We start from the raw sequence: 114,414 nt of genomic DNA, 5'->3' as shown, positions 1-114,414 counted from the left end.
TACCTCGACAGCACGGTTGCCATGAACATCAACCTGAAAACCGGCGTCGTCTCGGGGATCGGCGCGGGCGATACCTACAACGGTATCGAGGTGATCGCTGGCTCCAAGTACAACGACACCTTCGTGGTCGATAGCCGAATCAGTGGCGTCGACGGCGGTGAAGGTTTTGACACCGTCGATTACTCGACGTCGGCTGCAGGCGTTAACGTCGATATCCGTCCGGGCGCTGGTCTGGCAGGTGTCGGTGGCGATTCGCAGGGCATTACCCTGACCGGCGTCGAAAAGGTCATTGGCTCGGCGTTCAATGACAGTTTCACCACCGACGCCTACCTCTTCGCCACTTACGAGGGCGGCGCCGGGGATGACATCTATTACGTCAATGGCGGCGGCGTGACGGCCATCGAGCAAGTGGGCGGCGGCAACGATGAAGTGCGCGTGACCTACAAAGACCACACACTGGCAGCCAACATCGAACGCCTGACTTACACCGGCACTGGCTCGTTCACTGGCTGGGGCAATGCCCTCGACAACGTCATCACTGGCGGCAGCGGCAACGACGTGTTCTACGGCGGTGGCGGTGCCGACCAGTTCATCGGCGGCGCCGGTCGCGACACCGTGTCGTACCTCGACAGCACGGTTGCCATGAACATCAACCTGAAAACCGGCGTCGTCTCGGGGATCGGCGCGGGCGATACCTACAACGGTATCGAGGTGATCGCTGGCTCCAAGTACAACGACACCTTCGTGGTCGATAGCCGAATCAGCGGTGTCGACGGTGGTGAAGGTTTTGACACCGTCGATTACTCGACGTCGGCTGCAGGCGTTAACGTCGATATCCGTCCGGGCGCTGGTCTGGCAGGTGTCGGTGGCGATTCGCAGGGCATTACCCTGACCGGCGTCGAAAAGGTCATTGGCTCGGCGTTCAACGACAGCTTCACCACTGACGCTTACCTTTTTGCCACCTACGAGGGGGGGGCGGGTGACGACACTTACTACGTCAACGGCGGTGGCGTAACCGTTATCGAACAGGCTGGCGGCGGTAACGATGAAGTACGGGTCAGCTACAAGGACCATACGCTCGCGGCCAACGTCGAGCGTCTGACCTACACCGGTACCGGTGCGTTTACGGGCATCGGTAATGCCCTCGACAACATCATCACTGGCGGCAACGGAAACGACGTGCTGTATGGCGGCGGTGGTGCCGACCAGTTCATCGGCGGTGGTGGCCTGGACACCGTGTCTTACGCCGACAGTACCGTAGGCGTCAGTATCAACTGGAAAACCGGGATCAATACCGGGATCGCGCTGGGTGACACCTACAACAGCATCGAAGCGATGCGTGGTTCGAATTTCAACGACGTATTTGTTGGCGGCACGGCTTCCCTGGTGCTCGATGGCGGTACAGGCTTCGATATGGTCAGCTACGAGTCGTCCGACAGTGCGGTCACCATCGACCTGAAAACCAACGTCAACGCCGGTGATGCTGCGGGGGATACCTTTGTCGGGATCGAGCTCTTCCAGGGCAGCAATTTTGCCGACACGTTGTCCGGTACCACGCTCAACGACAACTTCGTCGGTGGCGGTGGCGCCGACGTGATCGACGGCCGTGAAGGGATCGACACAGTCTGGTACGCCAACAGCGCTGCGGCGGTGAACATCAATCTGCAGTCCGGCGTGAATACGGGCGGTGATGCGCAGGGCGATGTGCTGATCAATGTCGAGAGCATTATCGCGACCAACTTCAATGACACGCTGACAGGCAACGCGCTTGCCAACAGTTTTGAAGGTGGTCTGGGTAATGACGTGATTTATGGCGGCGACGGCAACGATGTCATTTACGGTAGCTACAACACCCAGCTCGGACCTTTCGCGGTCGATGTTGCTGCCAGCGGGCCGCAGGCTGACATGCTGTACGGCGGCAATGGTAATGACCGCATCATCAGCACGGGAGATGACCGTGGCACCTTCGCCTATGGTGAGGATGGTTTTGACACGATTTTTGTCGCCAGTGGCACTGCAGTTGGCGGCGCCGGCAATGACGATCTGCTTGGTACGGGTAAGGGCTTTGCCTTGCTCGGTGGTGCCGGCAATGATGATTTGACCTTTGGCGCCTTGTTCACTCCAGTCGGGCAGATGAAAGCCAGTGGCTTTGGCAACGGCGGAGAGGGTGATGACACCTATTACGTCAACACCAACCTGCTGGTGACTATCCGGGATGACGGGCTTAGCACCAATGACACCTTGATCCTGAATAACGTCCGGTCGGCCAGCACGTTGCAGCTGGCGCGGGTGGGTGATGACTTGTACCTCAGCGATGGATATTCCCCGCCGACCGATCCAACCGCCCAAGGTGTAAAACTGCAGGACTGGTTCGCTGGTGGCAACACCATCGAGCACTTCAAAGCGGCCAACGGTGATGTTCTGCCGATCAATGGAGATGGGTTCAGCATGTTTGGCTGATTCATCCGCCTTGTGGCTTTGAAGGTATTTTGAGCTGTAACGAAGGGAGCCCGACCGTGGCAGGTCGGGCTCCCTTTTTTTATCCGGGCGCTCGTCGCTGTCCCCTGTGATGGTATTCGGCGGGTCTGCGAGCTGGCGCGTTTCCTGCAAGTCCCCCTCAAATCGCCATAAAACGAGCGCTCGCGGGCTTCCCACCTGCGCCCGAACCGGCAAAAAGGTTAGCCAGTAGGCCGCAAAGCTCAAGAAAGCTGTGTGCAGCCCGGTGACGAACAAGAGGGGAGACGATGAAGGCAGTTATTTTGGCGGGTGGCCTCGGCACGCGCATCAGTGAAGAGTCGCACCTCAAGCCCAAACCGATGATCGAGATCGGTGGCAAGCCAATTCTCTGGCACATCATGAAGCAGTATTCCGCTCACGGAATTCACGACTTCGTGATCTGCCTCGGCTACAAGGGCTACGCGATCAAGGACTTCTTCGCCAACTACTTCCTGCACACCTCCGACGTCACCTTCAACATGCGCGAAAACCGCATGGACGTGCATCAGAATTACAGCGAGCCATGGAGCGTCACGCTCATCGACACCGGCGAAGAAACCATGACCGGTGGCCGTCTCCTGCGCGCCGGTCGTTACCTGCAGGATGAAGAAGCGTTCTGCTTCACCTACGGCGACGGCGTTTCCGATCTGAACATTCGCGAGCTGGTCGATTACCACAAGGCTCACGGTCGCTTGGCGACTGTCACTGCGGTGCAGCCACCGGGTCGATACGGTGCCCTCGAACGCCAAGGCGATCAGGTCCTCGGTTTCACCGAAAAACCTCGTGGCGACGGTGGCTGGATCAATGGCGGTTTCTTTGTACTGTCGCCAAAAGTGTTGCCGTACATCGCGGGTGATCAAACCACTTGGGAGGCCGAGCCGTTGGCCCGCCTGGCCCAGGACGAACAGCTCAAAGCCTTCGAACACGATGGTTTCTGGCAACCCATGGACACCCTGCGCGACAAGAACCATCTCGAAGCGCTGTGGCAGAGCGGGGAGGCCCCATGGAAGCAATGGGCCTGAGTGCGGATTTCTGGCGCGGCAAGCGTGTGCTGGTCACCGGGCACACCGGTTTCAAGGGCAGTTGGCTGACCCTGTGGCTGCAAAGCCTCGGCGCGCAAGTCAGCGGCTTTTCACTGGATCCGTCGACCGAGCCGAGCCTGTTCGAACTGGCGCGGGTGCACGAAGGCATCGATGATCAGCGCGGTGATCTGCGTGATCTCGGTGCCTTGCTCGAAATCATTGCCGATACCGAGCCGGAGATCGTCCTGCACCTGGCCGCCCAGCCGCTGGTGCGCGAAGGCTATCGCGATCCGCTCGGCACTTATTCCAGCAACGTCATGGGTACGCTGAACCTGCTCGAAGCGATTCGTCAGGTCGGCTGCGTACGTGCCTGTGTGCTGGTGACCACCGACAAGGTTTACGCCAACAAGGAATGGCTGTGGCCGTACCGCGAAGACGAAGCCCTCGGTGGCCACGATCCTTACAGCAGCAGCAAGGCCTGTTGCGAACTGTTGGCGCAGTCTTACGCGGCCTCGTTCTTCCCGGCAGACAAGTACGCCGAGCACGGTCTGGCCCTGGCCACGGCGCGTGCCGGCAACGTTTTGGGCGGTGGTGATTTTGCTCCCGAGCGACTGATTCCCGATGTACTCAAAGCCTGGACGGCAGACGAGCCGGTGACCCTGCGTTACCCGCAAGCCGTGCGCCCGTGGCAACACGCGCTGGAACCATTGGCCGGGTATCTGCAACTGGCTGCCGGCCTCTACGAGCAAGGCCCGGAGTACGCCGGTGCGTGGAACTTCGGCCCCGGCGAGGCGGACATGTGCAGCGTCGGCGAAGTGGTCGAATTGCTCGCCAGCCGCTGGCCGCAAGCGCGCGGTCTGCGCATCGAGCCGAGTGAACTGCACGAGGCCGGTCTGCTGCGTCTGGACAGCAGCCGCGCACGCCAACTGCTCGGTTGGCAGCCGCGCTGGACCTTGCAGCAATGCCTGACGCAAACCCTCGACTGGCATTTGGCGTGGCAGAACGGCGACGACATGCGCGCCGTCACCCTCGGCCAACTGAACCTGTACCGAGGCGCGCTGTGAGCGAGTTTTCCTTGCAGGCATTGCCGCTGGCCGGATTGTTCAGCGTGCAGCACAAACGCTTCGAAGATCAGCGCGGGCACTTCGCCCGGTTGTTCTGCGAGGGCAGTCTGAGTGCGTTTGGCAGTGAGTTTCATATCCGTCAGATCAACCATTCATGCACTCGCGAGAAGGGCAGCGTGCGCGGTCTGCATTATCAGAACGCGAATGCGCCGGAAGCCAAACTGATCACCTGCCTGCGCGGCGAAGTGTGGGATGTGGCGGTCGATTTGCGGCCGGACTCGGAAACCTTTTTGCGCTGGCACGCCGAGCACTTGAAGGCCGGTGACGGTCGCAGCCTGTTGATCCCTGCCGGGTTCGCCCACGGTTTCCAGACGCTGAGCGAAGACGCCGAATTGCTCTACCTGCACAGCGCTGATTACGCGCCGGAGCACGAAGGCGGTCTGTCGGTGAACGATCCACGGCTGGCGATTGCCTGGCCGTTGCCCGTCAATAATTTGTCAGCGCGGGATTCCAGCCATCCCGCGCTCGATCAACACTTTGCTGGAGTGCGTCTATGAATTGCCGTGGGTGCGCCGCACCGCTGAGCCTGCCGCTGATCGACCTCGGCACCTCGCCACCGTCCAACGCCTACGTGCATGCCGATCGGCTGGAACAGGCCGAGCAATGGGTGCCGCTGAAGGTCGCCGTGTGCCAGCAATGCTGGCTCGTGCAGACCGAGGATTACACCTCCGCCGACAGCCTGTTCGACGCCGAGTACGCCTACTTCAGTTCGTTCTCCAGCACCTGGCTAACCCATGCAGAGCGCTATGTGGCCGAGATGGTCGAGCGCTTCGGCCTGACCGCCGACAGCCGCGTGGTCGAAGTCGCTGCCAACGACGGTTACCTGTTGCAGTACGTCGCCGGTTGCGGCATCCCGTGTCTGGGTGTCGAGCCGACCCGCAGTACTGCGCAAGCGGCGCGGGAAAAGGGGCTGGAAATTCGTGAGCTGTTCTTTGGTCGCGACACCGCCGCGCAGCTGAAAAGCGAAGGCTGGGCTGCTGACCTGATGGCCGCCAACAACGTGCTCGCGCATGTGCCGGACATCAACGATTTCCTCGGCGGTTTCGCCACCTTGCTCAAGCCAACCGGCGTGGCCACGTTCGAATTCCCGCAACTGCTGACGCTGATGGCCGGCGCGCAGTTCGACACGCTGTATCACGAGCATTATTCGTATCTGTCGCTGACGGCCGTGCAAACCCTGTGCGAGCGCAACGGCCTGGAAGTACTCGACGTTAGCCAGTTGAGCACTCACGGCGGATCGCTGCGGGTGTTCGTGCAGCGCAAGGACGGTGAGCGTCGCCCGGTGCAACCAGCGGTGCAACAACAGTTGCAGGCTGAACTTGATGCAGGGGTGAAAACGCCCGAGTACTACGCGAGCCTCGCGCCTGCCGCCGAACGGATCAAGCATGAATTGCTGCGCTTTCTGTTGCAGGCCAAGGCTGACGGTAAACGTGTGGTCGGTTACGGCGCGGCGGCGAAGGGCAACACCTTGCTCAACTACGCCGGGGTCAAACCGGACCTGCTCGCCTGGGTGGCCGATGCCAACCCGCACAAACAGGGCAAGTTTCTGCCGGGCAGTCGCATCCCGATTGTTGCGCCGGCGCAGATCGATATCGAAAAACCCGACTACGTGCTGGTGCTGCCATGGAACCTGCTGCACGAAGTCAGTCAGCAATTGGCGCAAGTGCGTCGGTGGGACGGCCGCTTCGTGATCGCCGTGCCTGAGTTGAAAGTGCTGTGAAGGTTCTCGTAACCGGAGCCACGGGCTTCGTCGGTCGGCATCTGGTCGCGGCATTGCTGGTGCGCGGCTGCGCTGTTCGTGCAGTGGCACGCAACGCAGAAACCGCGCAGGGCATGCCGTGGATCAACAATGTCGAGTTCGTCGCAGCGGATATTCACGCTGCCGATCTCGATGTTGCCGCGTTGACCGAAGGCGTCGACGTGCTCGCGCATCTGGCCTGGCCCGGGTTGCCGAACTATCGGGCGTTGTTCCATTTCGAGCACAACCTGATGGCCGATTACCGCTTTATCAAACGTGCGGTCGAGGCGGGGGTGAAGCAGGTGCTGGTCACCGGCACCTGCTTCGAGTACGGCATGCAAAGCGGCCCGCTCAGCGAAAACACCGAGCCACGGCCGAGCAATCCGTACGGTCTGGCCAAGCACACCTTGCACCTGTTTTTGCAGAGTTTGCAGCAAGAGCATCCTTTCACCCTGCAATGGGCGCGGCTGTTTTACCTGCATGGCGAAGGGCAGAACCCCAACAGTCTGTTGGCGGCGCTGGACCGCGTAGTCGACGCCGGTGAGGCGTCGTTCAACATGTCTGCGGGCGAGCAGTTGCGCGACTTTCTGCCGATTGCCACCGCGGCCAGTTACCTCTCCGCGATCCTGCATCAACGCGACTTCGACGGCGTGATCAATTGCGCCAGTGGCCAGCCGATTTCAGTAAGAACCCTCGTCGAGCAACGCCTGCGCGAACGCGGCGCTTCGATCGATTTGAACCTGGGGCATTACCCCTACCCGACACACGAACCCATGGCGTTCTGGGCGGTGGTCGACCGTTTGCAAGATCTGCTTGAGGTGCAGCAGAGCAACTGATGTGCCTCGAAGCGAATGCCTTTGGCAGCGTGACTATCAAATGACTTTTCAGTGAGACCGGACAATGAGCGATAACGTAATCAAAGCCTTCGAGGCGGAGTGCCAGGCCGAAGTGATTGCCCAGGGCCAGGACAAGGACCTGAAGGCGTTGGCCCAGGAGTTCTACAACCAGTCGGCCAAACACAAATACACCTACCACTTTTCGTGGATGGGCCGTCCGATCATTCAATTGCCGCAAGACATGATGGCGATGCAGGAGCTGATCTGGCGGATCAAGCCAGACCTGGTGATCGAGTGCGGTATCGCCCACGGCGGTTCGATCATTTACTACGCCTCGCTGCTCGAATTGCAGGGCCACGGCGAAGTGCTGGGCATCGATCGCGACATCCGTGCGCACAACCGTGAGGCCATCGAAAGCCATCAGATGATCAAGCGCATCAGCATGATCGAAGGCTCAAGCCTCGATCCGGCAGTGGTCGAGCAGGTTCGTCAGGCGGCGGCCGGCAAGAAAGTGATCGTGGTGCTCGATTCCAATCACACCCACGACCATGTCCTCGAAGAACTGCGTCTTTACGCACCACTGGTTTCGGCTGACAGCTACTGCGTGGTCATGGACACCGTGGTTGAAGACATGCCGGCCGATGCCTTCCCGGATCGCCCGTGGGGTCCGGGTGACAACCCGAAAACCGCAGTTTGGGCCTACCTGAAAGAGAACCAGGATTTCGAGATTGACCAGCAGATGCAAGACAAGCTGCTGATCACGGTCGCCTCGGACGGTTACCTGCGTCGGGTTCGTTGATCCGTTCCATCATTAAAGTGTTTTTCGGGCGGTTTCGCCGGTAGTGGGGAGAAGTTATGCAAGGCAAGTACGGTTCTGAAAACAAGCTGCCATTGAGCGAGTTGCTGACGGTGGTACTGATCACCCACAACCGCCCGGCTTTTTTGCGTCGAGCGCTGCAGTACTACAGCGGCCTGCCTTGCAAGGTTTTGGTGTTGGACTCTTCTTCCGAGCGCCCGGAAGGTGATTTCTCCGCGGTCGATTATCAGCACCTGCCGCAATTCGCCTACTGGGGGATGCAGGCCAAACTGACCTACGGTGTCGAGCAACTGACGACGCCGTATATGGTGTTCGCGGCTGACGACGATTTCATCCTGCATGAATCGCTGGCCGAGTCTGTCAACTTCCTGGAAGCCAACCGCGACTACGGGCTGTGCCACGGCTACTGCCTGATGTACCTGGCGCTGGCCGGCAGCGTCAGCTACTACCGCCGCGACAAGAAAATCTGCGAGGACTACGCGTCGGAGCGTGCCGAGGATCGTGTTCTCGACTTCATGCACCAGTACGTGCCGCCGTTCTATGGCGTGTGCCGTACCTCGATCATCAAGGACTGGTACGCGGCATTGCCGCCGGGCACCAGTTTCGAATGGCAGGAAATCGGCCACACCTACTACCTGCTGGCGAACGCCAAGGCGCGCATCCTGCCGATTCCTTATGTCGTGCGCGAGATCAACATCGGTTTCTCCGACCACAACACCGAGGTCTACCACGCGCTGTCGTACACCGACACCAAATCTGTGACCGAGCGCGAAGCCTTCGCCGAATTCCTCGCCTCCTTGCCGACCGGTATCACCGATCTCGACCAGGCGCAGCGCAAGGCGTTGGCCCTGGAAAGCTTCGCGGCCATGACGGACAGCCTGGAATCCGGGCGTGCGTTGACGACCGAGCTGATTTTCGAGTCCGCCTGGAGCAACCTTACCAAGGCACCAGAGCGCAAATTCGGGCCACGCCAATATGTAGAGATGCCTTTCTACAACGAGCGCTTCTTTGACTTGCTGACCCAGTTCGAATTTTTGCTGCACGCAATGCCGGCCGGTCGCATTCAGCTGGAAAAACTCGAGGGTGTATGGACCCGGCAGGAATACCTGCTGCAGGCACGCAATAACGATACGGCGGAAAGTGTCGTCGACCGGTTATGGCAGGCCCATGACAGCAACGCGTTCAACCGCGCTGTGCTCAAGCGTCTGTCGGCGCAACTGCAAACCCTCGGCGAAGACGAGCAAGCGCAGAAGATAGCTGAGTGGGATGCTCGTCTGGGGGCAGTGGCGGACACCGATCATTACCCGGTCTTCAGCAAGATGCGCTCGGGCCGTTTGCTCGACTGGCTGGCGGCTCGCAAGCCGGACGCCGAACAGACTGCGTTGATTGCCAGGCATCTGGCGGCGAACAATGGCGGTCCACAATTCGGCATCTTCCTGCTGGATCTGGACAACAACGTCGAGAAGCTGCAAGTGACACTCGACAGCCTCGTCGAAGGTCACAGCAAAGCTTTCAAAATTGTCGTCTTCACCACGGGCGAGCCGCAGAGTGCGACCACCTCACAGAACACCTTGCACTTTGTCCGGGTCACGCCGGGCAGCCTAGTCGACAAACTGAACCTGAGCGCCGCGCAATCTCCATGCGACTGGTTGCTGCTGGCGAACGTGGGTGATGAATTCACACCGAGCGGCCTGTTGCGCGCCGGCCTGGAACTGATGTCGGCCACGGGGCTTCGCGCGGTGGCCACTGATGTAATCCAGCGCACTGAAGAAGGTGCGCTGGTGGACGTGTTCCGCCCTGGCTTCAATCTTGATTTGCTGCAGAGCATCCCGTCGCTGATGGCACGCCATTGGCTTGTGCGCCGCGACGTGCTGCTGGAGGTCGGCGGTTATCAGGCCGACTTCAGCAAAGCGATGGAGTTCGACCTGCTGCTGCGCATCATTGAGCAGGGTGGCCTCGACGGTCTGGCGCATCTCGACGAGCCGTTGTTGATCACACAAGCCGCAGCGCTGGAAGAAAACGCCCACGAGCGTCAGGCGTTGTTGCGCCATCTAGGCAATCGCGGCTACCAGGCCAAAGTGACTTCGGCGGCGCCGGGCACCTGGCAGATTGATTACCGCCACACCGAGCAGCCGATGGTGTCGATCATTCTGCCGGTCATTGATGACTTGCCAGTGATGCGTCGCTGCCTGGAAGGCCTGCTGCTCAGAACCCGCTATAACCGCTATGAAGTACTGGTGGCGGCAAACGCTAATCAGTCGGCAGCGGTCAATGACTGGCTGGGTGCATTGCGCCATCCGAAAGTGAACGTCTTGCGCGCCGATCAAACACTCGGCGAAGTGGCGCTGTATAACGCTGCCAGCGAGCAGGCGCAGGGTGATTATCTGGTGCTGCTGGCCGCTGACGTAGAAGTCGTCAACCCGAACTGGCTCGATTCGCTGCTCAACCATGCCCAGCGTCCGGAAGTCGGGATCGTCGGTGCCAAACTGGTCAGCCGTGACGGGAAAATCGCCCAGGCGGGTTTGATTCTCGGTCTGAACGGTGGCGTCGGTTCGGCGTTCATCGGCGAGAAACACAGTGCTGCGGGTTACATGCAGCGCCTGTCGGTGGAGCAGAACTATTCGGCCGTGTCGAAGGTGTGCCTGATGGTGCGCAAAGAGTTGTTCAATGCGCTCGGTGGTCTGGATGAAGTGACCTTCGCTGATGGCTTCAGTGATGTCGATCTGTGCCTCAAGGCCGGGCAGGCTGGTTACCTCACCGTGTGGACGCCGCTGGTCCAGGTGTTGCACACCGGTGAATTGCCGCAAGCCCCTGAGGCGCTGGCCGCATTGCGTGAGAAATGGAGCAGCGCTTTTGCCCAGGATCCGGCTTATAACGCCAACCTGGCCCTGACCGGCAAAGGCTTTACCTTGGCTGAAAACACTTCGATCGATTGGTCGCAGTTGCTCGCTTGAGTCCGTCGGACAGGGAACAGGAATTACACATGTTCAACGGTAAATCGATCTTCATCTCCGGCGGCACGGGCTCGTTCGGGCGCAACTTCATCCGCCGCTTGCTGGAGCAGTACCAGCCCAAGCGCGTGGTGGTGTTCTCTCGTGATGAGCTCAAGCAATACGAAATGCAGCAGACGTTCAACGCGCCGTGCATGCGTTACTTCATCGGTGACGTGCGTGACGCTGACCGTCTGCGTCAGGCCATGCGCGGCATCGATTACGTGGTGCATGCCGCCGCGTTGAAGCAGGTGCCGGCGGCTGAATACAACCCGACCGAATGCATCCGCACCAACGTCAACGGCGCGGAAAACATCATCGCCGCGGCCATCGATAACGGTGTGAAAAAAGTCGTGGCGCTGTCCACCGACAAGGCGGCCAGCCCGATCAACCTGTACGGCGCGACCAAGTTGCTGTCGGACAAATTGTTCGTCGCCGCCAACAATATTGCCGGCGAGCAGGAAACCCGGTTTGCCGTGGTGCGCTACGGCAACGTGGCCGGTTCGCGTGGCTCGGTGGTGCCGTTCTTCAGCAAGCTGATCGCCGATGGCGCGCAAGAGCTGCCGATCACCGACGAGCGCATGACACGCTTCTGGATCACCCTCGACCACGGTGTGCAGTTCGTGCTCGACAGCTTCGCGCGGATGCACGGTGGCGAAGTGTTCGTGCCGAAGATCCCGTCGATCCGCATCGTCGATCTGGCGCGCGGCATGGCCGAACAGCTGCCGCACAAAAACGTCGGCATTCGTCCCGGCGAAAAACTCCATGAGTTGATGGTGCCGCTGGACGATGCGCGGATGACTATTGAATTCGAGGATCACTACACCATCCAGCCGTCGATTCGCTTCACCAGCGTCGATGTCGATTTTGCCGTCGACAAACTTGGCGAGCAGGGTCGCGCGGTGAGCGAAGATTTTGAATATCGCTCCGACACCAATCCGCACTTCCTCTCGGTCGGACAGATCGCGGCGCTGCACGCGAAGCTCTCGATATGATCCCTTACGGTCGGCAGAGTCTCGATCAGTCGGACATCGATGCCGTCGTCGAGGTGTTGCAATCGGACTGGTTGACGCAAGGGCCGACCATTGAGCGCTTCGAACAGGCTGTGGCCGAGCGTTGCCAGGCGGATTTCGCCGTGGCGGTGTGCAACGCCACGGCGGCGCTGCACATTGCGTGTCTGGCGGCGGGGCTTGGCCCGGGCGACCGCCTGTGGACCACGCCGAACACCTTTCTCGCCTCGGCCAACTGCGGGCGTTACTGCGGCGCTGATGTGGACTTTGTCGACATCGACCCGCTGACCTGGAACCTCGATGCTTACGCGTTGGCGGCGAAACTGGATCAGGCTGAACAGGACGGCAAACTGCCAAAAGTCTTGGTGGCGGTGGCGTTCTCCGGGCAGAGCTGCGACATGCGCAAGATTGCCGAACTCGCCGAGCGCTACAACTTCACCGTGATCGAAGATGCCTCCCACGCGGTCGGCGCTTCTTACGCCGGGCGTCCGGTGGGTTGCGGTGAATTTGCGGCAATGACCGTGTTCAGTTTTCATCCGGTGAAGATCATCACCAGTGCCGAGGGCGGCATGGTCCTGACCAATCGCCCGGCATTGGCCGAGCGCCTGCAACGCCTGCGCAGCCATGGCATGACCCGCGATCCGCAGCAGATGACCGAGCCCAGCCACGGCCCTTGGTACTACCAGCAGATCGAGCTGGGCTTCAATTACCGGATCACCGATCTGCAAGCCGCGTTGGGCTTGTCGCAACTGGGCAAGCTGGACGACTTCATCGCTCGGCGTCGTGAGTTGGCAGCGCGGTACGAGCAGTTGCTGACGTACTTGCCGCTGACGTTACCCAGCGCTCAACCGGACGCGGAATCAGCCTGGCATTTGTATGTGGTGCGCTTGCAGACCGAGCGCGTCAGCCTCAGCCATCGTCAGGTGTTCGAAGGCTTGCGCGCGGCCGGCATCGGCGTGAATCTGCACTACATTCCGGTGCATCTGCAGCCTTACTATCAGGCACTGGGTTTTGCCGAGGGCGACTTCCCCCAAGCCGAGCGCTATTACGCCGAAGCGATCAGTCTGCCGATGTTTCCGCTGCTGACCGAGGAGCAGCAGGATTACGTGGTCGAGCAATTACGCCGGCTGCTGATTGAGGAGTAGGACAACGTGAGCAACATCGCAATCATCCCGGCGCGCGGGGGCAGCAAACGCATACCGCGCAAGAACCTGGCGCTGTTCGCTGGCGTGCCGATGATTGTCCGCTCGATTCGCACGGCGCTGGATTCGGGCTTGTTCGATCAGGTTGTCGTCAGCACCGATGACGAAGAAATCGCCGAGGTCGCGCGGGCGCACGGGGCTGATGTGCCGTTTTTGCGCCCGGCCGATCTGGCGGATGATTTTACCGGCACCGCCGCAGTGATCGTGCATGCCTTGCAGCAACTGCCAGCCTTTGATTACGCCTGTTGCGTGTACGCCACGGCGCCGTTGTTGCAGGCGCGTTATCTGCGTCAGGGCTTTGAGTTGCTGGCGCAACAGCCGGATAAATCCTTCGCCTTCTCCGTGTGCAACTTCGGTTTCCCGGTGCAACGTGCGCTGACGCTGGACGGGCAGGGCGCGCTTTCGGCGTTGTACCCGGAATTTCGTGAGACCCGTTCGCAGGATCTGCCCGAAGCGTTTCAGGATGCCGGGCAGTTTTATTGGGGGCGCACGGATGCGTGGCTGCGCGGCGAGGTGGTCTATTCGCCGGCCAGTCTGCCGGTGATTTTGCCCCGGCATCTGGTGCAGGACATCGATACGCCCGAAGACTGGAAGCGAGCCGAATACCTGTACGCCGCGCTCAAGGCCGGCGGAGAGTTGCAATGAAAGTCCTGATTCGCGCCGACGCTTCGCCGACCATCGGCAGCGGCCATATCGCCCGCTGTCTGACGCTGGCGCGGGTGCTGCGCAAGCAGGGCAGTCATGTCGCGTTTGCCTGTCGGCAGTTGCCGGGGCATCGACTCGATGCTCTGAGCGCCGAAGGTTTCGAGACTTTTGCGTTGCCCGGTCGTTATCCCGATGAAGACCCGCAGCAAGCCATCGAATCGATGCTGCCGTGGCAGGCCGACATCGATGCGTTGGATTTGCTGCTGGAAGATCACGCCGGATTCGACTGGATCATCGTCGATCATTACGGCCTCGATCATCACTGGCAGACCGCCGCACGGCGTTGGGCACCGCGTATTGCGGCCGTCGACGATCTCGCCACTCGGCGCTACAGCGTTGATTTGCTGCTCAATCAGAATTTGTCCGGCCTCAGCGAAAACTACACGCCGTTGTTGCCTGAGGGTTGCCGCACATTGCTCGGCCCGCGCTATGCCATGTTGCGTGAAGAGTTCGACTGTCCGGCGATCGAGATCAAGCCCAAGGCCCGTCGCGTACTGGTGAATTTCGGCGGTTTCGATGCGGCCATGCAGACCCATCACGCCATGCTCGCGCTGGCGGACTTCACGGAGCTGGACGTTGATTTCGTCGCCGGTGCCGACAACCCGGCATGGGCGCAGATGCAGGCACTGGCGCAAACGCGGCCGAACTGGCGTCTGCACAGTTTTGTCAGCGACTTCCATCAACGCATGACCGAGGCCGATCTGTTTATCGGCGCCGGTGGAGGCACCAGTTGGGAACGTGCGGCGTTGGGTTTGCCGACGATCTGTATAGCGGTGTCGAATAACCAGCAGGTCAACGGTGAAGTCATGGCGGCAGCCGGTGCGCATGTGTTCATGGGCGCGCGCGAACAGGTCAGCGTCGCGCAGTTGCGTGACGCGATTGGTTTTGTCGGCGCTAATTTTTATCTGCGCCAGAGCCTGGCCGAACGTTCCCGGCAAATGGTCGATGGGCGCGGTGCATTGCGAGTCGCCGCTGCATTGGCCGATGCTGAGCCCAAGTTAAGTCACGCCACGCTGGACGATGCGCAGTTGCTGCCCGACGGGCTGAACTCCAGTTTGAATAAAAGGGAACACCGTTCATGAGTAGTTTCAAGATTGGCGACCGTCTGATCGGTGCCGACGCGCCGCCGTTTATCATTGCCGAGATGAGCGGCAATCATAACCAGTCGCTGGACGTGGCCCTGCAAATCGTCGAAGCCGCCGCCAAGGCCGGCGCGCACGCGTTGAAACTGCAAACCTATACGGCCGAGACCATGACGCTGGATCTGGCCGAGGGCGAGTTTTTCATCAAAGACCCGGGCAGCCTGTGGGCCGGCACTTCTTTGTACGACTTGTACGAGCAGGCCCACACACCGTGGGAATGGCATGCGCCGATCTTCGCTCGCGCCAAGGAACTGGGGATGCTCGCGTTCTCGACACCGTTCGACGACACGGCCGTGGACTTTCTCGAAAGCCTCGACGTGCCGGCGTACAAGATCGCCAGTTTTGAAAACACCGATCTGCCGTTGATCCGCCGTGTCGCCGCCACGGGTAAGCCGCTGATCATCTCCACCGGCATGGCCAGCATTGCCGAGCTCGATGAAACCGTGCGCGCCGCCCGTGAAGCCGGGTGCAAGGATCTGGTGTTGCTCAAATGCACCAGCACTTATCCGGCGACTCCGGCAAACAGCAATGTGCGGACGATCCCGCATCTGCGTGAATTGTTCGGTTGCGAGGTGGGGCTGTCCGATCACTCGATGGGCGTTGGCGTCTCGGTGGCGGCCGTGGCGCTCGGCGCGACGGTGGTGGAAAAGCATTTCACCCTCGACCGTTCGGCGGGCGGGGTGGATGCCAGTTTCTCGCTGGAGCCGGCCGAGATGGCCAGCCTGGTGGTGGAAACCGAGCGCGCATGGCAAGCGCTCGGCAAGGTGCAATACGGCGCAACCGAAGCCGAACTCAAGTCGGTGGTGTATCGCCGCTCGCTGTACGTGACCGCCGACATGGCCGCCGGTGACCCCTTTACGCGGGACAATCTGCGCGCCATTCGTCCCGGCCTCGGTCTGCCGCCCAAGCACACCGATGCCGTCCTCGGGCGCTGCGCTCGCACGCCGATCAAGCGCGGTACGCCGCTGGATTGGTCATTGGTCGAATAACCCAATCTGTAATGGATTCGGCAAAATAGCGTGACCTGCGAGTCATAACGCGCATCTTCACTGTATTGTATTGATCGGGGAGATGGCGCCTGGCCCGTTTCTGGTTCCAGTGATAGCCCTTTGCGCTCCCCTTGGTTGCCCGTCGTGGCAACCATTTTCTGTTTGTCGGCGCCCCTCAAATCCTTGCGAGCGGTGGTCTTGGGCTGTTTTTTATTGGGAAGCCGTAATGATTGGCATAAAAAGCATTGCGAGCTACGTTCCTGTAGCCGGCGTGGACAATTACGCACAAGGTGCAAAATTCGAGAAGGATGAAGAGTTCATCCTTGGCAAGATTGGCTCGGCATTCCTGCCGCGCAAAGACGCTGATCAAGAAACCTCCGATCTGTGCGTGGAAGCAGCCAATGCGCTGTTTGCCAGCAACCCTGAACTGAAGCGTGAATCGATCGATGCCTTGATCGTCGTCACCCAGAACGGTGATGAAGAAGGCTTGCCACACACTGCTGCGATCGTGCAGGACAAACTAGGTCTGCCGACCAATGTCGCCGCGTTCGATATTTCGTTGGGCTGCTCCGGTTATGTCTATGGCATCTACGCGATCAAGGGTTTCATGGAAGCCGCAGGCCTGAAGAACGGCCTGCTGATCACCGCCGATCCGTATTCAAAAATCGTTGACCCGGAAGACCGCAACACCACCATGCTGTTCGGTGATGCGGCCACTGCGACCTGGATGGGTGAAGATCCGACCTGGGCACTGGGCAAGGCCAAGTTCGGCACCGACGGTTCCGGCGCGCCACACCTGAAAGTCACCGATGGCGTGTTCTTCATGAACGGTCGTCAGGTGTTCAACTTCGCGCTGCTCAAAGTCCCGGCGCACTTGCACGAGTTGCTCGATGATTCCGGTCTCAAAGCCGATGACATCGATGCCTTCTGCATTCACCAAGGCAGTGCGGCGATTGTCGATGCCGTGGCGCGGCGCTTTGAAGGCGAGCCTGAGAAGTTCATCAAGGACATGGTCGAGACCGGCAACACCGTGTCGTCGAGTATTCCGCTGCTGCTGGAAAAACACGTAATCGATTCCGCCTGGCAGCGCGTCGCGCTCAGTGGTTTCGGTGTCGGTCTGTCGTGGGGCTCGGCGATCATCTTCCGCCCCTGAGCCTGATTAAAAACGGCGGATACAAAAATAGCGTTCAAGGTTAACCTTGAACGCTATTTTTTTGCCTGAAACGGAGCGCGAGGCGCCATGAGCGAGTTTTTCCAGGCCAACGCCGAAGTCCTTCAGCGCCGCTGGCCGGCCCTGTTCGAGCGCTTGATGGCCGAAGACAGTGCGGCGGTTCAGGCTGAACTGGTGCAGGGGCTGGGCTCGACCCTGAGCGTCAATGGCGTTCAGCTCACCAGTCGCCATGACCGTACTCACGAAGCCCGTATTCAGGCAGCCAGCCTGGCGGATAAAGCGCAATTGCATGTCTATGGCACCGGCCTGGGCGATTTGCCTGCGGTGTTGCTGGAGCGCGCGGGGCTTGAACGGTTGTACGTGCATATCCTCAATGGCGCTTTGTTTGCGCTGGTCGTGCAGTTGCTCGATCAGCGCCAGTGGCTGGAGGATCCGCGCGTGCAGCTGTTTTACGCCGGTGATCTGTCTGATATCTGCACGCCGTTTTTTGCCCTGCCGGCCGAGATGCTGCTGGCTGATGACTTCAACGCAAAAATCCGTGATCGGCTGGTCAGTGAAGTGCACCTGAGTTTCAACAATCGTGAATTCGATCCGCAGTCGCCGGTCATTCGGCAGCGCTTGCAGGATTGCTTGCCGGTGTTGCTCGGCGATGACGATGTGGCGACATTGTTTGGCACTTGCGTCGACCGGGAAGTCTACGTGATCGCCACCGGGCCGACCCTGGAGGGGCATTTCGAACGGCTGGCGAAAGTGCGGGCTCAGGCGCAGCGTCCGCTGTTCATCTGTGTCGACACTGCTTATCGACCGCTGCGTGAGCACGGTGTGGTGCCGGATCTGGTGGTGAGCATTGATCAGCTCATCAGCTTTCGCCATCTGCCGTTTGAAGAGTCCGAAGGTATTCCTCTGGTCTATTTGCCGATGAGCGACCCCGAGGTTTTGCGCGCCTGGAAGGGCAAACGCTACGGCGGCTATTCCGCCAGCCCGGTTTATGCCGCATTGCGCGAGGAATATCCGCGCGGCGAACTGCATGTTGGCGGCAGTGTGATTCACCCGGCGGTGGACCTGGCGGTGAAAATGGGCGCAACGCGTATCACTCTGTTCGGCGCCGACTTCGCCTTCCCGATGAACAAGACCCATGCTGGCTGGAATGACGGTGAGCTTGGGCCGAGTGTGAGCCAGGCGCGGCATTGGGTGCGTGACGGGAATGGCCAGCGCGTCAGCACCCAACTCAACTTCCGTGGCTACTTATGCGTTCTCGAACGCTTCATCGCCGCCCATCCCCAGGTTGAGTTTTTCAATAGCAGCAGAGGGGGCGCGCTGATCGCCGGGGCGCGGTTCAATCAGGAGTTTGTGCAATGACGGCAATGGCGCAATGCATCAACGAGTGCCGTGATTGCGCGGGTCTGTTTCGACTGGGACGTGACGTCGAGGCGGCGCTAAGCATGGTCGACGTCTTCGAGGGGGCGCAGCAGTTGCTGCAGTTCGCGCCTGCGGATGCCCGGCAGAGGTGGGCGCAGATGCTGACGCAAATGCTCGATTGTCAGGAGCGTCAGGACTGGTTGGGACTGGCTGACTATATGGAGTATGAACTGATCGAGCTGCTGCAAAGTGTGCCGGCCTGAAAGCAAGCAAGCGCGCTGGCCCGCCGGTTTGCGCGCTGGTCGGTTTTATGACGTCATTTTTTCGTGGGTGAAGGGCGGCTAAGCCTTTGTTTTCTCGGGGGTGGCAGGGTGATGGCAAATATTTTTTAAAAAGCCCTCAAGCAACCTGCATTCCCGACGATAACTATTACGAAGGTTCTCTAGGCCATACCCGGCGGTTGCCAGGGCCGGAAGCCGCAGTACCCAACCAACGAGGAATTCGTCATGGCTTTAACAGTAAACACCAACACCACATCGTTGAACGTTCAGAAAAACCTGAACAAAGCTTCCGACGCTCTGTCGACTTCGATGCAGCGCCTGTCTTCCGGCCTGAAAATCAACAGCGCTAAAGACGACGCCGCTGGCCTGCAGATCTCCACCCGTATGCAATCGCAAATCCGCGGTGGCAACCAGGCTATCCAGAACGCCAACGACGGTATCTCCGTTGCTCAGACCGCTGAAGGCGCTCTGCAAGCTACTACCGACATCCTGCAGCGTATGCGTGAACTGGCTGTTAAAGCACGTACCGGCACCAACGGCACTGCTGACCAGAAAGCAACCAACCTTGAATTCGCCGACATGTCCGACGAAATCAGCCGTATCGCTGCTTCCACCAACCTGAACGGCAAAAACCTGCTGGACGGTTCGGCTGGTACTGTGACTCTGCAAGTTGGCGCAAACACCGGTACTGCTAACCACATCGACCTGGTACTGAGCTCCAAGTTCGACGCCGTGAGCCTGTCCGTGGACAAGGCTACTCTGGCTCTGACCGGTACTGACGCTGCTAACGCCGGTGTCAACATCGACGCCGCTATCACTGCAATCGACGCTGCTATCGCTGCGATCGGTGATACCCGTGCCAGCCTGGGTGCTTCGCAAAACCGTCTGACCAGCACCATCTCCAACCTGCAGAACATCGTTGAGAACACCACTGCTGCACAGGGTCGTGTACAAGACACCGACTTCGCCGCAGAAACTGCTAACCTGACCAAGCAGCAAACTCTGCAGCAGGCTTCGACCTCCGTTCTGGCTCAAGCCAACCAACTGCCTTCCGCTGTACTGAAACTGCTTCAGTAATTTCGGAACAAGTTTGGGCGGGGGAGTGCGCTAGTCGTGCTCTCTCGCCTTTTTACGTCAGGAGGTGATGAGCATGGACATGAGCGTGAAGCTTAACCTGTCTTATCCGGCTCCCAAGCCAGTAACGCCGGTTGCTGACAAACCGTCAGAGACGCCTAAAGTTACCAAGGCTGAAGCTCCGGTCGCTGCCAAGAGTCAGGATACGGACGATGCCAAGTTGAAACTGGCAGTGCAGGAGATCGAGAAGTTTGTTCAATCGATCAAGCGCAATCTGGAGTTCTCCATCGATGAGCATTCCGGGAAGGTCATCGTCAAGGTGATCGCAAGCGAGACGGGTGAAATCGTTCGACAGATTCCCTCCGCAGAAGCCCTCAAGCTGGCAGACAGCCTCGCCAACGCAAGTCATGTGTTGTTCGACGCCAAGGCCTGATAGCTGGCATGAATAATGTTTGTACGTTCTCAAGATGCGTGTAGCGGTCAAAAGAATGGCAACAATCTGAAGGGAGATGCACATGGCAAGTCCAATTCTACCGGGTTCCGGACTGGGTTCCGGCCTGGACATCGGTGCTATCGTTACTGCACTGGTCAACGCCGACAAGGCACCAAAGCAGACGCAAATCGATACCGCGACCAAAACCAACACGCTGAAGATTTCCGGTGTCGGTTCGTTGAAGAGCGCGCTGACTGCGTTCCAGACGGCAATGACCAATCTGGGCAGCAAGACCAATCCTGCATTTGCCGGCTTCACCGCGACTTCGGCCAATACCGCCGTTCTGAACGCCACCGCCGATAGCACCGCGGTTTCGGGTAATTACAGTGTTGTCGTGAACCAACTGGCCACCGGCTCGAAAATCGCCAGTGCCTCTTTCGCCGGCGGCGCCGCCAGTGCCATTCCGACTGGTACCTTGAAAATCAGTCAGAATGGCACTGATTACAACGTCGACATCCCGGCCAACGCCACTTTGCAGACTACCCGTGACGCCATCAACAAGGCTCAGGGCGCCAACGGCATCTCCGCCAACATTGTGACCGACAGCACCGGTGCTTCGCGCCTGGTGATCAGTTCGAACAAGACTGGCGAAGGTTCCGACCTCAGCGTCAGCGGTATTGCCGGTCTGGAAATTGATGGTACCCAGCCGCTGGGGACTAGTCCTGCGGCAGGCGCTGCGGGCGCCGTCAACGGCGTTGCGCAAAATGCCAAGTTGACCATCGACGGCCTTCAGGTAACCAGCAAGAGCAACACGGTGACCGGTGCAATCAGTGGTCTGACCCTGAATCTGACAACGGTCAGCGCTGGCGCGCCAACGGCGGGTACCCCGACTGTTATTGGCGTAGATGCCAACACCAAAGGGCTGCAGGCATCGATTCAGTCATTTGTCGACGCTTACAACACGTTGAAAACTACCATCGACACCTTGTCCAAGGCGACGCCGGACGAAGATGGCAAGCTGACCGTACAGGCGGCGTTCACTGGCGATGCGATGCCGCGTTCGCTGATTGCCAGTGTTCGTGCCGAGTTGACGGCAACGGGTGCTGGCGGTCCGTTGGCCGTGCTGTCCCAACTGGGTGTGATGACCGACCGCAACACCGGTAACCTGAAGTTTGATACCGCCGCCTTCACCAAAACCATGGATCAGCCAGGCATGACGGGTCAGGTCCAGCAATTGTTCACGGGTACCGACGACACCAATGGTCTGTTGGCACGTATGAGCAAGGCGGTGGATCCGTACCTCAAACCGCCAGCGAATGACAAACTCGGCACCAGTTTGCTTGATCAGCGCATGGCCATCCTCACCAAGAACACACGCACCCTGACCGACCAGCAAGTGGCGTTGGATGTGCGTGTCGCCAACCTGACCAAGGTGTTGACTGCCAAGTACAACGCCATGGACTTGCTGGTAGGGCAGATGAAGGCCACAGCCAGCAACATCACGTCGTTCTTCAGCACGCTGAACGCTCAGCAATCCGCGAAGTAACAGGCGAGCATGACAAAAACCCGGCTACGCTTTATCGGCGTGCGCCGGGTTTTTGTCTTTTTGATCTAAAGTTCTGTGATTCGTTGGCGATACACTGGTTATACGAGTCATTGTGGCAATGAGGTAGAACATGAATCCAATGTTAGCCCTTCGGCAATATCAGAAAGTCGGCGCGCATGCGCAGACGTCCGAAGCGAGCCCGCACCGTCTGGTGCAGATGTTGATGGAGGGTGGCCTGGAGCGCATCGCTCAGGCCAAAGGCGCCATTGAACGCAAGGATATTTCTGCCAAATGCACGGCCATCAGCAAGGCCGTTGGCATCATTGGCGGCTTGTGTGAAGGCCTGGATCTGGAAAATAGTGCCGATTCGGTGGGTGAGCTCAACCAGCTTTACATCTACATGATGAAGCGGCTTGCCGAAGCCAACCTCAAGACTGATCCGCGTATTCTCGACGAAGTTGCCGGTTTGCTGCGCACCGTAAAGGAAGGCTGGGACGGCATCGCTCCATCAGGCCCCCAGTTCTAAGGAGATCACCATGAGTCTTGTATTGCAGCGAATTGCCGATACCCGTGAAGCATTGGTCAGTGCCTTGGCCGAGCGCAACTGGGAAGCCATTGGCGAGCTGGATCTGGCTTGCCGTTCCTGCATGGAAGACGTCTTGAGTGAGGCTTCGATGGATGAGGTCGCGTTGCGCGATAACCTTGAGGAGTTGCTCCATGTCTACAAGGAGCTTCTTGAGGTGGCTATGGGGGAGCGGCAGGCGATAGCCAACGAGATGTCGCAGATCACCCAAGCGCAGAAGGCGGCAAAGGTTTACCATCTGTTTGGCTAATTAACCTCCAGTTAATCCAGACATGTGCGCCATAAATTTGACTGTGCACGGTTTTTTGACTTAACTAGTGGCTGTTTTCAGATTTCAGGCGTCTACAGGCACATGGTGTCCTGCAAGCGTGTCGCTTGCCCCATTTTTCGGGCATTGAGTTGACTAGGGAAGTTGCTATTGCATGTGGCGTGAAACCAAAATTCTGCTGATCGATGACGATAGCGTTCGCCGCCGCGACCTGGCGGTGATTCTAAATTTTCTCGGCGAAGAAAATTTACCCTGCGGCAGCCATGACTGGCAGCAGGCAGTCGGCTCTTTGTCGTCTAGTCGTGAGGTCATTTGCGTACTGATCGGGACTGTAAATGCTCCTGGCGCGCTTTTGGGCTTGCTAAAGACACTCTCAACCTGGGATGAGTTCCTTCCGGTTTTGTTAATGGGCGATAATTCTTCCATTGACTTGCCTGAAGACCAGCGTCGCCGAGTGCTTTCGACCCTCGAAATGCCGCCCAGCTACAGCAAATTGCTCGACTCCCTGCACCGTGCCCAGGTCTATCGCGAGATGTACGACCAGGCCCGCGAGCGTGGCCGTCATCGCGAACCCAATCTGTTCCGCAGCCTCGTCGGCACCAGCCGGGCGATTCAGCACGTGCGCCAGATGATGCAGCAAGTGGCTGACACCGACGCCAGCGTGCTGATCCTCGGCGAGTCCGGCACCGGCAAGGAAGTAGTTGCGCGCAACCTGCATTACCACTCCAAGCGTCGCGACGGGCCATTCGTGCCCGTCAACTGCGGGGCTATTCCGGCCGAGCTGCTGGAAAGCGAACTGTTCGGCCATGAAAAGGGGGCCTTCACTGGCGCCATCACCAGCCGAGCAGGGCGCTTCGAACTGGCCAACGGCGGTACGCTGTTCCTCGACGAAATTGGCGACATGCCGCTGCCGATGCAGGTCAAGCTGCTGCGCGTGCTGCAAGAGCGCACCTTCGAGCGCGTGGGTAGCAACAAGACCCAGAGCGTCGACGTGCGCATCATCGCGGCGACCCACAAGAATCTCGAAAGCATGATCGAGATCGGCACGTTCCGCGAAGATCTCTACTACCGCTTGAACGTGTTCCCGATCGAGATGGCACCGCTGCGCGAGCGTGTCGAAGACATCCCGCTGCTGATGAACGAACTGATCTCGCGCATGGAACACGAAAAGCGCGGTTCGATCCGTTTCAACTCGGCGGCAATCATGTCGCTGTGCCGCCACGGCTGGCCGGGCAACGTCCGCGAACTGGCCAACCTGGTGGAGCGCATGGCGATCATGCATCCGTACGGGGTGATCGGCGTGGTCGAGTTGCCGAAGAAATTCCGCTACGTCGACGACGAAGACGAGCAATTGGTCGACAGCCTGCGCAGCGATCTCGAAGAGCGCGTGGCAATCAACGGTCATACGCCGGACTTCTCCGCCAATGCCATGTTGCCGCCGGAAGGCCTGGACCTGAAGGACTACCTCGGTGGCCTGGAGCAAGGCCTGATTCAGCAGGCGCTGGACGATGCCAATGGCATTGTGGCACGCGCGGCAGAGCGCTTGCGCATTCGCCGTACCACGCTGGTGGAGAAGATGCGCAAGTACGGCATGAGCCGGCGCGACGGTGACGAACAGGCGGAGGATTGACGCCTGTTTTTCAACTGCTTCATTTATAAGCAGTTTTTTTTAGGCACGGGTATTGCTACATCCCTCGCAACGTTCCGTTTAACTGACGGTCAGCCAAGCGAGAGAGCACAATGCCCCAAGCCGCCCAGATCTCTGCCTCCAATCCCGAGGGGCAACCTTCGTCCGTAGAGCAGGCAAGTCGCCAGGGCCTTGAGCAGGCATTCGAACTGTTTAATCAGATGTCGAGCCAACTGACTGACTCCTACAGCATGCTTGAAGCGCGGGTCACCGAGCTCAAGGGTGAACTGGCTGTGGTCAGTGCCCAGCGCATGCAGGAGCTGGCGGAAAAAGAACGTCTGGCCAACCGTCTGCAAAACCTCCTTGATCTGTTGCCTGGTGGCGTCATCGTGATTGACGGTCATGGCATCGTGCGCGAAGCCAATCCCGCCGCCATCGACTTGCTCGGTCTGCCGCTGGAGGGCGAGTTGTGGCGCCATGTCATCGCTCGCTGCTTCGCCCCGCGTGAAGACGACGGTCACGAAATCTCCTTGAAGAACGGTCGACGCCTGTCGATTGCCACGCGTTCGCTGGATGCCGAGCCTGGGCAATTGGTGTTGCTCAACGACCTGACAGAAACCCGTCATCTGCAAGATCAACTGGCGCGCCACGAACGCCTGTCCTCGCTGGGACGAATGGTGGCCTCGCTGGCTCATCAGATCCGCACGCCATTGTCCGCCGCTTTGCTTTATGCCAGTCATTTGACTGAGCAGGAGCTGCCGGTCGCCACTCAGCAACGTTTTGCCGGGCGCCTTAAAGAGCGCCTGCACGAGCTGGAGCATCAGGTGCGCGACATGTTGGTGTTCGCTCGCGGCGAATTGCCGCTGACGGATCGCCTCACACCCAATGCCTTGATGCAGGCGCTGCAAGCTGCGGCCCTGACCCACGTACAGGACCTGCCGATTCGCTGGCAGTGCGACAGCCATGCCGGCGAGTTGCTGTGCAATCGTGACACGCTGGTCGGCGCGCTTTTGAATCTGATCGAAAACGCGATTCAGGCCAGCGCCGGCGAGGTGCGGCTGAAAGTGCATTGCTACACCCGCGACAACACCCTGCGGCTATGCGTCAGCGATTCCGGCAGCGGAATCGAACCTGCGGTTCTGGCGCGACTCGGCGAGCCATTTTTTACCACGAAGGTCACCGGCACTGGCCTGGGCCTGACCGTGGTCAAAGCGGTGGCGCGAGCCCATCAGGGAGAATTGCAGCTGCGCTCGCGAGTCGGGCGCGGCACGTGCGCGCAGGTGATCCTGCCGCTGTTTTGCGCTGTACAAGGAGCTGAGTAAAAGACATGGGCATCAAGGTGTTGCTGGTTGAGGATGACCGTTCGTTGCGCGAGGCGCTGGCCGATACGCTGCTGTTGGCCGGCCATGATTTTCACGCGGTCGGCAGCGCTGAAGAAGCGTTGACGGCGGTGGCGCGCGAAGCGTTCAGTCTGGTGATCAGCGACGTCAACATGCCCGGTATGGATGGTCATCAATTGCTCTCGCTGCTGCGTGCGCGTCAGCCACAATTGCCAGTGTTGCTGATGACTGCCCACGGCGCCGTCGAGCGTGCCGTCGATGCAATGCGTCAGGGGGCGGCGGATTATCTGGTCAAGCCGTTCGAGCCCAAAGCCTTGCTCGATCTGGTGTCGCGACATGCGCTGGGCAGCATCGGTGCAACTGACGTCGAAGGCCCGATTGCAGTCGAGCCGGCCAGTGCCCAGCTTCTGGAGTTGTCGGCGCGAGTAGCGCGCAGTGATTCCACGGTGCTGATCTCCGGTGAGTCCGGTACCGGCAAGGAAGTGCTGGCGCGCTACATTCACCAGCAATCCCATCGTGCCACTCAACCGTTTATCGCAATCAATTGCGCCGCGATCCCCGACAACATGCTCGAAGCCACGTTGTTCGGTCACGAGAAAGGTTCGTTCACCGGCGCCATTGCTGCGCAGCCGGGCAAGTTTGAGCAGGCGGACGGTGGCACCATTCTGCTCGACGAAATTTCCGAAATGCCTCTCGGCCTGCAAGCCAAGCTGCTGCGAGTGTTGCAAGAGCGTGAAGTCGAACGGGTCGGCGGGCGCAAGCCCATTACCCTGGATATCCGTGTGGTCGCCACGACCAACCGTGATCTGGCTGCAGAAGTGGCGGCGGGGCGTTTCCGTGAAGATCTTTTTTACCGTCTGTCGGTTTTTCCCCTGGCGTGGCGTCCACTTCGCGAGCGCACTGCCGATATCTTGCCGCTGGCTGAGCGGTTGCTGGCCAAACACGTCAATAAAATGAAGCATGCAGCGGCGAAACTTTCGCCTGAGGCGCAAGCGTGTCTGACCGCGTACCCGTGGCCGGGCAACGTGCGTGAGCTGGATAACGCGATTCAGCGTGCATTGATCCTGCAGCAGGGCGGCGTGATCCAGCCGCAGGATTTCTGCCTGGCAGGGCCGGTGATGTTTGCTGCATTGCCTGTGTCAGTGCCGACGCCTGCGGTGATTCGTGAAGTCGAGATCGATGCGGATTCGGCCGGTGCCTTGGGTGATGACCTGCGCCGCCGGGAGTTTCAGATGATCATCGACACCCTGCGCAGCGAGCGCGGCCGCCGCAAGGAAGCGGCGGAAAAACTCGGCATCAGCCCGCGCACCCTGCGCTACAAGCTGGCGCAAATGCGCGATGCCGGGATGGACGTCGAAGGTTATCTGTTCGCCACTTGATCGCTGGCGCAATGTTTGAAAACGCTTTTCTGAAAGGGCCGGCCTTGAGCTGGCACCCTTGTTGCTAATACCTGTGTACCCGCCGAGTGAGTGTCAAAAAATTGCGGGCCGCCCAAGAGAGTAGACCATGAGCCAAGGTATTGAATTCAATCGGTTGATGATGGATATGAAGGCTATGAAAATAGACGCCATGTCTGCGCCGAAATCGACGACCGCTGTCCCTGAACTGTCGGGCAGCAGCTTTTCCGACATGCTCGGTCAGGCGATCAACAAAGTCAGCAATACCCAGCAGGCGTCGACTCAGTTGGCCAATGCTTTTGAAGTGGGCAAAAGCGGCGTCGATCTGACGGACGTGATGATCGCTTCGCAAAAAGCCAGCGTGTCGTTCCAGGCTCTGACCCAGGTGCGCAACAAACTGGTTCAGGCCTATCAAGACATCATGCAGATGCCGGTATAAGGACGAGATTGAGTCATGGCAGAAGCAGTCGCCGATAACGTTCCGGCCAAGGCCACCCCGATAGACGGCAAACCGCCGTTGTTTGGCCTGTCCTTCCTGGAAAACCTCTCCGAGATGACCATGCTGCGTCAGGTGGGCCTGTTGGTCGGCCTGGCTGCGAGCGTGGCGATTGGCTTTGCCGTGGTGCTGTGGTCGCAGCAGCCCGATTACCGTCCGTTGTATGGCAGCCTTGCCGGCCTGGACGCCAAGCAGGTCATGGAAACCCTGGCCGCAGCCGACATCCCTTACAACGTCGAACCGAGCTCCGGTGCCTTGCTGGTCAAGGCCGATGACTTGTCCCGTGCGCGGCTCAAGCTCGCAGCCGCTGGTGTCACTCCCAGCGACGGCAACATCGGTTATGAAATCCTCGACAAGGAACAGGGTCTGGGCACCAGCCAGTTCATGGAAGCGACACGTTACCGTCGCGGCCTCGAAGGTGAACTGGCGCGAACCATTTCCAGCCTGAACAACGTCAAGGGTGCCCGCGTGCACCTGGCGATTCCGAAGAGTTCGGTATTCGTGCGCGATGAGCGCAAGCCAAGTGCTTCGGTTCTGGTCGAGCTGTATTCCGGTCGTTCGCTGGAGCCGGGTCAGGTAGTGGCGATCATCAATCTGGTGGCGACTTCCGTTCCCGAGTTGAGCAAATCGCAGATCACCGTCGTCGACCAGAAGGGCAACCTGCTCTCTGATCAGGCGGAAAACTCCGAAATGACCATGGCCGGCAAGCAGTTCGATTACAGCCGCCGCATGGAAAGCATGCTGACCCAGCGCGTCCACAACATTCTGCAACCGGTGCTGGGCAACGATCGCTACAAGGCTGAGGTCTCGGCCGATATCGATTTCAACGCTGTCGAGTCGACTGCCGAACAGTTCAACCCGGATCAACCGGCGTTGCGCAGCGAGCAGTCGGTCAACGAACAACGCACCGCCAGCAATGGCCCGCAAGGTGTGCCGGGAGCCTTGAGCAACCAGCCGCCGTCGCCGGCTTCGGCGCCGCAAACCACCGCAGGTGCAGCCGCTCCGGCCGCCATGGTGCAGCCAGGTCAGCCATTGGTTGACGCCAACGGCCAGCAGATCATGGATCCGGCCACCGGCCAGCCGATGCTCGCGCCGTACCCGGCAGACAAGCGTCAACAATCCACCAAGAACTTCGAACTTGATCGTTCCATCAGCCACACCAAACAGCAGCAGGGTCGCCTGAATCGCCTGTCGGTGTCGGTGGTGGTCGATGATCAGGTCAAGGTCAACGCGGCCAACGGTGAAACCACCCGCGCGCCGTGGACCGCCGACGAACTGGGCCGCTTCACGCGTCTGGTGCAGGACGCGGTCGGCTTCGATGCCAGCCGTGGCGACAGCGTCAGCGTGATCAACATGCCGTTCTCCGCCGAGCGCGGTGAAGTGTTTGCCGAAATTCCGTTCTACTCCCAGCCATGGTTCTGGGACATCGTCAAACAAGTGCTGGGTGTGTTGTTCATCCTGGTGCTGGTGTTTGGTGTGCTGCGTCCGGTGCTCAATAACATCACCGGCGGCGGCAAAGGCAAGGAGCTGGCCGGTTTGGGCAGCGACGTGGAGCTCGGAGGCATGGGCGGCCTGGACGGCGAACTGTCCAACGACCGCGTGAGCCTCGGTGGTCCGCAGAGCATTCTGTTGCCGAGCCCGAGCGAGGGTTATGACGCGCAACTGAATGCAATCAAGAGCCTGGTGGCTGAAGATCCGGGCCGTGTGGCTCAGGTCGTGAAAGAGTGGATTAACGCAGATGAGTGATAACCGAGCCGCAACCCTCAAGCTGACCAAGGTCGACAAAGCGGCGATTCTGCTGCTGTCCCTGGGTTCGACCGATGCTGCGCAAGTGCTGCGCCACATGGGCCCCAAAGAGGTTCAGCGTGTGGGTGTGGCCATGGCCCAGATGGGCAACGTCCATCGTGAGCAGGTCGAACAGGTCATGAGCGAGTTCGTCGACATCGTCGGCGATCAGACCAGCCTGGGCGTAGGCTCCGACGACTACGTGCGCAAAATGCTCACCCAGGCATTGGGCGAAGACAAGGCCAACGGCCTCATCGACCGCATCCTGCTCGGTGGCAACACCAGTGGCCTCGACAGCCTGAAATGGATGGAGCCGCGCGCCGTTGCCGACGTGATCCGTTACGAACACCCGCAGATTCAAGCGATCGTGGTCGCGTACCTCGACCCGGATCAGGCCGGTGAAGTGCTCGGCAATTTCGACCACAAGGTGCGTCTGGACATCATCCTGCGCGTCTCGTCGTTGAACACTGTGCAACCGGCGGCATTGAAAGAACTCAACCAGATTCTCGAGAAGCAGTTCTCCGGCAACTCGAATGCCTCGCGCACCACCCTGGGTGGCATCAAGCGTGCGGCCGACATCATGAACTTCCTCGACAGCTCGATCGAAGGCCAGCTCATGGACTCGATCCGCGAAGTCGACGAAGACCTGTCCGGTCAGATCGAAGACCTCATGTTCGTGTTCAACAACCTCGCCGATGTCGACGACCGTGGCATTCAGGCGCTGCTGCGCGAAGTGTCCTCCGACGTGCTGGTACTGGCCCTCAAGGGTTCGGACGAAGGCGTCAAAGAGAAGATCTTCAAGAACATGTCCAAACGTGCCGCGGAACTGTTGCGCGACGACCTCGAGGCCAAAGGCCCGGTGCGCGTCAGCGACGTCGAAACCGCGCAGAAGGAAATCCTCACCATCGCCCGCCGTATGGCCGAAGCCGGAGAAATCGTGCTCGGTGGCAAGGGCGGCGAGGAAATGATCTAAGCCCATGGACAAGCACGACGACGATGTGACGGATCTGATCCGTGCCCGCGATGTCCGCGGTTTCGAGTCCTGGGCGATGCCCAGCTTCGATCCGCCAAAACCGGAACCCGAGCCTGAGCCCGAGCCCGAACCGCCGGAAATGGAAGAAGTGCCGCTGGAAGAAGTCCAGCCACTGACCCTGGAAGAACTCGAAAGCATCCGTCAGGAGGCCTATAACGAAGGCTTCGCGACCGGCGAAAAAGAAGGTTTTCACAGCACCACGCTGAAGGTGCGCCAAGAGGCCGAAGTCGCCTTGGCGGCGAAACTTGCCAGCCTTGAGCAATTGATGGCGAACTTGTTCGAGCCCATCGCCGAGCAAGACACGCAGATCGAAAAATCGTTGGTTGATCTCGTTCAGCACATCACCAGACAGGTGATCAAGCGCGAACTGGCCATCGATTCGAGCCAGATCGAACACGTCATGCGCGACGCCCTCAAGCTGTTGCCGCTGGGTGTCGACAATGTCCGTCTGTTCGTCAATCCGCAGGACTTCGAACAGGCCAAAGCCCTGCGCGAACGTCACGAAGAAAGCTGGCGCATTGTCGAAGACGAAGCGTTGATGCCGGGCGGATGCCGGGTTGAGACGGCGCACAGCCGCATCGATGCGAGCATTGAATCGCGTGTGACGCAGGTCATGGACAAACTGTTCGATCAGTTGCACGAACAGGCCCTGCACCCGGCTGAACCGGACTTGGCTCTGGACATTGCCGAAGACGTCAAACCGGCTACCGTGACTGACGAGCCGCTCGCGGACGCCGACGATGCGCCTTGAACGCACCAGTTTCGCCAAGCGCCTGAGCACTTACGCCGAAGCCACCGAAATTGCCGGCGCGCCGATTCTTGAAGGTCGCCTGCTGCGCATGGTCGGCCTCACGCTGGAAGCCGAAGGCCTGCGCGCTGCCATGGGCACGCGCTGCCTGGTGATCAACGATGACAGCTATCACCCCTCGCAGGTGGAAGCGGAAGTCATGGGTTTCTCCGGCAGCAAAGTCTTTCTGATGCCGGTTGGCAGCGTCGCCGGTATTGCGCCGGGCGCCCGCGTGGTGCCGTTGGCCGATACCGGTCGCCTGCCGATGGGCATGAGCATGCTCGGTCGTGTGCTCGATGGCGCTGGTCGTGCGCTGGACGGCAAGGGCGGCATGAAGGCCGAAGACTGGGTGCCGATGGACGGCCCGACGATCAACCCGCTCAACCGTGACCCGATCAGCGAACCGCTGGACGTCGGCATCCGTTGCATCAACGGTTTGCTGACGGTCGGTCGTGGCCAGCGTCTGGGGCTGTTCGCCGGTACCGGTGTCGGTAAATCGGTATTGCTGGGCATGATGACGCGCTTCACCGAGGCCGACATTATCGTCGTCGGCCTGATCGGTGAGCGGGGGCGGGAAGTGAAGGAATTCATCGAGCACAGCCTCGGTGAAGAAGGCCTTCAGCGCTCGGTGGTGGTTGCCTCGCCTGCGGACGATGCGCCGCTGATGCGTTTGCGCGCGGCGATGTACTGCACACGTATCGCCGAGTATTTTCGCGACAAGGGCAAGAATGTCCTGTTGCTGATGGATTCGCTGACCCGTTTCGCTCAGGCCCAGCGGGAAATCGCCTTGGCCATCGGCGAGCCGCCTGCGACCAAGGGTTATCCGCCGTCGGTGTTCGCCAAGTTGCCGAAACTGGTGGAGCGCGCCGGTAATGCGGAGAAGGGCGGGGGTTCGATCACTGCGTTCTACACCGTATTGTCCGAAGGCGATGACCAGCAGGACCCGATTGCCGACTCGGCGCGGGGCGTGCTCGACGGTCACATCGTGCTGTCGCGGCGTCTGGCCGAGGAAGGGCACTACCCGGCCATCGATATCGAAGCGTCGATCAGCCGGGTAATGCCGGCGGTGGTCTCGGCGGAGCACATGCAGCGCGCGCAATATTTCAAGCAGCTGTGGTCGCGTTATCAGCAGAGTCGCGACCTGATCAGCGTCGGTGCCTACGTCGCCGGTGGCGACCGCGAGACCGACCTGGCGATTTCCCTGCAAGCGCAGTTGGTCAGGTATCAGCGTCAGGGCCTGAACGACAAAATCAACATGGGCGAAAGCCAGGCGTATCTCGAAACCCTGTTCGCTCCTGCGGCGGGCGGGTAACCGCTCATGGCCGTCAGCCGAGCCGCGCGCCTGGCGCCGGTGGTGGACATGGCCGAGAAGGCCGAGAAAACCGCCGTGCAGCGCATGGGTTACTTTCAAGGCCAGGTCAAGGTCGCTGAAAGCAAACTCGCCGACCTGAACGCCTTTCGTCTGGATTACTCCGAGCAGTGGATCGTACGCGGCAGCACGGGCGTGAGCGGGCAATGGCTGCTCGGCTTTCAGGGGTTTCTTGCGCAACTCGATACGGCGGTTGATCAGCAGCGCCAGAGCCTGGTCTGGCACCAGAACAATCTCGACAAGGCGCGTGACGAATGGCAGAAGGCGTTCGCCAAGGTCGAAGGCCTGCGCAAACTGGTGCAGCGGTATCGCGAAGAAGCGCAACGCCTGGAAGACAAGCGCGAGCAGAAGTTGCTGGATGAGTTGTCTCAGCGTTTGCCACGGCATGATCCGTTTTAAACAAGATAAAAAGATCGCAGCCTTCGGTAGCGCCTACACTGATTCCTGTAGGAGCTGCGGCACGCTGCGATCTTTTGACTTCGCTCTGCGCCTTGCCCCAACCCTGTCCAAGTGCTAAACCTTGTAGACGTTTGTTAATGACAAGGAAGCCAGTCAATGTCAGTCGTTACAGAAGTCTCTCCCGATGGTCACAAGGCAACGATTTCAGTCAAAGGGCGATTCGATTTCGGTCGTCATCAGGAATTTCGCGAGTCCTACGAGCGACTCAATCAAAAGCCTGAGTCCTTCGTCGTCGACCTGAAAGAAGCCACCTACCTCGATAGTTCTGCGCTGGGCATGCTGCTTCTGCTGCGCGATCACGCCGGTGGCGATGAATCCGATATTCGCGTGGTCAACAGCAACTCCGACGTGCGCAAAATCCTCGCCATCTCCAACTTCGACAAACTGTTCGACATCAGTTGACGGCCATGCAGGCCCAAGAGCCGCTGATAATCCTGATCGCCGAAGACAGCGCTGCCGATCGGCTGCTGCTGTCGACCATCGTCCGTCGTCAGGGCCATGAAGTATTGACGGCGGCCAACGGTAGCGAAGCCGTCGAAATCTTCCGTCGCCAGCAACCGAGTCTGGTGCTGATGGACGCGATGATGCCGGTGATGGATGGCTTCGAAGCCGCGCGGCAGATCAAGGCACTGGCCGGGGAAACGTTGGTACCGATCATCTTTCTGACCTCGCTCACCGAAAGTGAAGCGCTGGCTCGCTGTCTGGAGGCTGGCGGCGACGACTTTCTGGCGAAGCCCTACAACCAGGTGATCCTTGCCGCCAAAATCAAGGCGATGGATCGCTTGCGCCGCTTGCAGGCCACGGTGCTGCAACAGCGCGACCTGATCGCCAAACATCACGACTACCTGCTTAATGAGCAACGTGTTGCCAAAGCGGTATTCGATAAGGTCGCGCATTCCGGTTGCTTGAGTGCGCCGAACATCCGCTATCTGCAATCTCCCTACGCGCTGTTCAACGGTGATTTGTTGCTGGCGGCGTACACGCCAGCGGGTGACATGCATGTGCTGCTCGGCGATTTTACCGGGCACGGCTTGCCGGCTGCGGTGGGGGCCATGCCGCTGGCGGAAGTGTTTTATGGCATGACAGCCAAGGGTTACGGCTTGTCCGAAACCCTGCGAGAGATGAATGCCAAGCTCAAACGCATTTTGCCGGTCGACATGTTTTGCTGCGCGACGCTGCTGTCCCTGAGCTTTCAACGGCGCTCGGTCGAGGTGTGGAACGGCGGCATGCCGGACGGCTATCTGCACCGGATTGCCAGTGGCGAACGCATACCGTTGGCCGCACGGCATCTGCCGCTGGGTGTGCTCAGCCCGCAAGCATTTGATGGCGGTACGCAAGTGCATCCGATGGCCGTCGGTGATCGGGTCTTCCTGTTGTCCGACGGGGTGATCGATACCAGCGATGCCAGCGACCAGTTGTTCGGCGTCGAGCGCCTACAGCAAGTATTCGCCGCCAATCGTGAGCCGGATCGGCTGTTCGAGGACATTGAGCGGGCACTGCGGGATTTTCGCGGCGAGGCTCGTGACGATGTCAGCATGGTCGAGGTCAGTCTGCTGGAGCCTGCGCAGGTTAATCCGCCGGCGCCGGTGTATTCGGACAGTGGCCAATTGAGCCCGCTGGACTGGTCGGTGAGCTTCGAATTCCGCGGCGCTACGCTCAGGCGTTACAACCCGTTGCCCTACCTGCTGCAGTTGCTTCTGGAAGTGCACGGCCTGCGCACGCAAAGCGGCGCGTTGTACAGCGTGCTCGCGGAGTTGTATTCCAATGCGTTGGAGCACGGGGTATTGGGGCTCGATTCCAGCCTCAAGCGCGATGCCGCAGGCTTCGCCCGCTATTATGAACAGCGCAACGCGCGTCTGGAGGTCTTGCAGGACGGCTATGTGCGTGTGCATTTGCAAGTCAGACCGCAAGGCACAGGTGGCTGTCTGGTCATTCGTGTCGACGACAGCGGTAAGGGATTTGATGTGGCGCGGGTGATGGAGCGACCGCTGGACGGTGTCCGTTTGTCGGGGCGTGGTGTCAGCGTAGTCCGTCAATTGGGGCGCAACGCCAGTTGGTCGGACGAAGGTCGTAGTGCCCACGTGGAGTTTTTCTGGGAGGTTGAGGCATAATCGGCGCAATTCTTGATCAAGGAGTGAGCAAGTGGCAGATAAACAAGTTGATCGCGAGGTACTGGATACCTTGCGCGAAGTGATGGAAGACAGTTATCCGGACCTGCTGGATACCTTCCTGAGCGATTCCGAAATCCGTTTGCATGAGCTGCAAAAGACCGCTGATGCCCGGGTTCTTTCGGAGGTTGCTCACAGCTTCAAGGGCAGCGCCAGCAATATGGGGGCTGTTCGACTGGCAGCGCTGTGCCAGGAGCTTGAATCCGACGCAAAAAACAAGAGCGCGGCAGAAAACGTCAAACTGGTGGCTGAAATCAGCGGCGAATTTGACAATGTGCGCCCTGTTTACGAAAACGAGCGACAGCACATTCACCTTCACTGACGCCTCCTTTCGGCGCTTTTCTCAAGTGTCGGGCCAATATGGCCCGGCGCTTGCTAATAACTCCATAACTGTACCTTCGATCCCAGTGCAGCGGAGACCGTTTCATGCCTGCGACCCCCAACATTGTTCTTCAGAGCGCCGCCCAGGCCAAGGCTCAGGCCGCGTCTGTCAAAACGTCGGCAATGGCTGCAGACGCCGGGGCCAAGGCTTCAAGCTTCGCTAAAGTGTTTGCCGATCAGGGCTCAGGCAAGCCTGCCGTCTCTGCTGACAATTCGGTGAAATCGACGCGCGACAAGGTTGCAGACACCAGCAGCAAAAAGGACGTCGGCACCGATCAGTCTGCCGCTCCCGAGCCGACGGTTGCCGATAGCGGCAAGGCGTTGCCTGCTGATCAGGCGGCATCGAGCGACGACAAGGCTGCCAGCGACGATGGCGCACAGACGCCGGTGGCCGACGCCACTGTCGTTGACGCCCCAGTGGTCGACCCGGCGCTGGATCCGGCGTTGGCTGCCATCGTGCAACCGGCCATGACGGCGCCCGTGGTAGCGGCTCCAGTGGTTGCAGCGGCCGCACCGGTCCAGGACGAAGCCCCGGAAGTTGCCGTGCTGCCGGGTATGGTCAAAGACCCGGCGGCCAGCGCCGACAGCGATTTCGACCCTTCGGCCGATCCGCTCGACTCGTTGCCTGCCGTGCGTATGGCGATGGAGCAGGGTGGTCATATTTCCGCCGCCAGTCAGGCCCAGCCCAAAGCTGCGCCATCGCAGGTCGACGGTGAATTGACCTCGGCGCAGACTTTTGCCGCAGGCATGGCCAGCATGCTCGACGTGCAGACCGACAAGGACAGCACCAGTCAGGGCGGTGAAAAGGCCTTCAGCGGTCTGCTCGATGATGGCCTCAAAGACCTCAAGTCCGCCACCAGCGATACCCGCGTCGATGACTTCGCTAACCGTCTGGCGGCGCTGACCCAGGCCGCTACACCGAAGACCGCGAACGCTGTGCCGGTCAATCAGCCGATTGCCATGCATCAAAGCGGCTGGACCGAAGAAGTGGTCAACCGCGTCATGTATCTGTCGAGCGTCAATCTGAAGGCGGCGGACATTCAGTTGCAGCCGGCCGAATTGGGTCGTCTGGATATCCGCGTGAACATGGTCCCGGATCAGCAGACCCAAGTGACGTTCATGAGTGCGCACCCGAGTGTGCGTGAGGCGCTCGACGGCCAGATGCATCGCCTGCGTGAGATGTTCAACCAGCAGGGCATGGGCCAGGTCGACGTCAACGTGTCCGACCAGAACCGTGGCTGGCAGGGTCAGCAAGGTCAGGAACAGGCGCAACAAGGCCAGAGCGGGCGTACCAATGCTGGCGGCGGTCGACTGGATTCGGCGGATGAAGAACTGGCAGCTGCCGCTGTTGCTGAAGCAGCCGTTCAAACCACCAGCGTGATCGGCACCAGCGCTGTCGATTATTACGCCTGATAAATCATAAATCCCCTGTAGGAGTGAGCCTGCTCGCGATAGCGTTCTGACAGTCAATATGTCCTTTGACTGACACACCGCTATCGCGAGCAGGCTCACTCCTACATTTGTTTTATGGCGCCCTCCCGTCAGCCTCCAACACTTCTGGCATAACACTTGCTCTTGCCTTGCCGTGCGACTGTGAAAACCCGAATAGTGACGGATTATTGGCATGGCGAAGAGCGAAACAGCAGCAGTAAAAGACCCCGCAACCAAAGGCAAACTCAAGCTGATCATCGTGATCGTGCTGGCGTTGTTGTTGGCCATTGGTGCGTCCGTGGGGGCGACCTGGTTCTTCATGCACAGCGCTCAGAGCAAGCCTGCCGATGCCGCCGAAGCTGCGCCGGTCGGCAAGCAGCCGGCGATTTTCGAGCCGATGGCGCCAGCCTTCGTTGCCAACTACAACCAGAACGGCCGTCAGCGCTACATGCAGGTGAGCATCACCATGCTGGCGCGTAACCAGGCCGATCTGGAAGCGCTGAAAGTGCACATGCCGGTGATCCGCAACAACCTGGTGATGCTCTTCTCCGGTCAGGATTTCGCCACATTGGCGACCCCGGTCGGCCAGGAAATGTTGCGCCAGAAGGCTACCGCCAGCGTGCAGGAAGTGGCGCAGAAAGAGCTGGGCAAAGTGGTGATCGAACAGTTGCTTTTCACTAATTTCGTACTGCAGTAGGAACACGACATGGCCGTGCAGGATCTGCTGTCCCAGGATGAAATCGATGCGCTGTTGCATGGCGTCGACGATGGTCTGGTACAGACCGATAACGCTGCCGAACCCGGCAGTGTCAAAAGCTACGACCTGACCAGCCAGGATCGCATCGTCCGTGGACGCATGCCGACTCTGGAAATGATCAACGAGCGTTTTGCCCGCTACACCCGCATCAGCATGTTCAACATGCTGCGCCGCTCGGCGGACGTTGCCGTCGGTGGCGTACAGGTGATGAAGTTCGGCGAATACGTGCACTCGTTGTATGTGCCGACCAGTCTCAACCTGGTCAAGATCAAACCCCTGCGCGGCACCGCGCTGTTCATCCTCGACGCCAAACTGGTGTTCAAACTGGTGGACAACTTCTTCGGCGGCGACGGCCGTCACGCCAAGATCGAAGGGCGTGAATTCACCCCGACCGAACTGCGCGTGGTGCGCATGGTGCTGGAGCAGGCCTTCGTCGATTTGAAAGAAGCCTGGCAGGCGATCATGGAAGTCAATTTCGAGTACATCAACTCGGAAGTGAATCCGGCCATGGCCAACATCGTCGGCCCGAGCGAAGCGATTGTGGTCTCCACCTTCCACATCGAACTCGATGGCGGTGGCGGCGACCTGCACGTGACCATGCCGTACTCGATGATTGAGCCGGTGCGTGAAATGCTCGACGCCGGTTTCCAGTCGGACCTCGACGATCAGGACGAGCGCTGGGTCAACGCCCTGCGCCAGGACGTGCTCGATGTCGACGTACCAATCGGCGCTACCGTTGCTCGTCGCCAGTTGAAACTGCGCGACATCCTGCACATGCAGCCGGGGGATGTGATCCCGGTCGAGATGCCGGACGAAATGATCATGCGCGCCAACGGCGTGCCGGCCTTCAAGGTCAAGATGGGCTCGCACAAAGGCAACCTCGCGTTGCAGGTGATCGAGCCGATCGAGCGTCGCTGAAGCGGCGCTTTCACCCCCACATTTAGCTGAATTTTTGCCCGCCGAGGACAAATGATGAACGACGATATGAACGCCCAGGACGATCAGGCACTGGCAGACGAATGGGCTGCTGCCCTGGAAGAAACCGGTGACGGTCAATCCGAAATTGACGCACTGCTGGCGGCCGACGCATCCAGCGGCTCGCGTCTGCCGATGGAAGAGTTCGGCAGCGTGCCGAAGAACAACGACCCGGTGACGCTGGACGGCCCGAACCTGGACGTGATCCTCGACATCCCGGTGTCCATCTCGATGGAAGTCGGCAGCACCGACATCAACATCCGCAACCTGCTGCAACTCAACCAGGGTTCGGTGATCGAGCTTGATCGCCTGGCCGGTGAGCCGCTGGACGTGCTGGTCAACGGCACGCTGATCGCCCACGGCGAAGTAGTGGTGGTCAACGAGAAGTTCGGCATCCGCCTGACCGACGTGATCAGCCCAAGCGAACGCATCAAGAAGCTGCGCTGAGTGAAAAGGTTTCTCTGGGCTCTGCTGGCTTTGCCCCTGTGCGTGTTGGCCGCCGAACCGGTTACCGGCAACGCTGCGCCTGCCGCTGCTACCGCGCCGATGGTCAACAGTGGCGTGGCCGGGCAATTGACGCAGTTGGTGTTCGGCCTGCTGCTGGTGTTGGGGTTGATCTTCTTCCTCGCCTGGCTGTTGCGTCGGGTGCAGCAGGCGGGGCCGGCGGGCAAAGGGCAGGTGATCGAGCTGATCGGCTCGCGCGCGCTCGGCCCGCGTGACCGTCTGATGCTGGTGCAGGTCGGCAACGAGCAGATTCTGCTTGGCTTGAGCCCCGGCACCATCACCGCGCTGCACGTGCTCAAAGAGCCGGTCGAGGTGCCAGGCACCAGCGAGAAAGCGACGCCGGAATTCGCCCAGCATCTGCTGAGAATTCTCGGCAAGGATCAGAAGGATAAGAAGTAATGGGTGCGCTACGCATCGTCTTGACGCTGGCCCTGATGCTGGCCGCGCCGCTGGCGTTCGCCGCCGATCCGTTGTCGATCCCGGCGATCACGCTGGGCACCAACGCCGACGGCGCGCAGGAATATTCGGTCAGTCTGCAGATCCTGCTGATCATGACCGCGCTGAGTTTTATTCCGGCGGCGGTCATCCTGATGACCAGTTTCACGCGGATCATCATCGTCTTCTCGATCCTGCGTCAGGCCCTCGGCTTGCAGCAGACGCCGTCGAACCAGATCCTCACCGGCATGGCGCTGTTCCTGACGATGTTCATCATGGCGCCGGTGTTCGACCGGGTGAACAAGGATGCGCTGCAGCCGTATCTGGCGGAAACTCTCACCGCGCAACAAGCGGTGGAAAAGGCTCAGGTGCCGATTAAGGACTTCATGCTCGCGCAGACGCGCACCAGCGATCTTGAGTTGTTCATGCGTCTGTCCAAACGCACCGACATCGCGACCCCGGATCAAGCGCCGCTGACAATTCTGGTGCCGGCGTTCGTCACGTCCGAGCTGAAAACGGCTTTCCAGATCGGCTTCATGATCTTCATTCCCTTCCTGATCATCGACCTCGTCGTGGCCAGTGTGCTGATGGCGATGGGTATGATGATGCTCTCGCCGCTGATCATCTCGCTGCCGTTCAAGATCATGCTGTTCGTGCTGGTGGATGGCTGGGCGCTGATTATCGGCACCCTGGCCAGCAGTTTCGGAGGTGTCTCGCCATGACGCCGGAAGTCGCGGTCGATATCTTTCGTGAGGCGCTGTGGCTGACCACACTGATGGTCGCGATTCTGGTGGTGCCGAGCCTGTTGGTGGGCTTGCTGGTGGCGATGTTTCAGGCAGCCACGCAGATCAACGAACAGACTTTGAGCTTCCTGCCGCGTCTGCTGGTGATGCTGGTGACCCTGATTGTCGGCGGTCCGTGGATCGTGCAGACGTTCATGGAATACATCATCGAGTTGTACAAAAACATCCCGATGGTCATCGGCTAAGCCATGCAATCGCTGCTTCAGCTGACCGACACCCAGATCAGTTCCTGGGTGGCGACGTTCATGTTGCCGCTGTTTCGCGTGGCCTCGATGCTGATGGTCATGCCGGTATTCGGCACGACCCTCATCCCGCGGCGCGTGCGCCTGTATTTCGCCGTGGCAATCACCGTGGTGATAGTCCCTGGCCTGCCGCCGATGCCGGCGGTGAGTCCGCTCGATCTCAGTGGCTTGCTGCTGATTGCCGAGCAGATTCTGGTCGGCGCGGTGCTCGGGTTTTCCCTGCAACTGTTTTTCCAGGCGTTTGCCGTGGCCGGGCAGATTGTCGCGATCCAGATGGGCATGGGCTTCGCCTCGATGGTCGACCCGGCCAACGGCGTTTCGGTGGCAGTGATCGGGCAGTTTTTCACCATGCTCGTGACGTTGTTGTTCCTGTCGATGAACGGCCATCTGGTGGTATTTGAAGTCCTCACCGAGAGCTTCACCACGCTGCCGGTCGGCAGTGGGCTGATGACCGCGCATTATTGGGAGCTCGCCGGCAAACTCGGCTGGGTCCTGGGGGCGGCGTTGCTGCTGGTGCTGCCGGCAGTGACCGCGTTGCTGGTGGTTAACATCGCCTTTGGCGTAATGACCCGCGCCGCGCCGCAACTGAACATTTTTTCCATCGGTTTTCCGCTGACGCTGGTGCTCGGGCTGTTCATCGTCTGGGTCGGGCTGGCAGACATTCTCAATCAGTATCAGCCGCTGGCCACCGAGGCCTTGCAGTTGCTACGCGAACTGGCACGGGCGCGCTGAGTCATGGCAGAGAGCGAAAGCGGTCAGGACAAAACAGAAGACCCCACGGAGAAACGTAAAAAGGATTCCCGTGAGAAGGGCGAGATTGCCCGCTCGAAAGAGCTCAACACCCTCGCTGTAATGATGGCCGGTTCCGGCGCGCTGTTGGTGTTCGGCGGCATGCTTGCCGAAGACCTGATGGACCTGATGCGTCTGAACTTCACGCTGTCACGCGAAGTGATCATGGACCAGGGCTCCATGGGGGCGTTTCTCTTGCAGTCAGGGAAAATCGCCTTGGTGGCGATTCAGCCGATCATGATCACTCTGCTGTTGGCCGCACTGATCGGACCGATTTCCCTCGGAGGCTGGCTATTCGCGGCTGGCTCCATGGCGCCCAAGTTCAGCCGGATGAACCCGGCGGCGGGCCTGAAGCGGATGTTCTCGATGAAAGCCATCATCGAACTGCTCAAGGCGCTGGCCAAGTTTTCGATCACCCTGTCCGTGGCCCTGATGGTGTTGGCTGCGGACGTAGATGACTTGCTGCGTATTGCCCATGAGCCGCTCGAGCTGGCGATCATTCACAGTGTGGTACTGGTCGGCTGGAGCACGCTGTGGCTCGCCTGCGGTCTGATCATCATCGCTGCGGTCGATGTCCCGGTGCAGATCTGGGAGAGCATGAAAAAGCTCAAGATGACCAAGCAGGAAGTGCGCGACGAACACAAGGATCAGGAAGGTCGGCCTGAAGTCAAACAGCGCATCCGCCAGACTCAGCGCGAGATGTCCCAGCGGCGCATGATGGCGGCAATTCCCGACGCCGACGTAGTCATCACCAACCCGACCCACTACGCCGTGGCGCTGAAATACGATTCGGAGAAGGGCGGGGCGCCGATGCTGATCGCCAAGGGCAGCGACTTCCTGGCGCTGAAGATCCGCGAAATCGCCGTGGCCAACAACGTCATGCTGCTTGAATCGCCGGGGCTGGCGCGGTCGATCTACTACTCCACCGAACTCGATCAGGAAATCCCTGGCGGGCTGTATCTGGCCGTTGCCCAGGTATTGGCCTACGTCTACCAGATCCGCCAATACCGCGCGGGCAAGGGCAAGCGCCCGGATCCGCTCAAGGATGATTTGCCGATTCCTCCGGATCTGCGGCGCGATTCCTGACATTACCGTGATGAAACAAAAAAACCGCCGTCCCGATTGAACGGGACGGCGGTTTTTTTATGTCAGGCCAAATGCCAATCCAACATTCACAGAGGTCATTGTGGCGAGGGGATTTATCCCCGTTGGGCTGCGCAGCAGCCCCAAAAAACTGAGCGTGCGGTATTCCTGATGTACCGAAGTTTGAGGTTTTACGACTGCTGCGCAGCCGAACGGGGATAAATCCCCTCGCCACATGGGATCTGCGTGGGGATTAGTTTGGCAACTCCAGATTATCCAGCACGCGATTCACCGCCAGCTCGCCGAGCATGATCAATTGCGCGATCCCCAACAGCGTCCTGCGCTGCGACGCTGGCAAGAGGCGGGCGAAGTCAGTGGCGATGGTTTTGGCTGAGGCGAGTGTTTCGCAGGCGTCGACCAGCAGTTCCTCGTTTTTGAAGTCTGCGGTAACGGCGTACATCCTGCGGGTTTGGCGTGGCGGTGGGGTGGAGCCGGGTGGGCAGAGATAGTGATCGAGGGCGCGGTCGGCGGCTTCGTTGAGTTTTTTGGAATCGAGGGATTCGTAGGGGGAGGTGGGGTCGGTTTCGGGCGGGTTGGGTGTTGGTTTGATCATGGTGAAGCTCCTTTGAGGTGGAGCCGCCAAATCCTGTCGCTAAACAGGAGGGTGGCGGCTGTACGCAGGTTAGCGAACCGGTCAAAGGCACCCGGCAGACCCGAAGGTCTCCCGCATACAGCCACCATGACGAAATCGCGAAAATACAGATCCGCAACGAAGTCTGGAACGCTGATGCACCTTTGACTTGAGTTCGAGTCGCTAAACCCGATCGCTGATTCGTCAGCGACCGATCCACGATAGAGATCCGGCCCAAGGCGCACAAGCCGGCGGATTCTGGCGTAGCTGTAGGCAAAGGCGCAAGACTTCGTAGCCTGGAACCCGTGTCTGCAAGTGTCTTTTAAACGTCCTCGTTTAGAAGCAACAGACTGCCACCAGCTGCATGCGATGAATGGCGGGAACGTCTCAGACGAAGACGATCTCGTAGGGCAAGCCCCTTCGCTCCAGAATCACCGGCGGCAGCATCGGAGCATGCGGATGGCCGGCTCGTCTGGAGTCGGCTGGCGTCAACTTCGCCAGCCACTGGCGGAATGATTGCGAGCGGGCACGATACAGCGACGATCATCAGCTGCACGTCGAATGATAATTCGTTGAAGGTGGATACGGTTTGATGGCGTGCTGAAACGACAAAACCCGCCGTCCCGATCAAAGGGGCGGCGGGGTTTTTTATTTGAAGACAAATATTCTCCTGTAGGGGCTGCCGAAAGCTGCGATTTTTTCATCTTGCCCGTCAAATACAGCCTCAGAAGATGCAGGCTCGTTTCACTCGTCAGCTCTAACGTCAGCCCGAGCACATCCATTAATGCTCGTAAATTTGCTAGCTCAACTCAAAAAATATTACCCCTTGAACACTTGAATATGGGCTTCGGCCAGTGAAGGTTTTACTAATATTGTTGTACACTAGCGTCAATCCACCAATTACTTCTCGCTGGCACCAAACTGTGTAATCACTCCCTTTCGCAAATTCGAAAAACGGCTTTTTCCAGCAGAGTTCAAGTGCGGCTAAAATTTCCGGATCGTATGGCGCGCGATGTACTTTCAGTATTTCTAAGTAGTCGGAGTGATTTGCTGGCCCCCCCCCCACTTACCCAAGGATGATAGACATTCGAAACGGCAACTAAATACGTTGCTGTCGCGTTGTTTTGATCGGTCACGATAATATTTGCGTTGCCATTTCTAAGGCCGGTTACTTTGCCGGTCTGGCTGTTCACTTCAGCGATAAGCGGGAATGTCGAGCTGTAACGGTATCCTGGTGTTCCTCCCTGAGCTTGGCGTGTTCCTGTGTTTCCTGGAAAGTCCACGCCATTAAGTTCGCCTCTATGTAAGGAGCCAGGAGTTTGAGTATTTAACCTTACTCCGTCCAGTCGCATAATAGTAGTATCAATCGTCAAGGGGATTTTCAACTTTACGTTATAAGCTCTGAGAGGGAAGTTTATCGCCGTCTTTTCATCATTGTTCTTATCCAGTGCAGCCTTGAAAACCAATTTGAGTTCACTGCCATCTTTCAACTCTTTCAGATAACTATAGGGCGCAGTGACCGTGTGGTAACCAGCAGTTAACCAGCTTTCATGAACCTGGTTGCTCGCGCCGGTCAGTAGTGTGTGGTTATGAGCTGCTCCCTGTGTATTGGTGCCTTGCAAATAAAGCCATACTGGCTGCCCCAGCGCTATGTGAGGCCATGCATCGACGCGGACGCTGGCACCGCCGGTCACATTCTCTATCACCAACTCAGGTCCTTCACCGCCGTTCGCTGCCTGCAACAGCCGTGGTTGTTTCAGGTGACCGACCGCCAGGGCTCCTACGTTGAGCAGAAAGGATGCCGAAGGTTTCGATGTGCTGCCATTGCGAATTACGTTGTAGTGCACCGTGACTGCCTTGCCCAGGTTGTAAGCCACCACCTTGTTGTCCAGTTCAATGGATTTCGCTCCCACCGTACCGACCTGCACAGGAGGAGTGGTGTGTGAACCGCCCGCGGGCGTGCCGGCGGCCCCCGTCCACGTCACGCTGATCATGTCGGTGGCCAACATGCCGGGGTACTGGGGGATGATCGCCGTCAGCGTGTCCTTGGCCGCGATGGGGTTCAGGCTGTCTCCAATAGCTTCCTTGATGTCGGGCGCTTCCAGCTCCAGCGCCACGCCGACATGAAACTCCAGCGCATTGGAATAACTCGTCCCTCCCGCCGCCCGTTTGATGGAGTAAGACGCCGACACCATCCCGTCTTCATTGCCCTTGATCCATTTCGCGTCGATGTTGAACGAAATCGGCCGGCCGGCGGTGAATGAGCTCAGCGTGACCGAGTCGCTGTGCCCCCCGGTTTTTGTGCCGAACCATTGGTAGGTCGCTACGTCGCCTATGGCCGTGTCCGTGTATTCCACGGTGAGGGTGGTGCCGTTGGTGTCGGGGGGCAGGACGCCGTCGACGACGCCGTCCACTTTTGGTTCTGGCAACTCCAGGCGCGGCTCGCCGATTTGCAGGATCTCGGCGTGGATCGATTCGCGGATGGCGTGGGTCTGGTTGACCCGGTTCATCGTGCCGAGCACCGAGTCGTCGATGAGCACCCGGTAGTACAACTCCAGCTTGCCGCCGGTGATCGGGGGCAGGTGCTCCGAGCCACGGATGTTCATAAACAACGGCTGTTTGGCCGTGACGTCGCCTTGGGTGATTGAGCGCAGCAACAGATCGGGCAGGTAGGGGGTCAAGTCCGGACGGGTGCCGAGCCAGTACAGCTGGATCGCCTGACCTTCGGCGAAGGAGTCGTCGAACGGAATTTTGATGCGCACCGTTGCCAACTCCGGATCGAGCGCACCCGACACCGCATCCAGCGCAACTGGCGCCGCGAGCCGCTGCAACTCGCCGATGACGCTGATGAACCGGGTCTTGGATCGCAGGTCGGGGGCGCCATCGGCCTTTTTCACCCGGTAGGACATCGCGAGCAGGGACTGGGCCATTAGCCGCAGTAAAGCGTTTGGCACCGTCATTACGTGAACGCTTGGCAAGTTGAACAACGGCTCGCCCGTTATCTCGATATCGATCGGGGCGCCCTCCACCGGAGTGCACCTGAGTCGCAATATGATGATGTCGCCCTCTTTGAATTTGTTGAGGTCAAAGGCCACGATCTGCGCGGTGCCGTTTCTGTTTTCCAGCTTGTCGACGTCCAGCACGTTGTTCACGGTTTCCTCGAGCAACGGCGCCACCAATCGGGTGGCGTCGGTGGTGACCACCACGCGTTGCGCAAAGCTCCAGTCCGAGGAGCGGTTGTCCACGAGGTCGTAGACCTCGAAGGCCACCGCCAGACCCGTCTGATCGGAGTCTTCGGCATCAAGAATGGTTTTCTCGCTGATGTGAACGATGATCTTGTCTTTGCCCTCGGCCTGCTCATGGGTCAGCCGTTCGCTGAGCACAAAGACGCCACCCCAGGACACTTGGATCTGATCACCGGTTGCCGCGTTCGGATAAGGTGGCAAGCCGTCATCGTTGCCGATGGTGATCGGCACGCCGGCGGCGACGTTGTCCTTGTCAATGCCGCCTTGGATGATGTCCTTCGGGATGCTCATGATCAGCTCCGAATGGCCCGGCCCTTCGGTTTCGTCATGGCCGCCGGGGCGGGTGAGTTTGACCAGAACGTCCATCACCTCCGAAGGCTCGGCGCCTTGGTTGAGGCGGGTGACGGTGTAGGAAATGGTGTGCGTCCCTTCGGTGAGGCGTGCCGAAGGCACGAACATCTGCAGTTCTTTATCGACCTCGTCCTTGTCGATGGTGACTTGCCGGACCTGATCGCCGCCCATAATGATCGTCAGTTTGTCGCCAACCCCCATCAAACTCCACGGCCCGGCCCTACACAACATGCCCTGGCGGGGAAAGTTATCAAGCGCAGCGGCCCGGTTAATTCCCCATACCATCGGCCTCAGGGACACCGGGCCGGTGCGGCCGGGGATGTCGAGTTCCTTGTGAACCAGGGTGCTGTTGTCGGGCATTTGAGGGGTGGACATGGGCGGGAACTCCGGTCGTGAAGATGACGGAGTGATTGAACGCGGGTTGGGGGATTTTCACACCTGTCAGATCTGACAGGTTTTTGCAATTTTCCGACCAGTGGTCGTCCGTCGCGCAGCCAAAAAACAAAAGTTTAAAGCCTGCGTAGAAGTTGGAAAGCTTCTTGCAGTACCCGCCGTGAGCCCGCTCTGGGCGTCAAAAGTTTGCTTTAAAGGAACGGGGAAAACCGGTGGATCGCTCTCAGTTACTCAACAGTGCTCGCTCAAACGTTGCCGACCTCAGTCGAGGCAATCTGGGCGTGCCGTTGTTGCTGCTGGTCATGTTGGCAATGATGATGTTGCCGATTCCGCCGTTCCTGCTGGACGTGTTTTTCACCTTCAACATTGCCTTGTCCATCGTCGTGCTGCTGGTGTGCGTTTACGCCCTGCGCCCACTGGATTTCGCGGTGTTCCCGACCATTCTGCTGGTAGCAACGCTGATGCGCCTGGCGCTGAACGTGGCGTCGACGCGGGTGGTGATGCTCCACGGTCAGGACGGCCACGCCGCCGCCGGTAAGGTGATCCAGGCCTTCGGTGAGGTGGTGATCGGCGGTAACTACGTGGTCGGTATCGTGGTTTTCGCGATTTTGATGATCATCAACTTTGTCGTGGTGACCAAGGGTGCCGGGCGGATTTCCGAGGTGAGCGCGCGTTTCACCCTCGATGCGATGCCCGGCAAACAAATGGCGATCGACGCCGACCTCAACGCCGGTCTGATCGACCAGAATCAGGCCAAGTCGCGTCGTCAGGAAGTCGCCCAAGAGGCCGAGTTCTACGGTTCGATGGACGGTGCGAGCAAGTTCGTCCGTGGTGACGCCATTGCCGGCCTGCTGATTCTGTTCATCAACCTCATCGGCGGCATGGCCGTCGGTATCTTCCAGCACGGCATGACCTTTGGCGATGCCGGTCGGGTTTACGCCTTGCTGACCATCGGTGACGGTTTGGTGGCGCAATTGCCATCACTGTTGTTATCGACAGCGGCGGCGATCATGGTAACCCGTGCTTCCGGTTCGGAAGACATGGGCAAGCAGATCAACCGCCAGATGTTCGCCTCGCCGAAAGCGCTGGCAGTGGCTGCGGGTTTGATGGCAGTCATGGGCCTGGTGCCGGGCATGCCACACTTCTCGTTCCTGAGCATGGCCGCACTGGCTGGCTTCGGTGCGTACCTGTTCTGGAAAAAACAGAACGTGGCCAAAGTCGTCGCGCTGGAAGAGGTCAAGCGTCAGCAGGAACTGCTGCCATCGCCGGCCCGCGCCATGGAAACCAAAGAGCTTGGCTGGGATGACGTGACCCCGATCGACATGATCGGCCTGGAAGTCGGCTATCGCCTGATCCCGCTGGTGGATCGCAATCAGGGCGGGCAATTGCTGGCGCGGATCAAGGGTGTGCGCAAGAAGCTCTCGCAGGATCTGGGCTTCCTGATGCCCACTGTGCACATTCGTGACAACCTCGATCTGGCGCCGAGCGCGTATCGCCTGACCTTGATGGGGGTGATCCTGGCTGAGGCCGAGATCTACCCGGATCGCGAACTGGCGATCAACCCCGGCCAGGTCTACGGCGCGCTCAACGGTATCAACGCCAAAGATCCGGCTTTCGGTCTGGAAGCGGTGTGGATCGAAATCAGCCAGCGCGCGCAGGCGCAATCGCTGGGCTATACCGTTGTGGATGCGAGCACCGTGGTCGCGACGCACTTGAATCAGATTCTGTACAAGCACTCCAGCGAGCTGATCGGCCACGAGGAAGTGCAGCAACTCATGCAATTGCTGGCCAAAAGCTCGCCAAAACTGGCGGAAGAGCTGGTGCCGGGCGTGGTGTCGTTGTCGCAGTTGCTCAAGGTGCTGCAAGCGTTGCTGGCCGAACATGTGCCGGTACGCGATATCCGCAGCATTGCCGAAGCCATCGCCAACAACGCCGCGAAGAGTCAAGATACCGCCGCGTTGGTGGCTGCTGTGCGGGTCGGCGTATCTCGCGCAATCGTCCAAAGCATTGTAGGCACTGAGTCTGAGCTGCCAGTTATCACTCTGGAGCCAAGGTTGGAACAGATATTGCTCAATAGTCTGCAGAAGGCAGGACAAGGCTCGGAAGAGGGCGTTCTGCTGGAGCCAAGCATGGCCGAGAAGCTGCAACGTTCGCTGATCGAAGCGGCGCAGCGGCAGGAAATGCAAGGTCAGCCGGTAATCCTCTTGGTAGCCGGCCCGATCCGCGCGATGCTCTCGCGCTTTGGCCGCCTGGCAGTCCCTGGATTGCACGTGCTGGCCTACCAGGAAATACCGGACAACAAGCAAGTGACGATCGTTGCGACAGTAGGGCCCAACGGCTGAGGTAGTGGTTTATGCAAGTTAAGCGTTTTTTCGCCGCCGATATGCGTCAGGCCATGAAGCTGGTTCGTGATGAGCTGGGCGCTGATGCCGCCATCATTGGCAACCGCCGCATTGCCGGCGGCGTCGAGCTGACGGCGGCGCTGGATTACAAGTTGTCGGCGCTGGCGCCACGGGTTCCGAACATGGAACTCGAAGACGAGCTGCGCAAGACCCAGTCGCGCATCGTCACCGCCCAGGCCGAGTTGAGCCTGCGTGGCGAAGCCGACGGCGACACCAATCGCCAGCTGTTCGCCGGTTTGCCAATGACGGCCGGCCTGCCGCTGACCGCTGCCGAACCGTTGAGCGAGCCGACTTATGCGGCCCCGGCGCGTCCGGCCCCGGCACCTGCGCAATCGTCCGGCGGGATTGATCCGCGCGCACTGGACTCGATGCGTTTTGAATTGAATAGCCTGCGCGAGCTGATGGAAGTTCAGCTCGGCACCCTCGCCTGGAATCAGCTGCAAGGCAGCCGCCCAGCGCAAGCCAACCTGTATCGCCGTCTGCAACGGATTGGCCTGTCCGGCCCGTTGTCGCGCGACCTGCTGGCGATGATCACGGATATCGAAGAACCGCGTCAGGCCTGGCGCATGCTGCTGGCGCACCTGGCGCGGATGATTGCCGTACCGGAAGTCGAGCCGCTGGAAGAGGGCGGTGTGATTGCCATGGTCGGCCCTGCCGGCATGGGCAAGACCACCACGCTGGCCAAGCTTGCTGCCCGTTACGTGCTCAAGTACGGCGCGCAGAATGTCGCGCTGGTGAGCATGGACAGCTTCCGCATCGGCGCGCAGGAACAACTGAAGACCCTGGGCCGGATTCTCAACGTGCCGGTAACGCACGTCGATCCAGGTCAGTCGCTGGTGCAGGCCCTGGACCCGCTGCTGCGCAAACGCGTGGTGCTGATCGATACCGCCGGCCTGCAGGCCAGCGATCCGGCACTGCGCATGCAGCTCGAAAGTCTGGCCGGGCGTGGCATCCGTTCAAAAAATTATCTCGTGCTGGCAACCACCAGCCAGAAACAGGTTCTAACCGCCGCTTATCACAGTTACAAGCGTTGCGGGCTCGCCGGGTGCATCCTGACTAAACTGGATGAAACGGCCAGCCTTGGCGAAGTGTTGAGCCTGGCGATCAGTCATGAATTGCCGGTCGCGTATCTGACCGATGGCCCACGGATTCCGGATGATTTGCATCTGCCGCGCCGTCATCAACTGGTCAGCCGCGCCGTCAGCGTGCAAATGCAGGAAGAACCCAGCGAAGAAGCCATGGCTGACATGTTCGCTGATATCTATCACAGCCCGACCAAGCAGGTAGGCTGAGGTAATCATGAACCGTTTTTGTACCTACATCGATGGTCTGCCATGCATTTGTTCCGTTTGTGAACGCGCAGCCAGTAATGTGGCCTCCGTCTATGCAAGACAAGGTAAAGAAATAACATGGGCAGCATGCATCCCGTACAGGTGATCGCGGTGACCGGCGGCAAAGGTGGCGTCGGCAAGACTAACGTGTCAGTGAACTTGTCTCTGGCGCTGGCAGAGCTTGGCCGTCGGGTCATGCTGCTGGACGCCGATCTGGGGCTGGCGAACGTCGACGTTCTGTTGGGCCTGACGCCCAAACGCACCTTGGCCGACGTGATCGAAGGCCGCTGCGAGTTGCGCGACGTGCTGTTGCAAGGCCCGGGCGGAATTCGCATCGTGCCTGCCGCATCAGGCACTCAGAGCATGGTGCATCTGAGCCCGGCTCAGCATGCCGGTCTGATTCAGGCGTTCAGCGACATCGGCGACAATCTCGACGTACTGGTGATCGACACCGCTGCGGGTATTGGTGACTCGGTAGTCAGTTTCGTGCGCGCCGCGCAAGAAGTGTTGCTGGTGGTCTGCGACGAGCCGACTTCGATCACTGACGCTTACGCGCTGATCAAGTTGCTCAACCGCGATTACGGCATGAACCGCTTCCGCGTCCTCGCCAACATGGCGCAGAGCCCGCAGGAAGGGCGCAACCTGTTCGCCAAGTTGACCAAGGTCACGGATCGCTTCCTTGACGTGGCCCTCCAATACGTCGGCGCCGTGCCTTACGACGAAAGCGTGCGCAAGGCCGTGCAGAAACAACGTGCGGTCTATGAAGCCTTCCCGCGTTCCAAGTGCGCCCTGGCGTTCAAGGCAATTGCACAGAAGGTCGATACCTGGCCGCTGCCTGCCAACCCGCGCGGCCACCTTGAATTCTTCGTCGAGCGCCTCGTGCAGCAAACGGCAGGGCCTGTCATATGACCGCAAGCGGTATGAACTATTACAAGAAGTCGGCACGTGATGCGCAGTACGAGTTGATCGAGCGTTATGCGCCACTGGTCAAACGCATTGCCTACCACTTGCTGGCACGGTTGCCGGCGAGTGTGCAGGTCGAAGACCTGATCCAGGCCGGGATGATCGGCCTGCTCGAAGTCTCGACCAAATATGACGCCAGCAAAGGCGCCAGTTTCGAAACGTACGCGGGCATTCGAATCCGCGGCGCGATGCTCGACGAAGTGCGCAAAGGGGACTGGGCGCCACGCTCGGTTCACCGCAATACCCGTATGGTCAGCGACGCAATTCGCTCAATTGAAGCTAAAACCGGCCGTGATGCTAAAGATCACGAAGTTGCGGCCGAACTCCAATTGAGTCTCGATGATTATTACGGGATTTTGAATGACACCTTGGGCAGCCGCCTGTTCAGTTTCGACGACCTGTTGCAGGACGGCGAACACGAAGGGCTGCACGAGGATGGCGCGAGTGCTCATCTTGAGCCGTCACGCGATCTGGAAGATGAACGCTTCCAGGCAGCGCTGGCGGACGCGATTGCCAATTTGCCGGAGCGTGAGCGACTGGTGTTGGCGCTGTACTACGACGAAGAGCTGAACCTCAAGGAGATCGGTGAAGTCCTTGGCGTCAGTGAGTCGCGGGTCAGCCAGTTACACAGCCAGTGCGCGGCCCGTTTGCGGGGGCGTTTGGGGGAGTGGCGAGCGCGCTGAAGGCAGTGTGGGGACACTGCGAACGAGGCTGGTGCGGTGATGAACGGCACCGGTCTTGCTCTGTTGTGCTCCAGACAGTCTTTGAGTGTTACGCCGGATTGAATGAAATGGCGCGTCCAGGTGCTGGGCGCGTTTAAGACTGCTTGGAGGTCGAATTGGACAAGAACATGAAAATCCTCATCGTTGATGACTTCTCAACGATGCGGCGGATCATCAAGAACCTGCTGCGCGATCTGGGGTTCACCAACACCGTCGAGGCTGACGATGGCATTACCGCCATTCCGGTTCTCAACAGCGGCAGCATCGACTTTCTGGTAACGGACTGGAACATGCCGGGCATGACCGGTATCGACCTGCTGCGTCACGTGCGTGCCGATGAAAAACTCAAGCACCTGCCAGTGCTGATGGTGACCGCTGAAGCCAAGCGCGAACAGATCATTGAAGCAGCCCAGGCCGGTGTAAACGGCTATGTGGTGAAACCCTTCACGGCCCAGGCGTTGAAAGACAAAATCGAGAAGATTTTCGAACGCATCGGTTGAGAAACTGCGCCACGGGGGAGCTATGGACCACAACGAATCTTCACAGGGCGATTTTGAATCGACCCTGAAAAAACATGCGGTCGAACTGGTCGAAAGCCTTGAAAAGGGCAGGTTCGGCGACGCTGTGCAATTGATCCATGAGCTCAATCAGACCCGTGACCGTGGCCTGTACCAGGAAGTTGGCAAGCTCACACGTGAACTGCACAGTGCGATCGTCAATTTCCAGATTGATCCGAACATGCCGCAGGCCGAGGAAGTGTCGCAAATTACCGACGCCACCGAACGCCTGGGCTATGTGGTCAAGCTGACGGAAGCCGCGGCCAACCGCACCATGGATCTGGTGGAAAACGCCACGCCGGTGGTCAATGGTCTGGCTGAGGAAGCCCAGGCCTTGAGTACCGATTGGGGTCGTTTCATGCGTCGTGAAGTCGGGGCTGAAGAGTTCCGTGAACTGGCGCGCCGGGTCGACGGTTTTCTGTCACGCAGCACCACGGGTAACCGTGCGGTGTCGAGCAATCTGAACGACATCCTGCTGGCTCAGGATTATCAGGACCTCACCGGTCAGGTGATCAAGCGTGTGACCCAACTGGTCACCGAAGTCGAAAGCAATTTGCTCAAACTCGTGCTCATGGCCAGTCAGGTGGACCGCTTTGCGGGCATCGAACATGACCGTGCGGCGATGCTCGCTGAAAAAGATCCACAAAAACATCTCTCGCAGGGTGAAGGTCCGCAGATTCATGCCGATAAACGAGAAGACGTTGTGTCCGGTCAGGACGATGTGGACGATTTGCTATCCAGCCTTGGATTTTGAAGTTTAGGTTTTTAGACCTGTTAGGAGCACCCCCTTAATGAGCTTCGGCGCCGATGAAGAGATCCTTCAGGATTTCCTGGTTGAGGCCGGCGAGATTCTTGAGCAGCTGTCAGAACAATTGGTCGAGCTGGAAAGCCGCCCGGATGATGCTGATCTGCTCAACGCAATTTTTCGCGGTTTCCACACTGTAAAAGGGGGCGCCGGCTTCCTTCAGCTCAATGAGCTGGTTGAGTGCTGTCACATCGCCGAAAACGTGTTCGACATCCTGCGAAAGGGTGAGCGTCGCGTTGATTCAGAACTGATGGACGTTGTCCTCGAAGCACTGGATGCGGTGAACGGCATGTTCACCGAAGTGCGCGAGCGCAGCCCGATTACGGCGGCTACGCCTGAACTGCTGGCCGCCCTGGCGCGCTTGGCCGAGCCGCAAGCGGCTGATGCCGTCGCGGTTGAAGAAGTCGTTGAGGCACCGGTTGCCGAAAGCGATTCGGGCGACATCACCGATAACGAATTTGAACAGTTGCTGGACTCGCTGAACGCCGTCAAGGCGCAGGCCGAAGCCCCGGCGGCTGCCGCTGCGCCTGCTGCAACCGAAGCGGCCAGCGATGAAATCACCGATGCCGAGTTCGAGTCGTTGCTCGATCAACTGCACGGCAAAGGCCAGTTCGCGGTTGATGCTGTGGCCCCAGCGGCGGCGGCCCCTGCGGCCCCGGCCAAGGGCGACAGCTCGGACATCACCGACGACGAATTCGAAGCGCTGCTCGATCAGTTGCACGGCAAGGGCAACTTTGCCGTTGATGCGCTGGAATCGGCGATTGCCGCGGTGCCTGCGCCTGCTGCCCCGGCGGCGGCTGCGGCCGGTAGCGACCTGATCAGCGATCACGAATTCGAATCGCTGCTCGACGAATTGCACGGCAAAGGCAAGTTCACTGAAGTGGGTACCGCGTCTGCCGGCAGCACTGCCGCCGTCGCAATGCCTGCCGCCAAGGCCCCCGCCGCAGCGCCCAAGCCTGCGCCGAAAGCCGAATCGCCAAAACCTGCGGCCGCTGCTGCACCGGCTCCGGCCCGTGCGCCAGCCGCGCCACCGCCGGAAAAACCGGCCAGCGAAGCCGAAACCACCGTGCGCGTCGACACTGCGCGTCTCGACGAAATCATGAACATGGTCGGCGAGCTGGTGCTGGTGCGTAACCGTCTGGTGCGCCTGGGTCTTAACAGCGGCGACGAAGCCATGCAAAAGGCTGTGTCGAACCTCGACGTGGTCACGGCTGACTTGCAGACCGCGGTGATGAAAACGCGGATGCAACCGATCAAGAAAGTCTTCGGGCGCTTCCCGCGTCTGGTTCGCGACCTGGCTCGTCAGCTCAAGAAAGAAATCAACCTGGAACTGGTCGGCGAAGAAACCGACCTCGACAAAAACCTTGTCGAGGCCCTGGCCGATCCGCTGGTCCACTTGGTGCGCAACGCGGTCGACCACGGCATCGAGTCGCCGGAAGAACGCGAAGCTTCGGGCAAGGCCCGTGGCGGCAAAGTGGTGCTGGCCGCCGAACAGGAAGGCGATCACATCCTGCTGTCGATTTCCGATGACGGCAAAGGCATGGACCCGAACGTCCTGCGCGCCATCGCGGTAAAACGCGGTGTGATGGACAAGGATGCAGCCGATCGCCTGAGCGATACCGAGTGCTACAACCTGATCTTCGCCCCTGGGTTCTCGACCAAGACCGAGATCTCCGACGTGTCCGGCCGCGGTGTCGGCATGGACGTGGTGAAGACCAAGATTTCCCAGCTCAACGGTTCGATCAACATCTACTCGACCAAGGGCCAGGGCTCGAAGATCGTCATCAAGGTGCCGTTGACCTTGGCGATCATGCCGACGCTGATGGTCATGCTGGGCAATCAGGCGTTTGCGTTCCCGCTGGTCAACGTCAACGAAATCTTCCACCTCGACCTGTCGACCACCAACGTCGTCGACGGTCAGGAAGTGGTGATCGTGCGGGACAAGGCCTTGCCATTGTTCTACCTCAAGCGCTGGCTGGTCAGCTCCGCCGCTCACGAAGAGCAGCGCGAAGGCCATGTGGTGATCCTTTCGGTGGGCACCCAGCGGATCGGCTTCGTCGTCGATCAACTGGTCGGCCAGGAAGAAGTTGTCATCAAGCCATTGGGCAAAATGCTTCAGGGCACTCCGGGCATGTCCGGCGCCACCATCACTGGTGACGGCCGTATCGCGCTGATCCTTGATGTTCCGAGCATGCTCAAGCGTTACGCCGCACGGCGTATTTGAATCCGGGGCGGCGGGGCGATAGCGTCCCGCTGCACCTAATGGAGTGTTTATGGCAGTCAAAGTCCTGGTGGTGGACGATTCGGGTTTTTTCCGCCGCCGCGTCTCGGAAATTCTTTCAGCGGATCCGAGCATCCAGGTTGTCGGTACGGCAACCAACGGTAAAGAGGCGATCGATCAGGCCATGGCGCTCAAGCCTGACGTGATCACCATGGACTACGAGATGCCGATGATGGACGGCATCACGGCAGTGCGGCACATCATGCAGCGCTGCCCGACCCCGGTGTTGATGTTCTCCTCGCTGACCCACGAAGGCGCCCGGGTAACCCTGGATGCGCTGGACGCCGGCGCGGTGGATTTCCTGCCGAAGAATTTCGAAGACATCTCGCGTAACCCCGAGAAGGTCAAGCAACTGCTGTGCGAAAAGGTGCATAGCATCTCGCGCAGTAATCGTCGTTTCAGTGCTTACAGCACACCTGCACCTGTTGCAGCTCCAGCACCTGCACCGACACCGGCCCCGGCCGCATCGAGTTACAGCAGCCACAGCAGCCACACCAGCAGCGCACCGGTACGCCCGGCACCTGTTCCGGCACCGACGCGCGCGCCGGCTGCCAGTGCTTCGTCGCCGGCACCGAAACGCAAGGCTTACAAACTGGTCGCCATCGGTACTTCGACTGGCGGCCCGGTTGCCCTGCAACGCGTGCTGACGCAGTTGCCGGCGAATTTTCCGGCGCCGATCGTGCTGATCCAGCACATGCCGGCGGCGTTCACCAAAGCCTTTGCCGAACGTCTGGACAAGCTCTGCCGCATCTCCGTCAAGGAAGCCGAGGATGGCGACATCCTGCGTCCTGGCCTGGCGCTGTTGGCACCCGGCGGCAAGCAAATGATGATCGACGGCCGTGGCGCGGTGAAAATCCTGCCGGGCGACGAGCGTCTGAACTACAAGCCGTGCGTGGACATCACCTTCGGTTCTGCAGCCAAGTCGTACGGCGACAAAGTTCTGGCGGTCGTGCTGACCGGCATGGGCGCCGACGGCCGTGAAGGCGCGCGCCTGCTCAAGCAGGGCGGCAGTTCGGTATGGGCGCAGGACGAAGCAAGCTGCGTGATCTACGGCATGCCGATGGCCATCGTCAAAGCCGACCTCGCTGATGCGGTGTACGGTCTGGACGACATCGGCAAGCACATCGTCGAGGCGTGTATCTGATGGATGTTCTAAGCCTTATCGGGATCATCATGGCGTTCGTCGCCATCATCGGCGGCAACTACCTGGAAGGTGGTCACCTCGGTGCGCTGGCCAACGGCCCGGCGGCACTGATCGTAATAGGCGGCACCATCGGTGCCGCGCTGTTGCAATCGCCGATGAGCGCGTTCAAACGCGCGATGCAGATCCTCGCGTGGATCTTCTTTCCGCCACGTGTGGACCTGGCCGGCGGTATCGACCGCGTGGTCAACTGGAGTCTCACCGCGCGCAAGGAAGGCTTGCTCGGGCTGGAAGGGGTGGCTGACGCCGAACCTGACAACTACTCGCGCAAAGGCCTGCAACTGCTGGTCGATGGCGCCGAGCCGGAAGCGATCCGCAGCATCCTCGAAGTGGATTTCTACACCCAGGAAGCGCGCGATATCGAAGCTTCCAAAGTCTTTGAAAGCATGGGCGGCTACGCGCCAACCATCGGCATCATCGGCGCGGTAATGGGCTTGATCCACGTGATGGGCAACCTCGCCGATCCGACGCAACTGGGCAGCGGCATTGCCGTGGCGTTCGTTGCGACGATCTATGGTGTGGCCAGTGCCAACCTGATCCTGTTGCCGGTGGCGGCCAAACTGAAGTCCATCGCGTTGCGGCAGTCGCGTTATCGCGAAATGTTGTTGGAAGGGATCCTGTCGATCGCCGAAGGTGAAAACCCGCGTTCTATCGAGCTGAAGCTTCAGGGCTTCATGGATTGATGGGGGTAATGGACTATGGCTCGTCGCAGGCATCAGGAAGAACACGTTAATCACGAGCGCTGGCTCGTGTCCTACGCCGACTTCATTACGCTGCTGTTCGCTTTCTTCGTGGTGATGTACTCGATCTCGTCGATCAACGAAGGCAAGTACAAGGAAATTTCCGAAGCGCTGGTCGGGGTCTTCACCGACTCCGACCGCGCGCTCAAGCCGATTCCGATTGGCGACGAGCGACCGAAGACCGTGACCCCGGCCAAGCCGCTGGTCAAGGACGCCGAACAGATTGACGCCGGTATCGCCGGCGGCAGTGATCCGCTGAAAAGCATTGCCGACGACATCAGTGCCGCGTTCGGTGACCTGATCAGCTCCAATCAGATGACTGTGCGCGGCAATGAGTTGTGGGTCGAGATCGAACTCAACTCCAGCCTGTTGTTCGGCAGCGGTGACGCCATGCCGAGCGACATCGCCTTCAACATCATCGACAAGGTTGCCGCGATCCTCAAACCGTTCGACAACCCGATCCACGTCGAAGGTTTTACCGACGACCAGCCGATCCGCACCGCGCAGTACCCGACCAACTGGGAGCTGTCCTCGGCGCGCTCGGCGAGCATCGTGCGCATGCTGGCGATGCAGGGCGTCAACCCTGGCCGACTGGCCTCGGTGGGCTACGGCGAATTCCAGCCAGTGGCGAATAACGCTACCGCCGAAGGCCGGGGGAAAAACCGTCGCGTGGTGCTGGTGGTGTCGCGCAATCTGGATGTGCGCCGCAGCCTGACGGGTACCGGAACCGCTCATGCGCAACCGGATGCCGCACTGAAGCGCGCTGGCACACAAACTGCACCGACCCCGGTCAAGACGCCGGGACGCGAGAGTGCCGTCAATTCTCCGTCACCCGCATTAATACGCTGAGCCATGTCTCGGCCGAGCATCTCGGTCGGGAGGAACGAACTGAATGAGAGTCTGGGCAGTCGCCAATCAAAAGGGTGGGGTCGGTAAAACCACCTCTTCCATCGCTTTAGCCGGATTGCTGGCCGAGGCGGGCAAGCGCGTGGTCGTGGTCGATCTCGACCCGCACGGCTCGATGACCAGCTATTTCGGCTATGACCCCGACAGCCTGGAACACAGCAACTACGACCTGTTCCTGCACAAGGGCAGCGTGCCGCAAGGCTTGCCCGGGCAGTTGCTGCTGTCGACCAGTGACGAACGCATTTCCCTGCTGCCCTCGAGCACCGCACTGGCGACGCTTGAGCGCCAGTCGCCGGGGCAAAGTGGCTTGGGGCTGGTGATCGCCAAGAGTCTGGCGCAGTTGTGGCAGGACTTTGATTATGCCGTCATCGACAGCCCGCCGTTGCTCGGTGTGCTGATGGTCAACGCCCTCGCGGCGAGCCAGCAACTAGTGATCCCGGTGCAAACCGAACACCTGGCCGTCAAAGGCCTGGAGCGCATGGTCAACACGCTGGCGATGATCAACCGCTCGCGCAAGCAGGCGCTGCCGTTCAGCATCGTGCCGACGTTGTTCGACCGTCGCACGCAGGCCTCGATGCATACCTTGCGCGTGCTGCGCGACAAATTTCCCGACGATATCTGGCAGGGTTACATCCCGGTCGATACGCGTCTGCGCGACGCCAGCCGCGCGGGTGTCACACCTTCGCAATTCGACGGCAAGAGTCGTGGCGTGCTGGCTTACCGCGCGCTGCTCAAGCATCTGTTGGCGCAACAACTTGTTGCGCAGGTGGCTTGAGATGATTTTGCCCTCTGTAGGAGCTGCCGCAGGCTGCGATCTTTTGATCTGGCTTTGCAGCGCTTCTGAAAAGATCAAAAGATCGCAGCGTTCCGCAGCTCCTACAGGGGGTTGTGTATGAATCGGCCGGTGAAGTTGACTTCCAAGCCGCAGATGGCGTTGCAGTCCTATCTGGACAGCTTGTTGGAGGAGATCCCCGACGAGTTGCCGGTGCAGGTCGCTTCCCAGCCTGAAGTGATTGAAAGCGCTGAAGCGCTGGATGAGTTCCAGGCGGCGGTGCTTGAAGAGCAGGCGCGCGATGCAGAGAAGGCGGCCAGACCTGTTGCGCCGGTAGCTGCGCCCGCTCCGGTGGTCAGGGCGCCCGTGGTGTTGCTCGAAACGGCTGAACCTGTGCGCGTGGTATCGACCCTTGCGCCGCTGCTGCAAACGCAGTTGCTGCAAGCTGTGCCTGAACCCGTCGAGCCAGAGCCAGAAGCACCAGCGGCCGAACCGGTTGTTCAAGCGCTCGTCACGCCGCTGGTGGAAGTGCATCTGCCGCCAAGCAACACACCGCCGCCGGTCGACACCGACGGCCGTCCGGCCTGGGCCTCAGAAGCTTTCGAATGCCTGCTGTTCGATGTCGCCGGATTGACCCTGGCCGTGCCACTGGTCTGCCTGGGTTCGATCTACTCGCTGGCCGGTCACGAGCTGACGCCGCTGTTCGGTCAGCCGGAATGGTTCCTCGGGATTCTGCCGAGCCAGGCCGGCAACCTGAAAGTTTTGGACACCGCGCGCTGGGTCATGCCGGATCGCTATCGCGATGACTTCCGTCAGGGCTTGCAGTACGTGATTTCGGTACAAGGTTACGAGTGGGGCCTGGCGGTGCATCAGGTCAGTCGTTCGTTGCGTCTTGATCCGAATGAAATCAAATGGAGAAGTCACCGGGGTCAGCGGCCATGGCTTGCCGGCACCGTGATTGAACACATGTGCGCCTTGCTCGATGTCGCAGCTCTTGCCGAGTTGATCGCCAGCGGCGGGGCAAAGCACATGCCCGGCAGTAAGCCGAACCACAAACCGACATAACAGACAGTACCGGCTTCGATATGCCGGAAAACGAAACATAAACCGCCACACGCGGTACTTCGAGGGGCTAGGGTATGAACGACAAGGCGACGGCGGCAAAGGGTTCTGAAGATCCGATCCTGCAATGGGTAACCTTCAAGCTGGACAACGAAACCTACGGCATCAACGTGATGCGCGTTCAGGAAGTGCTGCGCTACACCGAGATCGCTCCGGTGCCAGGTGCGCCGAGCTACGTGTTGGGCATCATCAACCTGCGCGGTAACGTGGTCACTGTGATCGACACCCGTCAGCGCTTCGGCCTGAACAGCGGCGAGATCAGCGACAACACCCGTATCGTCATCATCGAAGCCGACAAGCAAGTCGTCGGCATCATGGTCGACAGCGTGGCCGAAGTGGTTTATCTGCGTCAGTCGGAAATCGAAACGGCGCCAAACGTCGGCAACGAAGAGTCGGCCAAGTTCATCCAGGGCGTGTGCAACAAGAACAACGAGTTGCTGATCCTGGTCGAGCTGGACAAGATGATGAGCGAAGAAGAATGGTCGGACCTGGAGAATATCTGATTGATTCTCGAAGTTGCGGTCATTGTCCTGTTCCTCTTCTGGGCAGGCACGCTGGCAATGTTTGTGTCGTACATCAAGGCGCAAAAAGTGATTGCTGCACAACAGGCTCAGGGCGATGCGTTGCGTGATCAGCGCATCAAGGATCTGGCCAAGCGTGTTGACGATTATCAGAACGGCAATGTGCACATGGGCGAAGCCCTGCACGAACTGCGTGCGGTAGTCAGTCCGTTGCCGGACAAAATCGTTCAGCTGGAACAGCGCGACCCGTCCAGCCTGTCGTTCGCCCAAGCGGCGAAACTGGTGGGGATGGGCGCGAGCGTTGATGAACTGACTCAGTCCTGTGGCTTGACCCAGGCTGAAGCGGAGTTGATGCGTAAGCTGCACAAGAACTGAAGCAAGCAAGATCAAAAGATCGCAGCCTTCGGCAGCTCCTACAGGGTCATCTACTCACCTGTAGGAGCTGCCGAAGGCTGCGATCTTTTGCTTTTAAGGCTTAATAATCATCCCCGCGCTCGGTGACATCCTTCTCGACCATCGGCGCATCCGGGTCGTGTCCCTCGGGGAATTTTCCCTTCAGATTCCATGCAAACGCGATGATCTCGGCGATGGTGCGGTACAGCTCTTCGGGAATGCTGTCGCCCAATTCCATTCGTGCCAACAGTCGCACCAGCTCGGCGTTCTCATAGATCGGCACTTCACAGTCGCGGGCGATCCGCAGGATTTCTTCGGCCAGTTCGTCATCACCTTTGGCGGTGAGCGTCGGGGCGTGGTTGCCGTCGTATTTGAGGGCGATGGCCTGGCGTGGAGCGGTGGCGTCATTCATGCGGTTTCATCAACCCAGCGGTGGTCGAGACGGGTTTGATTGCCTTGTGGCGGGGTGCCGTGGTGGCAGTCGATATCGCCAACGTTGAGCCCGCGATCGAGCAGGCGCTGGCGCAGCGCGAACAGGTTGTTTTCGATCAGATCAGCGGTGTACGGCCGTTCCGCCCACAACTGGCCCGACAGACTGCCGGCGATCAACTGCGCCTGAATCTGCATCGGCCCGAGCGGTTCCATGTCGAACGCCAGGTCGACGCGCCACAGTTGCTGCTTGGGCTCGCGTTCGTCGCGGCGCTCGTTCGGTTGCGGTTCTTTCTCCGGCGCTTCTTCGCGTTGAAACTTGACCTGCAACGGCACGATGTCTTGCAGGTTGCGCATGGGGATTTCCAGCTGCCAGGTGCTGAGCAGCCGCCCATCGTCGGTGACACCAGTCTGTTCCAGGCTCGACAACTGATGGCTTTGCAAGCGCGATACGGCAGCAGCGGCGAGGCGCAGCAAATGCTCCAGATCACCTTCGCCGTCCTGGCTTTGCAGCAAGCGGTCGGGCAGCGGGAAGCTGCTGGGCAGCGGTTTGGCGCTCACCTGGCCGAGCATGCCGAGGGCATTGCGTACGAAACTCGGCATCGCCTGGGCGAGGGTGTTGGCGGCGATGATGGCGTTGAAACTGGTGCTGCTCGGCAGCCCCGGTGTCAGTTGCGCGACCAGTTTGAGCAGATCGGCTTTCATGTCCGGGGCCAGCGTCGGGATTTGTCCGGTCAGCAGTTTGGCTTCCAGAAACATGCCGCTGTTGGCCAAGGCCTGGGCGACACCTTTGGCTGTGCTCAGTTGTTGCACGTTCGGCAGGCTGGCGAGCAGGCGATCTACCGCAGCGCGCAAATCCGTCGACGTTTGATCGGTGTTGGCTGGCAGGTTCTGCAACGCATTCAGCAAACCGGTCAATGAAGCCTGACGACTTTGCTGGCCGAGCAGTTGCTGGCTCACCGCCAATTGCTCCTGACGGTTGCTCAGCGGCAGGAATTTCAACGTTTGCGAATCTTCGACCAACGCCGAGAGCAGGGTGCCGATGCGCAGTGGCTGCGGGCTTTCGATGGTCAATGTGCTGCCGCTCAAGGCGGTATTGAGCAGGCTGACCATCGAACGAAACACCGTCGCTTGCCCCGGCGTTTGCGGGAGCACCTGCGAGGTCAGCACTTTGCCTTGCAGCAAGGTGCCCACGGGCAGTTGCGCGGTATCGATGCGGGTGAGGGTGGCGACGCTGCTGGCAATGGCCTGTTGCACGGTAATCGCCAGATTCCCCGCCGACGGTTGGGTGATCGCCAGACTGGTGCCTTGCGCCAGCGGTAGATTGCTGGTCGCTTGCACGGTGGTCTGGCGGCCGCTGTCCAGCGTTACCTTGAGCAGCAGTTCAAACGTCTGATCCGCCTGCTTGAGCGACAACACCTCAGCCTTGGCGCTCTGGCCGGTCCCGATCAAGCCTTCGACCGGTGTCAGCAGCTTGAGCAACTCACCGACCTGCGGGCGAACGGTCGCCGGGGTGGTCGTCGGGAGCGGGAGGATGTTCATTTCGCCTGTCATACGCGGACACAACCTGAGGAAATTGCACTCTTGAGAGTAAGGCACGACATGTATAATGCCGCCCGTCTTGCGCTTCGTTCAAAAAACATAGCAATTGTTTGACGCAGCTCTCTAGATCGAGCCGTCATTGCATTTATGCTGCATCTCTTTAACGGCCGTACCAGAGCCGACTTGAACCGTATAAGGCCCGTGATCCCTTGACCAGTCCTGTCCTGCAAACCGTTGCCCTCGCGTGTGAACGTGATCTGAGGCTGCTCTTCGAAAATCTCGAATTGCGACTCGTCAGCGGCGATATGGTGCAGATCAGCGGCCCTAACGGCAGCGGTAAAACCAGTTTGCTGCGTTTGCTGGCCGGTCTGATGCAGCCGACCGAAGGTCAGGTCCTGCTCAATGGTCTGCCATTGACCGGACAGCGCAGTGAACTGGCGCGCAATCTGTTGTGGATCGGCCATGCCGCCGGGATCAAGGACTTGCTGAGCCCGGAAGAGAACCTGTCGTGGCTCTGCGCCCTGCATCATCCCGCCGAACGCGACGCCATCTGGCAAGCCTTGGCAGCAGTAGGATTGCGCGGATTCGAAGATGTTCCCTGCCACAGTCTTTCTGCCGGTCAACAACGCCGCGTGGCGCTGGCGCGACTGTATCTCGATAGCCCGCCGCTGTGGATTCTCGATGAGCCGTTTACCGCCCTCGACAAACAGGGTGTGGCGCAACTCGAAAAACATCTGGCCGCACACTGTGAGCGCGGCGGTCTGGTGGTGTTGACCACGCACCACACCCTGACCCGGATGCCTTCGGGTTATCGCGACATCGATTTGGGGAGCTGGGCAGTATGAGCGTGTTCGGCCTGCTGGTTGCCCGTGAATCCCGACTGCTGTTTCGCCGCCCGGCGGAGCTGGCCAATCCACTGATTTTCTTTGCCATCGTCATCGCTTTGTTCCCGCTGGCCGTCGGCCCGGAAACTCAAGTGTTGCAAAACCTGTCCCCGGGGTTAGTCTGGGTGGCGGCGCTTTTGTCGGTGCTGCTCTCGCTGGACGGGCTTTTCCGCAGTGATTTCGAAGATGGCTCCCTTGAACAGTGGGTCCTTTCGTCGCACCCGCTGCCACTTCTGGTCTTGGCCAAGGTGCTGGCACACTGGCTCTTTTCCGGGCTGGCGCTGGTTTTGCTCTCACCCTTGCTGGCGCTGATGCTCGGTTTACCTGCTGCCTGTCTGCCGGTATTGCTGCTGTCGTTGCTGCTGGGTACGCCGGTGCTGAGCTTGCTCGGCGCGGTGGGCGCGGCGTTGACGGTGGGTTTGAAGCGTGGCGGCCTGTTGCTGGCGCTGCTGATTCTGCCGTTGTACATCCCGGTGTTGATCCTCGGCAGTGGCGCCTTGCAGGCAGCCTTGCAAGGCATGCCGGCGACCGGTTATCTGCTATGGCTTGGTAGCCTGACCGCCCTGGCGATAACCCTGACACCCTTTGCAATAGCGGCTGGCCTGAAGATCAGCGTCGGCGAATAATAATGAGGTCTGGTTAAAAATTAACCGCTTTTTTTCAAGAAAGGCATGACCCAAATGCCAGCTCACACCGATGAGCGGCACCCGTGATGGATACAGTATGAACTGGACCTGGTTTCACAAGCTCGGCTCGCCCAAGTGGTTTTACGGCATCAGCAGCAAGTTTTTGCCGTGGTTGAGCATTGCAGCGTTGCTGCTGATTGGTGTCGGCGTTGTCTGGGGCCTGGCCTTCGCGCCGCCGGATTATCAGCAAGGCAACAGCTTTCGCATCATCTACATTCACGTGCCCGCCGCGATGCTCGCTCAGTCGATCTACGTGATGCTGGCGGTGTGCGGTGTGGTCGGGCTGGTGTGGAAGATGAAATTGGCCGACGTCGCGCTGCAATGCGCCGCACCGATTGGCGCGTGGATGACTGCCGTGGCGCTGGTCACCGGGGCGATCTGGGGCAAACCGACGTGGGGGTCGTGGTGGGTCTGGGATGCGCGCCTGACTTCGATGCTGATTCTGCTGTTCCTGTATTTCGGCCTGATCGCGCTGGGCAATGCGATCAGCAACCGCGACAGCGCCGCCAAGGCCTGCGCGGTGCTGGCCATCGTCGGTGTGATCAACATCCCGATCATCAAATACTCGGTGGAGTGGTGGAACACCCTGCACCAGGGCGCGACCTTCACCCTCACCGAAAAACCGGCGATGCCCGTCGAAATGTGGCTGCCGCTGCTGCTGACGGTGTTGGGTTTCTACTGCTTCTTCGGCACCGTGCTGTTGCTGCGCATGCGCCTTGAAGTGCTCAAGCGCGAAGCCCGCGCCAGTTGGGTGAAAGAAGAAGTGCAGAACAGTCTGGAGGTCGCGCGATGAGTTTTGCTTCATTCGGCGACTTCCTCGCCATGGGCCATCATGGCCTGTATGTCTGGTCGGCCTACGGCATCTGTCTGGCGGTACTGGTCCTCAACGTCGCGGCGCCCATTGCCGCCCGCAAGCGCTATCTGCAACAAGAGGCGCGTCGTCTGCGCCGGGAGAACGGCAAGTGAATCCGCTGCGTAAAAAGCGTCTGATCATCATTCTGGCAATTCTGGTCGGGGTCGGCGCGGCTGTCGGCCTGGCCTTGAGCGCGCTGCAGGAAAACATCAACCTGTTTTACACGCCAACCCAGATCGCCAACGGCGAAGCACCACAGGGCACGCGTATTCGCGCCGGCGGCATGGTCGAGGCCGGCTCCCTGCAGCGCTCCCCGGACTCGCTGGACGTCAGGTTCGTCGTCACCGATTTCAAGAAATCCGTGACCATCACCTATCGCGGCATCCTTCCAGACCTGTTTCGCGAAGGGCAGGGCATTGTCGCCCTGGGCAAGATCAACGCCGACGGTGTAGTCGTCGCCGATGAAGTGCTGGCCAAGCATGACGAGAAGTACATGCCGCCGGAAGTGACCAAAGCGTTGAAAGACAGCGGTCAATCCGCTCCGACCCCAGTGAAGGAGGGTTGATTGATGACTTCCGGTATTTTTATTCCCGAGCTCGGCCATCTGGCGATGATTCTGGCGCTGTGTTTTGCGCTGGTGCAGGCCGTGGTGCCATTGGTCGGTGCCTGGCGCGGTGACCGCTTCTGGATGAGTCTGGCCCAGCCGGCCGCGTGGGGGCAGTTTGCGTTTCTGCTGTTCGCCTTCGGCTGCCTGACCTACGCGTTCATGGCCGATGACTTCTCCGTCGCCTATGTGGCCAACAACTCCAACAGCGCGTTGCCGTGGTATTACAAATTCAGCGCGGTATGGGGCGCCCACGAAGGCTCGTTGCTGCTGTGGGCATTGATCCTCGGCGGCTGGACGTTCGCTGTGTCGGTGTTCTCGCGCCAGTTGCCGCAAGTGATGCTCGCCCGTGTGCTGGCGGTGATGGGCATGATCAGCACCGGTTTCCTGCTGTTCCTGATCCTCACGTCCAACCCGTTCAAACGCATCCTGCCGCAAATGCCCAGCGATGGCGCCGACCTGAACCCGTTGTTGCAAGACATCGGCCTGATCGTGCATCCGCCGATGCTGTACATGGGTTATGTCGGGTTTTCGGTGGCGTTCGCGTTCGCCATCGCGGCATTGATGGGCGGTCGTCTTGATGCGGCGTGGGCGCGCTGGTCGCGTCCGTGGACGATTGTGGCCTGGGCCTTCCTCGGTATCGGTATCACCCTCGGGTCGTGGTGGGCTTACTACGAACTCGGCTGGGGCGGCTGGTGGTTCTGGGACCCGGTGGAAAACGCCTCGTTCATGCCATGGCTGGTCGGCACCGCACTGATTCACTCGCTGGCGGTTACCGAGAAGCGTGGCGTGTTTAAAAGCTGGACGGTGTTGCTGGCGATTGCCGCTTTCTCGCTGAGCCTGCTCGGTACGTTCCTTGTGCGTTCCGGTGTGCTGACTTCGGTGCACGCGTTTGCGTCCGACCCGGAGCGCGGCGTGTTCATCCTGATCTTCCTGCTGTTTGTCGTCGGTGGTTCGCTGACTCTGTTTGCATTGCGCGCGCCGGTCGTAAAAAGCCAGGTCGGCTTCAACCTGTGGTCGCGGGAAACCCTGCTGCTGGGCAACAACCTGGTATTGGTCGTGGCGGCGTCGATGATCCTGCTCGGCACCTTGTACCCGCTGATTCTCGATGCCTTGAGCGGCGCCAAACTGTCGGTCGGGCCGCCGTACTTCAACGCGCTGTTCATTCCGTTGATGGCGCTGTTGATGATAGTGATGGCGGTGGGCATGCTCGTGCGCTGGAAAGACACTCCGGTGAAATGGCTGTTGAACATGCTGGCCCCCGTGCTGCTCGGCAGCGTTGCTTTGGCCGTCATCGCCGGTATTGCTTACGGCGATTTCAACTGGGCGGTGATCGCCACCTTCCTGCTCGCCGCGTGGGTATTGCTGGCCGGTGTGCGCGACATCTTCGACAAGACTCGCCACAAAGGCCTGATCAAGGGCCTGCCAACCCTGACTCGCAGCTATTGGGGCATGCAGATCGCTCACCTCGGTATCGCCGTTTGCGCGTTGGGCGTGGTGTTGTCGAGTCAGAACAGTGCCGAGCGCGACCTGCGTCTGGCACCGGGCGAGTCGATGGATCTGGGCGGTTACCAGTTTGTGTTCGAAGGCGCCAAGCACTTCGAAGGGCCGAACTTCACGTCCGACAAGGGCACCATTCGGGTGATCCGTGACGGCAAGGAAATCAGCGTGCTGCACCCTGAGAAGCGTCTATACACCGTGCAGAACTCGGTGATGACCGAAGCCGGGATTGACGCCGGTTTCACCCGTGACCTCTACGTCGCATTGGGTGAACCGCTGGAAAACGGCGCGTGGGCGGTGCGCGTACACGTCAAACCGTTCGTGCGCTGGATCTGGTTCGGCGGCTTGCTGACCGGTTTCGGCGGGTTGCTGGCGGCGATGGATCGACGCTACCGAGTCAAGGTTAAAGCCCGTGTGCGCGAAGCGCTGGGCATGGAAGGAGCGGCTGCATGAGACGTTGGTTGATGCTGGTGCCCCTGGCGATTTTTCTGCTGGTGGCGGTATTCCTTTATCGCGGTCTGTACCTTGATCCGGCGGAACTGCCGTCGGCGATGATCAACAAGCCATTCCCGGAGTTTTCCCTGCCAAATGTGCAGGGCGACAAGACTTTGACCAAAGCTGACATTCTCGGCAAACCGGCACTGGTCAACGTCTGGGGCACCTGGTGCATTTCCTGCCGGGTCGAGCACCCGGTGCTGAACAAACTGGCCGAGCGCGGTGTGGTGATTTACGGCATCAACTACAAGGACATCAACGCCGATGCCTTGAAGTGGCTGGCCGAGTTCCACAATCCTTATCAGCTCGACATCCGTGACGACGAAGGCTCGCTGGGCTTGAACCTCGGTGTTTATGGTGCGCCGGAAACCTTTTTCATCGACGCCAAGGGCATTATTCGCGACAAGTACGTCGGTGTGATCGACGAGCAGGTCTGGCGCGAAAAACTCGCGGCGAAGTACCAGGCGCTGGTCGATGAGGCCAAGCCATGAAGCGCTTTTTAGCTGCCTTGGTGCTGGGTTTGAGTCTGGTCGGCGTGGCTCACGCGGCCATCGACACTTACGAGTTCGCCAAAGAAGGCGACCGCGAGCGTTTCCGCGAACTGACCAAGGAACTGCGCTGCCCCAAGTGCCAGAACCAGGACATCGCCGACTCCAATGCCCCGATTGCCGCCGACCTGCGCAAAGAGATTTTCCGCATGCTGGGCGAGGGCAAGGACAATCAGCAGATCATCGACTTCATGGTTGATCGCTACGGTGATTTCGTCCGCTACAAACCCGCGCTCAACGCCAAGACCGCGCTGCTGTGGTTTGGCCCGGCCGGTCTGCTGCTCGGTGGTTTTGTGGTGATCGCGGTGATCGTCCGCCGCCGTCGCGGACAACGCGCCGAGACACCGCAATCGCTGTCTGCCGAAGAACGTCAGCGCCTCGACCAACTGTTGGATAAAAACCAAGAATGATTGATTTCTGGCTTGCCGCAGGGCTGTTGCTTCTGGTCGCCCTGAGTTTTCTGCTGATCCCGGTGTTGCGTGAACGTCGCGCCCAGCGTGAAGAGGATCGTACTGCCCTGAACGTCGCGCTCTATCAGGAACGCGTTGCCGAGTTGCAAACGCAACAGGCCGAGGGCGTACTCGATGCCGCGCAAATGGACAGCGGCCGCGCTGAAGCCGCGCGTGAGCTGCTCGCCGATACCGAAGGCGTTACCGCGCCGCGGGTGTCCCGACTGGGCAAGCCGTTGCCGCTGCTGGCTGCCGTGTTGGTGCCGGTATTGGGCCTGGCGCTGTACTTGCACTTCGGCGCCGCCGACAAGGTTGAACTGACCCGCGAATTCGCCCAGGCGCCGCAGTCGATGGAAGAGATGACCCAGCGTCTGGAGCGCGCCGTTGCGGCGCAACCGGATTCCGCTGAAGGCCTCTACTTCCTCGGCCGTACCTACATGGCTCAGGAGCGTCCGGCGGACGCGGCGAAGATGTTCGAGCGCGCCGCCAACCTCGCCGGTCGCCAACCTGAGTTGCTTGGTCAGTGGGCGCAGGCACAGTATTTTGCCGACGGTAAAAAGTGGTCTGACAAGATTCAGGCCCTGACCGACGAAGCGCTGAAGGCTGACCCGAAAGAAGTCACCAGCCTCGGCCTGCTCGGCATCGCCGCGTTCGAAGGCGAGCGTTATCAGCAAGCCATCGATTACTGGAACCGCTTGCTGGCGCAACTGCCGCCGGACGACAAATCCCGGGCCGCACTGCAAGGCGGGATCGAACGAGCTGCCGAGCGTCTTAAGGCCAGTGGCGGCACAGTCGCTGAGGCCACAGCGCCGAAAGCCGCGTTGCTGAAGGTCAGCGTCGATCTGGCCAGCGAACTCAAAGGCAAGGTGCAACCGGGCGACAGCGTGTTCATTTTCGCCCGCGCTACGTCTGGTCCGCCGGCGCCATTGGCGGCCAAGCGTCTGACCGTCGCTGATCTGCCGGTGACTGTCGAACTGGGCGATGCCGATGCAATGATGCCGCAGTTGAAACTGTCGAACTTCCCTGAAGTCCAACTGGTTGCGCGCGTCTCCCGTGCAGGCCAGCCGACGGCTGGCGAATGGGTCGGTCGCAGCGGGCCTCTGCCCAGCAGCACCACCGCGCCGCAAAAACTGACCATCGACCGCCCGGATAAATAACCGGAACCACAGGAAAGCACCGACATGCACACCATCGCCCGAATCACAGTCCTCACACTGGCCCTGGGCTTGAGTGCATGTGCGGTGCAACGACCGGAACCGACCACCAACCTGCCGCCGATCCCGCCGTCGCAGCCAAGTCCGACCCCGTCGACGTCGCCAACCCCTGGCAAAAGCATCCCGGCCAAACCGGCAAAACCCGTCCCGCGCACCTCGGCCAGCTTCGCCCCACCACCGGGCGGCAACAGCCACTGGGATCAGAAGCTCGGCGTCTACGTCCTGGACGATCAGACCAACACCTTCTATCGCCAGCGCACCTACTACCGCTGGAACAACGGCTGGAGCCGCGCGGTCAGCCCCAACGGCCCATGGGAAGACACCAACATCCACGGCGTGCCGCCGGGGTTGGGCAAGAAATTCGGGCAGTAAATGAAAACGGCGATCCTCGGATCGCCGTTTTGCTGTGTGCCTGTTGGGTTCACACAGAAATTGCTCAAGGAAGTGCTGCGCAAAGCTCAGGGTTTTGCGGTTCCAATCACACCCTGTAAAACAACCAGACGTCGCACTGCCACTTTCTGTGCTTGAGTAAAGATAACTCTAGAGTTATTTTTAACGGACCTTGGCAAGGAGGCGATTGGTGCAAAGCAGGTTATTGATCAAGGAGCTGGAGGAAGCAGGCTGGACGCTGGATCGTGTCACCGGCAGTCATCACATCTTCAGGCACCGTTACAACCCGAACACGATTCCCGTCCCGCATTCGAAAAAGGATTTGCCATTGGGAACGGTCAGAAGCATCAGGAGGCGTGCCGGGTTGTACAACCCGCCAGCCAGCTATGAAGGAGATCCATAATGCAATATCCAATCTGCATCGAGTGGGGCGATGAGAGCACCGCCATTGGTATTCAGATCCCCGATATTCCTGGCGCCGTCACGGCCGGGGATACCTTTGAAGATGCCTACAACGCGGCAGTTGAGATCGCGCACATCATGCTGCAAGAGATTGTGGCGGATGGGCATTCGGTTCCGCTGCCAACCTCGGCGGCGGCACATCGCAATAATCCGGAATTTGCCGAGATGGGCTGGGGCATGCTTGAGCTGGATATCTCGCCGTATCTGGGCAAGACCGAAAAGGTCAATGTGACGCTGCCCGGTTACGTGATCCAGCGAATCGACCGTTATGTGCGCGAGCACAACGTCAAAAGCCGCTCCTCGTTTCTGGCGGATGCGGCGATGGAAAAATTGGTTCGATATTGACGACAACGCCCCCACAGGGTCAGTGCTTAACCTGTGGGGGCGAGTCTGCTGGCGATATTTTTAGCGTGTCAGGCAGCCGCCAGTGAGCGCTTTTCAGAAACACTCAAGAATCGCAACAACGCCAGCAGCGGAAATACGCTGCCGACAATCACGATCCACAACCAGCCACCATGCTCATACACCGCGCTGGCCACCGACGAGCCGAAAGCGCCGCCGATGAAGATGCTGGTCATGTACAGCGCGTTCAGACGACCACGGCTTTTGGCGTCCAGCGAGTACACCGCGCGTTGGCCGAGCACCATGTTCATCTGCACGCAGAAGTCGAGGACGACGCCGGTCACGGCCAGGCCGATGACGCTGTAGGCCGGGTGGATGAAGGCGGGCAGGAAGCTCAGACTGGCGAACAGCATGGCCAGCAAGGACGCGATGCGTGTGTGGCCGGCATCGGCCAGGCGGCCGCTGATTGGCGCGGCGATGGCACCGATGGCGCCGACCAGGGCGAAGATCGCGATCTCGGTTTGCGACAGACCATGATTGCGCGCCAGTTCCAGCGGCACTGCGGTCCAGAACAGACTGAACGCGGCGAACATGCAGCCCTGATAAAACGCACGCTGACGCAGCACCGGTTGCTGGCGCAACAGTGTCCACAGCGAGCCGAGCAATTGGCCGTAGGACGCGCTGTGATCGGGTTGGCGCTTGGGAACTGTCAGTGCCAGCACCACGCTGATCGCCGCCATCAACGCCGCCGCGATCATGAACATTGCCCGCCAGCCCAAGTGGTCAGCGACCACGCTCGACACCGGCCGCGCTAACAGGATGCCCAGCAGCAAGCCGCCCATGATTCCGCCGACAACTCGGCCGCGAGATTCCTCAGGCGCCAGATGTGCGGCCAATGGAATCAGGATCTGCACCGACACCGAACTGAAGCCAACCAGCAACGAGATCAGCAGAAACAGGTTGGGCTGGTCGGTGAACGCCGCAGCCAGCAGGCTCGCAATCGCCACGACGGTGGTGATGATCATCAACCGACGGTTTTCCAGCAGGTCCGCCAACGGCACCAGAAAGAACAGGCCCAGCGCGTAGCCGATCTGCGTCAGCGAGACGATGAAACTGGCCATAGTGTCGGTCAGACCGATGTCTGGCGCGATCAGGCCGATGATCGGCTGCGCGTAGTAGATGTTGGCAACGATGGCGCCGCAGCAGAATGCGAACAGCAGCACCATGCCTCGGGTCATTGCGTGAGTCGTGGCGGTCATAGGGTTTCTCGATCCAGCGAAAGGAATGCGGTGAGGCTATGGGACAAACGGGGCGGGCAGAAGACGCCTTGGGTTGATATCAGTTATCAAGGTGCGCGATGTTGGGGTGTTTCAGCGTGTCATCCTGGGTGGACCTTGCGTCCGACCGATGAGCGTCGATGATACATTCACTTACATCTGTTCGATAGCGTGCTTATGATCACAAGCTCCCCCCTCACCCTAGCCCTCTCCCGAGGGAGAGGGAACTGATTGGGGGATGCTTGAGAAATACGCCGACCTGAACGAGCGTGACCGAATCCATAATCGCCACAATCTTTCAGGTCGACGCATGACGCAAAACAACGCGGTCGGCCCCCTCTCCCTCCGGGCGGTCCGACGTTTCGGGAGGGTTGGGGTGAGGGTGAATTCTGGCCACAAAAAAGGCGACCTGCCGAGGTCGCCTTTTTCATCACCGCTTAAACCTTACTGCCCCGTGTAAATCTGATCAAAAACCCCACCATCATTAAAGTGCGTCTTTTGCACGGTGCGCCAGTCGCCAAAAGTCTTCTCCACCGAGAGGAAATCAACTTTCGGGAAACGATCGGTGTACTTCGCCAGCACCGCCGGATCACGCGGACGCAGGTAGTTGGCCGCAGCAATTTCCTGGCCTTGTGGCGACCACAGGTACTTCAGATATTCATCAGCGGCCGCACGCGAGCCTTTCTTGTCGACGACTTTGTCGACCACCGAAACCGGTGGCTCGGCCTCGGCGGAGACACTTGGGTAGACGACTTCAAACTGATCCCGACCAAATTCGCGAGCGATCATTTCGGCTTCATTCTCGAAGGTCACCAGCACGTCGCCGATCTGGTTGGTCATGAACGTGGTGGTGGCGGCGCGGCCACCGGTATCGAGCACTGGCGCTTGCTTGAACAGTTTGCCGACGAACTCCTTGGCCTTGTTCTCGTCACCGCCGTTCTTCAGCACATAGCCCCATGCCGACAGGTAGGTATAGCGACCGTTGCCCGACGTTTTCGGGTTCGGCACGATCACTTGTACGCCATCCTTGAGCAGATCCGGCCAGTCTTTCAGGGCTTTCGGGTTGCCTTTGCGGACGATGAACACGGTGGCGGAAGTGAACGGCGCGCTGTTGTTTGGCAGGCGTGTGACCCAGTTCTCCGGCACCAGTTTGCCGTTGTCGGCGAGGGCGTTGATGTCGGTCGCCATGTTCATGGTGATGACGTCAGCCGGCAAGCCGTCGATGACCGACCGCGCCTGCTTGCTCGAACCGCCGAAGGACATCTGCACGGTGATGTTTTCGTTGTGCTCGGCTTGCCAGTGTTTCTGGAACGCAGTGTTGTAGTCCTTGTAGAAATCGCGCATCACGTCGTATGAAACGTTGAGCAGGGTCGGTGCGGCTTGAGCCACGCTGCCGAACGCGAGACCAGCGGCGAGAAGTGAGGCGCCAAAGAGTTTTTTCACTGCGCATTCCTTGTTGTTTATGTATGTAGGAGCTGCAGAAGGCCTGCGATCTTTTGATCTTATAGACAAACATCAAAAGATCGCAGCCTTCGGCAGCTCCTACAGGGAGTGATGTTTAATTGCCACTGACTATAACGGGCAGCGCATAGTCCTTTAAAGATTAAAAAGCTCTTTGCTTATTCCATTTTTTTGAACAATGCGTTGCCACACCGCGAGCAGAATGCCGCGCCATGTTCGTGGCTGTTCTTCTTGCACACCGGGCAATCATGTTGCAGCTGTTCGCCGCGCATGGCGTTGGCCAGTTCGGCGGTGAAAATCCCGGTGGGCACGGCGATGATCGAGTAACCGGTGATCATCACCAGCGACGAAATTACCTGCCCTAACGGCGTCTTAGGCACGATGTCGCCAAAACCCACGGTGGTCAGCGTCACGATAGCCCAATAGATGCCTTTGGGAATGCTGGTGAAGCCGTGCTCCGGGCCTTCGATCACGTACATCAACGTACCGAACACCGTCACCAGCGTGCAGACACTGACCAGAAACACCACGATTTTCTGTTTGCTGCCGCGCAGCGCCGACATCAAGTAGTTGGCTTGCTTGAGGTACGGGCTGAGCTTGAGCACGCGGAAAATCCGCAGCATGCGGATGATGCGAATAATCAGCAGATACTGCGCATCGCTGTAATACAGCGCGAGAATGCCCGGCACGATCGCCAGCAAATCCACCAACCCGTAAAAACTGAAGGCATAGCGCAGCGGCTTGGGCGAACAGTAAAGACGCAGGATGTACTCACCGAGAAAGATGATCGTGAAACCCCACTCGATGTAGGCCAGCACGTTGGCGTAGTTCTGGTGAATGCTGTCGATGCTGTCGAGCATCACGATCACCAGGCTGGCGAGGATGATCAACAGCAAAATGCCGTCGAAGCGCCGCCCTGCGAGGGTATCGCTCTGGAAAATCATGACGTAAAGCCGTTCACGCCAGTTGTTGCTGCTGTCCATGAATAACGCCTGAATCAAAGATCAGCGCAGCCTAGGTTGATTCTCCCCTTGAGCGCAAGGCGTGCTGTCGACGTTGGCTTTGCCAAGCATCTGGATACCGGCGCGGATCAGCCAGCAGGCCAGGATGAACGGCGCGGTCAATGTGGCCAGACCCATGGCGGCGAACAGCGGTGTGATCAGCAATGCCAGGACGATGCCGAGCAAGGGCAACCACGGTTGTTCGCGTTGAGCACTGAAGGCGAGGGCGGCGAGTACGGCGTTGTAGCTGCCCAGGCCCAGCAGCGCGGAACCGGTTTCGTGGTGCAGCAGACTCGACGCGAGCCCGATTGCAGAAGCCAGCAGTGCCCAGGCAAAAGCGCGGCGATCAGCGATCAGCAAACCGATGGCAATCAACACCCCGGCCAATGGATGCCCGAGGAACATCACCTGACCGAGCCCTTTGAACTCGGCAGCGAGCAGATTGAGCAGGTTCATCTCGACGTGAGCCATCGGCGCCGACGGTTCGGCGAACAGCAGTAACACCCAACTCATGGCCACGAACGGCGAGGTGTAGGCCGGTATGGATCGGTTGCGGTACACATGTTTGAGCCATTGTTGCGTGAGCATCGCGCTTAAGCCGCCGGCGGCAAGAATCAGCGGCGGCAGCAGCGGTGACCAAGGGAAATAGAGGCTCAGCAACAAGCCGAGCAGAACACCGTTGTAACTGAACAACCCGGCCTGGCGATCAGCCTTGGCGTAGTTTCGCCGTTGCGCAGTCAGCAATCCGGCGACGGCGCCCAGCAGCGCACCGGCGAACAGCACAGGCGCGGTCAGCAGGATCGCCAGCAGACACAGCAGGCCGCACAGCGGATGGCGCTGGAGAAATATCTGACTGAAACCGTTGAGCAAAGCCTCGGCCCAGTCGGGGCAGTGGGTGTTGAAATGTTTGGCAGGCATGTCGAAAAAATCTGGGCAGTTGGAAAAGCAAAAGGTCTTGCGAGTAACTGTGGCGAGGGGATTTATCCCCGATGGGCTGCGAAGCAGCCCCCAGTCGGTGAATGCGGTTTTTCTGTGAAAACCGTCGGCCCCCAAAAGCGATGACTGCTGCGCAGCCAGTCGGGGATAAATCCCCTCACCACAGGTTTTTGTACTTACATCGAAACTGTTGTTAAGAGCAGAAGTGTTGCTTAGATCAATGTTTCGATCCGCAGCGAGTTCGTCGACCCCGGCTGCCCAAACGGCACGCCCGCGGTAATCAGCAGCGTGTCGCCACGCTCCGCCATTCCCTGCGCCTGGGCGATTTCCAGCGCTGTCGAACAAACCTCATCGACCTGACGCAGGCGATCGTTGACCACCGAGTGAATGCCCCACGCCACGCTCAAACGGCGCGCGGTCTGCAGGTTCGGCGTCAGGTTGAGGATCGGTGCTTTCGGCCGTTCCCGCGATGCACGCAGGCTCGATGCGCCCGACTCGCTGTAGTTGACCAAAACGGCAACCGGCAACACGTTGCTGATGCGCCGGATCGCGCAGCTGATTGCATCGGAAACGGTGGCCTCAGCCTTCGGCCGACTGACGTCCAGTTGCGTCTGATAATCCGGACCGTTTTCCACCTGGCGGATGATCTTGCTCATCATCTGCACGGCTTCCAGCGGGTACTCGCCGGACGCGGTTTCCGCCGACAGCATGACCGCATCGGCACCTTCGGCCACGGCGTTGGCAACGTCGGTGACTTCGGCGCGAGTCGGGGCAGGGGAGAAGCGCATCGACTCGAGCATTTGCGTCGCGACGACGACAGGTTTGCCGAGTTCGCGGCAGGTGGTGATGATGTTTTTCTGGATCTGCGGCACGCTCTCGGCCGGCACTTCCACGCCCAGATCACCGCGAGCAACCATGATCGCGTCGCTCAGTTCGGCGATTTCACGCAGTTGCTCAACCGCCGACGGCTTCTCGATTTTCGCCATCAAAAACGCCTTGTCGCCGATCAGTGCGCGGGCCTCGAGAATGTCTTGCGGACGCTGCACAAACGACAGCGCGACCCAATCCACACCCAGTTCCAGGCCGAAGCTCAGATCGCGGCGATCCTTGGCGGTCAACGGGCTGAGTTCGAGCACCGCTTGTGGCACGTTCACACCTTTGCGATCCGACAGTTCGCCGCCATTGAGCACGGTGGTGTCGATCGCGTCGGCGTATTTGGTCACCACGCGCAGGCGCAGTTTGCCGTCGTCGAGCAGCAGATCCATGCCCGCTTCCAGCGCTTCGATAATCTCCGGATGGGGCAGATTCACCCGGCGCTCATCGCCCGGTGTCGCGTCCAGATCGAGACGGAATGCCTGACCGCGATGCAACTGCACCTTGCCGTCAGCGAATTTGCCGACGCGCAGTTTCGGCCCTTGCAGGTCCATCAGAATGCCCAGCGGATAGTTGAGCTGGCGCTCGACTTCGCGGATCCACTGATAGCGCTTGGCGTGGTCGGCGTGATCACCGTGGCTGAAGTTGAGGCGGAAGATATTGACCCCGGCCTCGACCAGTTCGCGGATAGCGTCAATGCCATCGACCGCAGGCCCGAGGGTGGCGAGGATTTTGACCTTTTTATCAGGCGTCATGATTTAGAGTTCTCAAGGATCAGAATGGCGCGGAAGTCGTTGACGTTGGTGCGGGTCGGCTCGGTGACGATCAGCGCATCGAGTGCCTGGAAGTAGCCGTAGCCGTTGTTGTTATCCAGCTCGTCGCTGGCGCTCAGGCCAAGGGCGGCGGCGCGGGCGTAGCTGTCCGGGGTCATGATGGCGCCGGCGTTGTCTTCCGAGCCGTCGATGCCGTCAGTGTCACCGGCCAAGGCGTAGACGCCGGGCTGGCCCTTGAGGCTGTCGGTCAGGCTCAGGAGGAATTCGGCGTTGCGGCCGCCACGGCCATTGCCGCGCACGGTCACGGTGGTTTCGCCGCCGGAGAGGATCACGCAGGGCGCTGCCAGTGGCTGGCCGTGGTTGATGATCTGGCGGGCGATGCCGGCGTGGACTTTCGCCACTTCGCGCGACTCACCTTCCAGGTCGCCGAGGATCAGCGTGCTGAAACCGGCCTGACGGCATTTCACCGCCGCCGCATCAAGCGATTGCTGCGGACGGGCGATCAACTGGAAATGACTGCGCGCCAGGCTCGGGTCGCCGGGTTTTACGGTTTCCGACTCGGGGCTTTGCAGCCAGTTGCGTACCGACGCCGGGATCTCGATGCCGTAGCGTTTGATGATCGCCAAGGCTTCGGCTGAAGTACTCGGATCGGCCACGGTCGGGCCGGAAGCGATGACCGTGGCGAGGTCGCCCGGTACATCGGAAATCGCATAGGTGTAAACAGTTGCCGGCCAGCAGGCCTTGCCGAGACGGCCGCCCTTGATCGCCGAGAGGTGCTTGCGTACGCAGTTCATCTCGCCGATGGTCGCGCCGGATTTGAGCAGGGCTTTGTTGATCGACTGCTTGTCGGCAAGCGTGATGCTTTCGGCTGGCAGGGCGAGCAGGGCAGAGCCGCCACCGGACAGCAGGAAGATCACGCGGTCGTCTTCGCTCAGGTTGCTGACCAGTTCCAGCACGCGTTTGGCCACAGCCAGGCCCGCAGCGTCGGGCACCGGATGCGCGGCCTCGACCACCTCGATTTTTTCGCACGGGGCGCCGTGACCGTAACGGGTCACAACCAGGCCTGTGACTTCACCTTCCCAGCAGCGCTCGACCACTTGCGCCATGGCAGCGGCGGCTTTGCCGGCGCCGATGACGATCACCCGACCGGTGCGGTCGGCTGGCAGATGGGCTTCGAGGACTTGCTGCGGATGAGCCGCGTCGATGGCTGTGGCAAACAGCTCGCGCAGCAGTTGTTGCGGATCGACCGACATGGCGGGCTCCCGGAATTCTTGTTATGGGGATAAAGCGACAACGGTGTAGCGACGCGGTCCTTGTGGGAGCTGGCTTGCCAGCGATTCAGGCGCCGCGGTCATTCAGGCAGACCGAGTTGATGCCATCGCGGGCAAGCCCGCTCCCACAGGGAGCGAGCCATAGGCGCAGATTACTTCTTGTCGCGAATCGAGAAGTTGGCCATGTGTTCCAGACCCTTGATCAGCGCCGAGTGGTCCCAGTTGCTGCCACCGATCGCCGCGCAGGTGCTGAACACTTGCTGAGTGTTGGCGGTGTTCGGCAGGTTGATGTTCAGCTCCTTGGCGCCTTGCAGGGCCAGGTTCAGGTCCTTCTGGTGCAGGCTGATGCGGAAGCCTGGATCGAAGGTGCCTTTGATCATGCGCTCGCCGTGCACTTCGAGAATCTTGGACGAGGCGAAACCACCCATCAGCGCTTCACGCACCTTGGCTGGATCCGCACCGTTTTTCGAAGCGAACAGCAGTGCTTCGGCGACAGCCTGAATGTTCAGGGCAACGATGATCTGGTTGGCAACCTTGGCGGTCTGACCGTCGCCATTGCCACCGACCAGGGTGATGTTCTTGCCCATGGCCTGGAACAGCGGCAATGCGCGTTCAAAGGCATCGGCGTCGCCACCGATCATGATGCTCAGGGTCGCGGCTTTGGCGCCGACTTCACCGCCGGACACTGGTGCGTCGAGGTATTGCGCGCCTTTCTCGTTGATCTTCGCCGCGAAAGCCTTGGTGGCGGTCGGCGAGATCGAGCTCATGTCGATGACGATTTTGCCTTTGCTGATGCCGGCCGCAACACCGTCGGCGCGGAACAGCACGTCATCGACCTGCGGGGTATCCGGGACCATGACGATGATGAATTCAGCTTCCTGCGCGACTTCGCGCGGGTTGGCCAGAGCGACGGCGCCAGCGGCAACCAGGTCGGCAGGTGCGGCGTCGTGGTGCGCCGACAGGAACAGGCTGTGACCGGCTTTCTGCAGGTTCGCCGCCATTGGGTGGCCCATGATGCCGGTGCCGATAAATCCGATTTTAGCCATGAGAAAATCCTCTTGTTTTTGTCTTGCCCCCTGTAGGAGCTGCCGCAGGCTGCGATCTTTTGATGTTGCTTTTGAAGATCAAGATCAACAGATCGCAGCCTGCGGCAGCTCCTACAGGGGTGATGTGTTTGATTAAATTGCGTTGTGGGTTTTCAACCAGCCCAGACCCGCTTCAGTAGTGGTCAGCGGCTTGTACTCGCAACCCACCCAACCCTGATAACCGATGCGGTCGAGGTGTTCGAACAGGAAGCGATAGTTGATCTCGCCAGTGCCCGGCTCGTTACGCCCCGGGTTGTCCGCGAGCTGCACATGGTTGATCTCGCCCAGGTGCGATTGCAGGGTGCGGGCCAGATCGCCTTCCATGATTTGCATGTGATAGATGTCGTATTGCAGGAACAGATTGGCGCTGCCGACCTGCTCGCGAATCGACAGGGCTTGCGCCGTGTTGTTCAGGTAGAAGCCCGGAATGTCACGGGTGTTGATGGCTTCCATCACCAGTTTGATGCCCGCCGCTTGCAGCTTGTCGGCGGCGTACTTGAGGTTGGCGACAAAGGTCTTTTCAACGGTGGCATCGTCAACGCCCTGCGGACGGATACCGGCCAGGCAGTTGATCTGGGTGTTGCCCAGCACTTGTGCGTAAGCAATCGCCAGATCGACCCCGGCGCGGAACTCTTCAACCCGGTCCGGCAGGCACGCGATACCGCGCTCGCCCTTGGCCCAGTCACCGGCCGGCAGGTTGAACAGCACTTGGGTCAGACCGTTGGCGTCGAGCCTGGCCTTGATTTCGGCAGAGCTGAAGTCGTACGGGAACAGGTATTCAACACCACTGAAACCAGCCTTGGCGGCGGCGTCGAAACGGGCAAGGAAATCCTGTTCGGTGAACAGCATGGACAGGTTGGCTGCGAAACGCGGCATGGTGGTCTCCCGTTGCAAATTAATGTTGATGGCCCGTGTAGGAGCTGCCGCAGGCTGCGATCTTTTGATCTCGATCTTCAAAACCCAAGATCAAAAGATCGCAACCTGCGGCAGCTCCTACAGAGGCATCAAACCTGCGGATCAATCAAGCATCGAAATCGCCGTTGGCGCATCGTTGCCGACCAGCGCCAGGTCTTCGAATTCGTTGACGGCGTTGATCTCGGTACCCATGGAGATGTTGGTCACACGCTCCAGAATGATCTCGACGATCACCGGCACCTTGAACTCTTCGATCATCTGTTCGGCCTTGCGCAGGGCAGGGGCGATTTCCGATGGTTCGAACACACGCAGTGCCTTGCAACCGAGGCCTTCGGCGACTGCGACGTGGTCAACACCGTAACCGTTGAGTTCCGGCGCGTTCAAGTTGTCGAAGGACAGTTGCACGCAGTAGTCCATTTCAAACCCGCGCTGTGCCTGACGAATCAGGCCCAGGTACGAGTTGTTCACCACGACGTGGATGTAAGGCAGTTTGAACTGAGCGCCGACCGCCAGTTCTTCGATCATGAACTGGAAATCATAGTCCCCCGACAGGGCCACGACTTTACGGCTCGGATCGGCCTTGACCACGCCCAGTGCTGCCGGAATGGTCCAGCCCAACGGGCCTGCCTGGCCGCAGTTGATCCAGTGACGCGGCTTGTAGACGTGCAGGAACTGCGCGCCGGCAATCTGCGACAGACCAATGGTGCTGACGTAGCAGGTGTCTTTGCCGAACACCTGGTTCATCTCTTCATACACGCGCTGCGGTTTGACCGGCACGTTGTCGAAGTGGGTCTTGCGGTGCAGGCTGGCTTTGCGCTGCTGGCAATCCTGCAGCCAGGCACTGCGGTTTTTCAGCTTGCCCGCGGCTTGCCACTCACGGGCGACTTCGATGAACACGGTCAGCGCGGCAGCGGCGTCGGACACGATGCCCAGGTCCGGTGTGAATACACGGCCGATCTGCGTGCCTTCGATGTCGACGTGAATGAACTTGCGACCTTCGGTGTAGACGTCAACCGAACCGGTGTGACGGTTGGCCCAACGGTTACCGATGCCCAGCACCACGTCGGATTTGAGCATGGTGGCGTTGCCGTAGCGGTGCGAAGTCTGCAGACCCACCATACCGACCATCAACGGGTGATCGTCAGGGATGGTGCCCCAGCCCATCAGGGTCGGGATGACCGGGATGCCGGTCAGTTCAGCGAACTCGACCAAAAGATCACTGGCGTCGGCGTTGATGATGCCACCACCGGCCACCAGCAATGGACGCTCGGCCTGGTCAAGCAGGGCCAAAGCCTTCTCGACCTGAACGCGGGTAGCGGTCGGCTTGGCCAGTGGAAGTGGCTGGTAAGCGTCGATATCGAATTCGATTTCGGCCATCTGCACGTCGAACGGCAGGTCGATCAGCACTGGGCCTGGACGGCCGGAGCGCATTTCAAAGAACGCTTTCTGGAACGCGTAAGGCACTTGGCCCGGTTCCAGCACAGTGGTTGCCCACTTGGTGACTGGCTTGACGATGCTGGTGATGTCGACAGCCTGGAAGTCTTCCTTGTGCATACGGGCGCGGGGTGCCTGGCCGGTAATGCAGAGGATTGGAATCGAGTCGGCCGAGGCGCTGTAGAGCCCGGTGACCATGTCGGTACCGGCAGGGCCGGAAGTCCCGATGCACACGCCGATGTTGCCGGCCTTGGTGCGGGTGTAGCCCTCGGCCATGTGCGAGGCGCCTTCAACGTGGCGAGCAAGGACGTGATCGATGCCACCGACTTTCTGCAAGGCGGAGTACAGCGGGTTGATGGCAGCGCCCGGAATGCCAAAAGCGGTATCAACCCCTTCACGGCGCATCACCAGAACGGCGGCTTCGATTGCTCTCATTTTGCTCATGGTTTTGTGCCTCTTTACGTTTTGTAATTGTATACAAGTGGCTTTGCGCAGAGTGTATTCACGGCGGACGGCGCAGGTCAATCCATTTTCTCAAGCGACTGTTTCATTCGTCGGAAGCCGGTTCTGCTGTGGCTTTTCGTCGCATGTGGCGCTTTTCGAGAATTATTGTATACAAAAAAATAACTCATTGTGTTCTATTTGTTTGCATCGGACTGCGGCATTCAAGCGCAGCTCCACGACTTTCCCTATAACAAAATGAGGACGGCACCATGAGCGCTTTAACCTTGAAAGTCGCAGTCAACCTGGTCAACGAAGCCATCAACGCAGGGCGGGGCATCAATGCCGCGCCGTTGACCATCGCGGTACTCGATACGGGCGGGCACTTGATCGCCCTGCAACGCGAAGACGGCGCCAGCCTGCTGCGCCCGCAGATCGCCATCGGCAAAGCCTGGGGCGCGATTGCGCTGGGCAAGGGTTCACGCCTGCTGGCAGTGGATGCTCAACAACGCCCGGCGTTCTTCGCGGCACTCAACAGCATGGGCCAGGGCAGCGTCGTGCCGGCACCGGGTGGAGTGTTGATCCGCGATCAGGCGGGGGAGGTGTTGGGTGCGATCGGCATTAGCGGCGACCTGTCGGATGTTGATGAGCAGGTGGCGATCAAAGCGGTGCAGGCGCTGGATTTGAAGGCGGATGCGGGGGTGGTTGCTTGATTGGTGATGACTGATTAACCGCTATCGCGAGCAGGCTCACTCCTACAGGGTTTGTGGTCGGATACAAAATGTCTAAACACTCAAACCCCCTGTAGGAGTGAGCCTGCTCGCGATTGCAATCTCCTGGACACATCCGGCCAACAGTTTGCTCCACCTACCTGAATCCACAGAACTAGTCTTCCTCTGACATTGTCACGGGAGGCAAAGGAATGCCGGATCTACCTGCTGCACACCGATTACGAGCCGGGCGCTATGGCGAAGCCAATCGTATCTACCTGTTGACCACAAACACACTGAACCGGGCACCGGTTTTCAAGGAATTTGCCTTGGGCAGGCTGGTCGTCGATCAATTTCGAAATGCGCAGAATCTCGGCTTGGCAAACTCACTGGCGTGGGTGGTCATGCCGGATCATTTTCATTGGTTGATTGAATTGCAGCAGGGCTCTTTGAGCGAACTGATGCAGAAGACCAAATCGATGAGTACCAAAGCGGTCAAGCAGCGTACCGGGCGAAATATCAGTCTCTGGCAGAGAGGGTTCCATGATCGGGCGCTACGGCGGGAAGAGGATCTGGTGAAGATGGCGAGATATGTCGTGGCCAATCCATTGCGGGCAGGATTGGTTGAGAAGCTAGGCGACTATCCGTTGTGGGATGCCATTTGGGTTTGAACCGGCACCGAGTCGCCTTGATCGCGAGCAGGCTCACTCCTACAGGTGAATGCATTCCAAATGTAGGAGTGAGCCTGCTCGCGATAGCCGCATCGCGGTGTCTCAGTCCGGCTCACACCCCTTCAACACCAACCGGATTATCGTCTGCGCCGCCGCTTCATAATCGGCTTCATCCAGTTTGTCCTTGCCGGTGATCGCCGAGATCTGCCAGTCGAAGTCGGCGTAGGTCTGGGTCGCGGCCCAGATGCTGAACATCAGGTGATTGGGGTCGATCGGGGCGATCTGGCCGCGGTCGATCCAGGTCTGGATGCAGTCGATGTTGTGCTTGGCCTGGCCGTTGAGCTGCTCGACCAGGTCGGCGCTCAGGTGCGGGGCGCCGTGCATGATTTCGCTGGCGAATACCTTGGAGGCGAAGGGCAGGTCGCGCGAGATGCGAATCTTCGAGCGGATGTAGCCGCTGAGCACTTCGCTCGGCACGCCGTCCGCGTTGAACGGAGTCGAAGCCTGCAAGATCGGCACGATGATGCTTTCCAACACCTCGCGGTAGAGGTTTTCCTTGGATTTGAAGTAGTAGTAGACGTTGGGCTTGGGCAATCCTGCCTTCGCGGCGATGTCGCTGGTTTTGGTCGCAGCGAAGCCCTTGTCGGCAAACTCCTCACTGGCAGCACGCAGGATCAGTTCTTTGTTGCGCTCGCGGATTGTGCTCATAAACCCGGTGGTTCCTTGCCTGTTCTGGCGGTTGCGCATGGTAGCACCGGCCTCGCGCAGCGCTCAACAATGCCCCATGTGGCCTGCGGTCGCGTTATGCTTCGCAACATTCATACATAGAAGGAAACAGGATTCATGGCAGGAAGCAGTTTGCTGGTGCTGATTGACGATATCGCCGCCGTTCTGGATGACGTTGCGTTGATGACCAAAATGGCCGCCAAGAAGACCGCCGGGGTGCTCGGTGATGATTTGGCGCTCAATGCCCAGCAGGTCTCCGGCGTGCGCGCCGAGCGGGAAATTCCCGTGGTGTGGGCGGTGGCCAAGGGTTCGTTCCTCAACAAACTGATTCTGGTGCCCTCGGCGCTGGCGATCAGTGCGTTCGTTCCGTGGCTGGTCACGCCGCTGTTGATGGTCGGTGGTGCGTATCTGTGTTTCGAAGGTTTTGAGAAACTCGCGCACAAATTTCTGCACAGCAAGGCTGAAGATGACGCGGATCATGCGCAACTGAGCGCAGCCGTTGCCGATCCGGAAACTGATCTGGTGGCGTTCGAGAAGGACAAAATCAAAGGCGCGATCCGCACCGACTTCATCCTTTCGGCAGAAATCATCGCCATCACTCTGGGTGCCGTGGCCGGCGCCCCGCTGACCCAGCAAGTGATCGTGCTGTCCGGCATCGCCATCGTTATGACCGTCGGTGTGTATGGTCTGGTGGCCGGCATCGTCAAGCTCGACGACCTCGGTCTGTGGCTGACCCAGAAGCCCGGGCAAATGGCCAAAAAAATCGGCAACGGCATTCTGGTCGCCGCGCCCTACATGATGAAGGCCCTGTCGGTGATCGGCACGGCGGCGATGTTCCTGGTCGGCGGCGGCATCCTGACCCACGGCGTGCCGGTGGTTCACCACTGGATTGAAGGCATTGGCGCAGCGGCGGGCAGCGCCGGGTTTGTGGTGCCGGTGTTGCTCAATGGCGTAGCGGGGATTATTGCCGGTGCGGTGGTGCTGGCGGTTGTATCGGTAGTCGGCAAGATCTGGAAAGCTGTGAAAGGCTAAAAAGATCGCAGCCTGCGGCAGCTCCTACAGGGTGTACATCCTCCCAATGTAGGAGCTGCCGCAGGCTGCGATCCTTTGATCTTCATGAAAAAGGCCATTCGACTCGCATCGAATGGCCTTTTTTGTACCTGCCGAATCTACTCGGCAATCTGCAACTTGCGCGACTCGGTGTACACGTAGCGCACTTTCTCGTATTCGAACGGTGAGTTCAGCTGACCGTAGCGGAAGCCGGTCTGGTAGCGCTTGTCCACCGCGCGCAGGGCCCAGACTTCCGGGTGGTTGGAGCTGACTTCCGAGACGTTGAGGAAGTTGATCGCCGACTCGGCGGTGTAGTCCACGGCCAGGCCTGCGGTGTCGCGGATGTTCGACGGGCCGAAGATTGGCAGCACGAAGTAGGCGCCGCCCGGTACGCCGTAGAAGCCCAGAGTCTGACCGAAGTCTTCGCTCTGGCGTGGCAGGCCCATGGCGGTGGCCGGGTCCCACAGGCCGGCGATGCCGATCGTGGTGTTGAGCAACAGGCGCGCGGTGGTTTCCATCGAGCGCTGGCCTTTGAACTGCAGCAGGCTGTTGACCAGGTTCGGTACATCGCCAAGGTTGTTGAAGAAGTTGCTCACGCCGGTGCGCAGGAAGCTTGGCGTGACGTAACGATAGCCGTCGACTACAGGCAGAAACACCCACTGGTCGAAGCGATAGTTGAAGTGGTAAACCCGACGGTTCCACGACTCCAGCGGGTCATAGACGGCCAGCGCATTGAGCGTCGAACGTTCGAATTCACGCTGGTCCAGGCCCGGGTTGAATTTGAGTTTGGTCAGCGGTTCCTTGAAGCCGTCGCTGTCGACCACCACCGGTGCATTGGCTTTGCTGTTGTCGGCCTGGGCCACGCCTGCACAGAGGAACGCTGCTACCAGCAGGAGATATTTAGCCACGGAAGAACTCCAGCATCGCGTCGCTGTTGACGCGGTAGTTAATGTTGCCGCAATGGCCGCCCAGTGGATAAACGGTCAGGCGATCACCGAAGGTCTTGCGCAGGAAACCGAGGTCGCCGGGGCCGAGGATCACGTCGTCGGCGTTGTGCATCACGGCGATTTTCGGGCTGTCGTGCAGGTAATCCTTGAGTGCGTACAGGCTGACCTGGTCGATCAGTTGCAGCAGGCTGCCGCCGTCGGTGCGCGCGCGCCACATCGGAATGACCTGTTCGGTCAGGTAGCAATCGAAGTCGCATTGCAGCGCACGCTTGAGGAATGGCGTGAGGCTGGTGCCTTCAGTGATCGGGAATTTCGGCGGGGTGATCAGACCGCGACGGTTGATCAGGTCCGAGGTAAAGGCAATGTCGGCTGCCGAGAAGCGGAACGAAGTGCCGATCAACATCGCCATCTGCTCGTTGCTCAGATGCTGCTTGGACTGCTGGAAGTCATAAAGCAGGGCGTCATTGAGATCGATGTAGCCTTTCTGCTGGAAGTAGCGGGTCAGCTTGGCCAGCACCAGTTCATAGAAGGTGGTGCTGTTGTTGATGCCTTTAACCTCGGTCTGCACGAGTTTGTCGAGGTTGGTGATCGAGGTGTAGAGATTGACCGGCGGATTGAGCAGGAGAACTTTCTTGAAGTTGAAGCTGCGGCGGGTCTCGTCCAGGTGTGCGACGAATGCGGCATCCAGCGCACCGAGGCTATAACCGGTGAGGTAATAGTCAGTGACCGGCACATTGGGGTTTTGCGCCCGCACCGCCTGCATCACCCGGTACATGTCTTCGGCGTCTTCTTTGGTAATGCCCGGCGTAGCGAAGCGAGACGCAGCGCTGATGAAGTCGAAACTGGTCGGTGAAGACAGCTGCACGACGTGGTAGCCGGCCTTGTAGTAGAGCTTTTTCAGGTATTCATTGAGCGTGCTGTCGAAGCGCGCGCCGGTACCGGCGATCAGGAAGATCAGCGGTGCGGGTTTGTCCTGTTCGGCGATGCGGTAGGTCAGCTTCTTCACCGGCCAGAAGTTGTCCGGCAGGATGAACTCGCGCTCCGGACGCAGGGTGACGCTGCGGTCCGACTGATTGATGTCGTCATCCAGCGGCAGCTCCGGGCGCAAGTCCGGCGGAGTCGTGGCGATGGTCGCCTCGAACGGGTTGGTCAGAGGGTAGCCATAACTGGCGGCGTCGATATCCACCGCCAGTGCGGACGCACTCAAAATAAGGCCGCTGAACAGCGCGGCGAAGCGCAAGGAATGGAGCATGACGAGATCCCTAAGAGGAAGGTGCCGAATGAAGTTCGCAGGCTATGACCACCGGGTTTGCGCCAAAGTGCCATGCCGCGGCACCAAACAGGCAGAATTCGGAGTAATAGTAGCTGGACGATACACTTTGCACTGATTGAATGACTAGTTAACTGTTGTTATTGCTTGCGTATGGTTGGCGGCGGATTAAGCTGGCCGCCGATTTCCGAAGACTGGAGTGCTTAATGTCCCGCCGCTTGCCTGTGATTCTGTTACTCGTTTTGTTGCCATTGTGGCTGGCCGCCAGTTATGGCGCGCGTTATGGCTTCATGGAGGACGGCAAATGGGTGGGGATTTGCGTCGATGAGGCCAGCCGTTGGGAATGTCAGTTGCGAGCTAATCTTGGGTTGATGATTCACTTCAAGGTATTGGGCTGGGCGGCGCTGGGTTGTGCGCTGATCGGTTTTGTCGTGCCGGGGCGGGCAGGGTGGTGGTTGGCGGTGTTGGCGCTGGTGTTCGGGCTGCCGGCACTGGCGTTGTACAACACGACGCTGGCGGTGTTTGCTGTGGTGATTGCCGGATTGCGCCTGGTCAGATCATCCCGCAGCGCCTGATAGAAAAAGATCGCAGCCTGCGGCAGCTCCTACATTAGCGGCGCCTACACCCTGTAGGAGCTGCCGAAGGCTGCGATCTTTTGACCTTGCTGGTGATCAGCCCTGGCGAACGCGAAGGCAGCGCCACAACGCCACAACCATCAACCCGCTGACCAGCGCCCAGCCCAAAGCCTGCTGGTTCTGCATCCCTTCCAGATACAGCTGCGGCGCAATGCCGGCTCCGATGATAAACGTCAGCAACGCAATCTCCGGACGCGCCACGCTCACCGGTCGGCACAGATAAACCAGCGCCGGCAGCACAAATGCCATGCTGGCAAAACTGCGATAGCGCGCATCGAAGACCATCTCGAGCATCATCACCGCCGCCGCAAAACTGGCTGCCGCCACCAGCCATCCGGCACGCCGTTCCAGCAGATTGAAGATGCGTTCACGCCAGCCCGTACGAGCGCTCAAGGTCAGCGCGGCATGCGCCAGCACCAGCAGATTCAAGGCCGTCAGCAACCCGACCCACAGCCATTCGCTGGCAAAGCGGGTGGTCACAAATGCCAGATCACCCCAGGCGCCGATCGAGCAAGCGGCGAGGGCGCCCAACAGCGGCAGCACCAGTGCCGAGCGCGTATTGCGCACTCGACCACCGAGGAACAGCGTGCCAAGGAAAATCAACCCGCCGACCGCCAGCCACTGCTTCCAGTGCGGCACGTTCGTCACCGGCCCCGCGAGTATGCCTTTGTCCTGGCGGTCGGCATCGAACAGCCCCCAATACCCGCCAACCGCGCCTTCACTGGCACGCTTCCAGGGCTGATCGAAAGCTTCGATCAGGTTGTAATGCCAGCCTTCTTTCTCGGCCATCGCGACAAAACCACGAATGAACTTCGCTTCGTTGACCCGGCTCGGCAGTGCCGTCTCGCGCTGGCGACCTTCACTCGGCCAGCCGGTCTCGCCAATCATCACGTCCTTGGGCGCGAACTTGTTGCCGAATACCTGGCGCACCTGCGCCACGTGCTGCAGCGCCGCATCGATATTCGACGGATCGTCTTCCCAGTACGGCAGCAAGTGAATGGTCAGGAAATCCACCGCTGGCGCGACTTCCGGATGCTTGAGCCAGAATTCCCAGACATCGGCGTAGGTCACCGGTTGTTTGACCTGACTTTTGACCTTGTTGATCAGTTTCACCAGTTGCCCGCCGGTGACTTCCTTGCGCAGCAACACTTCGTTGCCGACGATCACCGCGCTGACTACGTCCGGGTTGGCGTTGGCCGATGCGATGAGCAGGTCGACTTCCTTCTCGGTGTCTACCGGATTGCTGTTGACCCAGGCGCCGATCATCAATTTCAGACCATGTTTACGCGCCAGATCCGGCAGTGCTTCAAGGCCGAACATCGAGTAGGTGCGGATGCATTCGAAGCGGGTGGCGAGCAGGGCGAGGTCGGCGTCCATGCGCTCCGGGCGCAATTTGAACGGTACGTCGAATGGTGACTGGTCTTTGTCGAACGGGGTGTAGGAGGCGCATTGCAGCTTGTGCGTCGGCGTCGCGGCGTCCGGCAGGATCACCGGTTTGCCGAGGCCATACCAGAAGCCGCCGAAGGCAAACAGTCCAAGCAGGCAGGCGAAGAGATACGGGAGAAAAGCAAAGCGGGACGTCGCGGACATGGTCAGGCCGAGTGGCTGCAAAGCGACGCATGTTACCTGCATTTATCCAGCGGTTGGTGGCTCGCATGATTTTGACATGCAAAGTTCGGGCGGATTATTTGGCGCCATTTATATAGAAGAGGTTAATGGCCTTCTAATGTCGTTTCTCGTTGCCTTGAGGTCGCAGGCAGAGCAGGTCGCCTCGGGCGTCAGGTTGATGATCGAAAGCGTCAGTACTCCACTGATGTCCGGCCGAGTTTGCGATGAGGCGTGATGGGGGCGCTGTGCACCATAACAATACGTTGACGATGCCCGGCATCCGTCGGGCGCAGCATTTCGGGGAAGTAACGATGAAGATGCGACGACTTTTAAGCGCAGGTGCCGCTCTGGCGCTTGCGATGAGCTCCACTTTCGCCAGCGCTGAAAAACAGACCCTGAACATCGGTTACGTTGACGGCTGGTCCGACAGCGTCGCGACCACCCATGTGGCGGCCGAAGTGATCAAGCAGAAACTCGGCTACGACGTGAAGCTGCAAGCCGTCGCTACCGGGATCATGTGGCAAGGTGTGGCCACCGGCAAACTCGACGCCATGCTCTCGGCCTGGCTGCCAGTAACCCATGGTGATTACTGGACGAAGAACAAGGATCAGGTCGTCGACTACGGCCCGAACTTCAAGGATGCAAAAATCGGCCTGATCGTGCCGGAGTACGTCAAAGCCAAATCCATCGAAGACCTGAAAACCGACGATACCTTCAAGAATCGCATCGTCGGCATCGATGCCGGTTCAGGTGTGATGCTCAAGACCGATCAGGCGATCAAGGATTACGGCCTCGACAAATACTCGCTCAAGGCCAGTTCCGGCGCTGGCATGATCGCCGAACTGACCCGCGCCGAGAAGAAAAACGAATCCATCGCCGTCACCGGTTGGGTGCCGCACTGGATGTTCGCCAAGTGGAAACTGCGCTTCCTCGACGACCCGAAAGGCGTTTACGGTGCAGCTGAAACCGTGAACAGCATCGGCAGCAAGGAGCTTGAAACCAAGGCGCCGGAAGTGGCGAAGTTCCTGAAGAACTTCCAGTGGGCATCGAAAGACGAAATTGGCGAAGTGATGCTGGCGATTCAGGACGGTGCAAAACCTGACGCCGCCGCCAAAGCCTGGGTAGCCAAGCACCCGGAGCGTGTGGCTGACTGGACTAAATAACCGCAACACGCCGCAGCTCCCCTGTAGGAGTGAGCCTGCTCGCGATAGCAATCTGTCAGTTCATGCTGAGGTGACTGACATGGCGCTATCGCGAGCAGGCTCACTCCTACATTTATTTGTGTGTGCTTGAGAATGGCAAAAGTGTCATGGCGTTCTACTACTAAGGTCGTCTGGAACCTGGCTCGCAGCCGCATACAGTGGATATCGTTCCAACAATAATCTGTGCTGCGAGGATAAAAACAATGAACGACAGCATTTACCTCTCGATTCAAAACAGTCCCCGATTCAAGGAACTGGTTAGCAAGCGAGAAAAGTTCGCCTGGATTCTTTCTGCGATCATGCTTGGGCTTTACTCCGGTTTCATCCTTCTGATTGCTTACGGGCCGCATCTTCTGGGCGCGAAGATCAGTCCTGAGTCCTCCATTACCTGGGGCATTCCTATCGGTGTCGGGCTGATTCTTTCGGCCTTCATCCTTACCGGCATCTACGTAAAGCGCGCCAATGGCGAGTTCGACGACCTGAACAATGCGATTCTCAAGGAGGCTCAGCAATGATCCGGCGTCTACTGGCTCTACTGAGCGTTGCAGCTTTCGCACCGGGTGCCTCGGCGGCTGATGCCTTGACGGGTGCGGTGGCCAAACAGCCGCTGAACATTCCTGCGATCCTGATGTTCGTGGCATTTGTCGGCGCCACTTTGTACATCACCTACTGGGCTTCGAAGAAAAACAACTCCGCGGCCGACTACTATGCGGCGGGCGGCAAGATCACCGGTTTCCAGAACGGTCTGGCGATTGCCGGTGACTACATGTCCGCGGCGTCCTTCCTGGGGATTTCCGCGCTGGTGTTCACCTCCGGCTACGATGGCCTGATCTACTCGATCGGCTTCCTGGTGGGCTGGCCGATCATTCTGTTCCTGATCGCCGAGCGTCTGCGTAACCTGGGCAAGTACACCTTTGCCGACGTGGCGTCCTACCGCCTCGGGCAAACCCAGATTCGCTCGCTGTCCGCCTGCGGTTCGCTGGTGGTGGTGGCGTTCTACCTGATCGCGCAAATGGTCGGTGCGGGCAAGCTGATCCAGCTGCTTTTCGGCCTCGACTACCACGTAGCGGTGATTCTGGTCGGTGTGCTGATGTGCATGTATGTGCTGTTCGGCGGCATGCTGGCAACCACCTGGGTGCAGATCATCAAGGCTGTGTTGCTGCTGTCCGGTGCATCGTTCATGGCACTGATGGTGATGAAGCACGTCAACTTCGACTTCAACACGCTGTTCTCCGAAGCGATCAAGGTGCACGCCAAGGGCGAGGCGATCATGAGCCCGGGCGGTCTGGTCAAGGATCCGGTTTCGGCATTCTCGCTGGGTCTGGCGTTGATGTTCGGTACCGCTGGCCTGCCGCACATCCTCATGCGCTTCTTCACCGTGAGTGATGCAAAAGAAGCCCGTAAGAGCGTGCTGTATGCAACTGGCTTCATTGGCTACTTCTACATCCTGACGTTCATCATCGGCTTCGGCGCGATCCTGCTGGTCAGCACTAACCCGGCCTTCAAAGATGCTGCTGGCGCCCTGTTGGGCGGCAACAACATGGCGGCGGTGCACCTGGCCAACGCGGTCGGCGGTAGCATCTTCCTTGGCTTCATTTCGGCAGTTGCCTTCGCGACCATCCTCGCTGTAGTGGCAGGCCTGACCCTGGCCGGTGCTTCGGCGGTATCTCACGACCTTTACGCCAGCGTTATCAAGAAGGGCAAGGCGAACGAGAAGGACGAGATTCGCGTCTCGAAGATCACCACGATTGCCTTGGCGGTGCTGGCGATTGGTCTGGGCATCCTCTTCGAGAGCCAGAACATTGCGTTCATGGTTGGCCTGGCGTTCTCGATCGCGGCGAGCTGTAACTTCCCGGTACTCCTGCTTTCGATGTACTGGAAGAAGCTGACGACTCGTGGTGCGATGATTGGTGGCTGGTTGGGTCTGGTCAGCGCTGTTGGCCTGATGATTCTCGGCCCGACCATCTGGGTGCAGATTCTGCATCATGAGAAGGCGATCTTCCCTTATGAGTACCCGGCGCTGTTCTCGATGATCATTGCGTTTGTGGGGATCTGGTTCTTCTCGATCACTGACAAGTCGGCGGCTGCGGACCGGGAACGTGCGTTGTTCTTCCCTCAGTTTGTGCGTTCGCAGACGGGGTTGGGGGCGAGTGGGGCGGTTTCGCATTGATCGCTTGATGGTTTTGTAATGTTGTTCTGAATGCCCCGGTTGAGAGATCGGGGCATTTTTTGTGGGCGGTTATCGGACTGAGGTCTTTGTGGTTGGTGTTTATTGAGTACATATCCGTTGCTGCGGTAACGGCTTCTTAGGGTTTCGCCCTTACGGCGACTCACTTTTTTTCAAACGCCAAAAAAAGTAAGCAAAAAACGCTTGCTCCTACGTACGGCCCGCTCGCTGGGGCTCGGGGTTCCTTCGCTCCGGGATCGATCCGGGCGCAGCGCCTACGGTTTGCTTCGCTGCACCTCCTCTCGCTGTGTTTGGCTGCGCCAAACGGTCGCTGCGCTCCCACGCCCGGATCAATCCCGGAACGAAGCCTTCCGACGTCGCCTTACAGATCAAAAGCTGCAGCCGAGCTAACGCTCATCCTGTTGAGTGGTGAAAAGCGTGCGGTTGGCTTTTGATTTTCTGTAGGAGTGAGCCTGCTCGCGATGGCGGCCTGACAGCCGACCAATATCTGGCTGGTGCACCCATTCCCAATGTAGGAGCTGCCGAAGGCTGCGATCTTTTGATCTGTTTTTGGCTTTGGCTTTGGCTTTGGCTTTGGCTTTGGCTTTTGACGTTGCTTTTGATCTCCAGGCCCATCGGCAGGCCGAGCGTAGGTGTTCATCAGGGGGTAGGCGCGCAGCGCCGTGCGGCGAAGCCGCATTCATCGAAAGGAGGTGCAGCGAAGCAAACCGGAGGCGATGCCCCCGGATGGACACCGTAGCGAGGGAACACTGAGCCTCAGCGAAGTGCCGTACGCCGGGGCAAAGCCTTTTGGGTTACCTTTTCGGCGTTTGGAAAAGGTGACTCGCTGTAAGAGCGAAACCGCCAGTAGCAGCTACTCAAAAAACGGATATACACCCGATTCCAAAAAACCAGTCGGCCCACAGGCCGCTGAGACCAAACAAACAAAAACGGCCCCTATATAAATAGAGGCCGTTCCCGGTACAACTTAAAACGTTATCGCAAGACAAATCTTATTTGCGGTCTTCCAGCTTGGTAATGTCACGCGACTCGTAGCCGGTGTACAACTGGCGCGGACGGCCAATCTTGTACGGGCTCGAGAGCATTTCTTTCCAGTGGGAGATCCAGCCGACAGTACGTGCCAGCGCAAAAATCACGGTGAACATGCTGGTCGGAATGCCGATCGCCTTGAGGATGATCCCCGAGTAGAAGTCGACGTTCGGGTACAGCGAGCGTTCGATGAAGTAAGGGTCGGTCAGGGCGATCTCTTCCAGGCGCATGGCCAGTTGGAGTTGCGGATCGTCGTTGATACCCAGTTCCTTCAATACCTCGTCGCAGGTCTGCTTCATTACAGTCGCGCGAGGATCGCGGTTCTTGTAAACGCGGTGACCGAAGCCCATCAGCTTGAACGGGTCGTTCTTGTCCTTGGCCTTGGCGATGAACTTGTCGATGTTGGACACATCGCCAATCTCGTCAAGCATGGTCAGAACGGCTTCGTTCGCACCGCCGTGGGCAGGGCCCCACAGTGCGGCGATACCAGCGGCGATACAGGCGAACGGGTTGGCACCCGAAGAACCCGCCAGACGCACGGTGGAAGTCGATGCGTTCTGCTCGTGGTCGGCATGGAGGATGAAGATCTTGTCCATGGCCTTGGCGAGCACCGGGCTGATCGGTTTGATCTCGCACGGCGTGTTGAACATCATGTGCAGGAAGTTTTCCGCGTACGTCAGGTCGTTGCGCGGGTACATCATGGGTTGACCCATGGAGTACTTGTAAACCATCGCTGCCAGGGTCGGCATCTTCGCAACCAGACGGATCGCGGAGATTTCGCGATGCTGCGGGTTATTGATGTCGAGGGAGTCGTGGTAGAAGGCCGAGAGGGCGCCGACTACGCCGCACATGACGGCCATTGGGTGGGCGTCGCGACGGAAACCGTTGAAAAAGGTTTTCAGCTGCTCGTGAACCATGGTGTGGTTTTTCACGGTGCTGACGAACTGGGCCTTCTGTTCTGCGGTCGGCAGTTCGCCGTTGAGCAGCAGATAGCAGGTTTCCAGGTAGTCCGACTTTTCAGCCAGCTGTTCGATCGGGTAGCCGCGGTGCAACAGAATGCCGTTGTCGCCGTCGATATAGGTGATCTTCGATTCGCACGAGGCGGTCGACATGAAACCAGGGTCGAAAGTGAAGCGGCCCGTGGCCGTCAGGCCCCGAACATCGATTACATCGGGACCAACGGTGCCGGTTAAAATGGGCAGCTCGACGGGGGCTGCGCCCTCGATGATCAACTGCGCTTTTTTGTCAGCCATGTGGCCTCCTATTTATGCTTGAACCATCAGACAGACCCCCCACGCAGGGCCCGCACCACTATAGTGAGATAAATTCGAATGTCAATTTGCCTAAAGTCTTGCTCCAGAAGGCTTTAAGTGCCCTTTTTCCTCGAAATTGACTGCCATTTACGCCTTTTATACGACTTGTGCAATGCGCTATTTGGGGTAGGTGATTGCGTTGTCATTAGTAGCCTAACTGTCTATACTCGGCCACCGACCGCCAAGGGCTTTTGGGCCTGCTTTATTGGGGGTCGCATCCCTGGGTGGTGGTTACCTGACCAGTGCACTCCCCAACAACTTTGCCCTGATTGTTAGGGGCTCTTCAGTGTGAAAAAAAAGCCGTGAAAAGCCAACGACCTGTAAACCTAGACCTAAGGACCATCAAACTCCCCATCACCGGCGTTACGTCGTTTCTTCACCGTGTTTCCGGCATCATCCTCTTCCTGGGCCTTGGCTTCATGCTTTATGCATTGGGCAAATCCCTGGGTTCCGAGGAAGGTTTTGCCGAGGTGAAGGCATGCTTGACCAGCCCGCTGGCCAAGTTCGTAGCATGGGGCCTCCTGTCCGCTCTGCTGTATCACCTGGTAGCCGGTGTGCGCCACTTGATCATGGACATGGGCATCGGTGAGACGCTGGAAGGCGGCCGCCTGGGCTCGAAAATCATCGTCGCCATTTCCGTGGTGCTGATCGTTCTGGCAGGAGTTTGGATATGGTAACCAGCGTTACGAACCTTTCGCGTTCGGGCCTCTATGACTGGATGGCGCAACGTGTGTCTGCGGTTGTTCTCGCGGCTTATTTCATCTTCCTGATCGGATACCTCGCAGCGAATCCGGGCATTGGCTACGACCAGTGGCACGGCCTGTTCGCCCACAACGGGATGCGTATCTTCAGTCTGCTGGCCCTCGTTGCCCTTGGCGCTCACGCCTGGGTCGGCATGTGGACCATCGCGACCGACTACCTGACGCCAATGGCGCTGGGCAAGTCCGCGACCGCAGTACGTTTCCTTTTCCAGGCAGTATGCGGCGTTGCGATGTTCGCTTACTTCGTCTGGGGTGTGCAGATTCTCTGGGGTATCTGATTCATGGCTAACATTCCAACGATTTCTTTCGACGCCATCATTATTGGTGGTGGCGGTGCTGGCATGCGCGCTGCGCTGCAACTGGCACAGGGCGGTCACAAGACTGCCGTGATCACCAAGGTTTTCCCGACTCGTTCGCACACTGTATCGGCTCAGGGTGGCATCACCTGCGCAATCGCGTCTGCCGATCCGAACGATGACTGGCGCTGGCACATGTACGATACCGTCAAGGGCTCCGACTACATCGGTGACCAGGACGCTATCGAATACATGTGTCAGGAAGGCCCGGCTGCCGTTTACGAGCTGGACCACATGGGCATGCCGTTCTCGCGTACCGAACAGGGCCGCATCTACCAGCGTCCGTTCGGCGGTCAGTCGAAGGATTACGGTAAAGGCGGGCAGGCTGCCCGTACTTGCGCCGCTTCCGACCGTACCGGTCACGCGCTGCTGCACACCCTTTATCAGGGCAACCTGAAAGCCGGTACCACGTTCCTGAACGAGTACTACGCTGTCGACCTGGTGAAAAACGCTCAAGGCGAGTTCGTCGGTGTGATCGCCATCTGCATCGAAACCGGCGAAACCACCTACATCCGCGCCAAGGCTACTGTTCTGGCAACCGGCGGTGCAGGTCGTATCTACGCTTCCACCACCAACGCCCTGATCAACACCGGTGACGGCGTCGGCATGGCTCTGCGTGCTGGCGTGCCGGTACAAGACATTGAAATGTGGCAGTTCCACCCGACCGGCATCGCCGGCGCCGGTGTACTGGTTACCGAAGGTTGCCGTGGTGAAGGTGGATACCTGATCAACAAGCACGGCGAGCGTTTCATGGAGCGTTATGCTCCGAACGCCAAAGACCTTGCCGGTCGTGACGTTGTTGCCCGCTCGATGGTCAAGGAAATCATCGCGGGTAACGGTTGCGGTCCGAATGGCGACCACGTGCTGCTCAAGCTCGATCACCTCGGCGAAGAAGTGCTGCACAGCCGTCTGCCAGGCATCTGCGAGCTGTCGAAGACTTTCGCACACGTTGACCCGGTTGTTGCTCCGGTTCCGGTTGTTCCGACTTGCCACTATATGATGGGCGGTGTTCCGACCAACATTCATGGTCAGGCGATCACCCAGAACGCTGAAGGCGAGGACGAGATCATTCATGGTCTGTTCGCGGTCGGCGAAGTGGCTTGCGTATCGGTTCACGGTGCCAACCGTCTGGGCGGCAACTCGCTGCTCGACCTGGTGGTGTTCGGCCGCGCTGCCGGCCTGCACCTCGAGAAAGCGCTGACCGACGGCATCGAATACGATGACGCTACCGAAGCTGATATCGACGCTGCCCTGTCGCGCCTGAACGCACTGAACAGCCGTACCGATGGCGAAGACGTCGCAACACTGCGTCGCGAGCTGCAAAGCTGCATGCAGAACTACTTCGGCGTGTTCCGTACCGGCGAATACATGCAGAAAGGTATTGCCCAGCTGGCAGACCTGCGCACCCGTATTGCCAACGTGAAAATCAACGATAAGTCGCAAGCGTTCAACACTGCACGTATCGAAGCGCTTGAGCTGCAAAACCTGCTGGAAGTCGCTGAAGCCACTGCCATCGCGGCCGAAGTCCGTAAAGAGTCCCGCGGCGCTCACGCCCGTGAAGACTTCGAAGATCGTGACGACGAAAACTGGCTGTGCCACACCCTGTACTTCCCGGGTGACAAGCGCGTCACCAAGCGTGCCGTGAACTTCTCGCCGAAGACTGTTCCGACTTTTGAACCTAAGATTCGGACTTATTAAGGGTGGCCGCCATGTTGAAAGTCAGCGTTTATCGTTACAACCCTGATCAGGACGCCGCGCCGTTCATGCAGGAATTCCAGGTCGATACCGGTGGTAAAGACCTGATGGTGCTGGACGTGCTGGCCCTGATCAAAGAGCAGGACGAGGGTTTCTCCTATCGTCGCTCTTGCCGTGAAGGTGTTTGCGGTTCCGACGGCATGAACATCAACGGCAAAAACGGCCTGGCGTGCATCACGCCGTTGTCCGCTGTCGTAAAAGGCAACAAGTTGATCGTTCGTCCGCTGCCAGGTTTGCCGGTTATCCGTGACCTGGTTGTCGATATGAGCATCTTCTACAAGCAATACGAGAAGGTTAAGCCATTCCTGCAGAACGACACGCCGGCTCCGGCCATCGAGCGTCTGCAGTCCCCTGAAGAGCGTGAAAAGCTCGACGGTCTGTACGAGTGCATCCTGTGCGCTTGCTGCTCGACCTCTTGCCCGTCCTTCTGGTGGAACCCGGACAAGTTCCTGGGCCCGGCCGCACTGCTGCAAGCTTATCGCTTCCTGGCAGACAGCCGCGACACCAAGACGTCCGAGCGTCTGGCTTCGCTGGATGACCCGTTCAGTGTTTTCCGCTGCCGGGGCATCATGAACTGCGTCAACGTATGTCCGAAAGGCCTGAACCCGACTAAGGCCATCGGTCACATCCGTAACATGCTGCTTTCGAGCGGCGTGTGATTCAGCTGCTGTAACCGCTGCACCGTAGAGGCTGTGGCGCGGGCTTCAACCCGCGTCATGGCTATAACCAGAGCAGCAGCCATAAGCTGCGGCTCTTATTTTGAAGAAATGAGACAAGCAGGGGCATCCGGGCTGGTACCCGGACTATCAGTGTGATCCTAGGTGGCTTGTTTTAGTCGCTGCATTCGGACTTCTGCAAGTTTGCTCGGTGTCGACATCGATGGTGTTCCCCTAACCGAGGGTGACCAAGCATGCAAGAAAGCGTGATGCAGCGCATGTGGAACAGCGCCTACCTTTCAGGTGGAAACGCTGCCTATGTGGAAGAGCTTTATGAGCTCTACCTGCACGACCCTAACGCTGTGCCAGAAGAGTGGCGCACCTACTTTCAGAAGCTGCCTGCCGACGGCGGCTCTGCCACTGATGTTTCGCACTCCACAATTCGCGATCATTTCGTGCTGCTGGCAAAGAACCAGCGCCGCGCTCAACCGGTTTCCGCCGGCAGCGTGAGCAGTGAGCACGAGAAGAAGCAAGTTGAAGTGCTGCGATTGATCCAGGCCTACCGTATGCGTGGCCACCAGGCAGCCCAGCTTGACCCGCTGGGGCTGTGGCAGCGTCCTGCACCTGCAGACCTGTCGATCAATCATTACGGCTTGACCAATGCCGATCTTGATACGACCTTCCGTGCCGGCGACCTGTTCATCGGCAAAGAGGAAGCGAGCCTACGCGAAATTCACGAAGCGTTGCAGCAGACATATTGCCGCACCATCGGCGCTGAATTCACGCACATCACCGATTCCGAGCAGCGTCAGTGGTTCCAGCAGCGTCTGGAAAGCGTGCGCGGCCGTCCAACGTACTCCGCCGACATCAAGAGCCACCTGCTCGAGCGCGTCACCGCCGGCGAAGGTCTGGAAAAATACCTGGGCACCAAATACCCGGGTACCAAGCGTTTCGGTCTGGAAGGCGGCGAAAGCCTGATTCCGATGCTCGACGAACTGATCCAGCGTTCCGGTTCGTATGGCACCAAGGAAGTCGTGATCGGCATGGCCCACCGTGGCCGTCTCAACGTGCTGGTCAACACCTTCGGCAAGAACCCGCGCGAGCTGTTCGACGAGTTCGAAGGCAAGAAGAAGGTCGAGCTGGGTTCCGGTGACGTTAAATACCACCAGGGCTTCTCGTCCAACGTGATGACCACCGGTGGTGAAGTTCACCTGGCCATGGCGTTCAACCCGTCCCACCTGGAAATCGTTTCCCCGGTGGTCGAGGGTTCGGTTCGCGCCCGTCAGGATCGTCGTAACGACCCTACCGGTGAGAAGGTTCTGCCAATCTCCATCCACGGCGACGCGGCATTTGCCGGCCAGGGCGTGGTGATGGAAACCTTCCAGATGTCGCAGACCCGCGGTTTCAAGACCGGCGGTACCGTGCACATCGTGATCAACAACCAGGTTGGTTTCACCATCAGCAACCCGCTGGACTCGCGTTCCACCGAGTACGCGACCGACGTTGCGAAAATGATCCAGGCGCCGATCCTCCATGTGAATGGTGATGATCCGGAAGCCGTATTGTTCGTGACTCAGCTGGCCATCGACTACCGCATGCAGTTCAAGCGTGACGTGGTGATCGACCTGGTCTGCTACCGTCGTCGCGGCCACAACGAAGCCGACGAGCCAAGCGGCACCCAGCCTCTGATGTATCAGCAGATCACCAAACAGCGCACCACCCGTGAGCTGTACGCTGACAGTCTGACTCAGAGCGGTGTGCTCGACGCTGAGCGTGTTCAGGCGAAAGTCGACGAATACCGCAACGCGCTGGACAACGGTCTGCACGTAGTGAAAAGCCTGGTCAAAGAGCCGAACAAAGAGCTGTTCGTGGACTGGCGTCCGTACCTGGGCCACGCCTGGACCGCACGTCACGACACTCGCTTCGACCTCAAGACCCTGCAGGAACTTTCCGCCAAGCTGCTGGAAATTCCGGATGGCTTCGTGGTTCAGCGCCAGGTCTCGAAAATCTACGAAGACCGTCAGAAGATGCAAGCCGGCGGCCTGCCGATCAACTGGGGTTACGCCGAAACCATGGCGTACGCGACCCTGGCGTTCGAAGGTCACCCGATTCGCATGACCGGTCAGGACATCGGCCGCGGTACGTTCTCGCACCGTCACGCTGTTCTGCACAACCAGAAAGATGCTGGCACTTACATTCCGTTGCAGCACCTGTACGACGGTCAGCCACGTTTTGACCTGTACGACTCGTTCCTGTCGGAAGAAGCCGTTCTGGCGTTCGAATACGGTTACTCGACCACCACGCCGGATGCGCTGGTGATCTGGGAAGCCCAGTTCGGCGACTTCGCCAACGGTGCCCAAGTGGTTATCGACCAGTTCATCACCAGTGGCGAGCACAAGTGGGGCCGTCTGTGCGGTCTGACCATGCTGCTGCCGCACGGTTATGAAGGTCAGGGGCCTGAGCACTCTTCGGCTCGTCTGGAGCGTTACCTGCAGCTGTGCGCCGAGCACAACATTCAGGTAGCGGTACCGACTACGCCGGCTCAGATCTACCACTTGCTGCGTCGTCAGGTGATTCGTCCGCTGCGCAAACCGTTGATCGTCCTGACTCCGAAGTCGCTGCTGCGCCACAAGCTGGCCATCTCGACGCTGGAAGATCTGGCCGAAGGTTCGTTCCAGACCGTGATCCCGGAAATCGATGTACTGGACCCGAAAAAGGTCGAGCGCGTTGTTCTGTGTAGCGGCAAGGTCTACTACGACCTGCTGGAAAAACGCCGTGCCGAAGGCCGTGACGATATCGCCGTCGTGCGTATCGAGCAGCTGTACCCATTCCCTGAGGACGACTTGATTGAAGTCCTGGCTCCTTACACCAACCTCAAACATATCGTTTGGTGTCAGGAAGAGCCGATGAACCAGGGTGCCTGGTACTGCAGCCAGCACCACATGCGCCGCATCGTTGGCAAACACGATAAATCTCTCGTACTCGAGTACGCGGGCCGTGATGCCTCTGCTGCACCTGCTTGTGGTTACGCATCGATGCACGCCGAGCAGCAGGAAAAACTGCTGCAAGCCGCGTTTACCGTTTAACGCCTTCGCGCACCTGAAACCGAATTTAAGGAACTACAGATAATGGCTATCGAGATCAAAGCCCCCACTTTCCCGGAATCGGTTGCCGATGGCACCGTTGCCACCTGGCACAAGCAACCGGGCGACGCCGTCAAGCGTGACGACCTGATCGTCGACATCGAAACTGACAAAGTCGTACTGGAAGTTCTGGCTACCGCCGACGGCGTACTGGGCGCAATCGTCAAGAACGAAGGCGACACCGTTCTGTCCGACGAAGTCCTGGGCTCCATCGAGGCGGGCGGCGCTGCTGCCGCTGCTCCGGCTGCCGCTGCTGCTCCGGCCGCAGCACAAGCCGCTGCTGCACCTGCTGCCGGCACCGACGAAGACGCTATCGCCGCTCCTGCTGCACGCAAACTGGCTGAAGAAAACGGCATCAACCTGGCGTCCGTCAAAGGCACCGGTAAAGATGGCCGTGTAACCAAGGAAGACGTGGTTGCCGCTGTTGAAGCCAAGAAAGCTGCTCCGGCCGCTGCACCTGCCAAGGCTGCTGCGCCATCGGCTGCTGCTCCTGTGTTCGCCGCTGGCGATCGCGTCGAGAAGCGCGTTCCGATGACCCGCGTTCGTGCCACTGTGGCCAAGCGTCTGGTTGAAGCTCAGTCGAACATGGCGATGCTGACCACTTTCAACGAAGTCGACATGACTGAAGTCATGGCGCTGCGTTCGAAGTACAAGGACCTGTTCGAGAAGTCGCACAACGGCGTACGTCTGGGCTTCATGTCGTTCTTCGTGAAGGCCGCTACCGAAGCGCTGAAACGCTTCCCGGCTGTCAACGCTTCGATCGACGGTGCCGACATCGTTTACCACGGCTATGCCGACGTAGGTGTTGCTGTTTCCAGCGATCGCGGTCTGGTGGTTCCGGTTCTGCGTAACGCCGAACTGATGAGCCTGGCTGAAATCGAAGGCGGCATCGCCACCTTCGGCAAGAAAGCCCGTGACGGCAAACTGTCGATGGACGAGATGACCGGTGGTACCTTCACCATCACCAACGGTGGTACCTTCGGTTCGATGATGTCGACCCCGATCGTCAACCCGCCGCAGGCAGCGATTCTGGGCATGCACAACATCATCCAGCGTCCGATGGCCATCAACGGTCAGGTCGTGATCCGTCCGATGATGTACCTGGCACTGTCCTACGATCACCGTCTGATCGATGGCAAAGAAGCTGTAACCTTCCTGGTGACCATCAAGAACCTGCTGGAAGATCCGGCTCGTCTGTTGCTGGATATCTGATAGAAGCAGTCGCGTGTTGCAGGCGATGTATCGCCGGAAACGGTGGTACGGCCTGCAGCGCGCGGCTTGAAGCTTTTCGCTAAAGAGGATTTTTTGAATGTCGCAGAAATTTGACGTAGTAGTGATCGGTGCCGGCCCTGGCGGTTACGTAGCTGCCATCAAGGCCGCGCAGCTGGGTCTGACCACTGCCTGCATCGAGAAGTACACCGACGCCGAAGGCAAGCAAGCCCTGGGCGGCACCTGCCTGAACGTCGGCTGCATTCCTTCCAAGGCGCTGCTCGACAGCTCCTGGAAATACAAGGAAGCGAAAGAAAGCTTCAACGTTCACGGTATCTCGACCGGCGAAGTCAAAATGGACGTCGCTGCGATGGTTGGCCGCAAGGCTGGCATCGTCAAGAACCTGACCGGCGGCGTTGCCACTCTGTTCAAGGCCAACGGCGTTACTTCGATTCAGGGCCACGGCAAACTGCTGGCCGGCAAGAAAGTCGAAGTCACCAAGCCAGACGGCTCGGTAGAAATCATCGAAGCTGAAAACGTCATCCTCGCGCCAGGTTCGCGTCCGATCGACATTCCACCGGCTCCGGTTGATCAGAACGTCATCGTCGATTCGACTGGCGCGCTGGAATTCCAGACCGTACCCAAGCGTCTGGGCGTTATCGGCGCTGGCGTAATCGGTCTGGAACTGGGTTCGGTTTGGTCGCGTCTGGGTTCGGAAGTGGTTGTCCTGGAAGCTCTGGACACTTTCCTGATGGCAGCGGACACCGCTGTTTCCAAGGAAGCGCTGAAAACCCTGACCAAGCAAGGTCTGGACATCAAGCTGGGCGCTCGCGTGACCGGTTCTAAAGTGAATGGCGACGAAGTCGTTGTGAACTACACCGATGCCAACGGCGAACAGACCATCACTTTCGACAAGCTGATCGTAGCCGTTGGTCGCCGTCCGGTGACCACTGATCTGCTGGCTGCCGACAGCGGCGTGACCCTGGACGAGCGCGGTTTCGTGCACGTTGACGATCACTGCGCCACCACCGTACCGGGCGTTTTCGCCATCGGTGACGTGGTTCGCGGCATGATGCTGGCTCACAAGGCTTCGGAAGAAGGCATCATGGTTGTCGAGCGCATCAAGGGCCACAAAGCCCAGATGAACTATGACCTGATCCCTTCGGTTATTTATACTCACCCGGAAATCGCGTGGGTTGGCAAAACCGAGCAGGCCTTGAAAGCTGAAGGCGTTGAAGTTAACGTCGGCACCTTCCCGTTCGCCGCTTCTGGCCGTGCCATGGCCGCCAACGATACCGGTGGTTTCGTCAAGGTCATCGCGGATGCCAAGACTGACCGCGTATTGGGCGTGCACGTGATTGGTCCGAGCGCTGCAGAACTGGTTCAGCAGGGCGCGATCGGCATGGAATTCGGCACCAGCGCTGAAGACCTGGGCATGATGGTTTTCTCCCATCCGACCCTGTCTGAAGCCTTGCACGAAGCTGCTCTGGCTGTGAATGGCGGCGCCATCCACATTGCCAACCGCAAGAAGCGTTAACAGACAATAAGAAACCACGGCGGTAACGGCCCGTCGTGAGCCTTGCGAGCAAGACTCACCGCGGAATGTCCGCTGGACGCAGTCTTGCGTAGCTCAGCTACGCAAGCAGCAGTCACAGGTGGCGCGGCACTCATCACGAGCGCAGCGCCGAATGCGCAGTACCTAACGAAGACGGTAAAAAGCATGAATCTTCACGAGTATCAGGGTAAGCAGCTGTTCGCTGAATACGGCCTGCCAGTTTCCACTGGTTACGCAGTAGACACCCCAGAAGCAGCAGCAGAAGCTTGCGACAAAATCGGCGGCAGCGAGTGGGTTGTCAAAGCCCAGGTCCACGCCGGTGGTCGCGGTAAAGCGGGCGGCGTCAAGCTGGTTCGCAGCAAAGAAGACGCCAAAGCCTTCGCACAGCAGTGGCTGGGCAAGCGTCTGGTGACTTACCAGACTGACGCCAATGGCCAGCCAGTCACCAAGATCCTGGTTGAATCGTGCACTGATATCGCTAAAGAGCTGTACCTGGGCGCTGTCGTTGACCGTTCGAGCCGTCGCATCGTGTTCATGGCTTCCACCGAAGGTGGCGTGGACATCGAGAAAATCGCTCACGACACTCCAGAAAAAATTCTGAAAGCCACTATCGATCCACTGGTTGGCGCTCAGCCATTCCAGGGTCGCGAGCTGGCATTCCAGTTGGGTCTGGAAGGCAAGCAGGTTGCTCAGTTCGCCAAGATCTTCGTTGGTCTGGCCAAGCTGTTCAAGGATCACGACCTGGCTCTGCTGGAAGTGAACCCGCTGGTGATCAAGGCTGACGGCGATCTGCACTGCCTCGACGCCAAGATCAACATCGACGCCAACGCAATGTACCGTCAGCCTAAGCTGAAGACTTTCCACGATCCGTCGCAAGACGATCCGCGCGAAGCGCACGCTGCCAAGTTCGAACTGAACTACGTAGCGCTGGAAGGCAACATCGGCTGCATGGTCAACGGTGCTGGCCTGGCCATGGGTACCATGGACATCGTCAACCTGCATGGCGGCAAGCCAGCCAACTTCCTCGACGTAGGTGGTGGCGCTACCAAAGAACGCGTAACTGAAGCGTTCAAGATCATTCTGTCCGACACCAACGTCGCTGCAGTACTGGTCAACATCTTCGGCGGCATCGTTCGCTGCGACATGATTGCCGAAGGCATCATCGGCGCTGTGAAAGAAGTCGGCGTGAAAATCCCGGTTGTTGTTCGCCTTGAAGGCAACAACGCTGAGCTGGGCGCTAAAGTACTGGCAGAAAGCGGTTTGAACATCATCGCTGCTACCAGCCTGACCGACGCTGCTCAACAAGTTGTCAAAGCTGCGGAGGGCAAATAATGAGCGTCCTGATCAATAAAGACACCAAAGTTATCTGCCAGGGTATTACCGGTTCGCAAGGTAGTTTCCACACCCAGCAAGCCATCGAATACGGCACCAAGATGGTTGGTGGTGTAACTCCTGGTAAAGGCGGCACCGAGCACCTGGGTCTGCCAGTGTTCAACACCGTGAAAGATGCTGTTGCTCAAACTGGCGCCACCGCCAGCGTGATCTACGTTCCAGCTCCTTTCTGCAAGGACTCGATCCTGGAAGCGGCTTTCGGCGGCATCAAGCTGATCGTCTGCATCACCGAAGGCATTCCTACCCTGGACATGCTGGACGCTAAAGTTAAGTGCGACGAGCTGGGCGTAGTCCTGATCGGCCCTAACTGCCCAGGCGTGATCACCCCAGGCGAATGCAAGATCGGCATCATGCCAGGTCACATTCACTTGCCAGGCAAGGTCGGTATCGTTTCGCGTTCCGGCACCCTGACCTACGAAGCTGTGAAGCAGACTACTGACGCCGGTTTCGGTCAGTCGACTTGCGTCGGCATCGGTGGTGACCCGATCCCGGGTTCGAACTTCATCGACATCCTGAAGCTGTTCCAGGAAGACCCGAAGACCGAAGCGATCGTGATGATCGGTGAGATCGGCGGTTCGGCTGAAGAAGAAGCGGCTGCCTACATCAAGGCACACGTGACCAAGCCGGTTGTTTCCTACATCGCTGGTGTGACTGCTCCTCCGGGCAAGCGCATGGGCCATGCTGGCGCAATCATCTCTGGCGGCAAAGGCACTGCAGACGAGAAGTTTGCTGCCCTGGAAGACGCAGGCGTTAAAACCGTGCGTTCGCTGGCAGACATCGGCAAGGCTTTGTCCGAGCTGACCGGTTGGGCTGTCAAGTAAGCCTCGCGCTTAGCTGACGCTTTACCAGGCAAAGGCCACCTTCGGGTGGCCTTTGTTGTTTCTGAAGATCAAAAGATCGCAGCCTTCGGCAGCTCCTACATAAACCTCATCCCAAATCACCTTGGAATGCCATCCCATGTAGGAGCTGCCGAAGGCTCGGGCCGCGATCGGACGATCTTTTGATCTTTGCTTCATTAAAGGAAATTTAAATACGTAAACGCGACACAGAAACGTCGGGTATCGGATAGTTCGCCCTCAAACAGTGCGTTTATCAGGCAAATTCGTTAGGCTAGCAGCCATTTTTGCGTCTGCCGCCCACAAGGCATGCACCGCGCGTTACGGGTCAGTCCCATACGGATCGACAGCATTTCCCTAATCCCACAGGGCAATTCCCCTCTAAATTCCGATTCAGTAGTGTGGTATTTCCTTAATGAAAGTTTTGAAAGGTCAGGACATCCTGGCACTTGGTTTTATGACATTTGCCCTGTTCGTTGGGGCCGGTAACATCATCTTCCCGCCTATCGTCGGCTTGCAGGCCGGACCTCATGTCTGGATGGCGGCGTTAGGATTTCTGATCACGGCGGTCGGTTTGCCGGTGATCACCGTGGTTGCGCTGGCCAAGGTCGGTGGCGCGATGGATGCCCTGAGCAGCCCGATCGGCAAAATTGCCGGTGGTGTGCTGGCTGCCGCGTGCTACCTGGCGGTCGGCCCGCTGTTCGCTACCCCGCGTACGGCGACCGTGTCGTTCGAAGTGGGCCTGGCGCCGTTGACCGGCGAGAGCCCGTTGGCGCTGTTCCTCTACAGCTCGGTTTATTTCCTGCTGGTGTTCTTCATCTCGCTGTATCCGGGCCGTTTGCTGGATACCGTTGGGCGCTTCCTCGCGCCGTTGAAGATCATCGCGCTGGCCGTGCTGGGCATCGCTGCCTTCGCCTTGCCGGCCGGTGATATCGGTCACGGCACGCCGGAGTACGTAGCGGCGCCGTTCTCCCAGGGTTTCATCAATGGTTACCTGACCATGGATACCCTCGGTGCACTGGTGTTCGGTATCGTCATCGTTAACGCGATTCGCTCCCGTGGCGTCGAGTCGCCAGCGCTGATCACCCGTTACGCGATCATCGCCGGGCTGATTGCCGGTGTCGGTCTGGCGCTGGTGTATGTCAGCCTGTTCCGTCTCGGTTCGGGCAGCCATGAAGTGGCCGTCGGTGCCACCAACGGCGCGGCGGTATTGCACGCTTATGTGCAACATACCTTCGGCTCGTTGGGCAGCGGTTTCCTTGCGGTGCTGATCTCGCTGGCGTGTCTGGTGACGGCGGTGGGTTTGACCTGCGCCTGTGCCGAGTATTTCAGCCGTGTGCTGCCACTGTCATACAAGACGCTGGTGATCATCCTGGCGGCGTTCTCGCTGCTGGTGTCCAACCTCGGGCTGACCAAGCTGATTGCGTTCTCGATCCCGGTGCTGACCGCTATCTACCCGCCGTGCATCGTGTTGGTAGCGCTGAGCTTCTGCAAAGACTTCTGGCATGAGCATGGCCGCATCCTCGGCCCGGTGATGCTGGTGTCGTTCCTGTTCGGTCTGATCGACGCGCTGAAAGGTGCTGGTCTCGCCGACGGGCTGCCGTCGCAGCTGTCCAACCTGCCGCTGAGCGAGCAGGGTCTGGCCTGGCTGGTGCCGTGCGTGATGACTCTGGTGGTCGCGGTGGTTTGCGATCGCCTGCTGGGCAAGCGTAGCGAAGCCATTGCCTGACGTCGTCTCCTGACCCGTCACAAGCAGGTCATGAACGCTTAAACAGAAATGCCCCGTATCAATCGATACGGGGCATTTTTTATGGGCATCAGGCAGTGTCTTTTTCCCTGAGCTAACGTCGAAGGGTTGCACAGGTTTTAGGTGGGAGTGAGCCTGCTCGCGATCACGGTGGCACATCCAGAACAGATGTGACTGACAGACCGCTATCGCGAGCAGGCTCACTCCTACAGGTATCGTGTTCACACATCACAAGGAACCGCATGTCGTTCATCCAGGCCAATCTGATCCATCTGCTCGCCGCACTCTGGTTTGTCATCTGCTGGGGCGGCTACACCCGATACGCCAGCTGGAAGGCTCGCGACACCGCGTGTCTGGCCAGCGTGCTGCACCTGTACCGCGAAGACTGGATGCGCCGCATGTTGCTGCGCGACAACCGCATCGCGGACGCCAGCGTGATCGGCAACCTTGAGCGTAACGCCTCGTTCTTCGCTTCCAGCACCCTGATCATCCTCGCCGGTATTCTCACCGTGCTGGGGGCTTCCGATCGCGCAGTGTCATTGCTGGCGGATATTCCGATGGTGCAGCAGGCCTCGCAAGGCATGTCGGAGATCAAGTTGCTGTGCCTGGCAATGGTATTTGTCTACGCGTTTTTCACGTTCAGTTGGTGCATGCGCCAGTACAACTTTGCGGCGATTCTGGTGGGCTCTGCGCCAATGATCGGTGAGCGCCAAGTCTCGGAGCTGGAGCGCAAAGCCTTCGCTTCGCGAGCGGCGCGAGTGATTTCAATGGCGGCCAACCAGTTCAACTTCGGCCTGCGCTCCTACTACTTCGGCATGAGCATGTTGGCGTGGTTTGTCAGCCCTTGGTTGTTCATGCTGATGAGTGCCGGAGTGGTCGTCGTCTTGTACCGCCGCGAGTTTCATTCCGACGTTCTCGATGTCATGGTCTATACCCCTACAGAGGCGCCCATTCCCGAGGCGAGCAAAGAGGTTGTTTCATGAGTATTCCGTTCTGGTGTGTGTTTATCAGTGCCCTGTTGATTTATATCGCGCGCCTGCCGGTGGGCAAGGCCATGAAAGAGCAGGGCGGTTATAACAACCACTTGCCGCGTCAACAGCAGGCACAGCTGACCGGTTACGGCGCGAGGGCGCTGGCGGCGCACCAGAACAGCATAGAGGCGTTCATCTTGTTCGCAGTGGGAGTGCTGATGGCGCACACCACGCAAACGGCGGGATGGCTGATCGATACATTGGCGATCATTTTTGTCATCGCGCGGATCATCTACTTGTGGCTCTACCTGGCTGATAAGCCTGCGTTGCGTAGTCTGGTCTGGCTGGTCGGTTTAGTGTGCTCGTTGTTGCTGATGATTAGTCCGACTTTTAGAACTGTCCTGCTCTAAGGCAGTATTGCCGGTAAATCACAGACAAAAGAAAACCCGCACTTGGCGGGTTTCCTTTTTTTCACACCAGAAAGCGAATTACTGCTTTTTGGCGGCTTCTTCTTGTGCAGCTGCGTTCGATTCTGCCTGAGCTTTGGCAGCTTCGGCGTTTTCTTTCGCAGCGTCGTTCACTTTATCCTGAGCTTTGTTCATGTCTTGCTGAGCTTGTTCAGCATGTTGGTTTGCATCTTGAGCTTTGTCCTCGGATTTTTTATCGCAGGCAGCGAGACCGAGGGAAGCGGTCAACATCAAGGCAATAGCTAAAGTCTTACGCATGGGGTGTTTCTCCTTATGGAAAATAACTACTGGCCTTAAGAACTCAGCGCCGAGGGTTAAGTTCCTCATTTGTTTCAGATATATAAGATCTTTTTTCAGTGGAACTTTTACGGTTTTTCCTACTACTGGCAAAAGGCTCTAACGAGAGTAATTATCATATGGCTGAAAACCCCGTTTTTGAGCGTGCGACGCGATTTCTTTCAGCGTTGCGCCACTGCCAGGTTCTTGGGTTGCAAGTGCACAGCGCCTCTGCCGATGGGCTCACGGTGATCCTGCCATACAGCACGAAAATCGTCGGTAACCCGCAGACAGGCGTGATACATGGTGGCGCTATCACTTCTTTGATGGACACTGCGTGCGGCATGTCCACCCTGTGCGTGCTGCCCGAGTTCGAAGTCTGCCCGACCCTCGATCTGCGCATCGACTACATGCACGCCGCAGAACCCAACAAAGACGTCTACGGCTTCGCCCAGTGCTATCGAGTGACGACCGATGTGATCTTCGCTCGCGGCTTCGCCTACCAGGATGATCCCGAGCAGCCGATTGCTCACGTCGTTGGCACTTTCATGCGCATGGGCAAAAACATCAGGGGCACCAAGGGTTTTGGTGGCGCTATCAAGGGAGAGGGCCAGTGAGCGACGACCTCAAGGTTCAGTTGCAGCGGGCCCATGCGCAGGGCGACTACGCGCCGCTGCTCAAGTTGATTCCGTACGCCGGGCTGATCGGCATCGAGTGCTCACGCGTGGGCGATGACTTGCTGTTCAAGCTGCCGGCGAACAAGGACAACATTGGTAACCCTTTATTGCCGGCGATTCATGGCGGGGTGATTGCCGGGTTCATGGAACTGGCCGCAGCCCTGCATTTATTGATTTTCACCGGGGCACCGGGCGTGCCGAAGATCATCGATTTTTCCCTCGATTACCTGCGCGCCGGGCAGTTTCGCGACACTTGGGCCAGGTGTCAGGTCTGTCGCCAGGGGCGGCGGGTGGCTAACGTTGCCATCACGGCGTGGCAAAGTACCGAAAGCGAACCGATCGCCACTGCTCGGGCGCACTTCAAAATCGATGAGCCCTTGAAATCCTGAACACTGCCCCAAACTCAGATGACAACCCGCCGCAGACCATTTCGGGTCGCGGCCACTGCCATCTGATTGGAGTTTGATGACCATGAGTGTGGAAACTCAAAAGGAAACCCTGGGCTTCCAGACCGAGGTGAAGCAACTGCTGCACCTCATGATCCATTCGCTGTATTCCAACAAGGAAATCTTCCTTCGCGAATTGATCTCGAACGCCTCTGACGCTGTCGACAAGCTACGCTTCGAAGCCCTGGCCAAGCCTGAGTTGCTCGAAGGTGGCGCAGATCTGAAAATCCGTGTGAGCTTCGACAAGGACGCCAAGACCGTCACCCTCGAAGACAACGGTATCGGCATGAATCGTGACGATGTGATCGCCCACCTGGGGACCATCGCCAAGTCGGGCACCGCCGATTTCATGAAGAATCTGTCGGGCGATCAGAAAAAAGATTCGCACCTGATCGGCCAGTTCGGTGTGGGCTTCTACTCAGCCTTCATCGTTGCCGACAAAGTTGACGTGTACAGCCGTCGCGCCGGAACTGACGCCAGCGAAGGCGTGCACTGGTCGTCGAAAGGCGAGGGCGAGTTCGAAGTCGCCACCATCGAAAAACCAGAACGCGGCACCCGCATCGTCCTGCACCTCAAAGCTGCAGAAGACGAGTTCGCCGATGGCTGGCGTCTGCGCAACATCATCAAGAAGTACTCCGACCACATCGCTTTGCCGATCGAGCTGCCGAAAGAAGTCACGGCTGCCGAAGGCGAAGAGGCGCCAGCGCTCGAGTGGGAAACAGTCAACCGCGCCAGTGCTCTGTGGACCCGTCCGCGCACCGAAGTGAAGGACGAGGAATACCAGGAGTTCTACAAGCACATCGCCCACGATTTCGAGAACCCGCTGGCCTGGAGCCACAACAAGGTTGAAGGCAAACTCGAATACAGCTCGCTGCTGTACGTGCCGGCCCGCGCACCGTTCGATTTGTATCAGCGTGAAGCGCCGAAAGGCCTGAAGCTGTACGTGCAACGCGTGTTCGTGATGGATCAG

Annotated in this window: 109 protein-coding genes and 1 pseudogene (1 of these 110 only partly in view); 90 read left to right on the top strand and 20 right to left on the bottom strand. The window is 59.2% G+C overall.

The features are described 5' to 3' along the window. The 42 genes and pseudogenes from ICA16_RS14355 to flhB form a co-directional block, all read left to right on the top strand. A partial coding sequence (locus ICA16_RS14355; protein WP_228734185.1) for a beta strand repeat-containing protein occupies positions 1-2,460 on the top strand: 2,460 nt, incomplete at its 5' end. A gap of 284 nt (positions 2,461-2,744) precedes the next feature. Further along, positions 2,745-3,518: a glucose-1-phosphate cytidylyltransferase gene (gene rfbF, locus ICA16_RS14350; protein ID WP_210553709.1), complete on the top strand. Its 774-nt coding sequence runs from the start codon at positions 2,745-2,747 to the stop codon at positions 3,516-3,518. After that, entirely contained in the window at positions 3,500-4,582 is a 1,083-nt protein-coding gene (rfbG, locus tag ICA16_RS14345; RefSeq protein WP_150602941.1) for a CDP-glucose 4,6-dehydratase, read from the top strand. Before rfbF ends, rfbG begins: the two co-directional genes overlap by 19 nt. Further along, the gene (rfbC, locus tag ICA16_RS14340; RefSeq protein ID WP_210700858.1) at positions 4,579-5,139 is read left to right on the top strand and encodes a dTDP-4-dehydrorhamnose 3,5-epimerase; all 561 of its coding nucleotides are present in this window, start codon (positions 4,579-4,581) and stop codon (positions 5,137-5,139) included. Before rfbG ends, rfbC begins: the two co-directional genes overlap by 4 nt. Then, positions 5,136-6,362, top strand: a complete 1,227-nt coding sequence (locus tag ICA16_RS14335) for a class I SAM-dependent methyltransferase (RefSeq protein ID WP_210700857.1) — start codon at positions 5,136-5,138, stop codon at positions 6,360-6,362. The genes rfbC and ICA16_RS14335 overlap by 4 nt, the downstream gene beginning before the upstream one ends. Continuing rightward, complete coding sequence (locus tag ICA16_RS14330; protein ID WP_210700856.1) at positions 6,359-7,216, top strand: NAD-dependent epimerase/dehydratase family protein; 858 nt, start codon at positions 6,359-6,361, stop codon at positions 7,214-7,216. Before ICA16_RS14335 ends, ICA16_RS14330 begins: the two co-directional genes overlap by 4 nt. A 64-nt stretch (positions 7,217-7,280) precedes the next feature. Continuing rightward, a complete protein-coding gene (locus tag ICA16_RS14325) occupies positions 7,281-8,015 on the top strand; it encodes a cephalosporin hydroxylase family protein (RefSeq protein WP_150618496.1) in 735 nt (244 codons plus the stop codon). Between the two features lie 56 nt (positions 8,016-8,071). Further along, positions 8,072-10,987, top strand: coding sequence for a glycosyltransferase family 2 protein (locus ICA16_RS14320; protein WP_210700855.1), 2,916 nt, complete (start codon positions 8,072-8,074; stop codon positions 10,985-10,987). Between the two features lie 29 nt (positions 10,988-11,016). Continuing rightward, the gene (gene pseB / locus ICA16_RS14315) at positions 11,017-12,018 is read left to right on the top strand and encodes a UDP-N-acetylglucosamine 4,6-dehydratase (inverting) (RefSeq protein WP_210700854.1); all 1,002 of its coding nucleotides are present in this window, start codon (positions 11,017-11,019) and stop codon (positions 12,016-12,018) included. Next, on the top strand, positions 12,015-13,178 hold the full coding sequence (gene pseC / locus ICA16_RS14310) for a UDP-4-amino-4,6-dideoxy-N-acetyl-beta-L-altrosamine transaminase (protein WP_210700853.1): 1,164 nt from the start codon (positions 12,015-12,017) through the stop codon (positions 13,176-13,178). The genes pseB and pseC overlap by 4 nt, the downstream gene beginning before the upstream one ends. Positions 13,179-13,184: 6 nt before the next feature. After that, entirely contained in the window at positions 13,185-13,880 is a 696-nt protein-coding gene (pseF, locus tag ICA16_RS14305) for a pseudaminic acid cytidylyltransferase (protein WP_210700852.1), read from the top strand. Beyond that, positions 13,877-15,007, top strand: a pseudogene (gene pseG, locus ICA16_RS14300) (UDP-2,4-diacetamido-2,4,6-trideoxy-beta-L-altropyranose hydrolase); the annotation flags it as partial. The gene pseF and the pseudogene pseG, both read left to right, overlap by 4 nt. Positions 15,008-15,018: 11 nt before the next feature. Continuing rightward, positions 15,019-16,071 carry a pseudaminic acid synthase gene (gene pseI, locus ICA16_RS14295; RefSeq protein ID WP_210700851.1) on the top strand — a complete coding sequence of 351 codons (1,053 nt, stop codon included), beginning with the start codon at positions 15,019-15,021 and terminating at the stop codon, positions 16,069-16,071. Positions 16,072-16,297: 226 nt separating this feature from the next. After that, positions 16,298-17,224, top strand: a complete 927-nt coding sequence (locus ICA16_RS14290; RefSeq protein ID WP_210700850.1) for a ketoacyl-ACP synthase III — start codon at positions 16,298-16,300, stop codon at positions 17,222-17,224. An 87-nt stretch (positions 17,225-17,311) separates the two neighbouring features. Next, positions 17,312-18,601, top strand: a complete 1,290-nt coding sequence (locus ICA16_RS14285) for a motility associated factor glycosyltransferase family protein (protein ID WP_210700849.1) — start codon at positions 17,312-17,314, stop codon at positions 18,599-18,601. After that, the gene (locus ICA16_RS14280) at positions 18,598-18,864 is read left to right on the top strand and encodes a hypothetical protein (protein WP_150618502.1); all 267 of its coding nucleotides are present in this window, start codon (positions 18,598-18,600) and stop codon (positions 18,862-18,864) included. The genes ICA16_RS14285 and ICA16_RS14280 overlap by 4 nt, the downstream gene beginning before the upstream one ends. Positions 18,865-19,107: 243 nt before the next feature. Then, on the top strand, positions 19,108-19,959 hold the full coding sequence (locus ICA16_RS14275; RefSeq protein ID WP_150618503.1) for a flagellin domain-containing protein: 852 nt from the start codon (positions 19,108-19,110) through the stop codon (positions 19,957-19,959). Positions 19,960-20,032: 73 nt separating this feature from the next. Next, the gene (locus tag ICA16_RS14270; protein ID WP_042558211.1) at positions 20,033-20,389 is read left to right on the top strand and encodes a flagellar protein FlaG; all 357 of its coding nucleotides are present in this window, start codon (positions 20,033-20,035) and stop codon (positions 20,387-20,389) included. Positions 20,390-20,471: 82 nt separating this feature from the next. After that, positions 20,472-21,935, top strand: coding sequence for a flagellar filament capping protein FliD (gene fliD, locus ICA16_RS14265; RefSeq protein WP_210700848.1), 1,464 nt, complete (start codon positions 20,472-20,474; stop codon positions 21,933-21,935). 130 nt (positions 21,936-22,065) lie between these two features. After that, on the top strand, positions 22,066-22,461 hold the full coding sequence (gene fliS, locus ICA16_RS14260; protein WP_150618505.1) for a flagellar export chaperone FliS: 396 nt from the start codon (positions 22,066-22,068) through the stop codon (positions 22,459-22,461). 10 nt (positions 22,462-22,471) lie between these two features. Further along, on the top strand, positions 22,472-22,768 hold the full coding sequence (gene fliT, locus ICA16_RS14255) for a flagellar protein FliT (RefSeq protein WP_042558214.1): 297 nt from the start codon (positions 22,472-22,474) through the stop codon (positions 22,766-22,768). Positions 22,769-22,940: 172 nt separating this feature from the next. Then, positions 22,941-24,416, top strand: a complete 1,476-nt coding sequence (locus tag ICA16_RS14250) for a sigma-54 dependent transcriptional regulator (RefSeq protein ID WP_150602923.1) — start codon at positions 22,941-22,943, stop codon at positions 24,414-24,416. Between the two features lie 110 nt (positions 24,417-24,526). Next, the gene (locus ICA16_RS14245) at positions 24,527-25,735 is read left to right on the top strand and encodes a sensor histidine kinase (protein ID WP_150602922.1); all 1,209 of its coding nucleotides are present in this window, start codon (positions 24,527-24,529) and stop codon (positions 25,733-25,735) included. Positions 25,736-25,740: 5 nt separating this feature from the next. Next, positions 25,741-27,132: a sigma-54-dependent response regulator transcription factor FleR gene (gene fleR, locus ICA16_RS14240; RefSeq protein WP_150618507.1), complete on the top strand. Its 1,392-nt coding sequence runs from the start codon at positions 25,741-25,743 to the stop codon at positions 27,130-27,132. A gap of 127 nt (positions 27,133-27,259) precedes the next feature. Next, a complete protein-coding gene (gene fliE, locus ICA16_RS14235; protein ID WP_150602920.1) occupies positions 27,260-27,589 on the top strand; it encodes a flagellar hook-basal body complex protein FliE in 330 nt (109 codons plus the stop codon). Between the two features lie 15 nt (positions 27,590-27,604). Next, entirely contained in the window at positions 27,605-29,392 is a 1,788-nt protein-coding gene (fliF, locus tag ICA16_RS14230) for a flagellar basal-body MS-ring/collar protein FliF (protein WP_150602919.1), read from the top strand. Next, a complete protein-coding gene (gene fliG, locus ICA16_RS14225) occupies positions 29,385-30,404 on the top strand; it encodes a flagellar motor switch protein FliG (RefSeq protein ID WP_016984305.1) in 1,020 nt (339 codons plus the stop codon). Before fliF ends, fliG begins: the two co-directional genes overlap by 8 nt. Before the next feature lie 4 nt (positions 30,405-30,408). Continuing rightward, positions 30,409-31,215: a flagellar assembly protein FliH gene (gene fliH / locus ICA16_RS14220; protein ID WP_210700847.1), complete on the top strand. Its 807-nt coding sequence runs from the start codon at positions 30,409-30,411 to the stop codon at positions 31,213-31,215. After that, positions 31,205-32,563 carry a flagellar protein export ATPase FliI gene (gene fliI, locus ICA16_RS14215; protein WP_042558221.1) on the top strand — a complete coding sequence of 453 codons (1,359 nt, stop codon included), beginning with the start codon at positions 31,205-31,207 and terminating at the stop codon, positions 32,561-32,563. The genes fliH and fliI overlap by 11 nt, the downstream gene beginning before the upstream one ends. A 6-nt stretch (positions 32,564-32,569) precedes the next feature. Then, positions 32,570-33,019 (top strand): flagellar export protein FliJ, encoded by a 450-nt coding sequence (fliJ, locus tag ICA16_RS14210; protein WP_115147823.1) that lies wholly within the window; start codon positions 32,570-32,572, stop codon positions 33,017-33,019. Between the two features lie 156 nt (positions 33,020-33,175). Continuing rightward, entirely contained in the window at positions 33,176-33,481 is a 306-nt protein-coding gene (locus ICA16_RS14205) for an STAS domain-containing protein (protein WP_150618510.1), read from the top strand. A gap of 5 nt (positions 33,482-33,486) precedes the next feature. Beyond that, the gene (locus ICA16_RS14200) at positions 33,487-35,190 is read left to right on the top strand and encodes an ATP-binding SpoIIE family protein phosphatase (RefSeq protein ID WP_150618511.1); all 1,704 of its coding nucleotides are present in this window, start codon (positions 33,487-33,489) and stop codon (positions 35,188-35,190) included. A 31-nt stretch (positions 35,191-35,221) separates the two neighbouring features. Further along, positions 35,222-35,569: an Hpt domain-containing protein gene (locus ICA16_RS14195; protein ID WP_210700846.1), complete on the top strand. Its 348-nt coding sequence runs from the start codon at positions 35,222-35,224 to the stop codon at positions 35,567-35,569. A 104-nt stretch (positions 35,570-35,673) separates the two neighbouring features. Next, the gene (locus ICA16_RS14190) at positions 35,674-37,041 is read left to right on the top strand and encodes a flagellar hook-length control protein FliK (protein ID WP_210700845.1); all 1,368 of its coding nucleotides are present in this window, start codon (positions 35,674-35,676) and stop codon (positions 37,039-37,041) included. 211 nt (positions 37,042-37,252) lie between these two features. Then, positions 37,253-37,756, top strand: coding sequence for a flagellar basal body-associated protein FliL (gene fliL, locus ICA16_RS14185; protein WP_150602913.1), 504 nt, complete (start codon positions 37,253-37,255; stop codon positions 37,754-37,756). 9 nt (positions 37,757-37,765) lie between these two features. Then, complete coding sequence (gene fliM / locus ICA16_RS14180) at positions 37,766-38,734, top strand: flagellar motor switch protein FliM (RefSeq protein ID WP_007920032.1); 969 nt, start codon at positions 37,766-37,768, stop codon at positions 38,732-38,734. Between the two features lie 54 nt (positions 38,735-38,788). Next, positions 38,789-39,238, top strand: a complete 450-nt coding sequence (fliN, locus tag ICA16_RS14175; protein WP_042558227.1) for a flagellar motor switch protein FliN — start codon at positions 38,789-38,791, stop codon at positions 39,236-39,238. Continuing rightward, on the top strand, positions 39,239-39,694 hold the full coding sequence (gene fliO / locus ICA16_RS14170; RefSeq protein ID WP_150602912.1) for a flagellar biosynthetic protein FliO: 456 nt from the start codon (positions 39,239-39,241) through the stop codon (positions 39,692-39,694). Beyond that, positions 39,694-40,452: a flagellar type III secretion system pore protein FliP gene (gene fliP, locus ICA16_RS14165; protein ID WP_016984314.1), complete on the top strand. Its 759-nt coding sequence runs from the start codon at positions 39,694-39,696 to the stop codon at positions 40,450-40,452. Before fliO ends, fliP begins: the two co-directional genes overlap by 1 nt. Then, positions 40,449-40,718, top strand: a complete 270-nt coding sequence (gene fliQ / locus ICA16_RS14160) for a flagellar biosynthesis protein FliQ (RefSeq protein ID WP_042558229.1) — start codon at positions 40,449-40,451, stop codon at positions 40,716-40,718. The genes fliP and fliQ overlap by 4 nt, the downstream gene beginning before the upstream one ends. A gap of 3 nt (positions 40,719-40,721) precedes the next feature. Next, positions 40,722-41,507 carry a flagellar biosynthetic protein FliR gene (gene fliR, locus ICA16_RS14155; protein ID WP_103305378.1) on the top strand — a complete coding sequence of 262 codons (786 nt, stop codon included), beginning with the start codon at positions 40,722-40,724 and terminating at the stop codon, positions 41,505-41,507. A 3-nt stretch (positions 41,508-41,510) separates the two neighbouring features. Beyond that, the gene (gene flhB, locus ICA16_RS14150; protein WP_150618514.1) at positions 41,511-42,650 is read left to right on the top strand and encodes a flagellar biosynthesis protein FlhB; all 1,140 of its coding nucleotides are present in this window, start codon (positions 41,511-41,513) and stop codon (positions 42,648-42,650) included. A gap of 250 nt (positions 42,651-42,900) precedes the next feature. Here flhB and ICA16_RS14145 read toward each other — a convergent pair whose 3' ends face one another. The 3 genes from ICA16_RS14145 to ICA16_RS14135 all read right to left on the bottom strand — a co-directional run bounded on the left by ICA16_RS14145 (position 42,901) and on the right by ICA16_RS14135 (position 47,249). Beyond that, positions 42,901-43,260: a DUF6124 family protein gene (locus ICA16_RS14145; RefSeq protein ID WP_150618515.1), complete on the bottom strand. Its 360-nt coding sequence runs from the start codon at positions 43,258-43,260 to the stop codon at positions 42,901-42,903. Positions 43,261-43,766: 506 nt separating this feature from the next. Then, entirely contained in the window at positions 43,767-44,060 is a 294-nt protein-coding gene (locus ICA16_RS14140; RefSeq protein WP_210700844.1) for a hypothetical protein, read from the bottom strand. A gap of 192 nt (positions 44,061-44,252) precedes the next feature. Beyond that, a complete protein-coding gene (locus ICA16_RS14135) occupies positions 44,253-47,249 on the bottom strand; it encodes an Ig-like domain-containing protein (protein ID WP_210700843.1) in 2,997 nt (998 codons plus the stop codon). Positions 47,250-47,479: 230 nt separating this feature from the next. On the opposite strand from ICA16_RS14135, the gene flhA reads away from it, so the two are divergent. The 14 genes from flhA to ICA16_RS14065 all read left to right on the top strand — a co-directional run bounded on the left by flhA (position 47,480) and on the right by ICA16_RS14065 (position 61,965). Then, a complete protein-coding gene (gene flhA, locus ICA16_RS14130) occupies positions 47,480-49,609 on the top strand; it encodes a flagellar biosynthesis protein FlhA (RefSeq protein ID WP_150601170.1) in 2,130 nt (709 codons plus the stop codon). Between the two features lie 11 nt (positions 49,610-49,620). After that, entirely contained in the window at positions 49,621-50,961 is a 1,341-nt protein-coding gene (gene flhF / locus ICA16_RS14125; RefSeq protein ID WP_047300277.1) for a flagellar biosynthesis GTPase FlhF, read from the top strand. 117 nt (positions 50,962-51,078) lie between these two features. Next, on the top strand, positions 51,079-51,909 hold the full coding sequence (fleN, locus tag ICA16_RS14120; RefSeq protein WP_016771060.1) for a flagellar synthesis regulator FleN: 831 nt from the start codon (positions 51,079-51,081) through the stop codon (positions 51,907-51,909). Further along, entirely contained in the window at positions 51,906-52,646 is a 741-nt protein-coding gene (gene fliA, locus ICA16_RS14115; RefSeq protein ID WP_007920004.1) for an RNA polymerase sigma factor FliA, read from the top strand. The genes fleN and fliA overlap by 4 nt, the downstream gene beginning before the upstream one ends. A 167-nt stretch (positions 52,647-52,813) precedes the next feature. Further along, positions 52,814-53,185, top strand: coding sequence for a chemotaxis response regulator CheY (locus tag ICA16_RS14110; protein ID WP_008072643.1), 372 nt, complete (start codon positions 52,814-52,816; stop codon positions 53,183-53,185). A gap of 22 nt (positions 53,186-53,207) precedes the next feature. Then, positions 53,208-53,996 (top strand): protein phosphatase CheZ, encoded by a 789-nt coding sequence (locus ICA16_RS14105; RefSeq protein ID WP_150601172.1) that lies wholly within the window; start codon positions 53,208-53,210, stop codon positions 53,994-53,996. A 37-nt stretch (positions 53,997-54,033) separates the two neighbouring features. Beyond that, positions 54,034-56,271, top strand: a complete 2,238-nt coding sequence (locus ICA16_RS14100; RefSeq protein ID WP_210700842.1) for a chemotaxis protein CheA — start codon at positions 54,034-54,036, stop codon at positions 56,269-56,271. Between the two features lie 49 nt (positions 56,272-56,320). Then, complete coding sequence (locus ICA16_RS14095) at positions 56,321-57,472, top strand: protein-glutamate methylesterase/protein-glutamine glutaminase (RefSeq protein ID WP_210700841.1); 1,152 nt, start codon at positions 56,321-56,323, stop codon at positions 57,470-57,472. After that, complete coding sequence (locus ICA16_RS14090; protein WP_042558247.1) at positions 57,472-58,212, top strand: flagellar motor protein; 741 nt, start codon at positions 57,472-57,474, stop codon at positions 58,210-58,212. The genes ICA16_RS14095 and ICA16_RS14090 overlap by 1 nt, the downstream gene beginning before the upstream one ends. A gap of 15 nt (positions 58,213-58,227) precedes the next feature. Further along, positions 58,228-59,118, top strand: a complete 891-nt coding sequence (gene motD, locus ICA16_RS14085) for a flagellar motor protein MotD (protein ID WP_150601176.1) — start codon at positions 58,228-58,230, stop codon at positions 59,116-59,118. Between the two features lie 43 nt (positions 59,119-59,161). Then, the gene (locus ICA16_RS14080) at positions 59,162-59,950 is read left to right on the top strand and encodes a ParA family protein (RefSeq protein ID WP_150601177.1); all 789 of its coding nucleotides are present in this window, start codon (positions 59,162-59,164) and stop codon (positions 59,948-59,950) included. Between the two features lie 117 nt (positions 59,951-60,067). Continuing rightward, positions 60,068-61,012, top strand: coding sequence for a CheW domain-containing protein (locus tag ICA16_RS14075; protein WP_210700840.1), 945 nt, complete (start codon positions 60,068-60,070; stop codon positions 61,010-61,012). A 74-nt stretch (positions 61,013-61,086) separates the two neighbouring features. Then, entirely contained in the window at positions 61,087-61,572 is a 486-nt protein-coding gene (locus tag ICA16_RS14070) for a chemotaxis protein CheW (protein ID WP_108226832.1), read from the top strand. After that, positions 61,573-61,965, top strand: coding sequence for a DUF2802 domain-containing protein (locus tag ICA16_RS14065; protein WP_210700839.1), 393 nt, complete (start codon positions 61,573-61,575; stop codon positions 61,963-61,965). A 100-nt stretch (positions 61,966-62,065) separates the two neighbouring features. On the opposite strand, the gene ICA16_RS14060 is transcribed toward ICA16_RS14065, so the two are convergent. Further along, on the bottom strand, positions 62,066-62,395 hold the full coding sequence (locus ICA16_RS14060; protein WP_210700838.1) for an EscU/YscU/HrcU family type III secretion system export apparatus switch protein: 330 nt from the start codon (positions 62,393-62,395) through the stop codon (positions 62,066-62,068). Then, complete coding sequence (gene fliK, locus ICA16_RS14055; protein ID WP_210700837.1) at positions 62,392-63,966, bottom strand: flagellar hook-length control protein FliK; 1,575 nt, start codon at positions 63,964-63,966, stop codon at positions 62,392-62,394. Before fliK ends, ICA16_RS14060 begins: the two co-directional genes overlap by 4 nt. Before the next feature lie 197 nt (positions 63,967-64,163). On the opposite strand from fliK, the gene ccmA reads away from it, so the two are divergent. The 12 genes from ccmA to ICA16_RS13995 all read left to right on the top strand — a co-directional run bounded on the left by ccmA (position 64,164) and on the right by ICA16_RS13995 (position 72,384). Next, on the top strand, positions 64,164-64,799 hold the full coding sequence (gene ccmA / locus ICA16_RS14050; RefSeq protein WP_210700836.1) for a cytochrome c biogenesis heme-transporting ATPase CcmA: 636 nt from the start codon (positions 64,164-64,166) through the stop codon (positions 64,797-64,799). After that, complete coding sequence (gene ccmB / locus ICA16_RS14045; protein ID WP_007919970.1) at positions 64,796-65,464, top strand: heme exporter protein CcmB; 669 nt, start codon at positions 64,796-64,798, stop codon at positions 65,462-65,464. The genes ccmA and ccmB overlap by 4 nt, the downstream gene beginning before the upstream one ends. Positions 65,465-65,561: 97 nt before the next feature. Beyond that, positions 65,562-66,317 carry a heme ABC transporter permease gene (locus ICA16_RS14040; protein WP_150601182.1) on the top strand — a complete coding sequence of 252 codons (756 nt, stop codon included), beginning with the start codon at positions 65,562-65,564 and terminating at the stop codon, positions 66,315-66,317. Next, positions 66,314-66,490: a heme exporter protein CcmD gene (gene ccmD, locus ICA16_RS14035; protein ID WP_007959239.1), complete on the top strand. Its 177-nt coding sequence runs from the start codon at positions 66,314-66,316 to the stop codon at positions 66,488-66,490. The genes ICA16_RS14040 and ccmD overlap by 4 nt, the downstream gene beginning before the upstream one ends. Further along, a complete protein-coding gene (gene ccmE / locus ICA16_RS14030; protein ID WP_150601183.1) occupies positions 66,487-66,942 on the top strand; it encodes a cytochrome c maturation protein CcmE in 456 nt (151 codons plus the stop codon). The genes ccmD and ccmE overlap by 4 nt, the downstream gene beginning before the upstream one ends. 3 nt (positions 66,943-66,945) lie before the next feature. After that, positions 66,946-68,934 (top strand): heme lyase CcmF/NrfE family subunit, encoded by a 1,989-nt coding sequence (locus tag ICA16_RS14025; RefSeq protein WP_150618525.1) that lies wholly within the window; start codon positions 66,946-66,948, stop codon positions 68,932-68,934. Then, complete coding sequence (locus ICA16_RS14020) at positions 68,931-69,467, top strand: DsbE family thiol:disulfide interchange protein (RefSeq protein ID WP_210553688.1); 537 nt, start codon at positions 68,931-68,933, stop codon at positions 69,465-69,467. The genes ICA16_RS14025 and ICA16_RS14020 overlap by 4 nt, the downstream gene beginning before the upstream one ends. Next, positions 69,464-69,934, top strand: coding sequence for a cytochrome c-type biogenesis protein (locus tag ICA16_RS14015; protein ID WP_150601186.1), 471 nt, complete (start codon positions 69,464-69,466; stop codon positions 69,932-69,934). Before ICA16_RS14020 ends, ICA16_RS14015 begins: the two co-directional genes overlap by 4 nt. After that, positions 69,931-71,130 carry a c-type cytochrome biogenesis protein CcmI gene (gene ccmI / locus ICA16_RS14010; protein WP_210700835.1) on the top strand — a complete coding sequence of 400 codons (1,200 nt, stop codon included), beginning with the start codon at positions 69,931-69,933 and terminating at the stop codon, positions 71,128-71,130. The genes ICA16_RS14015 and ccmI overlap by 4 nt, the downstream gene beginning before the upstream one ends. 24 nt (positions 71,131-71,154) lie before the next feature. Then, complete coding sequence (locus ICA16_RS14005) at positions 71,155-71,559, top strand: hypothetical protein (protein WP_150618527.1); 405 nt, start codon at positions 71,155-71,157, stop codon at positions 71,557-71,559. A gap of 208 nt (positions 71,560-71,767) precedes the next feature. Continuing rightward, positions 71,768-71,980 carry a type II toxin-antitoxin system HicA family toxin gene (locus ICA16_RS14000; protein ID WP_210700834.1) on the top strand — a complete coding sequence of 71 codons (213 nt, stop codon included), beginning with the start codon at positions 71,768-71,770 and terminating at the stop codon, positions 71,978-71,980. Next, positions 71,980-72,384: a type II toxin-antitoxin system HicB family antitoxin gene (locus tag ICA16_RS13995; protein WP_150601192.1), complete on the top strand. Its 405-nt coding sequence runs from the start codon at positions 71,980-71,982 to the stop codon at positions 72,382-72,384. The genes ICA16_RS14000 and ICA16_RS13995 overlap by 1 nt, the downstream gene beginning before the upstream one ends. Before the next feature lie 68 nt (positions 72,385-72,452). On the opposite strand, the gene ICA16_RS13990 is transcribed toward ICA16_RS13995, so the two are convergent. The 9 genes from ICA16_RS13990 to gcl form a co-directional block, all read right to left on the bottom strand. Then, entirely contained in the window at positions 72,453-73,640 is a 1,188-nt protein-coding gene (locus ICA16_RS13990; protein WP_150597142.1) for an MFS transporter, read from the bottom strand. Between the two features lie 462 nt (positions 73,641-74,102). After that, positions 74,103-75,101 (bottom strand): sulfate ABC transporter substrate-binding protein, encoded by a 999-nt coding sequence (locus ICA16_RS13985; RefSeq protein ID WP_210553685.1) that lies wholly within the window; start codon positions 75,099-75,101, stop codon positions 74,103-74,105. A gap of 176 nt (positions 75,102-75,277) precedes the next feature. Further along, entirely contained in the window at positions 75,278-76,102 is an 825-nt protein-coding gene (locus ICA16_RS13980) for an ion transporter (RefSeq protein WP_150618431.1), read from the bottom strand. 21 nt (positions 76,103-76,123) lie between these two features. Further along, positions 76,124-77,038, bottom strand: a complete 915-nt coding sequence (locus ICA16_RS13975; RefSeq protein WP_210553684.1) for an urea transporter — start codon at positions 77,036-77,038, stop codon at positions 76,124-76,126. 230 nt (positions 77,039-77,268) lie between these two features. Beyond that, positions 77,269-78,684, bottom strand: coding sequence for a pyruvate kinase (gene pyk, locus ICA16_RS13970; protein ID WP_042558272.1), 1,416 nt, complete (start codon positions 78,682-78,684; stop codon positions 77,269-77,271). After that, positions 78,681-79,955 (bottom strand): glycerate kinase type-2 family protein, encoded by a 1,275-nt coding sequence (locus tag ICA16_RS13965; RefSeq protein ID WP_210553683.1) that lies wholly within the window; start codon positions 79,953-79,955, stop codon positions 78,681-78,683. Before ICA16_RS13965 ends, pyk begins: the two co-directional genes overlap by 4 nt. A 170-nt stretch (positions 79,956-80,125) precedes the next feature. After that, complete coding sequence (locus ICA16_RS13960) at positions 80,126-81,019, bottom strand: 2-hydroxy-3-oxopropionate reductase (RefSeq protein WP_042558274.1); 894 nt, start codon at positions 81,017-81,019, stop codon at positions 80,126-80,128. Positions 81,020-81,151: 132 nt separating this feature from the next. Beyond that, positions 81,152-81,934 carry a hydroxypyruvate isomerase gene (hyi, locus tag ICA16_RS13955; protein ID WP_016987505.1) on the bottom strand — a complete coding sequence of 261 codons (783 nt, stop codon included), beginning with the start codon at positions 81,932-81,934 and terminating at the stop codon, positions 81,152-81,154. A 141-nt stretch (positions 81,935-82,075) separates the two neighbouring features. After that, a complete protein-coding gene (gene gcl, locus ICA16_RS13950; RefSeq protein WP_150618435.1) occupies positions 82,076-83,851 on the bottom strand; it encodes a glyoxylate carboligase in 1,776 nt (591 codons plus the stop codon). A gap of 269 nt (positions 83,852-84,120) precedes the next feature. Here gcl and ICA16_RS13945 point away from each other — a divergent pair, with 269 nt between their 5' ends. Then, positions 84,121-84,561 (top strand): GlcG/HbpS family heme-binding protein, encoded by a 441-nt coding sequence (locus ICA16_RS13945; protein ID WP_210553682.1) that lies wholly within the window; start codon positions 84,121-84,123, stop codon positions 84,559-84,561. Positions 84,562-84,770: 209 nt separating this feature from the next. Continuing rightward, entirely contained in the window at positions 84,771-85,229 is a 459-nt protein-coding gene (locus tag ICA16_RS13940) for an REP-associated tyrosine transposase (RefSeq protein ID WP_210553681.1), read from the top strand. A gap of 102 nt (positions 85,230-85,331) precedes the next feature. Here ICA16_RS13940 and ICA16_RS13935 read toward each other — a convergent pair whose 3' ends face one another. After that, positions 85,332-85,937: a TetR/AcrR family transcriptional regulator gene (locus ICA16_RS13935; RefSeq protein ID WP_042558279.1), complete on the bottom strand. Its 606-nt coding sequence runs from the start codon at positions 85,935-85,937 to the stop codon at positions 85,332-85,334. Positions 85,938-86,072: 135 nt separating this feature from the next. Between ICA16_RS13935 and ICA16_RS13930 the strand changes: the two genes are divergently transcribed. Next, positions 86,073-86,987 (top strand): DUF808 domain-containing protein, encoded by a 915-nt coding sequence (locus ICA16_RS13930; RefSeq protein ID WP_210553680.1) that lies wholly within the window; start codon positions 86,073-86,075, stop codon positions 86,985-86,987. Positions 86,988-87,124: 137 nt separating this feature from the next. On the opposite strand, the gene ICA16_RS13925 is transcribed toward ICA16_RS13930, so the two are convergent. Together ICA16_RS13925 and ICA16_RS13920 are read right to left on the bottom strand one after the other, a co-directional pair. Continuing rightward, complete coding sequence (locus tag ICA16_RS13925; RefSeq protein ID WP_150601202.1) at positions 87,125-87,913, bottom strand: MlaA family lipoprotein; 789 nt, start codon at positions 87,911-87,913, stop codon at positions 87,125-87,127. Then, a complete protein-coding gene (locus tag ICA16_RS13920) occupies positions 87,906-89,204 on the bottom strand; it encodes a serine/threonine protein kinase (protein ID WP_150601203.1) in 1,299 nt (432 codons plus the stop codon). The genes ICA16_RS13925 and ICA16_RS13920 overlap by 8 nt, the downstream gene beginning before the upstream one ends. Positions 89,205-89,428: 224 nt before the next feature. On the opposite strand from ICA16_RS13920, the gene ICA16_RS13915 reads away from it, so the two are divergent. Continuing rightward, positions 89,429-89,797 (top strand): hypothetical protein, encoded by a 369-nt coding sequence (locus tag ICA16_RS13915; protein WP_150601204.1) that lies wholly within the window; start codon positions 89,429-89,431, stop codon positions 89,795-89,797. A 96-nt stretch (positions 89,798-89,893) separates the two neighbouring features. Here ICA16_RS13915 and ICA16_RS13910 read toward each other — a convergent pair whose 3' ends face one another. Further along, complete coding sequence (locus ICA16_RS13910) at positions 89,894-91,489, bottom strand: glycoside hydrolase family 17 protein (protein ID WP_210700833.1); 1,596 nt, start codon at positions 91,487-91,489, stop codon at positions 89,894-89,896. Between the two features lie 287 nt (positions 91,490-91,776). Between ICA16_RS13910 and ICA16_RS13905 the strand changes: the two genes are divergently transcribed. The 3 genes from ICA16_RS13905 to ICA16_RS13895 all read left to right on the top strand — a co-directional run bounded on the left by ICA16_RS13905 (position 91,777) and on the right by ICA16_RS13895 (position 94,837). Next, complete coding sequence (locus ICA16_RS13905; RefSeq protein WP_150618441.1) at positions 91,777-92,628, top strand: glycine betaine ABC transporter substrate-binding protein; 852 nt, start codon at positions 91,777-91,779, stop codon at positions 92,626-92,628. Between the two features lie 242 nt (positions 92,629-92,870). After that, the gene (locus ICA16_RS13900) at positions 92,871-93,182 is read left to right on the top strand and encodes a DUF485 domain-containing protein (RefSeq protein ID WP_042558286.1); all 312 of its coding nucleotides are present in this window, start codon (positions 92,871-92,873) and stop codon (positions 93,180-93,182) included. Beyond that, entirely contained in the window at positions 93,179-94,837 is a 1,659-nt protein-coding gene (locus ICA16_RS13895; protein WP_210700832.1) for a cation acetate symporter, read from the top strand. Before ICA16_RS13900 ends, ICA16_RS13895 begins: the two co-directional genes overlap by 4 nt. 1,010 nt (positions 94,838-95,847) lie before the next feature. Here the strand turns inward: ICA16_RS13895 and gltA are convergent. Next, on the bottom strand, positions 95,848-97,137 hold the full coding sequence (gene gltA, locus ICA16_RS13890) for a citrate synthase (protein WP_150594210.1): 1,290 nt from the start codon (positions 97,135-97,137) through the stop codon (positions 95,848-95,850). 362 nt (positions 97,138-97,499) lie between these two features. Here gltA and sdhC point away from each other — a divergent pair, with 362 nt between their 5' ends. The 12 genes from sdhC (at position 97,500) to ICA16_RS13830 (ending at position 111,988) form a co-directional block, all read left to right on the top strand. Then, a complete protein-coding gene (gene sdhC / locus ICA16_RS13885; protein ID WP_150601209.1) occupies positions 97,500-97,874 on the top strand; it encodes a succinate dehydrogenase, cytochrome b556 subunit in 375 nt (124 codons plus the stop codon). Further along, complete coding sequence (gene sdhD, locus ICA16_RS13880; RefSeq protein ID WP_007977503.1) at positions 97,868-98,236, top strand: succinate dehydrogenase, hydrophobic membrane anchor protein; 369 nt, start codon at positions 97,868-97,870, stop codon at positions 98,234-98,236. The genes sdhC and sdhD overlap by 7 nt, the downstream gene beginning before the upstream one ends. Positions 98,237-98,239: 3 nt before the next feature. Further along, positions 98,240-100,012 carry a succinate dehydrogenase flavoprotein subunit gene (gene sdhA, locus ICA16_RS13875; protein WP_150601210.1) on the top strand — a complete coding sequence of 591 codons (1,773 nt, stop codon included), beginning with the start codon at positions 98,240-98,242 and terminating at the stop codon, positions 100,010-100,012. An 11-nt stretch (positions 100,013-100,023) separates the two neighbouring features. Then, positions 100,024-100,728 carry a succinate dehydrogenase iron-sulfur subunit gene (locus tag ICA16_RS13870; RefSeq protein WP_150601211.1) on the top strand — a complete coding sequence of 235 codons (705 nt, stop codon included), beginning with the start codon at positions 100,024-100,026 and terminating at the stop codon, positions 100,726-100,728. Positions 100,729-100,979: 251 nt separating this feature from the next. Continuing rightward, positions 100,980-103,811, top strand: a complete 2,832-nt coding sequence (locus ICA16_RS13865) for a 2-oxoglutarate dehydrogenase E1 component (RefSeq protein WP_150601212.1) — start codon at positions 100,980-100,982, stop codon at positions 103,809-103,811. Between the two features lie 42 nt (positions 103,812-103,853). Next, complete coding sequence (gene odhB, locus ICA16_RS13860) at positions 103,854-105,080, top strand: 2-oxoglutarate dehydrogenase complex dihydrolipoyllysine-residue succinyltransferase (RefSeq protein WP_150618444.1); 1,227 nt, start codon at positions 103,854-103,856, stop codon at positions 105,078-105,080. 97 nt (positions 105,081-105,177) lie between these two features. After that, positions 105,178-106,614, top strand: coding sequence for a dihydrolipoyl dehydrogenase (gene lpdA / locus ICA16_RS13855; RefSeq protein ID WP_129391073.1), 1,437 nt, complete (start codon positions 105,178-105,180; stop codon positions 106,612-106,614). A 183-nt stretch (positions 106,615-106,797) separates the two neighbouring features. Continuing rightward, on the top strand, positions 106,798-107,964 hold the full coding sequence (gene sucC / locus ICA16_RS13850) for an ADP-forming succinate--CoA ligase subunit beta (RefSeq protein WP_007919879.1): 1,167 nt from the start codon (positions 106,798-106,800) through the stop codon (positions 107,962-107,964). Then, positions 107,964-108,845 carry a succinate--CoA ligase subunit alpha gene (sucD, locus tag ICA16_RS13845; RefSeq protein WP_042558294.1) on the top strand — a complete coding sequence of 294 codons (882 nt, stop codon included), beginning with the start codon at positions 107,964-107,966 and terminating at the stop codon, positions 108,843-108,845. The genes sucC and sucD overlap by 1 nt, the downstream gene beginning before the upstream one ends. A gap of 430 nt (positions 108,846-109,275) precedes the next feature. Then, on the top strand, positions 109,276-110,589 hold the full coding sequence (gene brnQ / locus ICA16_RS13840; RefSeq protein ID WP_150601214.1) for a branched-chain amino acid transport system II carrier protein: 1,314 nt from the start codon (positions 109,276-109,278) through the stop codon (positions 110,587-110,589). A gap of 260 nt (positions 110,590-110,849) precedes the next feature. After that, the gene (locus ICA16_RS13835; protein WP_150618445.1) at positions 110,850-111,590 is read left to right on the top strand and encodes a DUF599 domain-containing protein; all 741 of its coding nucleotides are present in this window, start codon (positions 110,850-110,852) and stop codon (positions 111,588-111,590) included. After that, positions 111,587-111,988: an MAPEG family protein gene (locus tag ICA16_RS13830; protein ID WP_150601216.1), complete on the top strand. Its 402-nt coding sequence runs from the start codon at positions 111,587-111,589 to the stop codon at positions 111,986-111,988. The genes ICA16_RS13835 and ICA16_RS13830 overlap by 4 nt, the downstream gene beginning before the upstream one ends. A 78-nt stretch (positions 111,989-112,066) precedes the next feature. Here the strand turns inward: ICA16_RS13830 and ICA16_RS13825 are convergent, their stop codons facing one another. Beyond that, positions 112,067-112,303: a hypothetical protein gene (locus tag ICA16_RS13825; protein WP_007959016.1), complete on the bottom strand. Its 237-nt coding sequence runs from the start codon at positions 112,301-112,303 to the stop codon at positions 112,067-112,069. A 158-nt stretch (positions 112,304-112,461) separates the two neighbouring features. On the opposite strand from ICA16_RS13825, the gene ICA16_RS13820 reads away from it, so the two are divergent. From ICA16_RS13820 to htpG, 3 genes are all read left to right on the top strand, one after another. After that, on the top strand, positions 112,462-112,938 hold the full coding sequence (locus ICA16_RS13820) for a PaaI family thioesterase (protein ID WP_210700831.1): 477 nt from the start codon (positions 112,462-112,464) through the stop codon (positions 112,936-112,938). Continuing rightward, positions 112,935-113,387, top strand: coding sequence for a PaaI family thioesterase (locus ICA16_RS13815; protein WP_150601218.1), 453 nt, complete (start codon positions 112,935-112,937; stop codon positions 113,385-113,387). The genes ICA16_RS13820 and ICA16_RS13815 overlap by 4 nt, the downstream gene beginning before the upstream one ends. A gap of 82 nt (positions 113,388-113,469) precedes the next feature. After that, positions 113,470-114,414, top strand: partial view of a molecular chaperone HtpG gene (gene htpG / locus ICA16_RS13810; RefSeq protein WP_150618448.1) — the start only. It continues 960 nt past the right edge of the window; 945 of the gene's 1,905 nt are visible here — the first part of the coding sequence; it begins with the start codon at positions 113,470-113,472; its stop codon lies off the right edge, out of view.

Source organism: Pseudomonas anatoliensis (assembly GCF_017976235.1).
Taxonomy (GTDB): Bacteria; Pseudomonadota; Gammaproteobacteria; order Pseudomonadales; family Pseudomonadaceae; genus Aquipseudomonas; species Aquipseudomonas anatoliensis.
The sequence above is the reverse complement of the archived record's forward strand: the minus strand, read 5'-3'. Positions and strand labels throughout refer to the sequence as shown.

Excerpts from the sequence above, each read along its gene's own strand:
- sdhD (WP_007977503.1), top strand. The coding sequence starts at position 97,868 with ATGGTAACCAGCGTTACGAACCTTTCGCGTTCGGGCCTCTATGACTGG.
- gcl (WP_150618435.1), bottom strand. The coding sequence starts at position 83,851 with ATGAGCAAAATGAGAGCAATCGAAGCCGCCGTTCTGGTGATGCGCCGT.
- fliD (WP_210700848.1), top strand. The coding sequence starts at position 20,472 with ATGGCAAGTCCAATTCTACCGGGTTCCGGACTGGGTTCCGGCCTGGAC.
- ICA16_RS13865 (WP_150601212.1), top strand. The coding sequence starts at position 100,980 with ATGCAAGAAAGCGTGATGCAGCGCATGTGGAACAGCGCCTACCTTTCA.
- ICA16_RS14090 (WP_042558247.1), top strand. The coding sequence starts at position 57,472 with ATGGATGTTCTAAGCCTTATCGGGATCATCATGGCGTTCGTCGCCATC.
- ccmB (WP_007919970.1), top strand. The coding sequence starts at position 64,796 with ATGAGCGTGTTCGGCCTGCTGGTTGCCCGTGAATCCCGACTGCTGTTT.
- ICA16_RS14070 (WP_108226832.1), top strand. The coding sequence starts at position 61,087 with ATGAACGACAAGGCGACGGCGGCAAAGGGTTCTGAAGATCCGATCCTG.
- fliG (WP_016984305.1), top strand. The coding sequence starts at position 29,385 with ATGAGTGATAACCGAGCCGCAACCCTCAAGCTGACCAAGGTCGACAAA.
- flhF (WP_047300277.1), top strand. The coding sequence starts at position 49,621 with ATGCAAGTTAAGCGTTTTTTCGCCGCCGATATGCGTCAGGCCATGAAG.
- ICA16_RS13835 (WP_150618445.1), top strand. The coding sequence starts at position 110,850 with ATGTCGTTCATCCAGGCCAATCTGATCCATCTGCTCGCCGCACTCTGG.
- fleN (WP_016771060.1), top strand. The coding sequence starts at position 51,079 with ATGGGCAGCATGCATCCCGTACAGGTGATCGCGGTGACCGGCGGCAAA.
- fliT (WP_042558214.1), top strand. The coding sequence starts at position 22,472 with ATGAGTCTTGTATTGCAGCGAATTGCCGATACCCGTGAAGCATTGGTC.
- ICA16_RS13920 (WP_150601203.1), bottom strand. The coding sequence starts at position 89,204 with ATGCTCCATTCCTTGCGCTTCGCCGCGCTGTTCAGCGGCCTTATTTTG.
- ICA16_RS14335 (WP_210700857.1), top strand. The coding sequence starts at position 5,136 with ATGAATTGCCGTGGGTGCGCCGCACCGCTGAGCCTGCCGCTGATCGAC.
- fliF (WP_150602919.1), top strand. The coding sequence starts at position 27,605 with ATGGCAGAAGCAGTCGCCGATAACGTTCCGGCCAAGGCCACCCCGATA.
- ICA16_RS13990 (WP_150597142.1), bottom strand. The coding sequence starts at position 73,640 with ATGACCGCCACGACTCACGCAATGACCCGAGGCATGGTGCTGCTGTTC.
- ICA16_RS13930 (WP_210553680.1), top strand. The coding sequence starts at position 86,073 with ATGGCAGGAAGCAGTTTGCTGGTGCTGATTGACGATATCGCCGCCGTT.
- ICA16_RS13830 (WP_150601216.1), top strand. The coding sequence starts at position 111,587 with ATGAGTATTCCGTTCTGGTGTGTGTTTATCAGTGCCCTGTTGATTTAT.
- ICA16_RS14325 (WP_150618496.1), top strand. The coding sequence starts at position 7,281 with ATGAGCGATAACGTAATCAAAGCCTTCGAGGCGGAGTGCCAGGCCGAA.
- fliP (WP_016984314.1), top strand. The coding sequence starts at position 39,694 with ATGGGTGCGCTACGCATCGTCTTGACGCTGGCCCTGATGCTGGCCGCG.
- flhB (WP_150618514.1), top strand. The coding sequence starts at position 41,511 with ATGGCAGAGAGCGAAAGCGGTCAGGACAAAACAGAAGACCCCACGGAG.
- ICA16_RS13910 (WP_210700833.1), bottom strand. The coding sequence starts at position 91,489 with ATGCAGGTAACATGCGTCGCTTTGCAGCCACTCGGCCTGACCATGTCC.
- pseI (WP_210700851.1), top strand. The coding sequence starts at position 15,019 with ATGAGTAGTTTCAAGATTGGCGACCGTCTGATCGGTGCCGACGCGCCG.
- ICA16_RS13870 (WP_150601211.1), top strand. The coding sequence starts at position 100,024 with ATGTTGAAAGTCAGCGTTTATCGTTACAACCCTGATCAGGACGCCGCG.
- sucC (WP_007919879.1), top strand. The coding sequence starts at position 106,798 with ATGAATCTTCACGAGTATCAGGGTAAGCAGCTGTTCGCTGAATACGGC.
- fliM (WP_007920032.1), top strand. The coding sequence starts at position 37,766 with ATGGCCGTGCAGGATCTGCTGTCCCAGGATGAAATCGATGCGCTGTTG.
- ICA16_RS13820 (WP_210700831.1), top strand. The coding sequence starts at position 112,462 with ATGGCTGAAAACCCCGTTTTTGAGCGTGCGACGCGATTTCTTTCAGCG.
- ICA16_RS14100 (WP_210700842.1), top strand. The coding sequence starts at position 54,034 with ATGAGCTTCGGCGCCGATGAAGAGATCCTTCAGGATTTCCTGGTTGAG.
- fliL (WP_150602913.1), top strand. The coding sequence starts at position 37,253 with ATGGCGAAGAGCGAAACAGCAGCAGTAAAAGACCCCGCAACCAAAGGC.
- ICA16_RS14320 (WP_210700855.1), top strand. The coding sequence starts at position 8,072 with ATGCAAGGCAAGTACGGTTCTGAAAACAAGCTGCCATTGAGCGAGTTG.
- lpdA (WP_129391073.1), top strand. The coding sequence starts at position 105,178 with ATGTCGCAGAAATTTGACGTAGTAGTGATCGGTGCCGGCCCTGGCGGT.
- ICA16_RS13980 (WP_150618431.1), bottom strand. The coding sequence starts at position 76,102 with ATGGACAGCAGCAACAACTGGCGTGAACGGCTTTACGTCATGATTTTC.
- fliR (WP_103305378.1), top strand. The coding sequence starts at position 40,722 with ATGCAATCGCTGCTTCAGCTGACCGACACCCAGATCAGTTCCTGGGTG.
- ICA16_RS14200 (WP_150618511.1), top strand. The coding sequence starts at position 33,487 with ATGCAGGCCCAAGAGCCGCTGATAATCCTGATCGCCGAAGACAGCGCT.
- fliS (WP_150618505.1), top strand. The coding sequence starts at position 22,066 with ATGAATCCAATGTTAGCCCTTCGGCAATATCAGAAAGTCGGCGCGCAT.
- ICA16_RS13895 (WP_210700832.1), top strand. The coding sequence starts at position 93,179 with ATGATCCGGCGTCTACTGGCTCTACTGAGCGTTGCAGCTTTCGCACCG.
- ICA16_RS13975 (WP_210553684.1), bottom strand. The coding sequence starts at position 77,038 with ATGCCTGCCAAACATTTCAACACCCACTGCCCCGACTGGGCCGAGGCT.
- ICA16_RS14040 (WP_150601182.1), top strand. The coding sequence starts at position 65,562 with ATGAACTGGACCTGGTTTCACAAGCTCGGCTCGCCCAAGTGGTTTTAC.
- ICA16_RS14205 (WP_150618510.1), top strand. The coding sequence starts at position 33,176 with ATGTCAGTCGTTACAGAAGTCTCTCCCGATGGTCACAAGGCAACGATT.
- ICA16_RS14285 (WP_210700849.1), top strand. The coding sequence starts at position 17,312 with ATGAGCGAGTTTTTCCAGGCCAACGCCGAAGTCCTTCAGCGCCGCTGG.
- pyk (WP_042558272.1), bottom strand. The coding sequence starts at position 78,684 with ATGACGCCTGATAAAAAGGTCAAAATCCTCGCCACCCTCGGGCCTGCG.
- odhB (WP_150618444.1), top strand. The coding sequence starts at position 103,854 with ATGGCTATCGAGATCAAAGCCCCCACTTTCCCGGAATCGGTTGCCGAT.
- ICA16_RS13900 (WP_042558286.1), top strand. The coding sequence starts at position 92,871 with ATGAACGACAGCATTTACCTCTCGATTCAAAACAGTCCCCGATTCAAG.
- ICA16_RS14190 (WP_210700845.1), top strand. The coding sequence starts at position 35,674 with ATGCCTGCGACCCCCAACATTGTTCTTCAGAGCGCCGCCCAGGCCAAG.
- ICA16_RS14095 (WP_210700841.1), top strand. The coding sequence starts at position 56,321 with ATGGCAGTCAAAGTCCTGGTGGTGGACGATTCGGGTTTTTTCCGCCGC.
- ICA16_RS13825 (WP_007959016.1), bottom strand. The coding sequence starts at position 112,303 with ATGCGTAAGACTTTAGCTATTGCCTTGATGTTGACCGCTTCCCTCGGT.
- ICA16_RS14005 (WP_150618527.1), top strand. The coding sequence starts at position 71,155 with ATGCACACCATCGCCCGAATCACAGTCCTCACACTGGCCCTGGGCTTG.
- ICA16_RS14250 (WP_150602923.1), top strand. The coding sequence starts at position 22,941 with ATGTGGCGTGAAACCAAAATTCTGCTGATCGATGACGATAGCGTTCGC.
- ICA16_RS13960 (WP_042558274.1), bottom strand. The coding sequence starts at position 81,019 with ATGGCTAAAATCGGATTTATCGGCACCGGCATCATGGGCCACCCAATG.
- ICA16_RS14110 (WP_008072643.1), top strand. The coding sequence starts at position 52,814 with ATGAAAATCCTCATCGTTGATGACTTCTCAACGATGCGGCGGATCATC.
- pseB (WP_210700854.1), top strand. The coding sequence starts at position 11,017 with ATGTTCAACGGTAAATCGATCTTCATCTCCGGCGGCACGGGCTCGTTC.
- ccmI (WP_210700835.1), top strand. The coding sequence starts at position 69,931 with ATGATTGATTTCTGGCTTGCCGCAGGGCTGTTGCTTCTGGTCGCCCTG.
- sucD (WP_042558294.1), top strand. The coding sequence starts at position 107,964 with ATGAGCGTCCTGATCAATAAAGACACCAAAGTTATCTGCCAGGGTATT.
- ICA16_RS14060 (WP_210700838.1), bottom strand. The coding sequence starts at position 62,395 with ATGAATGACGCCACCGCTCCACGCCAGGCCATCGCCCTCAAATACGAC.
- fliE (WP_150602920.1), top strand. The coding sequence starts at position 27,260 with ATGAGCCAAGGTATTGAATTCAATCGGTTGATGATGGATATGAAGGCT.
- fliJ (WP_115147823.1), top strand. The coding sequence starts at position 32,570 with ATGGCCGTCAGCCGAGCCGCGCGCCTGGCGCCGGTGGTGGACATGGCC.
- pseC (WP_210700853.1), top strand. The coding sequence starts at position 12,015 with ATGATCCCTTACGGTCGGCAGAGTCTCGATCAGTCGGACATCGATGCC.
- ICA16_RS13940 (WP_210553681.1), top strand. The coding sequence starts at position 84,771 with ATGCCGGATCTACCTGCTGCACACCGATTACGAGCCGGGCGCTATGGC.
- brnQ (WP_150601214.1), top strand. The coding sequence starts at position 109,276 with ATGAAAGTTTTGAAAGGTCAGGACATCCTGGCACTTGGTTTTATGACA.
- ICA16_RS14270 (WP_042558211.1), top strand. The coding sequence starts at position 20,033 with ATGGACATGAGCGTGAAGCTTAACCTGTCTTATCCGGCTCCCAAGCCA.
- fleR (WP_150618507.1), top strand. The coding sequence starts at position 25,741 with ATGGGCATCAAGGTGTTGCTGGTTGAGGATGACCGTTCGTTGCGCGAG.
- ICA16_RS13935 (WP_042558279.1), bottom strand. The coding sequence starts at position 85,937 with ATGAGCACAATCCGCGAGCGCAACAAAGAACTGATCCTGCGTGCTGCC.
- hyi (WP_016987505.1), bottom strand. The coding sequence starts at position 81,934 with ATGCCGCGTTTCGCAGCCAACCTGTCCATGCTGTTCACCGAACAGGAT.
- ICA16_RS13905 (WP_150618441.1), top strand. The coding sequence starts at position 91,777 with ATGAAGATGCGACGACTTTTAAGCGCAGGTGCCGCTCTGGCGCTTGCG.
- rfbF (WP_210553709.1), top strand. The coding sequence starts at position 2,745 with ATGAAGGCAGTTATTTTGGCGGGTGGCCTCGGCACGCGCATCAGTGAA.
- fliK (WP_210700837.1), bottom strand. The coding sequence starts at position 63,966 with ATGACAGGCGAAATGAACATCCTCCCGCTCCCGACGACCACCCCGGCG.
- ccmD (WP_007959239.1), top strand. The coding sequence starts at position 66,314 with ATGAGTTTTGCTTCATTCGGCGACTTCCTCGCCATGGGCCATCATGGC.
- ICA16_RS13945 (WP_210553682.1), top strand. The coding sequence starts at position 84,121 with ATGAGCGCTTTAACCTTGAAAGTCGCAGTCAACCTGGTCAACGAAGCC.
- ICA16_RS14075 (WP_210700840.1), top strand. The coding sequence starts at position 60,068 with ATGAATCGGCCGGTGAAGTTGACTTCCAAGCCGCAGATGGCGTTGCAG.
- fliN (WP_042558227.1), top strand. The coding sequence starts at position 38,789 with ATGAACGACGATATGAACGCCCAGGACGATCAGGCACTGGCAGACGAA.
- sdhA (WP_150601210.1), top strand. The coding sequence starts at position 98,240 with ATGGCTAACATTCCAACGATTTCTTTCGACGCCATCATTATTGGTGGT.
- fliQ (WP_042558229.1), top strand. The coding sequence starts at position 40,449 with ATGACGCCGGAAGTCGCGGTCGATATCTTTCGTGAGGCGCTGTGGCTG.
- ICA16_RS13915 (WP_150601204.1), top strand. The coding sequence starts at position 89,429 with ATGTCCCGCCGCTTGCCTGTGATTCTGTTACTCGTTTTGTTGCCATTG.
- ICA16_RS14015 (WP_150601186.1), top strand. The coding sequence starts at position 69,464 with ATGAAGCGCTTTTTAGCTGCCTTGGTGCTGGGTTTGAGTCTGGTCGGC.
- ICA16_RS13995 (WP_150601192.1), top strand. The coding sequence starts at position 71,980 with ATGCAATATCCAATCTGCATCGAGTGGGGCGATGAGAGCACCGCCATT.
- ICA16_RS14145 (WP_150618515.1), bottom strand. The coding sequence starts at position 43,260 with ATGATCAAACCAACACCCAACCCGCCCGAAACCGACCCCACCTCCCCC.
- ICA16_RS14290 (WP_210700850.1), top strand. The coding sequence starts at position 16,298 with ATGATTGGCATAAAAAGCATTGCGAGCTACGTTCCTGTAGCCGGCGTG.
- gltA (WP_150594210.1), bottom strand. The coding sequence starts at position 97,137 with ATGGCTGACAAAAAAGCGCAGTTGATCATCGAGGGCGCAGCCCCCGTC.
- ICA16_RS14025 (WP_150618525.1), top strand. The coding sequence starts at position 66,946 with ATGACTTCCGGTATTTTTATTCCCGAGCTCGGCCATCTGGCGATGATT.
- fliA (WP_007920004.1), top strand. The coding sequence starts at position 51,906 with ATGACCGCAAGCGGTATGAACTATTACAAGAAGTCGGCACGTGATGCG.
- ICA16_RS13965 (WP_210553683.1), bottom strand. The coding sequence starts at position 79,955 with ATGTCGGTCGATCCGCAACAACTGCTGCGCGAGCTGTTTGCCACAGCC.
- ICA16_RS14105 (WP_150601172.1), top strand. The coding sequence starts at position 53,208 with ATGGACCACAACGAATCTTCACAGGGCGATTTTGAATCGACCCTGAAA.
- ICA16_RS14020 (WP_210553688.1), top strand. The coding sequence starts at position 68,931 with ATGAGACGTTGGTTGATGCTGGTGCCCCTGGCGATTTTTCTGCTGGTG.
- ICA16_RS14140 (WP_210700844.1), bottom strand. The coding sequence starts at position 44,060 with ATGGATGTGCTCGGGCTGACGTTAGAGCTGACGAGTGAAACGAGCCTG.
- ICA16_RS14135 (WP_210700843.1), bottom strand. The coding sequence starts at position 47,249 with ATGTCCACCCCTCAAATGCCCGACAACAGCACCCTGGTTCACAAGGAA.
- ICA16_RS14245 (WP_150602922.1), top strand. The coding sequence starts at position 24,527 with ATGCCCCAAGCCGCCCAGATCTCTGCCTCCAATCCCGAGGGGCAACCT.
- fliH (WP_210700847.1), top strand. The coding sequence starts at position 30,409 with ATGGACAAGCACGACGACGATGTGACGGATCTGATCCGTGCCCGCGAT.
- ICA16_RS14280 (WP_150618502.1), top strand. The coding sequence starts at position 18,598 with ATGACGGCAATGGCGCAATGCATCAACGAGTGCCGTGATTGCGCGGGT.
- ICA16_RS14080 (WP_150601177.1), top strand. The coding sequence starts at position 59,162 with ATGAGAGTCTGGGCAGTCGCCAATCAAAAGGGTGGGGTCGGTAAAACC.
- fliI (WP_042558221.1), top strand. The coding sequence starts at position 31,205 with ATGCGCCTTGAACGCACCAGTTTCGCCAAGCGCCTGAGCACTTACGCC.
- motD (WP_150601176.1), top strand. The coding sequence starts at position 58,228 with ATGGCTCGTCGCAGGCATCAGGAAGAACACGTTAATCACGAGCGCTGG.
- ICA16_RS14275 (WP_150618503.1), top strand. The coding sequence starts at position 19,108 with ATGGCTTTAACAGTAAACACCAACACCACATCGTTGAACGTTCAGAAA.
- rfbG (WP_150602941.1), top strand. The coding sequence starts at position 3,500 with ATGGAAGCAATGGGCCTGAGTGCGGATTTCTGGCGCGGCAAGCGTGTG.